General features: G+C 58.0%; 95 protein-coding genes, 2 pseudogenes and 1 riboswitch (1 of these 98 running past the window's edge). Of the genes and pseudogenes, 57 read left to right on the top strand and 40 right to left on the bottom strand.

Features of this window, described 5'->3' with window-relative positions:
- The 4 genes from dnaA (at position 1) to gyrB (ending at position 6,173) form a co-directional block, all read left to right on the top strand.
- Complete coding sequence (gene dnaA / locus EH206_RS00005) at positions 1–1,398, top strand: chromosomal replication initiator protein DnaA (protein WP_009110787.1); 1,398 nt, start codon at positions 1–3, stop codon at positions 1,396–1,398.
- 4 nt (positions 1,399–1,402) lie between these two features.
- The gene (dnaN, locus tag EH206_RS00010) at positions 1,403–2,503 is read left to right on the top strand and encodes a DNA polymerase III subunit beta (protein ID WP_040343552.1); all 1,101 of its coding nucleotides are present in this window, start codon (positions 1,403–1,405) and stop codon (positions 2,501–2,503) included.
- A gap of 148 nt (positions 2,504–2,651) precedes the next feature.
- Positions 2,652–3,737: a DNA replication/repair protein RecF gene (gene recF / locus EH206_RS00015; RefSeq protein WP_009110789.1), complete on the top strand. Its 1,086-nt coding sequence runs from the start codon at positions 2,652–2,654 to the stop codon at positions 3,735–3,737.
- 18 nt (positions 3,738–3,755) lie between these two features.
- Complete coding sequence (gene gyrB / locus EH206_RS00020; protein ID WP_009110790.1) at positions 3,756–6,173, top strand: DNA topoisomerase (ATP-hydrolyzing) subunit B; 2,418 nt, start codon at positions 3,756–3,758, stop codon at positions 6,171–6,173.
- A 58-nt stretch (positions 6,174–6,231) separates the two neighbouring features.
- On the opposite strand, the gene EH206_RS00025 is transcribed toward gyrB, so the two are convergent.
- Entirely contained in the window at positions 6,232–7,428 is a 1,197-nt protein-coding gene (locus EH206_RS00025) for an MFS transporter (RefSeq protein WP_009110791.1), read from the bottom strand.
- A gap of 144 nt (positions 7,429–7,572) precedes the next feature.
- Complete coding sequence (locus EH206_RS00030) at positions 7,573–8,586, bottom strand: LacI family DNA-binding transcriptional regulator (protein ID WP_009110792.1); 1,014 nt, start codon at positions 8,584–8,586, stop codon at positions 7,573–7,575.
- A gap of 308 nt (positions 8,587–8,894) precedes the next feature.
- On the opposite strand from EH206_RS00030, the gene EH206_RS00035 reads away from it, so the two are divergent.
- The 5 genes from EH206_RS00035 to yidA all read left to right on the top strand — a co-directional run bounded on the left by EH206_RS00035 (position 8,895) and on the right by yidA (position 13,298).
- Positions 8,895–9,200, top strand: a complete 306-nt coding sequence (locus EH206_RS00035; RefSeq protein WP_009110793.1) for a PTS sugar transporter subunit IIB — start codon at positions 8,895–8,897, stop codon at positions 9,198–9,200.
- A 16-nt stretch (positions 9,201–9,216) separates the two neighbouring features.
- Positions 9,217–10,533 (top strand): PTS cellobiose transporter subunit IIC, encoded by a 1,317-nt coding sequence (locus EH206_RS00040; RefSeq protein ID WP_009110794.1) that lies wholly within the window; start codon positions 9,217–9,219, stop codon positions 10,531–10,533.
- A complete protein-coding gene (locus tag EH206_RS00045; protein ID WP_009110795.1) occupies positions 10,523–10,855 on the top strand; it encodes a PTS lactose/cellobiose transporter subunit IIA in 333 nt (110 codons plus the stop codon). Before EH206_RS00040 ends, EH206_RS00045 begins: the two co-directional genes overlap by 11 nt.
- 51 nt (positions 10,856–10,906) lie before the next feature.
- Positions 10,907–12,349 carry a 6-phospho-beta-glucosidase gene (locus tag EH206_RS00050; protein ID WP_009110796.1) on the top strand — a complete coding sequence of 481 codons (1,443 nt, stop codon included), beginning with the start codon at positions 10,907–10,909 and terminating at the stop codon, positions 12,347–12,349.
- Between the two features lie 133 nt (positions 12,350–12,482).
- Entirely contained in the window at positions 12,483–13,298 is an 816-nt protein-coding gene (gene yidA / locus EH206_RS00055) for a sugar-phosphatase (RefSeq protein ID WP_009110797.1), read from the top strand.
- A 141-nt stretch (positions 13,299–13,439) separates the two neighbouring features.
- On the opposite strand, the gene EH206_RS00060 is transcribed toward yidA, so the two are convergent.
- The gene (locus EH206_RS00060) at positions 13,440–14,336 is read right to left on the bottom strand and encodes a LysR family transcriptional regulator (protein WP_009110798.1); all 897 of its coding nucleotides are present in this window, start codon (positions 14,334–14,336) and stop codon (positions 13,440–13,442) included.
- Positions 14,337–14,469: 133 nt separating this feature from the next.
- On the opposite strand from EH206_RS00060, the gene EH206_RS00065 reads away from it, so the two are divergent.
- From EH206_RS00065 to EH206_RS00125, 12 genes are all read left to right on the top strand, one after another.
- The gene (locus tag EH206_RS00065; protein ID WP_009110799.1) at positions 14,470–16,020 is read left to right on the top strand and encodes an ABC transporter substrate-binding protein; all 1,551 of its coding nucleotides are present in this window, start codon (positions 14,470–14,472) and stop codon (positions 16,018–16,020) included.
- Between the two features lie 21 nt (positions 16,021–16,041).
- Positions 16,042–16,932, top strand: a complete 891-nt coding sequence (locus EH206_RS00070; protein WP_009110800.1) for a dihydrodipicolinate synthase family protein — start codon at positions 16,042–16,044, stop codon at positions 16,930–16,932.
- A gap of 39 nt (positions 16,933–16,971) precedes the next feature.
- Complete coding sequence (locus EH206_RS00075) at positions 16,972–17,913, top strand: nucleoside hydrolase (RefSeq protein WP_009110801.1); 942 nt, start codon at positions 16,972–16,974, stop codon at positions 17,911–17,913.
- A gap of 14 nt (positions 17,914–17,927) precedes the next feature.
- Complete coding sequence (locus EH206_RS00080; protein WP_009110802.1) at positions 17,928–18,881, top strand: nucleoside hydrolase; 954 nt, start codon at positions 17,928–17,930, stop codon at positions 18,879–18,881.
- Positions 18,881–19,855, top strand: coding sequence for an ABC transporter permease (locus EH206_RS00085; RefSeq protein ID WP_009110803.1), 975 nt, complete (start codon positions 18,881–18,883; stop codon positions 19,853–19,855). Before EH206_RS00080 ends, EH206_RS00085 begins: the two co-directional genes overlap by 1 nt.
- Positions 19,855–20,766: an ABC transporter permease gene (locus EH206_RS00090; RefSeq protein ID WP_009110804.1), complete on the top strand. Its 912-nt coding sequence runs from the start codon at positions 19,855–19,857 to the stop codon at positions 20,764–20,766. The genes EH206_RS00085 and EH206_RS00090 overlap by 1 nt, the downstream gene beginning before the upstream one ends.
- Before the next feature lie 10 nt (positions 20,767–20,776).
- On the top strand, positions 20,777–22,576 hold the full coding sequence (locus EH206_RS00095; protein ID WP_009110805.1) for an ABC transporter ATP-binding protein: 1,800 nt from the start codon (positions 20,777–20,779) through the stop codon (positions 22,574–22,576).
- A gap of 968 nt (positions 22,577–23,544) precedes the next feature.
- Positions 23,545–24,243, top strand: coding sequence for a FadR/GntR family transcriptional regulator (locus tag EH206_RS00105; RefSeq protein ID WP_009110806.1), 699 nt, complete (start codon positions 23,545–23,547; stop codon positions 24,241–24,243).
- Positions 24,240–25,136 carry a 2-dehydro-3-deoxygalactonokinase gene (locus tag EH206_RS00110; protein WP_009110807.1) on the top strand — a complete coding sequence of 299 codons (897 nt, stop codon included), beginning with the start codon at positions 24,240–24,242 and terminating at the stop codon, positions 25,134–25,136. Before EH206_RS00105 ends, EH206_RS00110 begins: the two co-directional genes overlap by 4 nt.
- Complete coding sequence (locus EH206_RS00115; RefSeq protein ID WP_009110808.1) at positions 25,120–25,737, top strand: 2-dehydro-3-deoxy-6-phosphogalactonate aldolase; 618 nt, start codon at positions 25,120–25,122, stop codon at positions 25,735–25,737. The genes EH206_RS00110 and EH206_RS00115 overlap by 17 nt, the downstream gene beginning before the upstream one ends.
- The gene (gene dgoD / locus EH206_RS00120) at positions 25,734–26,882 is read left to right on the top strand and encodes a galactonate dehydratase (protein WP_009110809.1); all 1,149 of its coding nucleotides are present in this window, start codon (positions 25,734–25,736) and stop codon (positions 26,880–26,882) included. The genes EH206_RS00115 and dgoD overlap by 4 nt, the downstream gene beginning before the upstream one ends.
- Positions 26,883–27,273: 391 nt before the next feature.
- Positions 27,274–28,563, top strand: coding sequence for an MFS transporter (locus EH206_RS00125; protein ID WP_009110810.1), 1,290 nt, complete (start codon positions 27,274–27,276; stop codon positions 28,561–28,563).
- Between the two features lie 146 nt (positions 28,564–28,709).
- On the opposite strand, the gene ssuD is transcribed toward EH206_RS00125, so the two are convergent.
- The 5 genes from ssuD to EH206_RS00150 all read right to left on the bottom strand — a co-directional run bounded on the left by ssuD (position 28,710) and on the right by EH206_RS00150 (position 35,829).
- A complete protein-coding gene (gene ssuD, locus EH206_RS00130) occupies positions 28,710–29,852 on the bottom strand; it encodes an FMNH2-dependent alkanesulfonate monooxygenase (protein WP_009110811.1) in 1,143 nt (380 codons plus the stop codon).
- 41 nt (positions 29,853–29,893) lie between these two features.
- Positions 29,894–30,898: a sulfonate ABC transporter substrate-binding protein gene (locus EH206_RS00135; protein WP_009110812.1), complete on the bottom strand. Its 1,005-nt coding sequence runs from the start codon at positions 30,896–30,898 to the stop codon at positions 29,894–29,896.
- A gap of 165 nt (positions 30,899–31,063) precedes the next feature.
- Positions 31,064–31,816 carry an energy transducer TonB gene (locus EH206_RS00140; RefSeq protein ID WP_009110813.1) on the bottom strand — a complete coding sequence of 251 codons (753 nt, stop codon included), beginning with the start codon at positions 31,814–31,816 and terminating at the stop codon, positions 31,064–31,066.
- Positions 31,813–33,576: an ABC transporter ATP-binding protein/permease gene (locus EH206_RS00145; RefSeq protein WP_009110814.1), complete on the bottom strand. Its 1,764-nt coding sequence runs from the start codon at positions 33,574–33,576 to the stop codon at positions 31,813–31,815. The genes EH206_RS00140 and EH206_RS00145 overlap by 4 nt, the downstream gene beginning before the upstream one ends.
- Positions 33,577–33,597: 21 nt before the next feature.
- Positions 33,598–35,829, bottom strand: coding sequence for a TonB-dependent siderophore receptor (locus EH206_RS00150; RefSeq protein ID WP_009110815.1), 2,232 nt, complete (start codon positions 35,827–35,829; stop codon positions 33,598–33,600).
- 370 nt (positions 35,830–36,199) lie between these two features.
- Between EH206_RS00150 and EH206_RS00155 the strand changes: the two genes are divergently transcribed.
- Genes EH206_RS00155 through EH206_RS00165 form a run of 3 tightly spaced genes read left to right on the top strand, consistent with a single transcriptional unit; the run spans position 36,200 to position 39,163 of the window.
- Entirely contained in the window at positions 36,200–38,587 is a 2,388-nt protein-coding gene (locus EH206_RS00155) for a heavy metal translocating P-type ATPase (RefSeq protein WP_009110816.1), read from the top strand.
- Positions 38,588–38,622: 35 nt separating this feature from the next.
- Positions 38,623–38,835 (top strand): cation transporter, encoded by a 213-nt coding sequence (locus tag EH206_RS00160; protein ID WP_009110817.1) that lies wholly within the window; start codon positions 38,623–38,625, stop codon positions 38,833–38,835.
- Entirely contained in the window at positions 38,819–39,163 is a 345-nt protein-coding gene (locus EH206_RS00165) for a metal-sensitive transcriptional regulator (protein WP_009110818.1), read from the top strand. The genes EH206_RS00160 and EH206_RS00165 overlap by 17 nt, the downstream gene beginning before the upstream one ends.
- Positions 39,164–39,875: 712 nt before the next feature.
- On the opposite strand, the gene bhsA is transcribed toward EH206_RS00165, so the two are convergent.
- Positions 39,876–40,136 (bottom strand): multiple stress resistance protein BhsA, encoded by a 261-nt coding sequence (gene bhsA / locus EH206_RS00170; protein WP_009110819.1) that lies wholly within the window; start codon positions 40,134–40,136, stop codon positions 39,876–39,878.
- A gap of 237 nt (positions 40,137–40,373) precedes the next feature.
- On the opposite strand from bhsA, the gene EH206_RS00175 reads away from it, so the two are divergent.
- Entirely contained in the window at positions 40,374–41,693 is a 1,320-nt protein-coding gene (locus EH206_RS00175) for a YidR family protein (RefSeq protein ID WP_009110820.1), read from the top strand.
- Here the strand turns inward: EH206_RS00175 and EH206_RS00180 are convergent.
- From EH206_RS00180 to EH206_RS00205, 6 genes are read right to left on the bottom strand one after another with little or no spacing between them, the layout of a single operon-like run.
- A complete protein-coding gene (locus EH206_RS00180; RefSeq protein WP_009110821.1) occupies positions 41,656–43,086 on the bottom strand; it encodes an FAD/NAD(P)-dependent oxidoreductase in 1,431 nt (476 codons plus the stop codon). The two genes, EH206_RS00175 and EH206_RS00180, sit on opposite strands and share 38 nt — an antisense overlap.
- Entirely contained in the window at positions 43,083–43,391 is a 309-nt protein-coding gene (locus EH206_RS00185) for a (2Fe-2S)-binding protein (protein ID WP_009110822.1), read from the bottom strand. Before EH206_RS00185 ends, EH206_RS00180 begins: the two co-directional genes overlap by 4 nt.
- Positions 43,351–44,469, bottom strand: coding sequence for an NAD(P)/FAD-dependent oxidoreductase (locus tag EH206_RS00190; protein WP_009110823.1), 1,119 nt, complete (start codon positions 44,467–44,469; stop codon positions 43,351–43,353). Before EH206_RS00190 ends, EH206_RS00185 begins: the two co-directional genes overlap by 41 nt.
- Before the next feature lie 53 nt (positions 44,470–44,522).
- A complete protein-coding gene (locus EH206_RS00195) occupies positions 44,523–45,260 on the bottom strand; it encodes an aspartate/glutamate racemase family protein (protein ID WP_009110824.1) in 738 nt (245 codons plus the stop codon).
- A 22-nt stretch (positions 45,261–45,282) separates the two neighbouring features.
- On the bottom strand, positions 45,283–46,488 hold the full coding sequence (locus tag EH206_RS00200) for a MalY/PatB family protein (protein ID WP_009110825.1): 1,206 nt from the start codon (positions 46,486–46,488) through the stop codon (positions 45,283–45,285).
- A gap of 1 nt (position 46,489) precedes the next feature.
- Positions 46,490–47,077, bottom strand: coding sequence for a peroxidase-related enzyme (locus EH206_RS00205; protein WP_009110826.1), 588 nt, complete (start codon positions 47,075–47,077; stop codon positions 46,490–46,492).
- 196 nt (positions 47,078–47,273) lie between these two features.
- Between EH206_RS00205 and EH206_RS00210 the strand changes: the two genes are divergently transcribed.
- Positions 47,274–47,969, top strand: a complete 696-nt coding sequence (locus EH206_RS00210; RefSeq protein WP_009110827.1) for a GntR family transcriptional regulator — start codon at positions 47,274–47,276, stop codon at positions 47,967–47,969.
- A 58-nt stretch (positions 47,970–48,027) separates the two neighbouring features.
- Here the strand turns inward: EH206_RS00210 and EH206_RS00215 are convergent, their stop codons facing one another.
- Positions 48,028–49,641 carry an ABC transporter substrate-binding protein gene (locus tag EH206_RS00215; RefSeq protein WP_009110828.1) on the bottom strand — a complete coding sequence of 538 codons (1,614 nt, stop codon included), beginning with the start codon at positions 49,639–49,641 and terminating at the stop codon, positions 48,028–48,030.
- Between the two features lie 388 nt (positions 49,642–50,029).
- Between EH206_RS00215 and EH206_RS00220 the strand changes: the two genes are divergently transcribed.
- The 3 genes from EH206_RS00220 to EH206_RS00230 all read left to right on the top strand — a co-directional run bounded on the left by EH206_RS00220 (position 50,030) and on the right by EH206_RS00230 (position 51,135).
- Complete coding sequence (locus EH206_RS00220; RefSeq protein WP_009110829.1) at positions 50,030–50,341, top strand: hypothetical protein; 312 nt, start codon at positions 50,030–50,032, stop codon at positions 50,339–50,341.
- Positions 50,342–50,578: 237 nt separating this feature from the next.
- Positions 50,579–50,842 (top strand): CopG family ribbon-helix-helix protein, encoded by a 264-nt coding sequence (locus EH206_RS00225; RefSeq protein WP_009110830.1) that lies wholly within the window; start codon positions 50,579–50,581, stop codon positions 50,840–50,842.
- Positions 50,830–51,135 carry a hypothetical protein gene (locus EH206_RS00230; protein ID WP_009110831.1) on the top strand — a complete coding sequence of 102 codons (306 nt, stop codon included), beginning with the start codon at positions 50,830–50,832 and terminating at the stop codon, positions 51,133–51,135. Before EH206_RS00225 ends, EH206_RS00230 begins: the two co-directional genes overlap by 13 nt.
- Before the next feature lie 223 nt (positions 51,136–51,358).
- Here the strand turns inward: EH206_RS00230 and EH206_RS00235 are convergent.
- Both EH206_RS00235 and EH206_RS00240 read right to left on the bottom strand, forming a co-directional pair.
- Positions 51,359–51,513 (bottom strand): annotated as a pseudogene (locus EH206_RS00235) (integrase core domain-containing protein); the annotation flags it as partial.
- Between the two features lie 227 nt (positions 51,514–51,740).
- Entirely contained in the window at positions 51,741–52,097 is a 357-nt protein-coding gene (locus EH206_RS00240) for a YceK/YidQ family lipoprotein (protein ID WP_009110832.1), read from the bottom strand.
- A gap of 320 nt (positions 52,098–52,417) precedes the next feature.
- Between EH206_RS00240 and ibpA the strand changes: the two genes are divergently transcribed.
- The 6 genes from ibpA (at position 52,418) to dcuR (ending at position 59,895) form a co-directional block, all read left to right on the top strand.
- Positions 52,418–52,831, top strand: a complete 414-nt coding sequence (gene ibpA, locus EH206_RS00245; RefSeq protein ID WP_009110833.1) for a small heat shock chaperone IbpA — start codon at positions 52,418–52,420, stop codon at positions 52,829–52,831.
- A gap of 147 nt (positions 52,832–52,978) precedes the next feature.
- Positions 52,979–53,434, top strand: coding sequence for a small heat shock chaperone IbpB (gene ibpB / locus EH206_RS00250; RefSeq protein ID WP_009110834.1), 456 nt, complete (start codon positions 52,979–52,981; stop codon positions 53,432–53,434).
- Between the two features lie 348 nt (positions 53,435–53,782).
- Positions 53,783–55,441: a putative transporter gene (locus EH206_RS00260; RefSeq protein WP_136163955.1), complete on the top strand. Its 1,659-nt coding sequence runs from the start codon at positions 53,783–53,785 to the stop codon at positions 55,439–55,441.
- A 564-nt stretch (positions 55,442–56,005) separates the two neighbouring features.
- A complete protein-coding gene (locus EH206_RS00265; RefSeq protein WP_009110836.1) occupies positions 56,006–57,418 on the top strand; it encodes an anion permease in 1,413 nt (470 codons plus the stop codon).
- A gap of 148 nt (positions 57,419–57,566) precedes the next feature.
- Positions 57,567–59,180: a sensor histidine kinase gene (locus EH206_RS00270; protein WP_009110837.1), complete on the top strand. Its 1,614-nt coding sequence runs from the start codon at positions 57,567–57,569 to the stop codon at positions 59,178–59,180.
- Complete coding sequence (gene dcuR, locus EH206_RS00275) at positions 59,173–59,895, top strand: two-component system response regulator DcuR (RefSeq protein ID WP_009110838.1); 723 nt, start codon at positions 59,173–59,175, stop codon at positions 59,893–59,895. The genes EH206_RS00270 and dcuR overlap by 8 nt, the downstream gene beginning before the upstream one ends.
- A gap of 40 nt (positions 59,896–59,935) precedes the next feature.
- On the opposite strand, the gene glk is transcribed toward dcuR, so the two are convergent.
- Complete coding sequence (glk, locus tag EH206_RS00280; protein WP_009110839.1) at positions 59,936–60,904, bottom strand: glucokinase; 969 nt, start codon at positions 60,902–60,904, stop codon at positions 59,936–59,938.
- Positions 60,905–61,093: 189 nt separating this feature from the next.
- On the bottom strand, positions 61,094–62,443 hold the full coding sequence (locus tag EH206_RS00285; RefSeq protein WP_009110840.1) for a 2-hydroxycarboxylate transporter family protein: 1,350 nt from the start codon (positions 62,441–62,443) through the stop codon (positions 61,094–61,096).
- A 1,086-nt stretch (positions 62,444–63,529) separates the two neighbouring features.
- Here EH206_RS00285 and dppA point away from each other — a divergent pair.
- The 6 genes from dppA to EH206_RS00315 all read left to right on the top strand — a co-directional run bounded on the left by dppA (position 63,530) and on the right by EH206_RS00315 (position 69,643).
- On the top strand, positions 63,530–65,137 hold the full coding sequence (gene dppA, locus EH206_RS00290; protein ID WP_009110841.1) for a dipeptide ABC transporter periplasmic-binding protein DppA: 1,608 nt from the start codon (positions 63,530–63,532) through the stop codon (positions 65,135–65,137).
- A 154-nt stretch (positions 65,138–65,291) separates the two neighbouring features.
- Complete coding sequence (dppB, locus tag EH206_RS00295; protein ID WP_009110842.1) at positions 65,292–66,311, top strand: dipeptide ABC transporter permease DppB; 1,020 nt, start codon at positions 65,292–65,294, stop codon at positions 66,309–66,311.
- Positions 66,312–66,324: 13 nt separating this feature from the next.
- Positions 66,325–67,230, top strand: a complete 906-nt coding sequence (gene dppC / locus EH206_RS00300; RefSeq protein ID WP_009110843.1) for a dipeptide ABC transporter permease DppC — start codon at positions 66,325–66,327, stop codon at positions 67,228–67,230.
- Between the two features lie 13 nt (positions 67,231–67,243).
- Positions 67,244–68,224, top strand: coding sequence for a dipeptide ABC transporter ATP-binding protein (dppD, locus tag EH206_RS00305; RefSeq protein ID WP_009110844.1), 981 nt, complete (start codon positions 67,244–67,246; stop codon positions 68,222–68,224).
- Positions 68,221–69,240, top strand: coding sequence for a dipeptide ABC transporter ATP-binding subunit DppF (gene dppF / locus EH206_RS00310; RefSeq protein WP_009110845.1), 1,020 nt, complete (start codon positions 68,221–68,223; stop codon positions 69,238–69,240). Before dppD ends, dppF begins: the two co-directional genes overlap by 4 nt.
- Positions 69,241–69,331: 91 nt before the next feature.
- Positions 69,332–69,643, top strand: a complete 312-nt coding sequence (locus EH206_RS00315; RefSeq protein WP_232216557.1) for a type II toxin-antitoxin system CcdA family antitoxin — start codon at positions 69,332–69,334, stop codon at positions 69,641–69,643.
- 58 nt (positions 69,644–69,701) lie between these two features.
- On the opposite strand, the gene pdxR is transcribed toward EH206_RS00315, so the two are convergent.
- Together pdxR and EH206_RS00325 are read right to left on the bottom strand one after the other, a co-directional pair.
- Positions 69,702–71,198 carry a MocR-like pyridoxine biosynthesis transcription factor PdxR gene (pdxR, locus tag EH206_RS00320; RefSeq protein ID WP_009110847.1) on the bottom strand — a complete coding sequence of 499 codons (1,497 nt, stop codon included), beginning with the start codon at positions 71,196–71,198 and terminating at the stop codon, positions 69,702–69,704.
- A gap of 148 nt (positions 71,199–71,346) precedes the next feature.
- Positions 71,347–72,105, bottom strand: a complete 759-nt coding sequence (locus EH206_RS00325) for an SDR family NAD(P)-dependent oxidoreductase (protein ID WP_009110848.1) — start codon at positions 72,103–72,105, stop codon at positions 71,347–71,349.
- A 265-nt stretch (positions 72,106–72,370) separates the two neighbouring features.
- Here EH206_RS00325 and EH206_RS00330 point away from each other — a divergent pair, with 265 nt between their 5' ends.
- The 5 genes from EH206_RS00330 to EH206_RS00350 all read left to right on the top strand — a co-directional run bounded on the left by EH206_RS00330 (position 72,371) and on the right by EH206_RS00350 (position 77,929).
- A complete protein-coding gene (locus EH206_RS00330) occupies positions 72,371–73,702 on the top strand; it encodes an aspartate aminotransferase family protein (protein WP_009110849.1) in 1,332 nt (443 codons plus the stop codon).
- A 364-nt stretch (positions 73,703–74,066) separates the two neighbouring features.
- Positions 74,067–74,906, top strand: coding sequence for an ABC transporter ATP-binding protein (locus EH206_RS00335; protein WP_009110850.1), 840 nt, complete (start codon positions 74,067–74,069; stop codon positions 74,904–74,906).
- On the top strand, positions 74,896–75,777 hold the full coding sequence (locus EH206_RS00340) for an ABC transporter permease (RefSeq protein WP_009110851.1): 882 nt from the start codon (positions 74,896–74,898) through the stop codon (positions 75,775–75,777). Before EH206_RS00335 ends, EH206_RS00340 begins: the two co-directional genes overlap by 11 nt.
- The gene (locus EH206_RS00345) at positions 75,777–76,871 is read left to right on the top strand and encodes an ABC transporter permease (protein WP_009110852.1); all 1,095 of its coding nucleotides are present in this window, start codon (positions 75,777–75,779) and stop codon (positions 76,869–76,871) included. The genes EH206_RS00340 and EH206_RS00345 overlap by 1 nt, the downstream gene beginning before the upstream one ends.
- A 44-nt stretch (positions 76,872–76,915) precedes the next feature.
- Entirely contained in the window at positions 76,916–77,929 is a 1,014-nt protein-coding gene (locus EH206_RS00350; RefSeq protein WP_009110853.1) for an ABC transporter substrate-binding protein, read from the top strand.
- 128 nt (positions 77,930–78,057) lie between these two features.
- Here EH206_RS00350 and uca read toward each other — a convergent pair whose 3' ends face one another.
- The 6 genes from uca to EH206_RS00380 all read right to left on the bottom strand — a co-directional run bounded on the left by uca (position 78,058) and on the right by EH206_RS00380 (position 85,872).
- Positions 78,058–81,657, bottom strand: coding sequence for an urea carboxylase (uca, locus tag EH206_RS00355; protein WP_009110854.1), 3,600 nt, complete (start codon positions 81,655–81,657; stop codon positions 78,058–78,060).
- Between the two features lie 156 nt (positions 81,658–81,813).
- Positions 81,814–82,449: an urea amidolyase associated protein UAAP2 gene (locus EH206_RS00360; RefSeq protein ID WP_009110855.1), complete on the bottom strand. Its 636-nt coding sequence runs from the start codon at positions 82,447–82,449 to the stop codon at positions 81,814–81,816.
- Between the two features lie 11 nt (positions 82,450–82,460).
- Complete coding sequence (locus EH206_RS00365) at positions 82,461–83,189, bottom strand: urea amidolyase associated protein UAAP1 (RefSeq protein ID WP_009110856.1); 729 nt, start codon at positions 83,187–83,189, stop codon at positions 82,461–82,463.
- 11 nt (positions 83,190–83,200) lie between these two features.
- On the bottom strand, positions 83,201–83,995 hold the full coding sequence (locus tag EH206_RS00370) for an ATP-binding cassette domain-containing protein (protein ID WP_009110857.1): 795 nt from the start codon (positions 83,993–83,995) through the stop codon (positions 83,201–83,203).
- Positions 83,992–84,807, bottom strand: a complete 816-nt coding sequence (locus tag EH206_RS00375; RefSeq protein ID WP_009110858.1) for an ABC transporter permease — start codon at positions 84,805–84,807, stop codon at positions 83,992–83,994. Before EH206_RS00375 ends, EH206_RS00370 begins: the two co-directional genes overlap by 4 nt.
- A gap of 18 nt (positions 84,808–84,825) precedes the next feature.
- Complete coding sequence (locus EH206_RS00380; protein ID WP_009110859.1) at positions 84,826–85,872, bottom strand: putative urea ABC transporter substrate-binding protein; 1,047 nt, start codon at positions 85,870–85,872, stop codon at positions 84,826–84,828.
- 66 nt (positions 85,873–85,938) lie between these two features.
- Positions 85,939–86,039: riboswitch (guanidine-I (ykkC/yxkD leader) on the bottom strand.
- 318 nt (positions 86,040–86,357) lie between these two features.
- Here EH206_RS00380 and EH206_RS00385 point away from each other — a divergent pair.
- Positions 86,358–87,002: a TetR/AcrR family transcriptional regulator gene (locus tag EH206_RS00385; protein WP_009110860.1), complete on the top strand. Its 645-nt coding sequence runs from the start codon at positions 86,358–86,360 to the stop codon at positions 87,000–87,002.
- 16 nt (positions 87,003–87,018) lie between these two features.
- On the opposite strand, the gene EH206_RS22985 is transcribed toward EH206_RS00385, so the two are convergent.
- Complete coding sequence (locus EH206_RS22985; RefSeq protein WP_156803269.1) at positions 87,019–87,174, bottom strand: hypothetical protein; 156 nt, start codon at positions 87,172–87,174, stop codon at positions 87,019–87,021.
- Between the two features lie 142 nt (positions 87,175–87,316).
- Between EH206_RS22985 and EH206_RS00390 the strand changes: the two genes are divergently transcribed.
- From EH206_RS00390 to EH206_RS00405, 4 genes are all read left to right on the top strand, one after another.
- On the top strand, positions 87,317–88,720 hold the full coding sequence (locus tag EH206_RS00390) for an NAD(P)-dependent oxidoreductase (protein ID WP_009110861.1): 1,404 nt from the start codon (positions 87,317–87,319) through the stop codon (positions 88,718–88,720).
- Entirely contained in the window at positions 88,713–90,026 is a 1,314-nt protein-coding gene (preA, locus tag EH206_RS00395) for an NAD-dependent dihydropyrimidine dehydrogenase subunit PreA (RefSeq protein ID WP_009110862.1), read from the top strand. The genes EH206_RS00390 and preA overlap by 8 nt, the downstream gene beginning before the upstream one ends.
- A 234-nt stretch (positions 90,027–90,260) precedes the next feature.
- Positions 90,261–91,715 (top strand): dihydropyrimidinase, encoded by a 1,455-nt coding sequence (hydA, locus tag EH206_RS00400; RefSeq protein ID WP_232216558.1) that lies wholly within the window; start codon positions 90,261–90,263, stop codon positions 91,713–91,715.
- A gap of 51 nt (positions 91,716–91,766) precedes the next feature.
- Positions 91,767–93,050: a Zn-dependent hydrolase gene (locus EH206_RS00405; protein WP_009110864.1), complete on the top strand. Its 1,284-nt coding sequence runs from the start codon at positions 91,767–91,769 to the stop codon at positions 93,048–93,050.
- Here EH206_RS00405 and EH206_RS00410 read toward each other — a convergent pair.
- Positions 93,047–94,303: a valine--pyruvate transaminase gene (locus tag EH206_RS00410; protein ID WP_009110865.1), complete on the bottom strand. Its 1,257-nt coding sequence runs from the start codon at positions 94,301–94,303 to the stop codon at positions 93,047–93,049. The two genes, EH206_RS00405 and EH206_RS00410, sit on opposite strands and share 4 nt — an antisense overlap.
- Positions 94,304–94,676: 373 nt before the next feature.
- On the opposite strand from EH206_RS00410, the gene EH206_RS00415 reads away from it, so the two are divergent.
- Together EH206_RS00415 and EH206_RS00420 are read left to right on the top strand one after the other, a co-directional pair.
- A complete protein-coding gene (locus EH206_RS00415; protein WP_009110866.1) occupies positions 94,677–95,885 on the top strand; it encodes an aldose 1-epimerase family protein in 1,209 nt (402 codons plus the stop codon).
- Positions 95,886–96,073: 188 nt separating this feature from the next.
- Positions 96,074–97,144 (top strand): LacI family DNA-binding transcriptional regulator, encoded by a 1,071-nt coding sequence (locus EH206_RS00420; RefSeq protein ID WP_050815632.1) that lies wholly within the window; start codon positions 96,074–96,076, stop codon positions 97,142–97,144.
- A 123-nt stretch (positions 97,145–97,267) separates the two neighbouring features.
- Here the strand turns inward: EH206_RS00420 and EH206_RS00425 are convergent, their stop codons facing one another.
- The 7 genes and pseudogenes from EH206_RS00425 to EH206_RS00455 all read right to left on the bottom strand — a co-directional run bounded on the left by EH206_RS00425 (position 97,268) and on the right by EH206_RS00455 (position 106,279).
- Positions 97,268–98,551 carry an MFS transporter gene (locus EH206_RS00425; RefSeq protein ID WP_009110868.1) on the bottom strand — a complete coding sequence of 428 codons (1,284 nt, stop codon included), beginning with the start codon at positions 98,549–98,551 and terminating at the stop codon, positions 97,268–97,270.
- Positions 98,552–98,829: 278 nt separating this feature from the next.
- Entirely contained in the window at positions 98,830–101,325 is a 2,496-nt protein-coding gene (locus EH206_RS00430; RefSeq protein WP_009110869.1) for a hypothetical protein, read from the bottom strand.
- Between the two features lie 155 nt (positions 101,326–101,480).
- A complete protein-coding gene (gene bglB / locus EH206_RS00435) occupies positions 101,481–102,560 on the bottom strand; it encodes a beta-galactosidase BglB (protein WP_009110870.1) in 1,080 nt (359 codons plus the stop codon).
- Positions 102,561–102,908: 348 nt separating this feature from the next.
- Positions 102,909–103,871 carry a glyoxylate/hydroxypyruvate reductase GhrB gene (gene ghrB, locus EH206_RS00440; protein WP_009110871.1) on the bottom strand — a complete coding sequence of 321 codons (963 nt, stop codon included), beginning with the start codon at positions 103,869–103,871 and terminating at the stop codon, positions 102,909–102,911.
- A 129-nt stretch (positions 103,872–104,000) separates the two neighbouring features.
- Positions 104,001–105,029: an ADP-ribosylglycohydrolase family protein gene (locus tag EH206_RS00445; RefSeq protein ID WP_009110872.1), complete on the bottom strand. Its 1,029-nt coding sequence runs from the start codon at positions 105,027–105,029 to the stop codon at positions 104,001–104,003.
- 272 nt (positions 105,030–105,301) lie between these two features.
- Positions 105,302–105,719, bottom strand: a pseudogene (locus EH206_RS00450) (N-acetyltransferase).
- A complete protein-coding gene (locus EH206_RS00455) occupies positions 105,716–106,279 on the bottom strand; it encodes a DNA-3-methyladenine glycosylase I (RefSeq protein WP_009110873.1) in 564 nt (187 codons plus the stop codon). Before EH206_RS00455 ends, EH206_RS00450 begins: the two are co-directional and overlap by 4 nt.
- Before the next feature lie 210 nt (positions 106,280–106,489).
- Here EH206_RS00455 and EH206_RS00460 point away from each other — a divergent pair, with 210 nt between their 5' ends.
- The 4 genes from EH206_RS00460 to EH206_RS00475 all read left to right on the top strand — a co-directional run bounded on the left by EH206_RS00460 (position 106,490) and on the right by EH206_RS00475 (position 112,179).
- On the top strand, positions 106,490–107,296 hold the full coding sequence (locus EH206_RS00460) for a sulfite exporter TauE/SafE family protein (protein WP_009110874.1): 807 nt from the start codon (positions 106,490–106,492) through the stop codon (positions 107,294–107,296).
- A 176-nt stretch (positions 107,297–107,472) separates the two neighbouring features.
- Positions 107,473–108,402, top strand: coding sequence for a glycine--tRNA ligase subunit alpha (gene glyQ, locus EH206_RS00465; protein ID WP_009110875.1), 930 nt, complete (start codon positions 107,473–107,475; stop codon positions 108,400–108,402).
- 9 nt (positions 108,403–108,411) lie between these two features.
- Positions 108,412–110,481 carry a glycine--tRNA ligase subunit beta gene (gene glyS / locus EH206_RS00470; protein ID WP_009110876.1) on the top strand — a complete coding sequence of 690 codons (2,070 nt, stop codon included), beginning with the start codon at positions 108,412–108,414 and terminating at the stop codon, positions 110,479–110,481.
- Between the two features lie 552 nt (positions 110,482–111,033).
- A complete protein-coding gene (locus EH206_RS00475; RefSeq protein WP_009110877.1) occupies positions 111,034–112,179 on the top strand; it encodes an iron-containing alcohol dehydrogenase in 1,146 nt (381 codons plus the stop codon).
- A gap of 105 nt (positions 112,180–112,284) precedes the next feature.
- Here EH206_RS00475 and EH206_RS00480 read toward each other — a convergent pair whose 3' ends face one another.
- From EH206_RS00480 to EH206_RS00490, 3 genes are all read right to left on the bottom strand, one after another.
- Complete coding sequence (locus EH206_RS00480) at positions 112,285–113,610, bottom strand: alginate export family protein (protein ID WP_009110878.1); 1,326 nt, start codon at positions 113,608–113,610, stop codon at positions 112,285–112,287.
- 118 nt (positions 113,611–113,728) lie between these two features.
- Positions 113,729–115,090, bottom strand: coding sequence for an aminotransferase class III-fold pyridoxal phosphate-dependent enzyme (locus tag EH206_RS00485; RefSeq protein ID WP_009110879.1), 1,362 nt, complete (start codon positions 115,088–115,090; stop codon positions 113,729–113,731).
- Positions 115,091–115,123: 33 nt separating this feature from the next.
- Positions 115,124–115,343 carry the final stretch of an APC family permease gene (locus tag EH206_RS00490; protein WP_009110880.1) on the bottom strand. 1,205 nt of this gene lie beyond the right edge of the window, so the window shows 220 of its 1,425 coding nt (coding positions 1,206–1,425); the start codon falls outside the window, past its right edge; it ends in the stop codon at positions 115,124–115,126.

The following is a 115,343-nucleotide window of genomic DNA, read 5'->3' on the forward strand; positions in this document are numbered from 1 at the left end:
GTGTCACTTTCGCTTTGGCAGCAGTGTCTTGCCCGCTTGCAGGATGAGTTACCTGCCACAGAATTCAGTATGTGGATACGCCCGTTACAGGCGGAGCTGAGTGATAACACTCTGGCGCTCTACGCCCCTAATCGCTTTGTTCTGGATTGGGTTCGTGATAAATATTTAAACAATATCAATGGCTTGTTAAATGATTTCTGTGGGATGGACGCCCCGTTGCTGCGTTTTGAAGTGGGGAGCAAACCCCTGCTCCAGACCATCAGCCAGCCGGTTAACCTGCAGAGTAATAATGTCAGCGCCGCGACGACGACGCAGGTGCGTTCCGCGCCGGTGCGCCCCAGCTGGGACAAATCCCCGGTGCAGGCGGAGCACACCTATCGCTCCAATGTGAACCCCAAGCATACCTTTGACAACTTCGTCGAAGGCAAGTCGAACCAGCTGGCGCGCGCCGCCGCGCGCCAGGTGGCCGACAATCCCGGCGGCGCCTATAATCCCCTGTTTCTGTACGGTGGAACTGGCCTGGGTAAAACGCACCTGCTGCACGCGGTGGGCAACGGCATCATCGCCCGCAAAGCCAATGCGAAAGTGGTTTACATGCACTCGGAGCGCTTTGTGCAGGATATGGTAAAAGCGTTGCAGAATAATGCGATCGAAGAGTTCAAACGCTATTACCGCTCGGTGGATGCGCTGCTGATTGATGATATTCAGTTTTTTGCCAACAAAGAGCGTTCGCAGGAAGAGTTTTTCCACACCTTCAACGCCTTGCTGGAAGGGAATCAGCAGATCATTCTGACCTCGGACCGCTACCCGAAAGAGATCAACGGCGTGGAAGATCGCCTTAAGTCGCGTTTCGGCTGGGGGCTGACGGTGGCCATCGAGCCGCCGGAGCTGGAAACGCGCGTGGCGATCCTGATGAAAAAGGCCGACGAGAACGATATTCGTCTGCCGGGAGAAGTGGCTTTTTTTATCGCCAAGCGCCTGCGCTCCAACGTGCGCGAGCTGGAAGGCGCGTTAAACCGGGTGATCGCCAACGCCAATTTTACCGGCCGCTCCATCACCATTGATTTTGTGCGCGAGGCGCTGCGCGATCTGCTGGCATTGCAGGAAAAACTGGTTACCATCGACAATATCCAGAAGACGGTGGCGGAATACTATAAAATCAAGGTTGCTGATTTATTGTCCAAACGCCGCTCCCGCTCGGTGGCCCGCCCGCGCCAGATGGCGATGGCGCTGGCCAAAGAGCTGACCAACCACAGCCTGCCGGAAATCGGCGACGCGTTTGGTGGCCGCGACCACACCACGGTGTTGCACGCCTGTCGTAAAATCGAACAGCTGCGTGAGGAAAGTCACGACATCAAAGAAGATTTTTCCAATTTAATCAGAACATTATCTTCATAACATGATGAAATTTATTGTTGAACGCGAACATCTGCTAAAACCGCTGCAACAGGTCAGCAGCCCGCTGGGCGGCCGGCCGACCCTACCTATTCTGGGCAACCTGCTGTTGCAGGTTACCGAAGGGGAGCTGTTGCTCACCGGCACCGATCTGGAAATGGAGATGGTGGCCCGGGTGGCGTTAACGCAGCCCCATGAGCCGGGGGCGACCACCGTGCCGGCCCGTAAGCTGTTCGATATCTGCCGCGGCCTGCCGGACGGGGCGGAGATCACCATTATGCTGGATGGCGATCGCATGCTGGTGCGTTCCGGTCGCAGCCGCTTTTCGCTGTCGACCCTGCCCGCCGCCGATTTTCCCAATCTGGACGACTGGCAAAGCGACGTTGAGTTTTCGCTGCCGCAGGCGACGCTGAAACGGCTGATTGAGGCCACGCAGTTCTCGATGGCGCATCAGGATGTTCGTTATTACCTCAACGGAATGCTGTTTGAAACCGAGGGCGAGGAGCTGCGCACCGTCGCCACCGACGGCCATCGTCTGGCGGTGTGCGCCATGCCGGTGGGGCAGGCTTTGCCGTCGCATTCGGTGATCGTGCCGCGTAAAGGGGTGATGGAGCTGGTGCGTTTGCTGGACGGCGGCGATACGCCGCTGCAGCTGCAAATCGGCAGCAACAATATCCGCGCCCACGTCGGCGACTTTATCTTTACCTCCAAGCTGGTCGACGGCCGTTTCCCGGATTACCGCCGGGTTTTGCCGAAGAATCCGGACAAAACGCTGGAAGCCAGCTGCGACTTGCTCAAACAGGCGTTCTCCCGCGCGGCGATCCTGTCGAATGAAAAATTCCGCGGCGTGCGCCTGCATCTGATTCAGAATCAGCTGAAAATCACCGCCAACAACCCCGAGCAGGAAGAAGCGGAAGAAATTCTGGATGTGCAGTACGACGGCACCGAGATGGAGATCGGTTTCAACGTCAGTTACGTGCTGGATGTGCTGAATGCGCTGAAGTGCGAGGATGTCCGCCTGCTGCTGACCGACTCCGTTTCCAGCGTGCAGATCGAAGACGGCGCCAGCCGGGCGGCGGCCTATGTCGTTATGCCGATGCGCCTCTAGTCTATGGCGGGTTATGTTGCTTATCAGCCGGGGATTGGGCGGCGCTCGCCGTCCGCGCGGGCGTTGAGTTCGCCGCGCGGGAGTCGCCGCGCGCTCCGCCCTCCATCCTCCCGCGACCGTAACGTCCTTTACCGCAAGAAATAGTCGCATGGCGCTTACTCGTCTTCTTATTAAAGATTTCCGCAATATTGAAGCGGCTGATTTGGCGCTGGCGCCCGGCTTTAATTTTCTGGTCGGGGCGAACGGCAGCGGCAAAACCAGCGTGCTGGAGGCGATTTACACCCTGGGACACGGACGGGCGTTTCGCAGCGTGCAGGCGGCGCGCGTTATTCGTCATGAACAGCCGGAATTCGTGCTGCACGGACGTATCGGCGGCATTGAGTCTGAACGTTCGGTCGGGCTGAGTAAAAACCGTCAGGGCGACGGCAAGGTGCGCATCGACGGCAGCGACGGCCATAAGGTGGCGGAGCTGGCGCAGCTGCTGCCGATCCAACTGATCACCCCCGAAGGGTTTACGCTGCTGAACGGCGGGCCGAAGTACCGCCGCGCCTTTCTCGACTGGGGATGTTTTCATAACGAGCCCGGTTTTTTCTCCGCCTGGAGCAATATGAAACGCCTGCTGCGCCAGCGTAATGCGGCGCTGCGGCAGGTGGAGCGCTACGGGCAGCTGCGGGCCTGGGATCAGGAGCTGGTGCCGTTGGCCGAACGCATCAGCGAATGGCGGGGGCAATACAGCGCGGCGATCGCCGGCGATATTGCCGCCACCTGCAGCCAGTTTCTGCCTGAATTCGCCCTCGGCTTCGCTTTCCAGCGCGGCTGGGATAAAGAGAGTGACTATGCCGAACTTCTGGAACGGCAGTTTGAACGCGACCGTATGCTGGGTTATACGGCGCTGGGGCCGCATAAAGCCGATTTCCGCATCCGCGCCAGCGGGGTGGCGGTCGAGGATATGCTGTCCCGTGGCCAGCTAAAGCTGCTGATGTGCGCTTTACGGCTGGCCCAGGGTGAGTTTCTCACCCGTCAGAACGGACTGCGCTGTCTGTATCTGATTGATGATTTTGCTTCCGAACTGGATAGTACCCGCCGCCGTTTGTTGGCTGAACGGTTAAAAGCCACCCATGCGCAGGTTTTTGTCAGCGCGGTCAGCGCCGAGCAGATAGCCGATATGGTTGGTGAAAATGGCAAGATGTTCCGCGTAGAACAGGGTAAAATAACGGTTCAATCACAGGACTAAAATGAGCGGGAAACGTTGATGTCGAATTCTTATGACTCCTCAAGTATCAAGGTATTGAAAGGGCTGGATGCGGTACGTAAACGCCCAGGCATGTACATCGGCGATACGGATGACGGAACCGGTCTGCATCACATGGTATTCGAGGTTGTGGACAACGCTATCGACGAAGCACTCGCTGGCTATTGTAAAGACATTGTCATCACTATCCACGCTGATAACTCAGTCTCGGTGCAGGATGACGGCCGCGGTATTCCTACCGGTCTGCATGAAGAAGAAGGGATCTCCGCGGCGGAAGTGATCATGACGGTGCTGCATGCCGGCGGCAAATTTGATGACAACTCGTATAAAGTCTCCGGCGGTTTGCATGGCGTGGGCGTTTCGGTGGTTAACGCCCTGTCGGAAAAGCTGGAGCTGGTGATCCGCCGCGAAGGCAAGGTGCACGAACAGACCTACCGTCACGGCGTGGCGCAGGCGCCGCTGAAAGTGGTGGGCGATAGCGATAAGACCGGCACCACCGTGCGCTTCTGGCCGAGTTATGAAACCTTTACCAACCAGACCGAATTCCAGTATGAGATCCTCGCCAAGCGTCTGCGCGAGCTGTCGTTTCTGAACTCCGGCGTCTCCATCCGGCTGTACGACGAGCGCGAAAAAGATAAGTCCGATCACTTCCACTATGAAGGCGGCATCAAGGCGTTCGTCGACTATCTCAACCGCAACAAAACGCCGATCCACCCGACGGTGTTCTATTTCTCCACGGTGAAAGACGATATCGGCGTGGAAGTCGCCCTGCAGTGGAACGACGGCTTCCAGGAAAATATTTACTGCTTTACCAACAACATTCCGCAGCGTGACGGCGGTACGCACCTGGCCGGTTTCCGCGCCGCCATGACCCGTACCCTGAACACCTATATGGATAAGGAAGGCTACAGCAAGAAAGCCAAGATCAGCGCCACCGGCGACGATGCGCGTGAAGGGCTGATTGCCGTGGTCTCCGTTAAAGTGCCCGATCCGAAATTCTCCTCGCAGACCAAAGACAAGCTGGTGTCGTCGGAGGTGAAAACCGCCGTTGAATCGCTGATGAACGAGAAGCTGGTGGATTATCTGATGGAAAACCCGTCGGACGCCAAAATCGTGGTGGGCAAAATCATCGATGCCGCCCGCGCCCGTGAAGCGGCGCGTAAAGCGCGCGATATGACCCGGCGTAAAGGCGCGCTCGATCTGGCCGGTCTGCCGGGCAAGCTGGCGGACTGTCAGGAACGCGACCCGGCGTTGTCCGAACTCTACCTGGTGGAAGGGGACTCGGCGGGCGGTTCCGCCAAGCAGGGGCGCAACCGTAAGAATCAGGCGATTTTGCCGCTGAAAGGCAAGATCCTCAACGTCGAGAAAGCGCGCTTCGACAAAATGCTCTCTTCCCAGGAAGTGGCGACGTTGATCACCGCGCTGGGCTGCGGCATCGGCCGTGACGAATACAACCCGGATAAACTGCGTTATCACAGCATCATCATCATGACCGATGCCGACGTCGACGGCTCGCACATCCGTACGCTGCTGCTGACGTTCTTCTACCGTCAGATGCCGGAAATCGTTGAGCGCGGCCACGTCTATATCGCCCAGCCGCCGCTGTACAAAGTGAAAAAAGGCAAGCAGGAGCAGTACATCAAAGATGATGAAGCCATGGATCAGTACCAGATTATGCTGGCGCTGGACGGGGCGACGCTGCATACCAACGCCGCGGCGCCCGCCATGGCGGGCGAACCGCTGGAAAAACTGGTTGCCGAACACTACGCGGTGCAGAAAACCATCGGCCGTATGGAGCGTCGTTTCCCGCGCCCGTTGCTGAACGCGTTAATCTACCAGCCAACGCTGGCTGAGGCGGATTTACAGGATCGCACGCACGTTCAGCAGTGGATGGAAACGCTGGTTACGCTGCTCAATGAGCGCGAGCAGCACGGCAGCGCCTACAGCTTTGTGATCCAAGAAAATCAGGAGCGGCAGATTTTTGAACCGGCTCTGCGGGTGCGCACCCACGGCGTGGATACCGATTATCCGCTGGATTTCGGCTTCGTTACCGGCGGCGAGTATCGCAAAATCAATCAGCTGGGCGAGAAGCTGCGCGGCCTGATTGAAGAGGACGCCTATATTGAACGCGGCGAGCGCCGTCAACCGATCGCCAGCTTCGAGCAGGCGCTGGAGTGGCTGGTGAAAGAGTCCCGCCGCGGTCTGACCATCCAGCGCTATAAAGGTCTGGGGGAAATGAACCCGGAACAGCTGTGGGAAACCACCATGGATCCCACCAGCCGCCGTATGCTGCGCGTCACGGTGAAAGACGCCATCGCCGCCGACGAGCTGTTCACCACCCTGATGGGCGATGCGGTGGAACCGCGCCGCGCCTTTATCGAAGAGAACGCGTTGAAAGCGATGAATATCGATATCTGATCGGACTGCTTGTTAACGGCCAACTCAGCCAGCCCTTTTCGGGCTGGCTTTTTTACGGCTATAAAACCACCGCGCGCCGTTTCGCGCCGCGCAGTTCCTGGCGCAGGGTGATAAGCGCGGTGATTAGCATAAAAATCACCGCCGACCAGAAAATGGCCCGCGGATAACCGTGATCCAGCAGCCAGCCGAACAGCACCGGACCGGCCGCGCCGCCGATATTAAAACCGGTGGAGACGATGCCGAAAACGCGCCCCTCGGCGCCCGCCGGCGAGGCCGCCCGCACCAGCATGTCGCGCGAGGGGGCGATTATCCCGGACAGAAATCCCGCCGCGGCCAGCAGCGGAATCAATACCGGCAGCGGCAGAGGATAGATGGCGACCACGCTGATTAAACCGGCGGTGACGGCCAGCGCCGCCGTCGCCACCAGCCCGTGGCGGCGGGTTTTATCGGCCAGCGCGCCGCCGGCCAGCACCCCGAAGGCGCTGGCGAACAGAAAGGAGGTCAGCACCACATTCGCCTGGGATAACGGCAGGCCATAGCCGGTTACAAACGCCGTCACCGAAAAATTCTGAATCGAACCGGTGCTCAGATTCAGCAGCAGGAATAACACCAACAGGGCCATGATGGGCAGGGTGAAAAGCGCAATGCGCGGTTTTTTGCCCGGCCGGGTATTTTCCTGCGTCGCGCTCTGTAGCCGCGCCGGCTGGTCGCTGCCGGTTAATAGCAGGGGAATGGTCAATAGCCCTATCATCCCCGCCACGATAAATGCGCTGTTAACGCCGGCGAATGCGGCGACGGTCAGTAAAATGCCGGGCGCAATGGCGGTGCCGAAAAAACCGGAGAAGGTATGAATGGAAAACGCCCGCCCCATGCGCTTTTCATCGATTCCCCGCGACAGCAGGGCGTAATCGGCGGGGTGATAGACCGCATTCGCCACCCCCGCCAGCGCCATCGCCGCCACCAGCCAGAAGTAGCTGCTGGAAAAGCTCAGCGAGAGAAAACACAGGCTGCCGAGCGTCAGGCCGGCGGTCAGGGTGCGCCTGGCCCCGATACGGTCGACCACAAAGCCGATCGGCGTCTGCACGCAGGCGGAGACGATATTGAAAACGCTCAGCGCGAAACCCAGTTCGACGAAGCTGATACCGCGCTGCGCCGACAGCAGCGGTATCAGCGCGGGCAGCACCATCATATGAAAATGGCTCACCAGGTGAGCGGATGAAATCTGGGCCAGCAGGGGGAGTTTTATTATTTTCATTTTTTGTTGTCAGGGCGATGATGGGTTTACGGCGTCGTGTTCTCGTCAGAAACGACGCGCAGGCAGGCGTCGCTTCCGCAGGCAGATAGGGAATAGACTAACATATTGCGCATATCGCTAGCGTCCAATCTTTTTGTCGTGGCGTTATGCGGCGGGGCCTTTACCGACCGACTCACGGACGATCAGTCGGCCTTTAAATGCCGGCGCCGGGCGGGCGGTTTCCCCTTCCAGCCGGCTGAGCAGCTTTTCAAGGGTGCTGTTTATCATTTCGGCGACGGGAACATGTACGGTGGTCAACGCGGGGCTAAACCAGGAGGCCATGGGAAGGTCATCGAAACCCAGCAGGGAAACGTCCTGCGGTATGGCTATGCCGCGCTCGCGAAAGGCCTTTGCCGCGCCGATGGCCATATCGTCGTTGCTGGCGACCAGCGCGCTGAAGACGGCGCCGCGCCGGTGCAGCAGCGTCGCGGCGGCGTAACCGCTCTCCGGCTCCCAGTCTCCCGGCGCCACCAGGGCGGGATTAAACGCAATCCCCCGGGCCGCCAGCGCTTGCCGGTAACCCGCCAGGCGGCTCTCTCCGGTCGGCGATCCCGGCGAACCGCTGATAAAGGCTATGTCCCGGTGGCCCTGGTCAATCAGGTAGCTCACCGCATCGAAGCAGTGCTGCTGGTGGTCGGCGCAGATACCGTTTTCCGCATGCTGATTCAGTTTACGATTGATCACCATAATGGGTTGTTGATGCTGGCCGATAATGGTTTCCAGTTCGGCGATGGACAGAAAGCGCGGGTAGATAATGACGGCGTCGCAGCGTGAATCGAGCAGAAACTGAATGGCCTGCCGCTCCTCTTGCGCGCTGTGTTTGCCGTCTGCGAGGATGAGCTGCCGCCCGCGTTTTTCCGTCATGGTGGCGGTCTGAAACAGCAATTCGCTGAAGTAGGGGCCGTTATACAGCGTGTTGGTGACCACCAGACCGATGCTTTGCGATTTGCGGGTGGCAAGGTTGCGCGCCAACAGGTTCGGCCGGTAGCCCATTTCCTCTATCGCCCTGAACACCCGGTCCCGGGTGGTTTTGCTGACGTAGTTATTGCCCGTCAGGACGCGTGAAACCGTCGCCTTTGATACGCCTGCTTTTTTCGCCACATCGAGCATGGTTGTCATTCTGTTTTCTCAATTCGCCAAGTCAAACTGAAACGGTTTCCTGCTTCCCCTGCTTATTATAAGGATAAACAGATCGGTTTTTTATAGTCGTTAAACAACGTTCAGGGAAGTTTTTTATGGCGGGCTATCCCTGCCCGCCACCTTTCAGGCCGTCGCAAGCGACGTTGAAAAACGCTCCCGGCGTTTTTTTATTTTTCCACACCCCGTTTATGATCGCCTTCAAAAAACGGGAAAATTAAAATGAAACCGGTTGCATATTAATGGTTGTGTTGCTTGAATAATAAAAAAAACAAACGGTGAGGTGCAGGATGAATAAGATTCTACTCTGTTGCGCAGCGGGCATGTCCACCAGTATGTTGGTTCAGCGCATGGAAAAGGCCGCGCGGGAAAAAGCGATCGCCGTTGAGATAAAAGCTGTTGGTTTTGATGAAGTTAATGAAATCATTTCCGAATACGACTGCTGCCTGCTCGGGCCGCAGATCAAGTACAAGCTGGCGGAATTCAAAGCCATTGCCGATGAGCAAAACAAGCCCGTCGCCGTTATCAATACCATCGATTACGGCATGATGAACGGCGAGAAGGTGCTCAGCGCCGCGCTGGCGATGATCCGCTAAATTACGGGAAATAATAATGAGCACATTTAGCGAATCATTATTCAGCGTAATTGAAAACCGTATCAGCCCGATTGCCGTCAAACTTTCCGCTCAACGCCACGTAATGGCAATTAAAGATGGATTTATCGCGGCCATGCCATTTTTGATTGTCGGCTCCTTTATGTTGCTATTCGCCCACCCGCCGTTTAGCGCCGACAGCCAGTGGGCGTTCGCGCAGTGGTGGCTGGCAATGGTGGAACGCCATAGCGAACAGATTATGATGCCCTACAATATGACCATGGGGATCATGGCGCTCTATATCGCCGGCGCCATTGCCTATAATCTGGCGCAAAGCTACAAAATGAATGGCTTTATGGCGGCCAGTTTAGCGCTGATGTCGTTTCTGGTGGCGGCGGCGCCGCAGACGGACGGCGGTTTACCGGTGGGGGCGCTGGGGGGCGAAGGGATCTTTACCGCCATTCTGGTTGCGCTCTACGCCACGGAGCTAATGCGCTTTTTGCAGCAACGCAACATCGGTATCCGCCTGCCGGAGCAGGTGCCGCCGAAGATCCGTCAGTCTTTCGACCTGTTGATTCCCATCCTGGCGGTTTTCCTGACGCTGTTCCCGCTCAGCCTGCTGATTCAGAGCGAGTTCGCCATGCTGCTGCCGCAGGCGATTATGGCGATCTTTACGCCGGTTCTCTCCGCCACGGATTCGCTTCCCGCCATTTTGATCGCCGTGCTGTTGTGCCATCTGCTGTGGTTTGCCGGCATCCACGGCGCGGTGATTGTCGGCGGCATTCTACAGGCGTTCTGGCTGACCAATCTGGGGCTTAACCAGCAGGCGCTGAATGCGGGCGAACCGATTATCCATATCTTTATCGAGCCGTTCTGGCAGTTCTTTATCGTGGTTGGGGGTTCCGGTTCGACCATGGGGCTGGTCTTGCTCTATCTGCGCAGCCGTTCCGCGCATCTGCGGGCGATCGGCAAACTGTCCGTGGTGCCCGGCATGTTCAATATTAATGAACCGGTCATTTTTGGCTCCCCGGTAGTGATGAACCCGCTATTGTTTGTGCCGTTCATTACCGCGCCGCTGGTCAATGCGGTCATCGCCTATGCGGCGACCAGAACCGATCTGGTCAACCGCGTGGTATCCCTGGCGCCCTGGACGACGCCGGGGCCGATAGGCGCCGCCTGGTCCACCGGCTGGGATTGGCGCGCCGTGGTGCTGGTGGGGTTGCTGATTATAGTGTCGGCGGTGATTTATTACCCTTTCTTCAAAATGTATGAACGTCAACTGTTAGCGCAGGAAAAAGAGATGGTGAAAACCGAGGGGGTTGCTGATGGCGCTTGATGAAAACACGGTAATGGAACTGATTATTTATGCCGGAGAAGCCCGCTCCAACGCCATGGAGGCCCTGGGCGCCGCCAGAAAACGGGCGTGGGACGAGGCGGACGCGCTGCTGGCCGCCGCCTCCGCCGCCGCGCGTAAAGCCCATCAGATTCAGACCTCGCTTATCGGGGCGGATGAGGGCTGCGGAAAAATTCCCCTCACTCTGATTCTGGTCCATGCGCAGGATCACCTGATGAACGCCATGCTGTGCCGCGAACTGGTGGAAGAGCTGATTTATTTACATAAAGAGATCGCGGCGCTTGACGCATGCCGATCGGATTAACGGCGGCGGCGGCCGCCGGTTTATTTTATCAAAAGCTGAAAAGGAAATGAGATGTCCGTTGTGCAATTACCGAAAGACTTTCTGTGGGGCGGCGCGGTAGCGGCGCATCAGGTTGAAGGGGGGTGGGATCAGGGCGGCAAGGGCGTCAGCATTTGCGACGTGCTTTCCGGCGGGGCGCATGGCGTGGACCGGGTGATAACCGACGGGGTGCAGCCCGGTTTCAGCTACCCCAATCATCAGGCGGTGGAGTTTTATTCCCATTATAAACAGGATATCGCGCTGTTCGCGGAGATGGGGTTTAAATGCTTCCGCACCTCCATCGCCTGGACGCGTATTTTCCCCAATGGCGATGAACAGGAGCCGAATGAAGCGGGGCTGCAATTTTATGACGACCTGTTTGACGAACTGCTGAAATACAATATTGAACCGGTGATTACGCTCTCCCACTTCGAGATGCCGCACCATCTGGTCAAAAAGTATGGCGGCTGGCTGAACCGTCGGGTGGTGGATTTTTTTGTGCGCTACAGCGACGTGGTGATGCAACGCTATAAATCCAAAGTGAAATATTGGATGACGTTCAACGAGATCAACAACCAGCGCAACTGGCGTTATCCGCTGTTCGGCTACTGCTGTTCCGGGGTGATTTTTACCGAGCACGGCAATCCCGAGCAGGCGATGTACCAGACGCTGCACCACCAGTTCGTCGCCAGCGCCGCTGTGGTGAAGCGCGGTCATGAAATCAATCCCGAGTTTAAAATCGGCTGCATGCTGGCGCTGATGCCGCTCTATCCGTGGTCCTGCAATCCGGATGACGTGATGTTCGCCCAGGAGGCGATGCGTGAACGTCATCTGTGCGGGGACGTGCAACTGCGCGGTTATTACCCGGCGTATATCCTGAAGGAGTGGGCCGCCAAGGGTTACCGGATCGAGATGCGGCCGGGAGACGAGCAGATCCTGCGGGAAGGCTGCGCGGACTATCTTGGCTTCAGCTATTACATGAGCAACGCCGTACAGTATGCCGCCAGAGATCAGACCAGCGGCGATGCCATCGCCGGCTTTAACGGCAGCGTGAAAAATCCGTACCTGAATGCGTCGGAGTGGGGCTGGCAGATTGACCCGGTGGGCCTGCGCTATACGCTGAACAGTTTCTACGAGCGTTATCAAAAACCGATGTTTATCGTTGAGAACGGCTTCGGCGCGGTTGATCGCGTGGCGGAAGACGGGCAGATCCATGACGATTACCGTATCGATTATCTGCGGGCGCATATTGAGCAGATGAAAAAAGCCGTGCTGGAAGACGGGGTGGATTTGATCGGCTATACGCCATGGGGATGCATCGACTGCGTCTCCTTTACCACCGGACAGTACAGCAAGCGCTATGGCTTTATCTATGTCGACAAACATGATGACGGCAGCGGCACGCTACGGCGTTCGAAGAAGAAGAGTTTTAGCTGGTACCAGCGGGTGATCGCCAGCCACGGCGCCGACCTGTAACAATAGGTTGACGCTGATGCCGGTCGCGTAAAATTAAAATATGATGCAATACGCGCCAGCGTATTGCATTTCACTGGCCCTTCTGCGCTGGATCGCGTTAGCATGAAAATAATTGTGTGCCGCTGGAAAAATTATGTCTATTAAACTGATTGCTATCGATATGGATGGGACGCTGTTGACGCCCCAAAACCAAATTTCACCGGCGGTGAAAGCCGCTATTGCCGCCGCCAGAGAAAAAGGCGTCCAGGTGGTGCTGGCCACCGGCCGTCCGTTTATTGGCGTGGAGCGTTACCTGCAAGAGCTGGATTTACAGCAGGAGGGCTGCTACTGCGTAACCAACAACGGAGCGCTGGTGCAGCGTACCCTGAATGGCGCCTGCGTCGCACAAACCACGCTCGGCTTTGATGATTACCTCTACCTTGAGGCGCTGTCGCGTAAGCTCCAGGTTCATTTTCACGCGCTGGACTTCAATTTTGTCTACACCGCGAATAAAGACATCAGCGCTTATACCGTGCATGAGGCGCATTTAACCGGTATGCCGTTGAAATACCGGACGGTGGAGGAGATGGATCGCAGCCTGACCTTCCCGAAGGTGATGATGATCGACGAGCCGCCGGTGCTGGACCGGGCGATAAGCCAGATCCCGCCGCAAGCGTATGAGCGTTATACCATCATGAAAAGCGCCGAATACTATCTGGAAATTCTGAATAAGCGGGTCAACAAAGGCGAGGGGGTGAAAATGCTGGCCGAGCATCTCAACATTCCCCGCGAGAGCGTGATGACGCTGGGCGACCAGGAAAACGACCTGGCGATGATCGATTACGCCGGGCTTGGCGTGGCGATGGGCAACGCCACCGACGCGGTGAAAGCGGCCAGCCAGTTCGTCACCAAAACCAATATGGAAGATGGCGTGGCGTACGCGATTGAAAAGTTTGTTCTTAATGCCTGATAGCGGTTGTTGCCCTGCCAATTCGCAGGGCAATATTAACGCCATCGTTAAGGGATATATTTTTTAATTATTTGTCTGCTTATTATTTTTCAATGCGGGCATGGATAAAATAAATAGCGCGCTAACCAGCTGGCGCGCTATTTATTTCAACGCCAGACATTCCGTTATTTTTTCTTTCATCACCTCGGTAAGGTGATTAACCAACCGGCTGCGGGGAATTTGCGGCGGGTAAACCGCGCAATAGGCCATTTTTATATCGGGCTTAAACGGTTTAACAATCACCGGCGCTCCGCTATTTAACGCGGTGATGAAATCCACCACGCCGATGCCGATGTTTTTGGCCGCCAGCGAACAGCAGTTCGCCATCGACGTTTCAATCGGATTGTGCAAATACCTCTGCTCTTTTCTGATCAACGCATCGATTTTCGCCCGCAGCGGCGTGGTTCTGCCCGGAAGAACGGGGCGATGACGCGTCAAGTCGGCAAGGGTAATCTGCTCCGCTTCCGCCAGAGGGTGCGCCATCGACAGGACGGCAACGGCGCTGGCCTCGGCCAGCGGTTCGGCTTCCAGACCTTTGCTGCTCATCTGACCGAAAATAAAGCCGACGTCGTACTGGTTGGCGATAATGGCATCGCTAATGCGGCTGGTGCTTTCTATATCTAAAAACAAAGAGATATCAGGAAATTTCTCGATCAGCGCCGGCAGCATTTCCTCCGCGCAGAGCGGCGACAGCGCCTGCACGGCGGCAATGCGCAGCACGCTGCCTTTGGCGTGGCGGATTTCATCGGCGATCAGGGCGATATGGTCCAGCCCGATATAAAGCCGCTCCACTTCCCGGTAAAGCTTCATCGCTTCGGCGCGGGGAATAAGGCCGCGCCCGTCCCGATCAAACAATTTCAGGTTCAGCGCGTCTTCAAGATCGCGGATCAGACGACTCACCGCCGGCTGGGTGATATGCATCATATTGGCGGCCGCCGTAATCCCTCCGGTGAGGATCACTTTGTGAAAAGCTTCAACCTGCCGTGGATTAATACGCATGTGCCGCTCCAAAACATAACATTTTGTTATCAATTTAACACAAAATGCAATTTTTAATTATCCACTCTGGCGCATAGACTCAATGGCATTACGATTGCTTCATTAATCAGTCATGGAATTGAGGGTTTAGTGAATGAAAAAATCAGCGCTGGCTTTATTTGTTACCGCCTTATTTTGCTCGTCGTCTTTGGCTTACGGCGCCGATCTGAATATCGGCCTGGCTACATCGACAACGTCGATGGACCCGCAGTTTTACGTGGGAGGCGCAAATAGTTCCATGGCGCGTAATATTTTTGACGGCCTGGTTGTACAAGATGAAAAACAGCAAATTGCGCCGGCTTTAGCCGTGTCATGGAAAATTATCGACGATAAAACCTGGGAGTTTTCATTACGCCCCGGCGTGAAATTCCATGACGGCAGTGATTTTAGCGCCAAGGATGTGATTGCCAGTATCAAACGGATTGCGCTGGCATCCAAAAACAGCCCTAGCTCTTACGCGCCTTACGTGAATGATATTGCTGAAGTTAAGGAAATCAATCCGTTAACGATTCAGATTATCACCAAAGCGCCGGCGCCGCTGCTGTTGAATAATTTAAGCCGGGTGTCCATTTTACCCGCCCGTCTGGAAAATGTGCCGACGGAAACGCTGAACGCCGGGAAAGAGGTGATCGGCACCGGACCTTTCAAGTTTGTCTCCTGGGCGCCCGATGACCGGGTGGTTCTGGAGCGTAATGACGATTACTGGGGAGGAAAGGCGGAATGGGACAAAGTCACCGTTCGCGTATTTAAAAACAGCAGCGCGCGGGTAGCGGCCATTTTATCCGGTGATGTGGACATGATTGAAAACGTTCCCACAGCCGACAGCAGTAATATTAAAAAGAACCAACAGTTACAAACGATTTCAACACCAGGGAATCGTATTATTTACCTGCATATGGACCAACAAAGAGACGTTTCACCGTTCGCCAAAGGTCCTGACGGTAAAAACCCATTATTAAAAAAAGAAGTTCGCCAGGCGATGTCTTTAGCTCTTAATCGCCAGGCAATCGTCGATCGCGTTATGGATGGGCAGGCCGTTGCGGCCTCCCAGCTTGTGCCGCAGGGGTACTTCGGGTATTCCGCCTCCATTCCCGCGCCGGTTTACAATCCGCAGAAAGCCAAGCAGGAACTGGCGGCGGCGGGTTACCCCAACGGCTTTACGCTGACGTTCCACGCCTCGAACGATCGCTATCCCAATGATGCCAAAATTGCCCAGGCCGTCGGCCAGATGTTCACCCGCGTCGGCATCAAAACCAACGTGGTGACCATGCCGGGCAGCGTCTATTTCTCGCGCGCCTCCCGCCTTGAATTCAGTCTGATTATGGGCGGCGCCGCCATTGAAACCGGGGAAGCCTCCGGCGTTCTCGGCCCGCTGCTGGAAACCTTCGGCCCCCACGCCGGGCAGGGCAATCGCGGCCGCTATTCCAACGCCGACTTTGATAAGGCGCTGAGCGAGGCGCGCGCCACGCTGGACGACGCGAAGCGGGAACAGCTGCTGGCGCAGGCGATGGACATCGGCATGAACGAGCTGGGGGTGATTCCGGTGATGTTCCTGTCCAACACCTGGGCGATGAAAAAGCAGTATACCTACGTGGGTCGTTCCGACGCCTACACGCTGCCCTATTTTGTTCGTTCCGCTAACTAACGGCTAAAAAAGAGGACCGGCATGAGTGCATTCAGCGGCGTTTTTCCCTATCTGGTATCGCCGGTCAAGCCCGACGGTCAGGTTGACGGGGCGGTATTGGCCCAACTGACGGAGCATCTTATCGGCTGCGGCGTTCACGGCCTGGTGCCGCTGGGCAGCACCGGCGAGTTCGCCTATCTCTCCGCCGCGCAGCGGGAAGAGGTGGTCAGAACGGTGATCGACACCGCCCGCGGCCGCGTGCCGGTAATCGCCGGCGTGGCCTCGACCACGATTCGGGATGCGCAGGAACAGACGCAGCGCTATTGCGAGCTGGGCGCCGACGGCATTCTCGCGGTACTGGAAGCCTATTTCCCGCTCCAGGACAGCGGCGTGGAGAGCTATTTCCGCGCCATCGCCGCCGCGGCGCAGAACAAACCGGTGGTGCTCTACACCAATCCCCAGTTTCAGCGCTCCGACCTCAGCCTGCCGGTGATTGAACGGCTGAGCCATGTCGATAACATCCGCTATATCAAAGACGCCTCCACCAATACCGGGCGTTTACTGTCCATCATTGAACGCACCCGCGGCCGGATGGAGGTCTTCTCCGCGTCGGCCCATATTCCCGCCTGCGTGATGCTGATTGGCGGCGTCGGCTGGATGGCCGGCCCGGCCTGCATTGTCCCCAAACAAAGCATCGCCCTGTACGAGGCCGCCCGCGCGGGCGACTGGGAAACGGCGATGACTCTCCAGCGTCCGCTGTGGCGCATCAACGAAATCTTCGCCCGCTATTCCATTGCCGGCTGCATTAAAACGGCGCTGCAATTGCAGGGCTTCGCGGTGGGGGAACCTTTGCCTCCGCAGCAGCCGCTGGATGAGCAGGCGCGCCAAGAGATCGCCGCGGTACTGGCGTCCGTTGACGCGTTAAACGCGTAAAATAAAAAAACACCAGAAAAAGAAAGGAACCAACGCCGGATGAGCGCCGTACCGATTATTATTGATTGCGATCCGGGTATTGACGACGCCATCGCGCTGTTGAGCGCCTTTGTCGCGCCTGAGCTGGATATTCTGGGTATTTGCGCGGTGTGCGGCAATCAGCCGCTGGAGCGCACGGTGCGCAACGCCTTGCAGATTACCGAATTGGGCCGACGGACGGATATTCCGGTCTATGCGGGCTGTCATCGTCCTCTGTTCCGCCAGCCGCTGCACGGTCAGTTTCATGGCGAAAGCGGCCTGGGGAACACGGTTTTGCCCAGCCCGCAAAAGCGGGCCGAAGCGCAGCATGCGGTGAGTTTTATCATTGAGCTGTGTGAAAAAGCCGCCGCCGCCGGCAGGCCGCTCACCCTATGTACGCTGGGGCCGTTAACCAATCTGGCGACGGCGCTGCTGATGAAACCGTCGATTGCCGCCGGCATCGAGCGTATCGTGATGATGGGCGGGGCCTACCGGGAAGCGGGCAACCGCAGCCTGACGTCGGAGTTCAATATGCTGGCCGATCCGCACGCCGCCCATGTGGTGTTCTCTTCATCGATCGCCATAGTCGCCCTGCCGCTGGACGCCACGCATCAGGTGATCCTGACGCCGGATCACGTCGCGCGCTTTATCGCGCTTGCCGGGCGGATTTCAGCCCCGCTGGGGGAGTTGATGGCGTTCTGGGACCGCAACGATATTCGCCGCTACGGTTCCCGCGGCGGCCCGCTGCACGACCCGCTGGTGATTGCCTGGGTGCTGGCGCCGGACTATTTCAGCAGCGAAAAGGCGAGCGTCTATATTGAGCATGAAAGCGAGCTCTGCATGGGGCAGACCGTCGCCGACTGGTACGGCAAGACCGCCAGGACGCCCAACGTGGACGTGGTGACCGGCGTGGACGCCGCCGGCGTTTTCGGTCTGTTTTCCAACCTGCTGAGCCGCTATTAAAGAGAACGCCTGACATGGCCAGAAAGCGCATTATTATTGATACCGACCCCGGCGTGGATGATGCCATCGCCATCTGGCTGGCGCTGGCGGCGCCGGAACTGGACGTTCTGGGCATCACCGCGGTGGCCGGCAACGTGCCGCTTGCCGACACCCTGGTCAATGCCTGCAAGGTGGTGGGATTGACCGGTAGAAGCGACGTGCCGGTTTACGCCGGCGCGCCAGGGCCGCTGGTGCGCGAGCAGGTCTACGGCAAATATGCCCATATCGGCGCCTTTTCTGATGATTTGGTCCCGCAGACGACCTTGCCGCCGCAGCGGGAGCACGCCGTTGATTTTCTGGTGCGCGCGGCGCGCCAGGCCGCGGCGCAAAACAACCCCATCACCATTTGCGCGCTGGGGCCGATGACCAATCTGGCGCTGGCGTTGCGCCATCACCCGGACGTGGCGCGCGGCGTCAAACAGATTGTGAGCATGAGCGGCGCCTTTAGCGCATTGGGCAACCGCGTTCCCTGGGCGGATTTTAACGTTTATGCCGATCCCCACGCGGCGGAGATTGTTTTTTCGTCCGGCGTACCCGTGGTGATTATGCCGCTGGATATGACCTTTCAGGCGCTGATTCAGCGGCATCAGGTCGATGACCTCGCCCGCCGCGGCGGTGCGCCCGGCGTCGCGCTGGCGGCGCTGTTGGGGCGCTTCGATCGCAATGAGGTGGCGCGTTTCGGCCGGGAAGGCGGCCCTATCCACGACGCCACCGTGGTGGCGTGGCTGCTCAAGCCGCAGCTGTTCAGCGGCGTCAGCACCACCGTCGGGGTGGAAGTGTCCGGCCGTACGGCGGGTTATGTGTTCGCCGATTTTTATCATAAGCTCGGTCAGCCCGCCAACGCGCTGGTGATGCGGGATATTGACGAACAGGGTTTCCTGTCGCTGCTTGCCGACTACCTGAGCCGCTACGGTTCTGAGGACAGTTGATGATTGCCTACCTGCTAAGCCGTATCGGACAGATGCTATTGACGCTGATCGTCATGTCGGTGCTGGTGTTTGTGGGGGTTTATCTGGTGGGCAATCCGGTGGATATGCTGCTGGGCGCGACGGCGACGCCCGCCGAAAGGCTGGCGGTGATCCAGTCGTTCGGTTTGGACAAGCCGGTGTGGGAACAGTACGGACTGTTTGTCTGGAACGCGTTGCAGGGCGATATGGGGAAATCCTTTATCTTTAACCAGCCCGCCCTGACGCTGATTTTTCAGCGCATGCCCGCCACGCTGGAGCTGGCGATGACGGCGTTCGCCATCGCGCTGGCGCTGGGAATTCCGCTGGGGATCTATGCCGGATTGCGGCCGGACAGCGCGCTATCAAAATCGATTATGACCTTTTCCATCTTTGGTTTCAGTTTGCCCACCTTCTGGATCGGCCTGGTGATGATTATGCTGTTCAGCGTCAAGCTGGGCTGGCTCCCCGCCTCCGGCCGCGGCCACACCGGCGACCTGTTCGGTATCCCCTTCAGCTTCCTGACCCGCGACGGCCTTGCACACCTGATCCTGCCCGCCTTCAACCTGGCGCTGTTTAAAATCTCATTGATTATTCGCCTGATGCGCGCCGGCGTTATTGAGTGCCTGCAACAGGATTACGTGCAGTTCGCCCGCTCGAAAGGGCTGTCGGAAACCCGCATTGTGCTGGTGCACGTACTGCGCAACACCCTGATCCCGCTGATTACCGTTATCGGTCTGGAGTTGGGCTCGCTTATCGCGTTTGCCGTGGTAACGGAAACCATTTACGCCTGGCCGGGCATGGGCAAGCTGATTATCGATGCTATCGCCGTGCTGGACCGCCCGGTCATTCTGGCCTATCTGATGATTACCGTGGTGATGTTCAGCGTGATTAATCTGCTGGTCGACCTGCTGTATGTGCTGGTTGACCCGCGCGTGCGGCTGGGAGGGAATAACTGATGTCAGGCAATACCGTGCATCAACGGTCGGCCGGTCAGGAGAAAAGCCGCGCCGCCTTTACGCAGGTGATGATAGCGCTGGTCAAAGACCGGCTGGCGCTGTGCGGGCTGATTCTGCTGGCCGTCTTTATTCTGCTGGCGCTGTTTGCGCCGCTGCTCTCGCCGCAAAACCCCTACGATCTGATGCAGCTCGATATCATGGACGGGCGGCTGGCGCCGGGTTCCGCCAGCCTCGGCGGCATGCACTATTGGCTGGGAACCGACGATCAGGGGCGAGATCTGTTCAGCGCCATTCTCTACGGCACCCGCATCAGCCTGATGGTCGGTTTTTCCAGCGCGCTGTTCGCCCTGCTGATTGGCGCCTCGCTGGGGCTGATCAGCGCCTATGTCGGCGGAAAAACCGACGCGGTGATTATGCGCATCGTCGATATTCAGCTCAGCTTCCCGCCGATCCTCATCGCCCTGATCCTGCTGGCGGTGCTGGGGCAGGGCGTCGATAAAATCATTCTGGCGCTGGTGGTGACCCAGTGGGCCTACTACGCGCGCACCATCCGCGGTTCGGCGCTGGTCGAGCGGCGGCGCAGCTACGTGGACGCCGCCGCCAGCATGGCCTTATCCGGCCGGCGGATTTTATTTCGCCATATTTTACCGAATTGTCTGGCGCCCTTGATCGTGGTGGCGACGATGCGCATTGCCTACGCCATTATGCTGGAGGCGACGCTCTCGTTTCTGGGCATCGGCCTGCCGGTGACCGAACCGTCGCTGGGATTGCTGATCGCCAACGGCTTTGAATATCTGATGTCGGGCGATTACTGGATCAGTTTCTTCCCGGGGCTGACGCTGCTGCTGCTGATTGTGGCGATCAATCTGGTAGGGGATGCGCTGCGCGATATCCTCAATCCGAGGAACTAAGGGGGACAACATGACGTCGCCAATTATGTCGGTATCGCATCTGACCACCGCCTTTCAGGAGAAGGGCGAGTGGATGAACGTGGTGCGCGATCTCTCTTTCACCATCGGCGCGCGCGAGACCGTCGCCGTGGTGGGGGAGTCCGGTTCGGGGAAAAGCGTGATGGCGAAATCTATCATGCGCCTGCTGCCCGCCGGGCAAAGCCGGGTGAGCGGGGCGATCCATTTCGGCGACGCGGAGCTGCTCTCCCTTTCAGCGCGCGAGATGCAGGCGATTCGCGGAAACCGCATCGGGATGATTTTCCAGGAGCCGATGACCAGCCTTAATCCGGTGCTGCCGATTGGCTACCAGATTACCGAGGTGCTGCGTCGCCACCGGGGAATGAACAACGCGCAGGCGCGGGCCGAGGCGATTCGTCTGCTGGAAAAAGTGCGCATTCCCGGCGCCCGCTCGCGGCTGAATGAGTATCCGCAAAGTTTTTCCGGCGGCATGCGGCAGCGGGTGGTGATCGCCATCGCGCTGGCCTGTAATCCGCAACTGCTGATCGCCGATGAGCCGACCACGGCGCTGGACGTCACCATACAGGCGCAGATACTGACGCTGATTAAAACCCTTCAGGAAGAAGAGGGGATGTCGGTGCTGTTTATCACCCATGATATGGGCGTGGTGGCCGAAGTGTCCGATCGCACGCTGGTGATGTATCAGGGGGAAATGGTGGAAAACGCCGCCACCAGAGAAATTTTTCATCATCCGCAACATCCTTACACCCGCATGTTGCTGTCCGCCGTTCCCCGCCTGGGGGCCATGTCGGGCAGCGACCTGCCGCAGCGTTTCCCGCTGGTGGATCGCCAGACCGGCGAGGCGCAGCCGAACCCGCAGACGGTCGACACCGTTGGCGGCGACCAGCCGGTACTGGCGGTGAAGAACCTGGTGACCCGCTTTGATATCCGCGCCGGTTTTTTCCGCCGGCTGTCCGGGCGGGTGCACGCGGTGGAAAACGTCTCTTTCGATCTGCGCCCCGGCGAAACGCTGGCGCTGGTGGGGGAGTCGGGCTGCGGAAAATCCACCGCCGGGCGGTCGATTATCCGGCTGGCCGAGGCCAGCAGCGGGGAAATTCTGGTTGCCGGGCAGGATATCCTGCATGCGGATAAACATCACCTGTCCGACCGCCGACGGCAGATCCAGATGGTGTTTCAGGACCCTTACGAAAGCCTCAACCCGCGAATGCGCGTCGGCGACGCCATTGCCGAACCGATGCTGGTTCACGGACTGGCCGAGGCGAAAACCGTGCGCGCCCGTGTCGCGGCCCTGCTGGAACAGGTGGGGCTGCCCGGCTGGATGGCCGAGCGTTTTCCGCATCAGTTTTCCGGCGGGCAGCGGCAGCGGGTATGCATCGCCAGAGCGCTGGCGCTGGAGCCGAAGGTTATTATCGCCGACGAGTCGGTATCGGCGCTTGACGTGTCCGTCAAGGCCCAGGTGATCAATCTGATGCTGGATTTACAGCAGCAGCTGGGGCTTGCTTTCCTGTTTATTTCCCATGATATGGCGGTGGTGGAACGCATAAGCCACCGCGTGGCGGTGATGTATCTCGGGGAGATCGTCGAGATCGGCCCGCGCGCCGCCATCTTCGACAACCCGCAGCATGAGTACACCCGCCGCCTGATTGCGGCGGTGCCGATCCCCGATCCCGACACCCGACCGGTGCGCGCCGCAATGAGCGATGAACTGAAAAGCCCGGTGCGTCCCCCCGATTTCGTCCCTCCGCCGCGGCGCTACCGCGAGGTCTCCCCCGGCCATTTTGTGCAGCTGTGAATAACGGAGCGTATCTCCGCGCAGAGCATTGACAAAGTACGGTACGCTGTTATTAACGCCCCCCCAGCCTCCCCCTTGCCCTGTCTCTTATACACAAATCCAAGGAACCTCTAGAGGCCATGTGTATTCTGGTCTTGGGTTCATTCTTGGTTCTTGGTTCTTGGTTCTTGGTTCTTTGTTTTTTGCTTTTCGTCGGCGTAAGAAATCACGCTGAGGTGGACGCCCCCGCGAATGCGCCGCAGGGAAGCGGCGCAAGCCAGTGCCGCGTCGGACAAAAACGCCGGGAGCGTTTTTGAACAGCGCTTGCGCTGGCCCGGTAGGGCGAGTCTCAGGGATGAGACGAGTATTCCGTCACTGGCGGTTCGGGAAAGGGGGCGACCGCCGAAGGCATCGCGTCAGCGACGTGATTTCAGCCACAGCCCGGGTCCGGAGGGTGGTGGCGCTTGAACCACCCTGCGTCGGGCGCGTGCTGTGACATAGCATAGAAATGACGGCCTTCTAGCGCACGAAATAGCGCTGAACTCACATATACCGTTAACAGTATATGTGACTAAGAGACAGCCCTTGCCAGGGGGAGGTGCGAGCTCCCTCCCCTGCGAAGGGGAGGGTTGGGGTGGGGTTAAACCACGCAGGTTTGTTAGCAAACTGAACGGAGATTATCTCCGTTTTTCAACGTATGGCCGTGCGCCGAACGGCATAGTGCAAAGCGCTTTGCAAACAGCGGTCGTCACCCCGTTCTCTCACTATCCCCGCCTTGTAACCATCTTCCTTATAAATTTATTGCCAGTTTGTTAAATTGTCCGTTTTGTGATCCAGATTGTAGTACTAGATATATAAATGGTACTACAATTAATCTCAAGCAGAAGCAAATTTGGCGGTTATTGTGCAACACTTCGAGGACGCCCAACGGCGCGGCAGGTAAAGTAAGGGCATTACTGGCTACCTGTTTCCATTCCGTTGAGGTGACGATGAATAAGCACGAACTAAGCAAAACCGACCGCATCATTCTGGTCGTTGGTCAGCAGATTGTCGGGGGGAAATATGCGCCGGGAGCGCCGTTGCCGGCTGAAACGGAACTGTGCGAAGAGTTTCAGACGTCGCGCAATATCATTCGGGAAGTGCTCAGGGCGCTGATGGCGAAGCGGCTGGTGGACGTGAAGCGCTATCGCGGCGCGTTTGTGGCGCCGCGCAGCCAGTGGAACTATCTGGATACGGAGGTTCTGCAATGGGTGTTAGCCAGCGATTATGACCCGCGGCTGATCGGCGCCATGAGCGAGGTGCGTAATCTGGTTGAACCGACGATCGCCCGCTGGGCCGCCGAGCGGGCGACGTCGAGCGAGCTGGCGGTGATTGAGTCCGCGCTGAACGACATGATCGCCCATCACCAGGATCGCGATGCGTTTAACGAGGCGGACATCCGCTTTCATGAAGCGGTGCTGGCAGCGGTGCATAACCCGGTTTTACAGCAGCTCAGCGTGGCAATCAGTTCGCTGCAACGCGCGGTTTTTGAACGTACCTACATGCCGGACGTCGACAACATGCCGCGCACATTGCGCGAACACCAGGATCTCTACGATGCCATCCGGCATCAGGATGTTGAAGCAGCGGAGCGGGCGGCTTTGTCGATGATCGCCAGCTCGACGAAACGGTTAAAGGATATTACATGAGCGACAGCTATATCGCGATTGACTGGGGTTCCACCAATCTGCGCGCCTGGCTTTACCTGAACGGCGCCTGCGTCGACAAGACGCAGTCCGAGGCCGGCGTAACGCGTTTAAACGGTCGGACGCCGCAACAGGTTTTTCAGCAAATAGTCACTCCCTGGCGGCGGCATGACGTGCCGGTGGTGATGGCCGGGATGATTGGCAGCAACGCCGGCTGGCTGTCGGTGCCTTACCTGTCATGCCCGACCCGGCTGACGGAGGTGGCGCGCCGCTTGACGCGCGTTGACGCGGCGGAACCGCTGGCGGCGTGGATTGTTCCCGGTTTGAGCATTGAGCGGGAAGATAACTGCAACGTGATGCGCGGAGAGGAAACGCAACTTATCGGCGCCTATCGCGAATGTCCGTCGGCGCTTTATCTGATGCCGGGTACGCATTCGAAGTGGGTGCTGACCGATGGCAGCACCGTGACCGATTTTCGCACCGTCATGACCGGCGAACTTCATCACCTGCTGATAAAGCAGTCGCTGATCGGCATCGGCATCGGCGAGCAGCGGCCTTCCCCCCAGGCTTTTCAGCAGGGGCTGGAGCAGGGATTCGCCGAGGAAAATATTATTCGTTGCCTGTTTGAAACCCGAGCGGCGCACGTGCTGGGGCGGCTGGAAAAAAGCGCCGTCAGCGACTGGCTTTCCGGGGTGCTGATCGGCAATGAGGTGGCGCAGATGCAGCGTCAATATCAGGTCGTCGCGGGTACTTGCGTGACCATTATCGGTAGCCCGGCGCTCACCGAGCGTTACCAGCCGGCCTTACGCCAAGCCGGGCTGCGCTTTCAGTCGCTGGACGGCGATCGGGCTTTTCAGGCAGGTATAAGGAGTATTGTCAATGAGCTGGAATACTAGTCTTCCCTTGATTGCCATTTTGCGCGGCATTACGCCCGATGAGGTGCTGGATCACGTCGCCGCGCTGCTGGACGCCGGATTCGACACGGTGGAAATTCCGCTGAACTCGCCGCAGCCGTATCAGAGCATTCAACTGGCGGTTGAACATTTTGGCGGCCGGGCGCTGATCGGCGCGGGAACGGTGCTGCGGCCGGAACAGGTGGATGAACTGCATAAGATCGGCGCCAAACTGGTGGTGACGCCCAACATCAATCCCGCCGTGATCCGTCGTGCGGTCGACTATGGCATGACGGTTTGTCCGGGCTGCGCGACGGCGACGGAGGCGTTTAATGCGCTGGATGCCGGTGCGCAGGCGCTGAAAATATTTCCTTCCGTCGCTTTCGGGCCGGGCTACATCAAGGCGCTGAAAGCGGTGTTGCCGCCGGCGATCCCGGTGTTTGCCGTCGGGGGCGTTACGCCGGAGAATCTGGCGGATTATCTTGGCGCCGGGTGTATCGGCGCGGGACTGGGCAGCGATCTCTACCGCGCCGGCCAGTCCGTCGACGTGACTGCACGACAAGCTCACGCTTTTGTTAAAGCCTATAAGGATGCTGTTCAATGAAAATTACCAAAATCACAACCTACCGGCTGCCGCCGCGCTGGATGTTTTTGAAGATAGAAACGGATGAAGGTGTTGTCGGCTGGGGCGAACCGGTGATTGAAGGCCGGGCGCGCACGGTGGAGGCCGCCGTGCATGAGCTTTCCGATTATCTGATTGGTCAGGATCCGGCGCGCATAAACGATATCTGGCAGGTGCTTTACCGCGCCGGCTTCTACCGCGGCGGCCCGATTCTGATGAGCGCCATCGCCGGCATCGATCAGGCGTTATGGGATATCAAGGGCAAGGTGCTGGGCGTTCCGGTTTATCAACTGCTGGGCGGTCTGGTGCGCGACAAGATTAAAGCCTACAGTTGGGTCGGCGGCGATCGCCCTTCCGAAGTCATTGCCGGTATTAAAAAGCTGACTGAAATCGGTTTCGATACCTTCAAGTTAAACGGCTGTGAAGAGATGGGCATCATCGATAACTCACGTAAAGTGGACGCCGCCGTGGCGGTGGTGGCCGAGATTCGCGAAGCGTTTGGCAATAGCATTGAGTTCGGCCTCGATTTCCACGGCCGCGTCGATGCGCCGATGGCGAAAATCCTGATCAAAGAGCTGGAGCCCTATCGCCCGCTGTTTATTGAGGAACCGGTGCTGGCCGAGCAGGCGGAGTATTATCCGCGTCTGGCGGCGCAGACGCATCTGCCTATTGCCGCAGGCGAACGGATGTTCTCCCGTTTTGACTTCAAACGCGTGCTGGCGGACGGCGGGCTGGCGATTATTCAGCCTGATTTATCCCACGCCGGCGGGATTACCGAGTGCTTCAAGATTGCGGCGATGGCGGAAGCTTACGATGTCGCGCTGGCCCCGCATTGCCCGTTGGGTCCGATTGCGCTGGCGGCCTGTTTACATCTTGATTTTGTCGCCCGCAACGCCGTGTTCCAGGAACAGAGTATGGGTATTCACTATAATAAAGGCGCGGAGCTGCTGGATTATGTGATTAATAAAGATGACTTCGCCATGACGGACGGTCACTTTTATCCGTTAAATAAACCAGGGCTGGGAGTGGAAATTAATGAAGAGCTGGTGATAGAGCGCAGCAAAAACGCTCCTGACTGGCGTAACCCGGTATGGCGTTATCCTGATGGCGCGGTAGCGGAGTGGTAATTATTTAAGTCGGATCCCCCGAGGTTAGCGCCGGTTAAAATTTAAATCTTGCTCAATATATCAATATATATTGCGAGAGTTATTATATCTGAAAGATTTTAACTGGCCTGAATCAGGGGGCTTGATTTTTAAGTGTTGTTTATTAATAGACGATGCGGATGAATTCGTTTATCACGTTCTCATCTCATTGGTTTATTAAATCATAAGAAGATAAATTTTCAGGAATCACAAGGGACTGTTGTCACTGGTCGTCCATTACGCATTTCGGGGAAAACGAAGGGTAATGTAAAAAGCATAACCACCTGCTGGTGTTGTTTATATCTTTAAAATGGCTGACAGATAATCACTATCGTCAGCGTTATAAAATAAATAGCGATAACAGGAATATAAGATGGATATGACATTAACTGCCCGACCTACAAAACGGCGTTATCTCACATTGCTGATGATTTTTATTACGGTAGTGATTTGTTACGTTGACCGGGCGAACCTGGCTGTGGCTTCGGCGCATATTCAGGAAGAGTTCGGCATTAGCAAGACTCAAATGGGTTATATTTTTTCTGCGTTTGCCTGGACATATACCTTATGTCAAATACCGGGAGGCTGGTTTCTTGATCGGGTGGGCTCAAAGCTGACATATTTTATTGCCATTATGGGTTGGTCGATTGCGACTTTATTACAGGGGTTTGCCACAGGGCTGGCTTCATTAATCGGTTTACGGGCGGTCACCGGATTATTTGAAGCGCCGGCGTTTCCCACCAATAACCGTATGGTAACCAGCTGGTTTCCAGAGCAGGAGCGGGCGTCTGCCGTTGGGTTTTATACTTCCGGACAGTTTGTCGGTTTGGCATTTTTAACGCCGTTGTTAATTTGGGTTCAGGAGCTTCTGAGCTGGCATTGGGTATTTATTATCACCGGCGGGATCGGTATTGTCTGGGCGGTAATCTGGCATTTTGTTTATCAGCCCCCTAAAAAAAGCCGCGGTATCAACCGCGCGGAGTTGGACTATATTTCCGCGGGCGGCGGCATCGTCGATGGCGACGCGCCTTCCGAGAAAAAATCCCGCATGCCGTTGTCCGCGGCCGACTGGAAACTGGTATTTAACCGCAAGCTGGTTGGCGTCTATATCGGGCAGTTTGCCGTGACCTCTACGCTATGGTTCTTCCTGACCTGGTTCCCTAACTATTTGACGCAGGAAAAGCATATCAGCGCCCTGACGGCGGGTTTTATGACGGTTGTTCCCTTCCTGGCTGCGTTTGTCGGCGTTTTGCTGTCGGGATTTGTGGCTGACTGGCTGGTACGTCGCGGTAAGTCGATCGGTTTTGCCCGTAAGACGCCGATTATCTGTGGCTTATTGATTTCAACCTGCATCATGGGGGCCAACTACACCAACGATCCCATCTGGATTACGATGCTGATGGCCGTCGCCTTCTTTGGGAATGGATTTGCTTCCATCACCTGGTCGTTGGTTTCGTCACTGGCGCCGATTCGGCTGATTGGTCTGACCGGCGGCGTATTCAACTTTGTGGGCGGCCTGGGCGGAATTACCGTACCACTGATTATCGGCTATCTGGCGCAGGATTATGGTTTTGCTCCTGCATTAACCTACATTGCCGTGGTTGCCCTGATAGGGGCATTGTCTTACATCTTCCTGGTGGGCGACGTTGAGCGTGTAGGCTAACGCCCGAGCGTAAAAAAACGGACTTCCTCCGGATGGAGGAAAGTCCGTTTAATTTTTTGATTATCCGGCGAGGCCGTTAATTATAGATGACCGCGGTGCATCGCCGTTGGCGCAGGTGACGGTAAACAAACGCCCCGGCGCCCGCCTCAGCTCTGCGAAACTTTCCGCGGCGGAATATACCGATTGGCGACGGTTTCTCCGGACGCTTCCACCGAGCGCAGCGGCGTGGGATGCGCCAGATCGAGATGCGGGAACAGCAGTTCGCCGACCCGGTAGGCCTCTTCCAGATGCGGATAGCCGGAAAGGATAAAGGTATCGATGCCGAGATCGGCGTACTCCTGAATGCGCGCCGCCACCGTCGGGCCGTCGCCCACCAGCGCGGTGCCGGCGCCGCCGCGCACCAGTCCCACCCCGGCCCACAGGTTCGGGCTGATTTCCAGATTGTCCTTTTTACCGCCGTGCAGCGCCGCCATCCGCTGTTGTCCGACCGAGTCGAAGCGGGCAAAGGCGGCCTGCGCGGCGGCGATGGTCTCATCGTCCAGATGTGAAATCAGCCGATCGGCGGCCTGCCAGGCTTCCTCGGTGGTCTCCCGCACGATCACGTGCAGGCGGATGCCGAATCGCACCTGGCGCCCTTTGGCCTGCGCCTTGGCGCGCACCTCGTCCAGTTTTTCCTTCACCTGCGCGGGCGGTTCGCCCCAGGTCAGGTAGAGATCGACCTGATCGGCCGCCAGATCCTGCGCCGCCGCGGACGAACCGCCGAAATAGAGCGGCGGGCGCGGCTGCTGCACCGCGGGATAAATCAGTTTGGCGCTTTTCACCTGAAGGTGCTTGCCGTCAAAGTCGACGGTTTCCCCTTCCAGCAGCCGACGCCAGATATGGGTAAATTCGGCGGACGCCTCGTAACGCTCGTCATGATCGAGAAACACCCCTTCGGCGGCCAGCTCTTCCGGGTCGCCGCCGGTGACCAGGTTGAACAGCGCCCGGCCGTTCGACAGCCGATCCAGCGTGGCGGCCTGGCGCGCGGCAATGGTCGGCGAGATGACGCCGGGGCGCAGCGCCACCAGAAATTTCAGCCGCTGCGTCACCGGGATCAGCGAGGCGGCAACCAGCCAGGAATCTTCGCAGGAGCGGCCGGTGGGCAGCAACACGCCGCCGAATCCCTGCTGCTCGGCGGCCTGCGCCACCTGTTGCAGATAGCCGTAATCCACATGGCGGGCGCCCTCTGAACTGCCAAGGTAGCGGCCGTCGCCGTGGGTGGGTAGAAACCAGAATACGTTAAGGCTCATGGGGTTATCTCCTGAGCGGCGATCGCGTGCGAGCGCCGGAATTAGTGCGTATGGGGATGCCAGACGCGTTGCGCGACATCGACCTTCACCGGCAGCAGCCGGTTTTCGTAAAACAGGTCGGCGGTATATTGCTGGGCTTTGATCGTGGCGGCATCCAGCGGTTTGATGGTGGAGGGCGGACGGTGGCTGAGCGCGGTCTCAATCACCTTTTCCGGCAGGCCGACCGCGTTCGCCAGCAGCGTGACGCTCTGCGCGCGATCGCTCTGCGTCAGCGCATCGGCCTGGGTCAATACCTCCAGCACCTGACCGATAAAGGCGCCGTTTTGTTCGGTATAAGGGCGGGCGGCCAGGTAAAAAGATCCGGTCTTTTTCAGGCCGGTGCCGTCGGCCAGCACCCGGACGCCGCCTTCGACCAGCGCGGCGGAGTAATAGGGGTCCCAGATGGTCCAGGCGTCGACATTGCCTTGTTGAAAGGCGGCGCGGGCGTCTGCCGGGGTGAGGTAGATCGGCTTAATATCGCTGAACGCCAAACCCGACTTTTGCAACAGTTGCAGCAGCGTATTATGCGCGCTGGAACCTTTCTGGAAGGCGATTTTGCGCCCTTTCAGATCGGCGACGCTGTTGATCGGGCTATCTTCGCGCACCAGAATCACTTCGACCAGGGGTTTGGGCGGCTCGACGCCGACGTACAGCAGATCCGCCCTGGCGGCCTGGGCGAAAATAGGCGGAATATCGCCGGTGCTGCCCAGATCGATACTGCCGACGTTAAGCGCCTCCAGCATTTGCGGACCGGCCGGAAATTCAATCCAGCTGATCCTGGTCTGCGGAAAGCGTTTCTCCAGCAGCTGATGGGATTTGGCCAGCACCAGAGGGATGGACCCTTTTTGAAAGCCGATGCGCAACTGCTCCGGCGCCGTGTCCTGCGCGTGGGCGCCGCCGGTAAACAGAGCGGCGAGGGTAATGATTGCCGCGCACGCGCAGTACAGAAACGTGCTGCGTCGTCCTGGGGATCCCGAACCCGGTATAATCGTTGAGTCCTTCATCATGAACAGCGTACCCTTATAACCAAAAATTAAAATAAAGTGATAATGCGCAACATCGAATGGATAACCATAACAGGCGCGGCGAGATTTTTTTAAATCTCAATTTCTGGTTTTTATAGTTAAAAACAGAAAGTGCCACGCGCGGCAACGGTGGCAATCTCTAACGCGTTATTGCAATTTGAAACTCAGGGGAAAGCTGGCCCAGCTATCCAGCGGCGCGCCGTCGCGCTGCGCGGGAACGAACGTCCACTGGCGAACCGCGGCGATGGCCGCCCGATCGAGCATGTCGTAGCGGCTGCTGTTTACAATTTGAATCTCGCCGGGTTTACCGTTTGCCAGCACGCGTACGCGCAGCGTGACGGTTCCTTGCCACTTGCGTTTAAGCGCCAGCGCCGGATAGCGCGGCGCCGGGTTGTTCAAGTGGGCGGCGCTGGCGGAAGCGGGCGTGAGCACTCCCGTCGGCGCGGCCGCCGTCGCCGGGTTTGAGGATGTTGGGGCTGCGCTCGCGCCAGCCGAGGGGGCGTCCGCCGGGGGCGACGGCGTCCGTTGCGGCGCCGGCTTGGGGCGGGCCGTTGCAGTCCGTTTGGGTTCCGGGCGCTTTTCCAGCGGTTTCGGCGGCGCGACGGGTTCAGGCTGCGCCGTTGCCAGGCTGTCCGGCGCCGGTGGTGGTGCGTTTTGTTCCGGCGGTTCCTCGACGGCCGGCGAGGCCGCCTTCGACGCTGCGTCGGGCGTCGGCTCGGCGGCAGCGGCCAGCGCCAGTTCAAGCGTCACCGTGGGGGGGGACTGGGGAATGGTCGGCGTTGATAACGGCGAGGAAATCAGTAAATAGATCACCAGGGCATGCAGCGACGCCGCCAGCAGGACTATCAGGATCTTTTCGCCTTTGCCGCCGATTATTGACGTGGAGGAAAAATGCTTCATGGTTGCGCCCTGACGACTGAGAGGGTTTCTGATGGCGTATCGCGCTGCGGGAAGGTCTCTTCCTGTTGAAGCGGGGGCTCGCCCGCGGCATCGACGGGGTGGTCGCAGGGCGCGATCGGCAGGGTATGGCTGTGCCAGTGCGCCAGATTTTCGTGATGGGTTATGCTAATCACCGTGGTTTCGGGCAGCGTTTCGCGTAGCAACCGATACAGGTGGCTTTCGGTATCCTGATCCAACGCGGAAGTGGCTTCGTCGAGGAAAACGCAGTCAGGGCGTTGCAGCAGCACGCGGGCGAAGGCCAGGCGCTGCTGTTCGCCGGGCGAAAAGCGTTTTTCCCAGGCGTCGGTCTTATCCAACTGCGGCAGGTAGTGCGCCAGCCGCACGCGTATCATGGCGTCGCGGCAGCGCTCGCCGTCAAGAGCGGAGCCCGGATAGCTCAGAATGTCCCGCAACGTCCCGGATGGCAGATAACTCTTTTGCGGCAGGAATAGAGCATGGCCGGCGGGAAAGGAAATTTCGCCGTGTCCGTGGGGCCACAGTCCCGCCAGCGCGCGCAGCAGCGTACTCTTGCCGCTGCCGGAATGGCCGCGGATCACCCAGCTTTCGCCGGGGAAGATAGCGATATCGGGTATGGCGCACAGCGGTGCGCCGTTGGGCAGATGCAGGCACAGGCCGCGAGTGCGCAAGGTGCGTTCCGCCGCCGGCGTCACCCTGATGTTGCTGGACTCCTGCTGAGACAATAGCTGGTCAAACTCGCGCAGCCGTCGCAGCACGGCGCGCAGTAGCGCCAGATCCTGGTAGTTGAACAGAAACCAGGAAAGCGCGGTGCGCAGCCGGGCGAAAGCGGTGTTCATCTGCATCACGCCGCCGATGGTTAGCTGACCGGCGAAGTAGCGCGGCACGGTGAACAGGTAAGAGACGAAACTGCCCGCCTCGATGTAGAACGTCTCGGTAAACGCTACCCGCTTTGAGTACAGCATCAGTCCGCGCCAGTTGTGGGCAATGGCGCCAAAGGCGGCGCGAAAGCGCCGGTTCTCCTCCTCTTCCCCGCGGTAGAAAGCGATTTGCTCCGCATTTTCCCGCATGCGCATCAGCTGATAGCGGAAATCCGCTTCATAGCGCTGCTGCTGATAACCCAGCCCGACCAGCGGGCGGCCGATTTTTTCCATCACCCACGAGCCGAACAGCGCATAGGCGATGCCCACCCACAGCATGTAGCCGGGGATCTCGACGTCAAAACCCAGCAGCGACAGCGGCAAGGTGCCCGACAGCCCCCACAGGATCACCGAGAATGAGATGGCGTTGGCGACGTTGGTGATCAGTTCCAGCAGCAGCTCCAGGCTTTTTTCCGCCAGCAGGCGCAGGTCTTCCGCGATGCGCTGATCCGGGTTATCGGCCTGCGCGCTTTTTTCCAGCCGGTAGTAGGCGCGCTGGCGCAGCCAGCGTCGTAAAAACACATCGACCAGCCAGCTGCGCCAGCGCAGCATAAGCAGTTGGCTGAACCAGACGCTGAACGCCTTGGCCAGCACCGCGATACTGACCAGCAACAGCAGCGTTAGCATCAGCGTTCCGATCGCCTCGCGGCGCTGGTCGACCAGCGCATCGAAAAAATTTCGCTGCCAGTTGCTGATCCCCACCGCCGCATAGACGGTACCCATCTTCAACAGGATAACCAGCGCCAGCAGGCCGATGGCCGACCATTTCTCTTCCGAGCGCCAGTAAGCGCCCAGCAGCATGGATGTCGATATGGGTTTGTTCATTATTTCCTCATATCAACGGGGTCAGAATTTCGCACGCAATGAGAGTGTGAAATTACGCGGAGCGCCGTATATGTTGTAGGTGCCCCGGGTGCCGATGCTCTCATAGTATTTGCGGTCGGTCAGGTTCTCCGCGTTGAGCGACACGGTGAAATTTTTGTTGATAGGGTAGCTGACGGTCGCATTTACCAGCGCGTAGCCTCCCTGTACGCGATCGTCGCCATTTGTTCTGTCCCCGCTGTAGTGGCTGACGGCATAGAGTCCGGCACCGAGGCCAAGGCCGTCCAGCGCACCGCTCTGCACGCGGTAATGGCTCCACAGCTTGAAGCTGTGCTTGGGTTCGTCCAGACTGTAGGCTTCGGTCTCGGTGCCGTCCAGATAGCGTGAGGTCAGGAAAGCATAGCCTGCGGTGATGTCCCAGCCCGGCAGCGGACTGCCGCTGATTTCGGCCTCTACCCCTTCGCTTCTGGCCTTGCCGCCGGCGATGTAGACGCTCTCGCCGTTGTCGTTGCCGTCGGGGTAGTTCGGATCTGATAGCGCCCGGTTGACTTCCTCAACACGGAACAGCGCCAGCGAGGCGTTTAGCGCGCCGTCGTAGAAGCTACCCTTGACCCCGACTTCATACTGTTCTCCCTTGCGCGGATCCAGCGTCGTACCCTGCGCATTCTTTTCGTCGTTGGGAGCAAAGATTTCGGAATAGCTGCCGTAGACGGAGATCTGCGGCGTTAGCTCGTAGATCAAGCCGGTGTAAGGCGTAAACTCGCCGCTTTCCGACAGTGTCTTTTTCCACGTTGTGGGTTCGGCGGGATAAATGTCGCGCTCTTTGACGCTGAAATTGCTGACGCGCCCGCCGACCACCCAGGTGAACGAGTCGAGCACTTTCAGCCGAGTCTGGCCGTAGAAACCGTTCTGTATGGTGCGGGTGCGTTTCCCCTGTGTCGCCACCACATCGTATTGCTGTACCGCGGATGAATCGAACAGACTGATGCCGGGTTGCGATGCCAATGCGCCCCAGGTTCTGCCACCCGTGTACTGTTCCTGATAATCGTCATAGTTGTAGCCGATCAGCGCCTGATGTTCGCGCCCGAACAGTGAGAAGGGGCCGCCGGCGTACAGATCCAGCGCATGGCGGTGATACTCGTAATCGTATTTCCGCACCCATGAATAAGACAGCGTATTGGTATCCGGATCGACGCCTACGCCGCGGGGAGAAATGTCGCTATATGGGGTATCCTTGTTCAGATAGCGGAATTTGCCGGTCAGCGTCCAACCGTTGTTGAAGCGCTGCTCCAACCCCGCGACGTACTCCTGAGTGTGGGTATTGAAGTAGGCCCACTCAGGGGCGGTGTTGAGCGAGCGCGATACGTCCAGCAGCGCGTAGTTCTTTTTACCGTCATAGGATGGCAGGCCGTAAGAGAGTGCATCAATGTTGTCGATCTGATCGGTGAAGGTCAGCGACAGGGTGGTGTCCGGCGTCAGATCGTACTCCACCACGCCGTAGAATACCTTTTTCTCCTGGTGGGTCTTGTCGTAGAAGAAGTCGCGATCCTGCCAGATACCCACCGCGCGGGCGCGCAGGGTACCGCTGTCGTTCAGCGGTCCGGTGACGTCGAGCTCGCTGCGGTAGTTGTCCCAACTGCCCGCGCTCAGGGCGCCGCTGAGGGCGAAATGGTCGCGCGGTTTCTTGGTGACGACGTTCACGCTGCCGCCGGGTTCGCCGCTGCCGCTCAGCAGCGCCGCCGGACCGCGCAGCACCTCCACCCGGTCGTAGATGCCCAGGTCGAACTGTTCCGAGCCGCCCAGGGCGCTGTAGACGGGAACGCCGTCGATGGAAGCATTCAAATGAAATCCGCGGGAACGGAATTGGCTGGTGCTGGTATTGTTCCGCGTGACGGTAACGCCGGTGACCTGCTGCAGCGCATCGTCCAGCGTGGTGAGGTTCTGATCTTCGATGCGCTGGCGGGTGACGACGGAGACCGACTGCGGGATGTCTTTCAGCGCCGTCGGCAGCTTGCTGGCCACGGTGACGTCCTGCGCGGTATAGGAGGCGGTGTCTTCGGTCGGCGCCTGTCCCCAGACCGTGATGCCTTTAAGCGCAACGGCGTTATTGCCTTCCTCGGAGGGGGTATCAGTTGAGGAGACGGTGGCGGAAAAGGCGGTTTCGGCGCCGAACAGCAGGCCGGATACCAGCATCGCCGTCGTGCTCAGCCGGAACGTTTTCGATCGCCTGTTATGGCGTATGGCGGAGAATGTCATTATTTTCATCCCTTGTCTGCGTGAGTAATATTTTATAATCAATTGGTTGTATTGATTTTTGTTCATATCGCATGAACATATTTGCCATTTTTGTTATCTTATAAACCCCATGGGGGTATATGAAAATCGATCTGATGCTAGAAAGGATGGCGCAGTATTAAAAATGATTTTTTTGGATATATTTTTATCAATTTTGTAATGAGAGTATTTATCTTATTGAAAATAAAACATATCTAAATTTGTTATATCGAATTCTGATAATAATACCCATGTGGGGTATAAAATTTTTAGCAGCAGGGGTATTTTATCGGCAGCCGACAAGACCGATAAAGGACGGTCTTTTTACCGGGAGCCGAAGGATAACAACACCATGACCAACAAGAGCGAGACCCTCTCTTTTCATCTGCCGATAGGCGGTATGTCTTGCGCGGCCTGCGCCGCACGCATCGAACGCGTCCTCAACCGCCTGCAGGGCGTGGAAGCCAACGTTAATTTCGCCAGCGAGCGCGCCAGAGTCCGTTTGCAACCGCAAACCAGCACCTCGCATGAGGTGGTGGCGGCGATACAGAAGCTGGGATTCGAGGTGGTGGAGCAAAACCTGACGCTGGAGTTAACCGGCCTGAGCGGCGAAAGTTGCGCGCAGCGTATCGAGGCAGAACTTAATGCGTTGGAGGGCGTGCACGCCACGGTGCGGTTTGCCAGCGGACGCGCCGTGGTGCGCTACGTTCCGGGCCTGATCAATCCGGAGCGGATAGTGCGTCTGATTGAACGCGGCGGTTATCTGGCGCAGGTAATTGATGAAGGGCGACGCGGCGCCGAGCGCGAACGGCGTGAAAAGACGTGGCGCCGCGAACGGCGAGAATTCCTGATCGCCGCCGTATTGACGCTGCCTTTGATGATTGAAATGGCGGCCATGTTCTGGGGGCAGGGGCATATGCTGCCCGGCGGGCTGCAATGGCTGCTGGCCACGCCGGTCCAGTTCTGGAGCGGCCGTCATTTCTATCGCCGCGCCTGGAGCGCATTGCGCAACGGCTCGTCGAACATGGATGTGCTGGTCACCCTGGGAACCAGCGTCGCCTACCTTTTCAGCGTCTTTACGCTGCTGACCGACGCGCACGGCCACCTCTATTTTGAGGCCAGCGCGGCGATTATCACCCTGGTTTTACTGGGCAAGCTGCTGGAGGGGCGGGCGAAAGCGAAAACCGGCGCGGCGATAGAAGGGCTATTGAATCTGCAGCCGCCCATCGCCCATGTGGAGAGCAACGGCGTGCTGGAGGATCGCGATGTGGCTGCTCTGCGCACCGATGACGTTTTTGTGGTGCGGCCGGGGGAGAGCATCCCGGTGGACGGGGTGATCCTTGACGGACTGTCCGAGGTGAACGAATCCATGCTGACCGGAGAGAGCGTCCCGGTGGTTAAAGGCGTGGGCGCCGATGTGTATGCGGCGACCCTGAATCAAAACGGCGTACTGCGCGTCAGGGCGACCGGCGTGGGAAGCAATACGGCGCTTGCCCGCATTATTCGCATGGTGGAGGACGCGCAGGGTTCAAAAGCGGCGGTACAACGCCTGGCGGATAAGATTTCCGCGGTGTTTGTACCGACGGTGGTCGGCATTGCGCTGCTGACGTGGCTGGCGCACTGGCTTATCAGCGGCGAGTTCGCCGCCAGCCTGGTGAGCGCCGTCGCCGTACTGGTCATCGCCTGCCCTTGCGCCTTGGGGCTGGCGACGCCTACGGCGATTATGGTGGGGACCGGGCAGGGCGCGCGTTCGGGGATTCTTTTCCGCAACGCCAATGCGCTGGAACAGGTCCAGCGCCTGCAGGTTCTGGTTGTTGATAAAACCGGGACGGTAACCGAAGGAAAACCGGCGGTGAGCGATGTACTGCCGCAAGAAGGGGTAACCGAGTCGGCGCTGCTCCAGGTGGCGCTTTCTCTGGAGCAGCATTCGGAACATCCGTTAGGACGGGCGCTGGCGCATTATGCCCGCGCGGCGGGCGTGGAGGCGGCGGCGGTAAGCGCCTTTCAAGCCGTTATCGGCCGGGGTGTCAGAGCCGAAGTGGGAGAGGATGAGTGGCTGCTGGGCTCGCCGGCATTTCTGGCCGAACGGGGCGTCGCCGTCGATAATCAGCGCATCGCCGCGCTGGAAGCGCAGGGCAAAACGGTGATTGCCGTGGCGACCGGCCTGCGGCTGCTGGGGTATATCGGCCTGGAGGATCGCCTGCGGGAAGACTCGCGCGACGCGGTGCGCGCTTTGCAGGCGCAAGGGATCGAGGTGGTGATGCTGACGGGGGACAACCCGCGCGTCGCCGCGGCTATTGCCGCGCAGCTGGGAATCCGGCGGTTTATCGCCCAGGTATTGCCGGAACATAAGGCGGCGGAAATCGAGCGCATACGGGCCACCGGGCGTTGCGTCGGCATGGTCGGGGACGGCATCAACGATTCGCCCGCGCTGGCGGCGGCGGACATTGGCTTCGCCATCGGCGCCGGTTCGGACATCGCCCTGGATACGGCGGACGTGGTGTTGATGAGCAACCGGCTAAGCAGCCTGATTGACGCCGTCAGCCTGTCGCGCGCCACGCTGCGCAAGGTCAAACAGAACCTGTTTTTTGCTTTTTTCTACAATGTGCTGGGTATTCCTCTGGCGGCGTTGTCGTTACTCAATCCGGTTATTGCCGGTACTGCTATGGCGCTCAGCTCGATTTCCGTGTTGAGCAATTCACTGTTGCTACGTTACTGGAAGCCGACGCGGCGTGACTGAGCCCGGCCCGTACAATGCGAAATGGAGAGTACTTTATGTCCTATGCTACAATCAACGTCCAAGGGATGGCCTGCGGCGGTTGCGCCAGTAAGGTCAAGAATGCGTTAGGCGCGCTTAATGGTGTTCAGGGTGTGGAAGTCACGCTGGAAACCGGTCTGGTCAACGTGGAGTACGATGAGACAGAAAAAGCCAATCCGGACGTCTTCCGCGACACCGTCGAAGGTCTCGGCTTTGACGTCGTCGCGTAAGTGCGAGTTTTGCGCCGCCTCCGACGAGGCGGCGAATAATGTCGACGCGCGTGATGAGCGCCGGGTGGTTCAGCCGCGTAAAAAGGCGCTGCTGAACCGGCTGAGCCGCATTAACGGCCAGGTTAACGGCATTGCGCAGATGATTGAGCAGGATCGTTATTGCGTCGACATCCTCAACCAGATTTCCGCTGCGCGTTCCGCGCTGAACGCGGTGGCGAACCAATTGCTTGCCGACCATACCAACGGCTGCGTGCGCAAGGCCGTGCTGGAAGATGGCGGCGAGGAAGCGATTGCCGAATTATTGCAGGTGATCCAGCGTATGCGCTGAGGGCGTGAAGCCCCGGCATGCTATCCCTGCTAATATCCTCCCTCGGATTTATGCGCTGCCTTGATATTTAGCCTGCTGATATTAAATACAAATTCACTGTTTAAGCCGTTCACCCCATAGCGTAAGAAATTACGCTGAGGTGGGCGACCCCGCATGCCAGTGCCGGGCAGGACGCCCGCCATAAAAAATCGTCGGGAGCGATTTTCAACGCCGCTAGCGGCGGCCCGAAGGGCTGAGGGATCCCCAGAAAATAATTAAGTATTGTTTGATAAATCATCTTAGATAACAGGATGCTGTTTTTTAAAGGTTTTCCTTCGCGTAAAAAATCGCGCTGAGGTGGGCGTGACCGCCGGGTGAGCGGCTGGGACGCCGCGAAAGCCAGTGCCGCGCCGGGAGCGCGTCAATGGCGGCCCGACCAGCGGTCACGAACGCCGAAGGCATCGCGTAGCGACGCGATTTCGCGAAAAGCCTGGGGCCACGGGGCGGCGGCGATTGAGCCGCCCCGTGTCGGGCGCGTGCTGCAACGGTGGCAGAAATCGACTGAGGTTAGTGCGCACGAAACCCTCACTGCGCTTACAGACATTCCTTACCCTGATTTCTGGGGATTCCTCAGCCCGAAGGGGGGCGGGCAGGACGCCCGCCATAAAAAAACCGGCTTGTCCTGATGAGGAGACAAGCCGGAAGAGGGTAATAATGATGCAGGTCATTATTATTAGTTGTAGATTACCGCCGTACCGCGCAGCAGGTCATTACCGGTTGCGGAGGTGATGGTATAAGCTTGCGCTCCGGCTTTTTCCGCCTTTTCCGCCAGTTGCGATTGCAGAGAGCTAAGGTCTCTGGCGCCCGTTACCGAGATAACGCCCAGTTTCTGATGCTGTTGGGCCTGCTGGGCGGAGATCTGTTCAGCAGCGGAAGCGCCAAAAGAAACGGTAGCCAGTACGATGGCGGCGGCGATGGTTTTTACGTTTTTCATAATGTCTTATCCTGTTATGAGTGATAAAGAGAAAGGTTGTCGCCTTTCGGTAGAGAAGATGTTACGCCAATGATAATGAGTTGGAAAACGGATGTTATTGATGTACTTGTTCTGTTTTTTTGAATGAGATTTTATGGGGTATATTTATTTTTTATGTTATTAAAACAATGAGTTATACATAAATCTGAATTTTATTTACAATATACTGACATATATTGCCTGACTGTGGTGATTTCTTTGGGTAATGAATTTCAACTGACGTTTAATGCTGCTGGTCATCAACTTACCAATATTAATATCTGGTCATGTGATGGAAATTGGTTGATCTATGATGTTCGTCCTTATGGATCTTCATTCACTGGCTTGACTATTGAGCGGGTCAACGTCCATACCCGGGAAAGCGAGGTTATTTATCGGGCCAGGGATGGAGCGAAGGTGGGCGTCGCCACCTGTAGCCCGGTGGAGCCGCTACGCTATGCGTTTATCCATGGGCCGGAAAATCCGGACGACCGCTGGCAATATGATTTCCATCACCGGCGCGGGGTGATTGTCAGCGACAGCCGGCGCGACCGCGCGACGACGCTGGATGCTTTCTCCATTACGCCGCCCTACCAGGCGGGGGCGCTGCGCGGTGGTTCGCACGTTCATGTGTTCAGCCCGGACGCCAGCCGACTAAGTTTTACCTATAACGATCATGTGCTGCATGAGTCCCAGCCCTCGCTGGATTTACGCAATGTGGGGGTGGGGGTGCCGCTACGGTCGGTGTCCGTCGCCAAACGGCATGCGCGCGAGTATGACGGCAGCCACTATTGCGTGCTGGTCAGCCGCACCACGCCGCATCCCCGGCCCGGCAGCGACGATATTAACCGCGCTTATGAAGAGGGCTGGGTGGGCGCGGCCGGGTATCGGCGGCGTGACGGCGCGCGGCAACGCTGGGCGCTGGCTTTTATTGGCGATACGCTCTCGTCCGCCGGCGAGAAAGTGCCGGAAGCGTTTATTGTCGATCTGCCGGAACGGCTGGCCGATTACGCGCGGGAGGGCGACGCGCCGCTGGCGGGCACGCCGACCGCCATGCCCGCGCCTCCCTTTGGCGTACGGCAGCGCCGGTTGACGTTTACCCATCATCGTCGTTATCCCGGGCTGGTGAGTCAGCCCCGTCACTGGTTGCGTACATCGCCGGACGGCAGCGAGATTGCCTTTCTGATGAAAGACGACGCGGGCGTGGTGCAACTGTGGACCGTCTCCCCCAACGGCGGCGAGCCCCGGCAGGTTACCCGCGCTGAATACGGCGTGCAGTCCGCGTTTAACTGGCACCCGCAGGGCGGTTCGCTGGCGTTTGTCGCCGATAACAGCATTATGCTGTGCGATGCCGCCAGCGGGGAGTTGGTGCGCCTGACCGCCCGCACCGAGCGGGCGCCCAGCGCCGATGCGGTGGTATTTTCACCGGACGGCCGGCGTATCGCCTATATGCGTGAAATCGACGGGTTCAATCAGATCTTTATCGTGGCGGCGGACGCGCTCACTCCTCGCCGCTCTGCGCCAGCTCGGCAAGGGTGATCGGTTTCAGGGGAAAGCGGGCGCGCTGGTAGCCCACCTCCGCCATCGCGCTTCCCTGGGCGTCGGCCAGCAGCCGTGCCGCGTTCTGCCCGCACATCCGCCCCTGACAGGGGCCCATGCCGCAACGGGTAAACGCCTTAAGCTGGTTGGCGCCGCCGCAGCCTATTTTGGCCGCCGCGCGGATCTCGCCGGCGCTGACCTGCTCGCAGCGGCAAATCGTCACGCTGTCCTCCGGCTGGTAAGCGGCCGCCGGCACCGGGTAGAGGGCGGCGAGAAACGGCCGGATCGCCAGCTGGTTGCGCAGCGTCGCCAACAAAGGGCCCGCCGTTTTATCCCGCTCCTGAAGAGTGATGACGCCCGCTGCGCGCAGTATGTCCAGCGCGGCGATATGTCCGCTCAGTTCGGAGGTCTCCGCGCCGACGATGCCGCCGGCGTCGCCGGCGATGTACACCCCCGGCAGGCTGGCGCGCCGCCACTCATCCAGTTCCGGAAACCAGTACTGCTGCCGATTATCCCACTGCAGGCGACAACCCAGCGCATTGGCCAGTTGGACGGCGGGCGTGACGCCAATATGCGTCAGCACCGCAGGGGTCGCCAGCCGGCGCGTTTTCCCGCGCCGGGTGAAGCGCACGGCGCTGACCTGCTTGTCGCCTTCAATCGCCAGATTATCGACGCCGGAAAAATAGGGAATGCCGGCGCGTTTTATTTCCCGCAGCAAGCGCCAGCCTTTATACAGATAGCCGGGCGTGTGGCGCAGCGCAGCGGGCAGCAGCGGTAGCGCGTTGAGATAGTGGCGCGGCGCGGTGGTGTCCAGAATGGCCTGAATCCGCCCTCCGGCGCGTATCACCTGGGCGGCGAACAGCAACAGCAGCGGGCCGTTGCCCACCAGCACGCTGGGCGACGGCGGCAGCAATCCGGCGGATTTCATCAGCAACTGCGCCGCGCCCACGGTCATGGCGCCCGGCAGCGTCCAGCCCGGCATCGGAAAGGTGCGCTCCTGCGCGCCGACGGCCAGCAAAATAAAGCGCGCCTGAATCTGATGATTGCGGGTGACGGCGCCTTTTTCCAGCAGGAACGCCTGTTTTTCCGGCGTAATTTGCCAGACCAGCGTATTGGGTAGATAGCGAATATTCGGGGAGGAGGCCGCGGCGGCCAGCCGGCGGCCGGCGGCGTACTCCGCGCCGAAAATCGCCTCCGCGTTGCCGACGGGCGAGCGGGTGACGTTACGGTAAATTTGTCCGCCGGGCAGGGGGTTTTCATCCGCCAGCCAGACGGAAAGCCCGGCCTGGCTGGCTTCCTGCGCCGCTTTCAACCCCGCGGGGCCGGCGCCGACGATCAGCAGGTCAACGACGTTGCCTGGCGCGTCATGGTGGGCGTTGTCGCGGCCGTTCATTGCACCGCCCTTGCGCCGTGCGTAAACGCGATGCGCATACCGGCGCGTACCTGCGTCATGCAGGCCTGAACGTGCGGCACGTCGTCCACCGTGACCCGGCATTCGAAACAGCTGCCCATCATACAGAAAGGACCGCGCGGCTGGTCGTCAATGGCGGTGGTGCGGCAGGCGGTAAAGCCGTTGGCCAGCAGCGCCGCGGCGATGGTCCAGTCCGGGCAGGCCAGCAGGGCGTTGCCGTTAACCCAGATGGTGACCGAGCGGGGGTTAGCCGACGGCAAGGGGTGAAAGTGCAAATCGCTGGACATTGAATGCCTCAAAAAGATGATCAAGTTTCCCGCCGAGGATCCACCCCGGCAGGATAGTGCTGTGCAACGCGGCCAGCGTGACGCCGCTGTGGCAGGTGACGGCAAACGCGCCGGGATGGCTGGCGGAGGTATCGTAAACCGGCAGGCCGTCGGGCGTCATAATACGCAGCGCCCCCCAGGTGCGGACGATGCGCGCGTCGGCCAGCGCCGGAAAGGCCGTCAGCGCCCGCCGCGCCATACCGCGCAGGATCTCCGGCCGGGTGTCGTTGTTCAGCCCCACATGTTCATGGGAGTCGCCGATCATTACCGTGCCTTCCTGGGTCTGGCGCAGCATATTGCTGGGATAGTCAATCAGCGGCGCCAGGCGTTCGGTGACCATCACCTGTCCGCGCACCGGTTCTATCGGGATGGTTAATCCCACCTGCGCCCCCAGCCGGGTATTCTCCAGCCCGGCGGCCAGCACCACCCGCGCGGCGCGTAAGTCGCCGCGCGAGGTGTGAAGGATAAAGCCGGCGGCATCGCGCTGGATCTCGCTGACCGGCGCGGCCGGGAAATAGCGTCCGCCCGCCTGTACAAACGCCTGCGACAAGGCGCGCAGCGTCAGCAGCGGGTTGGCGTGGCCGTCATGGGGCGAATAGATGGCGCCGGCCACCTGCGGCGCAATGGCCGGGACGCGCCGGCGCAAGGTCGCCGCGTTCCAGACCTGATAGCTGAAGCGCGGGCTGCCCTGCTGTAACTGCCGCATGGCCCGTTCGGCCTGCGCCAGCGCATCAGGGGTAAGACAAATGTTTAAACCGCCGGGACGGCGAAAACCGCAGTCGATGCCGGTTTTCGTTTGCAGACCCTGGGCGAAATCCTGCCATTGCGCGGAGGCAAGGCGGGACAATTCATTATACGGCGGGCAGGTCAATCCTTTACCCTGCACCCAGACCAGTCCGAAATTGCCGCGCGACGCCCGGAAGTCGCCGTCGCCGCCGTCGCAAACGGCCACGCTGATCTTTTTCTGGCTCAGGCCGTAGGCGATGGCGTGACCCACAATGCCGCCGCCGATAACCACAACGTCATAGCGCTGATTCATAGCTGACCGTTATTCCTGTGGCGAGCGGCGGATAGTCCGCTCGCCCGGTATGATCACAGGCACCATTTTTCACCGCCGTCGTAGCGGCGGGGCCGTAGCGCCGCCTGAAACCAGTTCACCAATGTTACGGTATCGAATACCGGCAGGCCGAGATGCGCATGCAACGAGGCGCTAAACGGCGCCAGGTTGGTGCATTCCAGCACCAGCGCGCCGCTATCGGGAAAGCGCGCCAGCGCCTGCTCGGCGGCGCGCAACACCTCGCGCTCCAAAACCGCGTAGGGCACGCCGTCATCCCCCGAACGGATGGAACGGACGAATTCCGAGTCCGGCGGCATGCCGGCGACGGCGGCCTGCGGATCGATACCGACCCTGGCCAGATAATCGCCCCGCAGCGTGCTGTCGTCAAACGTCAGAATCAACGGCTGCTTGCCCGCGGGCAATAATCGCTGTACCAGCGGGTATTGCAGCAGGCTGCTGGTGACGAGCGGCACCGGCGACCAGGCGGCCAGCTCCTGTTGGTAATAGGAGAGATAGCCGCAGCTGGTGGTCAAGCCGTCAACGCCCTCGTCAATCAGCGATTGGGCGGCGCGTTTAAACGGCTCCAGCAGATCGTGCTGCTGGAGGTGCCCCATCCGCTGGGGAATGGCTTCTTCCACCACGCGGTAGCGTACCGGAAAGGACCAGGTATCCGCATTGCCGATATCGCCGAGGTAACGGCGGAAATGCGTTTTTACCATCAGGATCCCCACGGTGGCCGGGGCGGCGCTGCTATGACGGGTATGATGACTCATTGTAATCTCTCTGGTGCGGGTATCAGTGCGGCGATGCGCCGATCAGCGATTCCAGTATCTGCTGCAAAATCTGCTGCGAGGTGGCGAAGTTGAGCCTGACGAACGCTTCTCCGCCCGGGATAAAGTTTTCTCCGCCGCTGAGCGCCAGCCTGGCGTGTTGCAGATAGTGGCTGCCCGCCGGCGCGGGTAGCGATAGCGCGCCGAGGTCGAGCCAGGCGAAATAGGTGGCCTGCGGCGCGTGGACCCGTACCGCGGGAAGCGCCTGCCGCAGGGTGGTAACCACCTGTTCGCGGCGTTCAAACAGGTAGTGACGCAGCCCGGTCAGCCAGGGTTGTCCGCGATCCCAGGCCGCCATGGTGGCGTCGATGCCGACGCCGGAAGGGTAGCCCAGCGTTTTGGCGGGGATCTGCCGGGTGAAGCGCTGTTTAAGCGCGCCGTCGCCAAAGTACATCAGGCCGCAGCGTAGTCCGGCGATATTAAAGCTTTTGCTGGCGGAGTTAAGGGTCACGGTGCGGGCCGCCAGCGCCGGGCGCAGCGAACCGAACGGAATATGCCGCCGGCCCGGCAACACCAGGTCGGCGTGGATTTCATCGGCGATCACCAGCAGATTATAGGCTTCCGCCAGGGCCGCCAGCTTTTCCAGCTCATCGCGGCGCAGGGCGCGCCCCGTGGGGTTATGCGGATTGCACAGCAGCAGAATGCGCGTGTCGGCGTCGATCTGCCGTTCCAGATGGGCGAAATCGATTTCGTAACCCTGCCCGTTATCCACCAGCGGGCTGGCCTGCAGGCGGCGGCCGGTTTCCTCGACGGCCTGATAAAAGGGCGGGTAGGTCGGCGTCTGCAACAGTATGCCGTCGCCGGGCCGGCTGAACGCCTGTATCAGCAGGTAAACCGCCTGCACCAGTTCATTCACCGCCAGGACGTTTTCCGCATCGGTTTCCCAGGCGAAATCCCGCTGCGTATAGCGGCTGAAAGCGCGGGCCAGCGCATGTTCGGCACGGCCGCGCTGCCGGTAGGGATATCCCGTATCCTGATCCTGATACCAGTGGCGCAGCACATCGGTAATGGCCGGGGCCGGAGCGAAATCCATTTCCGCCACCCAGGCGGGCAGAACGTCGAGCGCGTAGTGTTGCCATTTCATGCTCTGCCGGCGGCGCAGGGCGTCGAGCGACAGGATATTCTGCTCGGCGAATTGCTGAGCCAGGCGCGAGTCGAACGGCGCGCTCATCTCAGCGGGCGTCCAGATAGGCTTCGGTATTGGGCTTAACGCCAAGCGCGCTATTCAGGCGGTTGCTGTAATTGAAATAGCTGGCGATGGCGGCGGCGTCGAGAATATCGCGTTCGCTCAGCCCCGCCTGGCGTAATGCATCCAGATGGGCGGGTTCGATATCCTGCGGAGCCTGGGTGATTTGCCGGGCATAATCGGCCAATGCCCGTTCGCGGACGGTGAGCGGCGCATGGCGATAGTTGACCTCGACCTGGCCGACCCATACCGGGTCGCCGCTGATTTGGCGTAACGTCGCGGAATGGGCGAATACGCAGGGCGCGCAGCGATTCTCCACGCTGACCACCACCGCGATCAATTCCCTTTCCCGCGGCGTCAGCCCGCTCTCTTGCGGTTGATTCAACGCTCTGCTGAGCGCATCCTGCGCAATCAGCAGGGGGGGATTATGTGCCAGAATCAGCTGGGTGTTGCGGCGATGACCGACGTTGGCCGCCGTGCGCTCGATAATTTCCAGGACTTCGCCCGTTAACGGTGCTTCCGCCAGTTTAAGCCATGAAAGAGAAACCGGTTTTTTGTTGCCGGGCTTGCTCATGGGAAATTCCTTCTGTTTTTTGACGTTGACAAGCCAGCAGGCGTTGGCTAAGTTGCTGTCAAATTAACAAATATATATTTTATATTGTATAAACTTTATCAGCTATCCATTCCCATTTATTGCATATGCGGCGTGGCTTTTCCGGCGGCGGTCAACGGCGTCGGGAGACTGGAATGCTGGTCGCATTGAGGGCGCTATGGCACAGATAAATGACTCACAGCGGGATGGCGCAGTCACGCTTCCTGCGACAACCGTGGACCGTCGTCCGCTTACCGATCAGGTGGCGGACTATGTGCGGGATCTGATTATTCAGGACATTCTGAAACCGGGGGATCCCATCAATGTGCAATCGATTTGCGAAACCCTGCAAATCTCCCAAACGCCGCTGCGCGAGGCCCTGAAAATGCTCGCCGCCCAGCGTTTGGTGGATATGAAGCCCAACAAGCGGGTGGTGGTGGCGTCGCTCGATGGGCGGGAAGTGGAAAACATGCTGGTGGTGTACACCGAAATGGAAAAACTGGCGGGACGGCTGGCGGCGCAGCACGCCACGACGGCCGATATCAAGGTGCTGCAACAGCATGAGCAGGCGCTGATGGCGGCGTTCGAGGCCGGCGAATCGCTGCGCTATTTCCACGCCAATCAGGCCTTTCATCTGGCGCTGGTGCGCGCTTCGCACAATGAGGCGCTGGTGGAAGTGCACGCCAATCTTAATGCCCGTCTTTACCGCACCCGCTTTAAAGGCAACCAGCTAAACCATCGCCGCGGCGACTGGCAGGTGGTGGCCGAAGAGCACGGCGAGATCCTGCGGGCGATTATCGAGCAGGACGGCGAACGCTGCGCGGCGCTGTTGTCGCAGCATCTCAACGGCGCCCGTTTCTCGCTGCGCGAATAGCCGGTTTTAATCCTGCCCGGATCGGCCCTGTTCCCTAAGCCGATCCGGGCGGCGTTTCTCAGCGTTTCGGCTCCACCCACACGCCGGACAGATTCCCTTCGATACCGTCGGCCGTCAGCGAGTGATCGTGCACGCGCGGGTTGTAAATGGTGATGAACAGCGGCGACAGCAGGTTGATATCCGGCGCGTCGCGCATGACGATGTGCTGAAATTGCTTAAATTGGGCGACGCGCGTCGCCGGGTCGTTTTCGGTCTGCGCCGCTTCCAGCAGTCTGTCCACCTCCGGGTTATGGTAGTGAGAGGCATTGGAGAAAGGCAGCCCGATGCGGAAGTTTTTCGACCAGTAAAGCCGCTGCACGCCTACCGTCGGGTCGTACAGGTTGGCGAACATGTTGATCGACAATGAGAAATCACGATCGGTATATACCCGTTTGGTATGGGTTGAAATATCCGCCGAGCGCAATGTCGCCGCCACGCCGATTTTCGCCAATGACGAGCGGGTAAAGTCGGCGATGCGACGGAAAGCGTCGTCATAGGTGTTGTAGTCGAGGGTAATGCGGAAACGCACGCCGTCCGCCCCGCGCGGGTAACCCGCTTCATCCAGCAGGCGATTGGCCTCGTCGATATCGAACGGATAAGGCGACGGCGCCGGATCGTGGAAGGTTTTCAGTCCCGGCGCGATAGGGGACGCGGTGACCACGCCATGACCGAAATAGGCCACCCGCAGCAGGGCGTCGCGATCTATCGCGTGTGAAAACGCCTGCCGTACCTTGAGCTCCTTAAAGTGTGGGTCGTCCAGATTGAATTGCAGCGCCGCCACGCTGTAAGAGTAGTTGTTCCCTTTGGTTTCAAAGCCCAGCTTGCCTGCTTCTTTCAGCCGTTTGATATCGCTCAGCGCCACCGGAGTACGGTAGGCGATATCGGCTTCGCCCGTTTCCAGCGCCACCGAACGCACCACCGCATCCGGCGAGAATTTGACAATCAGCTGGTCGATATAGGGTTTCGGGTTATCCCAGTAGTTTGGATTCCGTTTGTAGACGATATGGCTGCCGCGCACCCATTCGCTGAACACGTACGGACCGGTACCGACGGGGGCGTTGTTATTGGCGCTTTTCAGCGCATCGGCGCCCGCTTTGTCATAAAGATGTTTGGGAATGATGGGGGTTTCCCCGGCGGCGAACGCCCTGAGCAAATAGGGCGCCGGATGGGAAAGCTCGAATACCGCGGTTAGCGGATCGGGGGTTTTGATGTCCGCGACGTTGGCGAAGGTGCTGCTGGCGCGCGGATGCACTTTTTTCAGTAGCTGGATGGAGTAAGCGACGTCCGCCGAGGTGAAATCCTGGCCGTCATGCCACTTCACCCCTTCGCGCAAATGAAAGGTGTACCTTTTTCCGTCGGGACTGATCTCCCAGGAGGTGGCCAGCTGCGGCAGCGGGTTGAGATCGTAGTCATAGGTCAGCAATCCTTCGCTGACTTTGCCGCTGACGGCGATCGCCGGCTGCGCCACCGTGGCCAACGACACCAGCGTGGACGGTTCGCTGGATAATATCAGCGTGAGCGTACCGCCCCGTTGCGGCGTTGTTGCCGCTGCCGCCTGAAAATGCGCCGTCGCCAGGCTTAAAGCCAGCAACGTGTATCGTCCCCAGAGAGACATCCGATTGAACCATGACATAAAACCCCCTGATAAATATCGTTCTGTCCCTTGGCATCATGGCGTTGCGGCCTGGCAGGCGGGCAATGCCGGTTGCGTTGGGTATCGTTGTCGTTGGTGTGTTTACGAACAGGATTCAACCTAACAAATATATATTTTATATTGTATAAACTTTATGGGATAAGGATTCTCATAAACCGCAAATGGATGCCGGCCTCGCGGCGACGGCCGGCAAGAAGCCGCTTATCAGTGTGGAACGCTATAGCCTAAACGTGTGGATTTGATGGATGATTGGACGTGCATTATGTGAATGGAGGTTAGCCAGATCTATAGTAGAAACAGTGATAATCTATTCCTGTTATTGATTCACTCGGCTAATTTATTGGCTTTACTATGACTGGAGTCGGCAATGATAGTAAGAACATGGCATGGATGTGTGCCACAGAAGCACGCAGAAGGCTTCGCAACTCATCTTCAGTTAACGGGAGTCAAGCATTCGCAAGGCATCAAAGGTAATCAGGGGGCGTTTGTTAAACGGGTCACACAAGGACAGTGGGAGCATTTTTTCCTTGCAACTTACTGGACTGATATTGATGCAGTTAAAGCTTTTGCTGGTGAGGATTATCATATCGCCGTTACCTACCCTGAAGATGATAAATTTTGCCTTTTGTCTGATCCTTACGTTTTTCAGCATGACGTTCAGGCTATACAGCAGTTGTAAATATAAGTGAGTATCGCCTAATGCTGCAATGGTGGGCTGATTTTCTGGATGCTAACCGTGAAGGGATGGTTAGGCCGTTTGAGTTTGCGCAGAAGGGATAACGCATCAAATTGCCGGAAGCATAAATAGAGAAACCTGTTAGCCGCTGCGTGATCTGAGCCTATTTGACTTTTTACCCAAAACAGAGTAATAAAAGGTATTACTTTTTATTACCTAGAATGACACTGTGGGGTTAACATGGCAGTCTCCGTAAAACTTGATACCCAACTTGAGGAAAGGCTTGCACGCTTGGCGGCTAAGCGCAAGAGAACAAAACACTATCTGATGAAGCAAGCTATTGTTTCCTATGTTGATACAGAAGAACAGAAAGAACATTTACGCCAGCAGGCACAGTCTTCCTATGCAAATTACCTCAACACAGGCAATCATTTAACGGGTAAAGAAGTCGTTGATTTTCTGCGGAGTGGCAAAAGCGGGGATCTTCCTGAATGCCACAAGTGATCGTTACGGAAAAGGCTCGGCAAGGTATTAATCGCTGTCTGGCCTTCCTCGAAAATAATTCCGCAGGCTACGTCATTAACGATGTTAAAAACGCCATCGCTGACAGTCTGGACAACCTTGAAAAAGGGCTGGGTACTGGTTTCATCTCTGATGAAGAAGAGGAAGATGATTTTTTATACGAAGTGATTATACCTTATGGTGATTCGGGCTATGAATACTGTTATTTCATTGATGCTCTGGGACGCTATATTGCAGTCGGTTTTAAGCACCAAAAGGAAAATGATTATTACTGAATCCCAACCGTTAAAACATGATCCTACCCAGCATATATGGACACGCAACTAAGTGAGTAAACTCATTACCAGAAGAGGTCCACATGACAAAATCAGTATCAATCAGCAAGAAGCTGCGTAAACAGCACACACCCAAACTTTGACAGGGAATAACTTAAAATTGATTGGTTTATCAATATCTTATGGTAATTTCCCCATTTTTAACGGGGGTCAATAAGTAGAGTTATGCAGCACGTAACACATGCTGCTTTGGGGTATATCCGCCCAACGCCATATTCGGCCTTTCGTGATTATAAAACCACTGCCATTCTGTTGCGTATCGTTGTAATTCGTCCAGTGATGAAAATATATATATGGCCCTAGCCAGTCATAACGTAAGCGTTAACCGAGCGCCGTGTTGACGCTGTTCAGGCAGGTAGAGCCACGTTCCACGGCAGAATAGCGTCCACTAAATTTGGTGGACACTATCCTGTCAGATATTTCGAGTTCGGAAAGGCGGCACTGGCTTGACGCTTACGTCATAACGCGGCGGTTCACGTCTTCCAGCTCTTTCAGGCGGGTCATAAGGGAGGCATCCATTCCGCCAACAAGGGAGGAGAATAGGCTTAAAGCTGATTGTGGGGCGCGGTGGCGCTCTGCGAAATGACGGTTTGGTTCTGCTGTTCGCTGTGTGATATGCGATCGTGCGTTGAGACGGCGTTTTTATCCCGGCCGGCACGGTAGTAGTCATAGGGCAATAACAGGGTATCCGCCACGGCGGAAAAGGGCAGATCGATGACCGCCAGCGGCATCATCACCCAACTGGTGTCGTCGTCGCGTAACATATCCATACTGGCGCGCGTACCGGGATAGTAGCCCTGATTGGCTCCGGTGTGCGTCATTACGCTGGAACAACCGCTGATGGCCGTCACCACGATGCCGGTGATGATGAAAGAAAATAAAGCACTTTTCAGTATGGTCATACTTTCCATCCATTAGGGTGAACGCACCTCGACCCATTTTATATCTCATGGCGCCGGATAAGCGCAATTCCGTTGTTTACGCTGCGGTATGCTTTATATCGCACAATTTAAGTGTATGTGATAACACGCGTTTCATCGGTGAATTTTGCGTGAAAAGCGCTAATTTTTCTTTCCGGCCTATTGAAAGTCTGCGCGGTGCTACCATATTGATGATAAGCCTGGGGAAAAAGATATGCCGTAAGGGTATCGATCCGGGCCGTGGACCTGTCCCACGGGAAGGTTAATGTGAATACCTCGCTGAATCCTTAGGAGGCTGTTTTATGCGTAACCCTGACTTTTCACCCCTTTATCGCTCCGCTATCGGTTTTGATCGCCTGTTCAATCTGCTGGAAACCGGCCAGAGCCAAAGCAACGGCGGCTACCCCCCGTATAACGTCGAGCTGGTGGACGAGAACCAATACCGTATCGCCATCGCCGTCGCCGGTTTCTCCGAACAGGAACTGGATATTACCGCGCACGATAACCTGTTGATCGTAAAAGGGGCGCACGTCGGTGAGCCGGCTGCCCGCAACTATTTATATCAGGGTATCGCCGAGCGTAATTTTGAGCGCAAGTTCCAGTTGGCCGAACATATTCAGATTAAAGGCGCCAATCTGGAAAACGGTTTGTTGTATATCGATCTGCAGCGCATCGTGCCGGAAACCATGAAGCCGCGCCGCATCGAAATTAAATAACCGGTATCAGCGTCCGCGGTGATTCATTACCCGAGTAATGCAAGAGCCGGATTAACCTATCACACCTCGTCCGCCGCATGGGGACGAACCCGGAGGCGTTGCCGCCGCCGGGAGAGATTGTCTCGCTTCACAGAAGGAGTAAACAGTATGCGTAACTATGATTTATCACCACTACTGCGTCAGTGGATCGGTTTCGACAAATTAGCCAGTTCGATGCAGGGGAGCCAGGAATCTATCGAGTTTCCTCCCTATAATATCGAGAAAAAAGACGATAACCACTATCGCATCACGCTGGCGTTGGCGGGTTTCCAGCAAAGCGAACTGGATATTGAAGTAGAGGGTCCGCGCCTGACGGTGAAAGGCACCCCGACGCCGTCGGACAGAAAAGTGGAATATCTGCATCAGGGGCTGGTGTTCAAGCCGTTTTCCCTGAGCTTTACGCTGGCGGAACATCTGCATGTCTCTGCGGCGCAGTTTGAACATGGGTTGCTGCATATCGATCTGGTGCGCGAAGTGCCGGAAGCGTTGCAGCCGCAGCGGATTGCCATTGGCAATAGTAGCCGTCCGGCGTTAGACCAGCCGTCCGTTGAAGATAAGTCGTAATTTCCGCTTGAACGACCCCCTCCCAGCCTCCCCCTTCGCAGGGGGAGGAGCTAAACACCCTCCTCTGCGAAGGGTTGGGGTAGGCCACAAAGGTTTGCCCGCAACCTCAAACGTTCCCGGAAGTTTTTTGTGGCGGGCTATCCCTGCCCGCCACCCTGACGGGCCAACGCTTTGCGTTGTTGAAAAACGCTCCCGACGTTTTTCTCTCCCGGAAGTTTTTTGTGCTGCCCGCCACGTTTCCTGCCTTGCCGTTCTGCCAGAATCAATAACAGTAAATGCTTATGCGCAATCGAATAGCCTGTTTTTACTTTTTTCTCAAAAAGATACGTCCGTACAAGGATACCGGGTATGAGTGATATCGCGCTAACCGTTAGTATGCTGGCGCTGGTGGCGGTTCTGGGATTATGGATCGGCAACTGGCGGATTTACGGCGTAGGGTTAGGGATCGGCGGGGTCTTGTTTGGCGGGATCATCGTCGGGCATTTCGCCCAGCGCTATCAGTTCGAGCTGAATAGCGACATGCTGCATTTTATTCAGGAATTCGGGTTAATTCTGTTTGTTTATACCATCGGCATTCAGGTCGGGCCGGGTTTTTTCTCTTCGCTGCGGGTTTCCGGTCTGCGCCTCAACGGCTTTGCGATTCTGACGGTCCTCCTCGGCTGCGTGGCGACCGTTATCATCCATAAGGCTTTCGATGTTCCTTTGCCGATTATTCTGGGGATTTTTTCCGGCGCCGTCACCAACACGCCCTCGCTGGGGGCCGCTCAGCAAATCCTGACCGATCTCGGCTCCGGCGCCACGCTGGTCAATCAGATGGGAATGGGCTACGCCATGGCGTATCCGTTGGGCATCTGCGGCATTTTGCTGGTGATGTGGCTGATGCGCGTGTTGTTCCGCGTGGCGATTGATGCGGAGGCTAAACAGTTTGAGAGCAGCAATGGCACGCATCATGAACCATTGCATACTATGAATGTGTCGGTCAGCAACGCCAACCTGCAAGGGCTGGCGATTCAGGACGTGCCGATTCTGAACCGTGATGCCGTGGTATGCTCCCGCCTGAAGCGCGGCGATGAGCTGATGGTGCCTTCCCCGGCGACCATTATTCAGCTGGGAGACTATTTGCATCTGGTTGGCGCGAAAAGCGATCTGCAACAGGCGCGGCTGGTGATCGGTAATGAAGTGGATACCTCGCTGTCGACCCGCGGTACCGAGTTGCACGTTGAGCGGGTGGTGGTGACCAATGAGAAGGTGCTGGGGCGCAAGATCCGCGAGCTGAATCTGAAGCAAAATTACGATGTAGTGATTTCCCGCCTTAACCGCGCCGGCGTCGAACTGATCGCCGGCAACAATGCCAGCCTGCAATTCGGCGATATTCTCAATCTGGTCGGGCGGAAAACGGCGATTGACGCAGTCGCCGATATTGTGGGGAATGCGCAACAGAAGCTCCAGCAGGTACAAATGCTGCCGGTGTTTATCGGCATCGGCCTCGGAGTATTGCTGGGATCTATCCCGTTGTTTATCCCTGGTTTTCCGGTAGCCTTGCGGCTAGGGCTGGCCGGAGGACCGCTGGTGGTAGCCTTGATTCTGGGGCGTATCGGCGGTATCGGCAAACTCTATTGGTTTATGCCCCCCAGCGCCAACCTCGCCTTGCGAGAGCTGGGTATTGTGCTATTTCTGTCGGTTGTCGGGCTGAAGTCGGGCGGCGATTTTATGGCAACGCTGTTGCATGGCGACGGCATATGGTGGATTGGCTACGGCGCATTAATCACCATTGTTCCGTTGTTGATTGTCGGGGTGCTGGCGCGCACCGTCGGCAAAATGAATTATCTGACGCTGTGCGGGATGTTGTCCGGGTCAATGACGGATCCTCCGGCGCTGGCGTTCGCCAATGGGCTGCACCCCACCAGCGGCGCGGCGGCGTTGTCTTATGCCACGGTGTATCCGTTGGCGATGTTTCTGCGCATTATATCGCCGCAGCTGCTGGCGGTGCTGTTTTGGACGATGTGAAACCTTTCCTTAATTATTTTTATGGCGGGCGTCCTGCCCGCCACCTTTCAGGCCGTCGCAAGCGACGTTGAAAAACGCTCCCGGCGTTTTTTTATGGCGATGAATAGCAAGGGAAATCGACATAAAAATATATTCATTATTGTCGGCGTGGTAATTTTATTATCCTTGTAAATACTAAGGTTTTATATTTTATTTACCGAAAATCGACCAGGTTAATTTTATGTTCTTTAATTGTTGTGTGATATTGGTTTTAAGATAGAATAATCTTTCAATGAAATTAATAGCATGATAATTAACTTAATAAACCGCTTTGGTAACTAAAGTAACCCTGATTGCACGGTGCTTTATAATACTATATTTCCATTAGTTACTTGATTTTATAGGGCGAGAAAACTCCCTGACCCCTTTTTCTCGCCTTTTTTTCTGCTGATGTTTCCTGTTGCGCTAGTTAATGCCGTATTAACCTGCAGGGTGATGAAGGAAGAATAACGAAACGCCAACTCCTCCGCTCGGGACATCCGTTGTAACTTAACGAATTCCGTTTTAATAAAGAGTGGTGTAGTTATGTCTGCGAATAGTAGCAGGTTGTTAAAGCTTCTGATTATAGTTTGTATTGCCGGCGGGTTGTGGCTGCTCCCGGTTCCTGCCGGCGTTAAACCCGATGCCTGGCACCTGATGGCGATTTTTATTGCCACGGTGGTCGGCCTGATCCTTTCCCCTTACCCTTTGGGCGCGATGGCGATGTTCAGCCTGACGTCGGTCGCCATACTGGGGTTATTATCGATTAAAGAAGTACTGACCGGTTTCAGCGATCCGACTATCTGGATGATCGCCTGCGCCTTCTTTATTTCCCGTGGCTTTATTAAAACCGGTTTTGGCCGGCGTATCGGTTTGCTGTTTATCAGCAAGCTGGGCAACAGCTCGCTGGGGCTGGCTTACGGGCTGGTGTTCACCGACCTGCTGTTTGCCCCGGCCATGCCTTCAACGTCGGCGCGCTGCGGCGGTATTATTACTCCGCTGTTCCGCTCTATTTCCGAAGCTTATGACTCTACGCCGGAAAAGGGCACGCAACGGCGCATCGGCGCCTTTCTGGTACAGTCCATTTTCCAGTGCAACGCCGTGACTTCCGCCATGTTTATGACCTCCATGGCCGGTAACCCGATGGTGGCTAAACTGGCTTCCCAGTTCGGTATTCATATCAGTTGGACCGACTGGGCGCTGGCAACGCTGCTGCCCGGTTTCCTCTCTCTGGCTTTGATCCCCTATCTGATTTACCGCTTCTATCCGCCGGAACTGAAAAAAACGTCGGAAATGCGCGCCATTGCGGTGGAGCGTCTGCGTGAAATGGGGGCGATGAGCCGCAATGAATGGATCGTCCTGGGGGTATTCCTGGGGCTGGTGACGTTCTGGGTGCTGGGGTCGACGCTGAATATCGACGCGACGCTGACGGCGCTGGCTGGTCTGAGCGTGCTGCTGCTGAGCCGGGCGCTGACCTGGGACGACGTGGTCAGTGAAAAAGAAGCCTGGCATACCGTGGTCTGGTTCGCCGTGCTGATGACGCTGGCGGGTCAGTTGAACAAGATGGGCCTGATTGCCTGGCTTGGCGGGCTGGCGGGCGACGCCGTGAGCGGTATGCATTGGTTGCCGATGCTCGGTCTGCTGTTGCTGGTTTACTACTATAGCCACTATCTGATGGCGAGCGCGATTGCCCATATCAGCGCGATGTATGCGATTTTCGTGTCGATTGCCCTGGCGGCGGGCGCGCCTCCGATGTTGACGGTGCTGGTGTTCGGTTTCTTCAGTAATCTGTTTATGTCCACCACCCATTACTCCAGCGGTCCGGCGCCGATTCTTTTCGGCTGCGGTTATATGCCGTTGAGCACCTGGTGGAAGATTGGCTTCCTGGTGGGGCTGGTGGTGATACCGATCTGGCTGGGCGTGGGCGGCATGTGGTGGAAACTGCTCGGTTTCTGGTAAGGCCGCAACGACCCTTATCTTTAACATCGTCCTGATACGGCGCTCTCCGTCACCCGGTGGTGGAGAGCGCTTTGTGTTTACCCGGCACGCGAAAAGCGATGAAACAGTATAAGATAACGGTGTAATGATGGTTATTCCGGAGAGCGGCATGAGTAAGAAAAAAACACCGTTGAAATTGGGAACGTCGGTGTTTCTGATGGTTTCGGCGGTGATTGGCGCTGTGCTGCTGGTGGTATACGCCTTACTGTTTTTCCGCATTAACCAGTTATCGGAAGATAACCTGCGGGAAAAGGCATTCGCCATCGCCCGCACTTTCGCCGCCTCGCCCATGGTCATTGACGAGCTGAAAGGGATTGGCAAACCTGATGTCGTGCAGAAGACGGCGGAAATTATCCGTCAGCGTAATCAGCTGCTTTTCGTTACCGTCACCGATATGGATACCATTCGCCATACCCATCCTGAACCCGAACGAATTGGCGAATATTTTTCGGGCCGCGATATTTATCCCGCCTTGCTGGGGATGGAAAATACCTCCATTAATCGCGGTACGCTCGATCCGGCGCTGCGGGTTTTTGCGCCGGTTTTTGACGGCGATAACCGGCAGGTCGGCGTGGTGGCGTTGGGTATCGCGCTGACCAGTGTGCAAAACGTCATTAACGAGAACCGCTGGATGATCCCCTGGGCTATCCTGGCGGGGGCGCTGGTTGGCTGGCTGGGCACCTTGATTTTAGTGAAAATACTCAAACGAATCATGCTGGGTTTTGAGCCGTTTGAGATCTCCAATCTGTTTGAGCAGCGCAATGCGATGCTCAAACAGATTAAGGAAGGGGTCATCGCGGTCGACCAGCATGCGCGCATCACGGTAATCAATGATGAGGCCAAACGACTATTTCGCCAGGGCTTGCCGGGCGGTGATAAAACGGCCGAAAGCATCAGCGAACAGTGGCTGGAACATCTGCACCTGAAACAGGTGTTGAAAAGCGGCATCCCCCGCCGCGATGAGGAAATCAACGTTAACGGACATCTGTTGCTGACCAACACCATTCCGGTATTTGTTAAGGGCGATATGATCGGCGCCATCGCTACATTTCGTGATAAAACCGAAATCAGCCAGTTACTGCAACGTTTGACCGGGATGTCTTACTATGCGGATGCCCTGCGGGCGCAGTCGCATGAGTTTATGAACAAGCTGCATGTAATACTGGGAATGCTGCACTTAAAGTATTATTCCCAACTGGAAGATTATATTTTAAAAACCGCCAATAACTATCAGGCGGAAATCGGGTCGATTATCCGTAAAGTGAAATCGCCGGTGATCGCCGGTTTTTTGTTGGGTAAAATCAACCGCGCGCGCGATCTCGGCATTACGCTGTCAATCAGCGAAGAGAGCCTGTTGCCGGATACGGAAGACGTTGATGCCACCAATGAGTTGATCACCGTGTTAGGCAACCTGATTGAAAATGCGATGGACGCCATAGACGGGCAGGAAAATTGTGAAATCAGCGTGAGTTTTCACCATCAGGACGGGCGTTTGCACTGTACGGTGGGCGATGACGGTCCGGGCATCGCGCTGGCGGACCAGGAACATATTTATGAGCAGGGTTTTTCCACCAAAGGCAGCGGGCGTGGCATTGGCCTGTATCTGACCAAACAGAGTTTGGAGAAGATCGGCGGAAACATCGATTTTGAGTCGGAACCTGAGGTATATACCCAGTTTTTCGTTAACATTCCTTATCAAGCAAGGTTGTTTGACCATGATTAATGTACTGATTGTTGATGACGATGCCATGGTTGCAGAACTAAATAAATCTTATCTGAATCAGGTATCCGGGTTCAGATGTTATGCAACGGTGCCCACCTTACAGCAGGCAAGAAATCTGCTGATGCAGCCGGATTCGGAAATCGATCTGGTTTTGCTGGATATCTATATGCAGCAGGACAACGGGCTGGATTTGTTGCCCACCATCCGTGAGTTCAGCGAAAAGACCGATGTGATCATTATTTCCTCCGCCAGCGACGTGTATACCATCAAGAAAGCGCTGCACTACGGCGTGGTGGATTACCTGATTAAGCCTTTCCAGTTCTCACGTTTTGAGCAGGCGTTGACGGCTTATCGCGAAGAGACGAATTTACTGAAACACCGTGATTTTGTCGCGCAGTCCGATATTGATAACCTGATCCGTCGCACCAGCAGCAGCCCAGCCGGCGAGCGCAAAAAACTGCCCAAAGGGCTGACCAGCTTAACGCTGCGCACCGTGTGCGAGTGGATTGAAGGAAACCAGGGCGCGGAGTTCTCCACGGAAATGCTGGCCAACGCCATTGGCATCTCCCGGGTGTCATGCCGTAAATACCTGATCTACCTCGCGGATACCGGCATTCTTGCCACTAACATTCTCTATGGTTCTACCGGGCGTCCGGTATATCTCTACCGGCTGCTGCCGGAAAAACAGGATGCGCTGCGGCAGTACTGCGAATAACGTACCGGGTGAGGCGCGTTTCCCCACCCTGTCGCCACGTTTACAACCTGTAGCCGCTCGCCTGCCGCAGCCAGGTTCCGGCGCCCAGTAGGCCGGGATGCGGATGGGTGATCAGGAAAACCGGAATGGCGGCCAGATAATCTTTAAAGCGGCCTTTATCCTCAAAGGCGGCGCGAAAGCCGGATTCAAGGAAAAAATCCAGGAAACGCGGAACAATTCCTCCGGCGATATATACGCCGCCAAACGTTCCCAGCGTTAACGCCAGATTACCGCCAAAACGCCCGAGCAGCACGCAGAACAGCGACAACGCGCGGCGACAGTCCGTGCAGCTGTTTTCCTGCGCTTTTTCAGACACGTCCTTTGGCGTCAGCGCTTGCGGCGTTCTGCCGTCGGCAATGACGATAGCCCGGTACAGATTGACAAGGCCGGAGCCGGACAGAACGCGTTCCGCCGACACATGACCGAATTCGGCGCGCAGTACCGGCAGAATTAATGACTCTTCTTCGCTGTTGGGGGCAAAGTCCACGTGTCCGCCTTCGCCGGGCAAGCTTATCCATTTGCTGTCCACCGGCAGGAGATGGGCAACCCCCAGCCCGGTGCCCGCGCCGTAAACCGCAATCGGTTTATCCGCCAGGGCCAGCGTCCCGCCGAATTGGATCACATCGTTCGCCTTGAGCGCCGGGATGGCCATACTGACGGCGGTAAAGTCATTGATAATATCCAGACGGTCAAAATTCAGGTTGCGGGTCTGTTCCATGATGGAAAAGGCCCAGTGATGGTTGGTCATCGCCACCCAGTCGCTGGCGACGGGGCAGGCAATGGCGATGCAGCCTTGTTTAACGTTCAGCGCGGGGTGGTCGGCCAGAAAAAGCCGGATAACCGTTTCCAGACTGCTGTGATCCGCCACGGCATAATGTCTGTTGCCCGATATTTCACCGCTTTCCAGAGCGCAGAGCGCCAGCCGCGCGTTTGTTCCGCCAACATCGCCCACCAGGGCATATTGATACATAGCGTCTATCTCCGATCGGATTGCAATAGTCTTACCGGGGAAAGGCCCGCTTTCTTCATCAGCTTACCTTTTCCGCCGCTTTGGCTATATATAACCAGAAACAGGGGGGGATGGTCACGGTTTCGGCAGAAAATAAACAGGCCGGTCAGCTTTGCTGACCGGCCTGACTACAGGAGATTGGCGGTTAAATCAGATGATCCAGTTCAGCAGCAGCGTAGCGCCGATCACGGTTGACGCGCCGCCGATACGGGTGGCGATCTGGGCGAAAGGCATCAGCGACATACGGTTGGACGCGGAAAGAATGGCGACGTCGCCGGTTCCGCCCAGCCCGCTATGGCAAGTGGTGACGATGGACGCTTCTATCGGATACATATTCAGGTAAGGCGCGATAAAAAAGCTCACCAGCGCCATGGAAAGCACCACGGAGCCGCACACGATGACATAACCGACGGAAAAGACGGCGACCACGCTTTCCAGCGGGATATACAGCATGCCCAAGCCAATCATCAGCGGCCATACCAGCGAACTGGAGACGAACTTGTAAACACTGTGCGCGCCCGTTTCCATCGTGGCGGGAATAACGCGGCTGTATTTGCAGAGTACGGCGATCAGAATCATCAGCACCGGCCCTGGAATATGCACCAGTTTTTCAAACAGACCGCCGACGATGAAAAATGCGCAGATCATCAGCAAGCCGCCGCCCATCAGGTGGAAATCAACCGGTTTAGGCGCTTCGGTCACGGCAAATATCGCATTGTCCTCATCACTGCGTACCAGGCGGCCTTCGCCGTTCAGGTCTTTGCGACGCAGGCCGAGACGGGACAGGATGCCGGCGCAGAAAATGGCGAAGATGTTGCCGACGACTGCGGCCGGCGCCAGCTGCGCGACGTAGACGTCCGGCGTTTCTCCTAAAATGGCGGAGTAGGCCAGCGACAACGGCAGGATACCTTCTCCGATACCGCCGCCGATAATCGGAACGATGATGAAAAAGAAGGTGTGGTAGAAGCTGTAGCCGCAGAGTTTGCCGACCAGCAGGCCGGTTCCCAAGGCCGTCGCCGTACCCACCACCAGCGGAACGAACATCCGGATCATGCCTTGAATCAGGATTTTCCGGTTCATGCCCAGAATACTGCCGACCACCAGACAGGCGATGACAAAATAGAGGAAATTGGCCTCTTTCATCAGCAGGTGAACGGTTTTCATGGTGTTGTCATTGAATAGATGAAAATAGACCAGAATGGAAGGCACCATCAGACAGAGAATTGCCGGGCCGCCGATATCTTTAAATACCGGGATTTTATGCCCGATATGCGCCAGCAGGAAACCCATGCTCATAATGACGGCAAAGCCGCCGATCATATTTCTCGGTAAGTATCCTGCGTAGGCGGCAATAAAAACAATTGCGGCAATGGCGATAAAAAGAGGGACAGGAACGGATCCGATTTTCTTTTTGAAAATAGCATCTATAAACGACAGAGATGTCGACGTTTCTATAGCAAGATCTTTCTCGCTTAGAATATCAGCTTCAGTTTTTTTCATTGTGTTCACCCTGCTAGGACAGTACGGTACAGGAAAGACCTGTGTTTATTTTCAGAAAGTAAAAAAAATCCATTTTTTTGTTTTCTATCAATATGTAACAAAAAACTAAAAATGGTAGAGGTTATTTAACGCGTATTTTTATTAGTTGGTAATCTAGCATGATGGAATGTTAAAAATAATATGTTATTTCATGATTTGTGAACTTATCAGCAACTCCTTTTTAAGTAACTTATATCATTTTTTTGTAATTAAATAATGCTAGGGGCGATATTGAAAGAGGATTTCGAGGGAGGAAAGCAGGTCTGGCGATGAGCGTAAAATAAAAATAGCACATTATAAAAATAAGTAAATATGCGATATGGGCACTAATGAAAGTATTTTTATCGATAAAAATCTAAATTATTCTCGAATCAGCGAACAAATAATGAGCAGGGATGCTTCATCATTGAAATTATTCATATTACCAACCAAATCTGACTCTGCCAGGCCGCCTGGCGGGAAACGGGGCCGCATAGGTTGAACCCTGCGGCGCAGGCGAGCGATAAAGTTTTTTTATGAAGCGTAGATAGTCTATTGGACACGGGTGAATTTTATACCGCCGCCCATTTATTGGCAGAGTTTTCAGCTACTATTAAGGTCTTTAGCCAAAAAAAGTGCTTATATCTTGGCCGCGCCACAGGGATTTATTATAGTTTTTTTAATGGTGGTAATTTCTTTGTTGGTCTGTTTTTATGGCTAATTACGCTATTTTTTGTAAAATTTACGGAAAAATACTCTTAATTTTATTAAAAATTCTATATTTTAATTTGCCAAATTGTCCGCGCGGTATTTGTAAATCCCTACAGCTTGTATTGACGTCACTGTGATCTGTTGACAGATTTAGAATGCCATAAGGAAGAAAACAGCAGATGCCTGAATCATTCCACGCATTTACCGGATGCCGTGGATTCTCCTGCACCCTGTTCCGGGGTCTTCCTCCGTCATTTTAATTGGTGCCTTCGGGCAAGAGGCACGGACCATAACATTTAAAATACCGGTCCGGCCGCATGAACACACAACATCATCATCCATAATGGAGTACAAATAATGAGAAATTCCTTGGCTAAATCAAGGGTTTTGAAGCTTGGGCTTGGCTTGCTGGCCATGTCTGTCGCCGCCGGGCTACAGGCTAAAACCCTCGTCTATTGTTCAGAAGGCTCGCCGGAAGGGTTTAACCCGCAGCTGTTTACCGCTGGCACCACGTTCGACGCCAGTTCCATTCCGATTTACAACCGCCTGATCGAGTTTAAAAGCGGCACCACGGATATTGAACCGGGTCTGGCCGAGAAGTGGGACATCAGCGAAGATGGTAAAACCTACACCTTTCACCTGCGCAAAGGGGTGAAGTGGCAGGATAATAAAGATTTTAAACCATCCCGCGATTTCAATGCCGACGACGTGCTGTTCTCCTTCCTGCGTCAGCAGGATGCGAACCACCCTTATCATAAAGTGTCCGGCGGCGGCTATGAGTACTATCAGGGCATGGGAATGCCGGATCTGATCGACAAGGTTGAAAAAGTGGATGATTACACCGTCCGCTTCACGCTGACCCGTCCGGAAGCGCCTTTCCTGGCCGACCTGGCGATGGATTTCGCTTCCATTCAGTCGGCGGAATACGGCGATAAGCTGTTAAAAGCCGGCACGCCGGAAAAAATCGACCTGAATCCCATCGGCACCGGGCCGTTTAAGTTGCAGCAATACCAGAAAGATTCGCGCATTCTGTACACCGCTTTTGACGGTTTTTGGGGCAAAAAACCGGGCGTGGACCGCCTGGTGTTCTCCATCACGCCGGACGCTTCCGTGCGTTACGCCAAACTGCAAAAAAATGAATGCCAGATTATGGCCTACCCAAATCCGGCCGATCTGGCGCGCATGAAAGAAGATAAAAACATCACGCTGCTGGAAAAACCGGGGCTTAACGTCGGCTATCTGGCGTTCAACGTGCAGAAAAAACCGCTGGATGAGGTGAAGGTCCGACAGGCGCTGACCTATGCGGTAAACAAGTCCGCCATTATCGAGGCGGTCTACCAGGGCGCGGGGCAGGCGGCGAAAAACCTGATCCCGCCCACCATGTGGGGCTATAACGACGATATTCAGGACTACAGCTACGATCCGGAAAAAGCCAAGGCGCTGCTGAAGGAAGCGGGCGTGGCGGACGGTTTCACCGTCGATCTGTGGGCGATGCCGGTACAGCGACCGTATAATCCGAACGCCCGTCGTATGGCGGAAATGATCCAGTCCGACTGGGCGAAAATCGGCGTGCAGGCCAAGATCGTCACCTATGAGTGGGGCGAGTACCTGAAGCGCGCCAAAGACGGCGAGCATCAGACGGTGCTGATGGGCTGGACCGGCGACAACGGCGATCCGGATAACTTCTTCGCCACCTTGTTCAGCTGCGACGCGGCGGAAAGAGGCTCCAACTACTCCAAATGGTGTTACAAGCCGTTTGAAGATCTGATCCAGCCGGCGCGCTCGGTATCCGATCATGCAAAACGCATTGAGCTGTACAAGCAGTCGCAGGTGGTGATGCACGATCAGGCTCCGGCGCTGATCGTGGCGCACTCCACCGTGTATGAGCCGATCCGTAACAATGTGAAAGGCTACGTTATCGAGCCGCGCGGCGTACACAGCTTCAACAACGTGTCGCTGGATTAATTCTCAACCCGTCATTTTATGGGCAATCTCCGGGCCTTGCCTGCGCCGCTGACGATGTGCGCAGGCAAGGCTTTGTGCCCGTCAAATTGCAGATGTGAGCATAAATAAGCCCGCTAGCCGATGAGCCATCGGGCACTTATAGAGAGTTCGGGATATGTTGCAGTTCATACTCCGGCGTTTGGGGCTGGTTATCCCAACGTTTATCGGTATCACCCTACTGACTTTTGCTTTTGTGCATATGATCCCGGGCGACCCGGTGATGATTATGGCCGGGGAGCGCGGAATTTCCGCCGAGCGCCACGCGCAATTAATGTCCGAAATGGGGCTGGATAAGCCGCTGTGGCAGCAGTACGTGAATTATATTACCGGCGTATTGCACGGCGATCTGGGCATGTCCCTCAAGAGCCGCATTCCGGTGTGGGAGGAGTTCGTCCCGCGCTTTCAGGCGACGCTGGAATTGGGCGTCTGCGCGATGATTTTTGCCGTCAGCGTGGGGATCCCCGTCGGCGTGCTGGCGGCGGTAAAACGCGGTTCAATCTTCGATCACGCCTCCGTCGGGCTGGCATTGACCGGTTATTCCATGCCCATTTTCTGGTGGGGCATGATGCTGATCATGCTGGTTTCGGTCCACCTCAATCTGACCCCGGTGTCGGGACGTATCGGCGATACGGTTTTTCTGGATGAAAGCATGCCCCTTACCGGGTTTATGCTGATCGATACCCTTTTCTGGGGCGAGCCGGGCGACTTCGCCGATGCGGTGCAGCATATGATCCTGCCCGCCGTGGTGCTGGGCACCATTCCGCTGGCGGTGATCGTGCGTATGACGCGTTCCGCCATGCTGGAAGTGCTGGGCGAGGATTATATCCGCACCGCCCGCGCCAAAGGGCTGAGCCGCCTGCGGGTGATCGTGGTGCACGCGTTGCGTAACGCCATGCTGCCGGTGGTGACGGTTATCGGGCTGCAGGTCGGCACCATGCTGGCCGGCGCCATCCTGACGGAAACCATCTTCTCCTGGCCGGGGCTGGGACGCTGGCTGATCGATGCCTTGCAGCGCCGTGATTATCCGGTGGTGCAGGGGGGCGTGCTGCTGGTGGCCACCATGATTATTCTGGTTAACCTGCTGGTGGACGTACTTTACGGCGTGGTGAATCCGCGCATCCGTCATAGGAAATAGGGGGGAGGCTGAGATGACACAGGTTACTGAACCGGTTGTGGTCAATGGCGCGCCCAGGCCGATGACCCCAATCCAGGAATTCTGGCACTATTTTAAACGCAACAAAGGGGCGGTGATCGGCATGGCCTATGTGGCGCTGATGCTGATTATCGCCGTTGGCGCGAATGTACTGGCGCCGCATGCGCCATCCGAGCAGTTTCGCGATGCATTGCTTAATCCGCCGGTGTGGCAGGAGGGCGGAAGCTGGAAGTTTATTCTGGGTACCGACGACGTCGGCCGCGACGTGTTGTCCCGCCTGATGTACGGCGCCCGCCTGTCGCTGCTGGTGGGCTGTCTGGTGGTGGTGCTGTCGCTGATTCTGGGGGTGATTTTCGGCCTGCTGGCGGGCTATTTCGGCGGCGTGGTCGACGCCATCATCATGCGTATCGTCGATATCATGCTGGCGCTGCCCAGCCTGCTGTTGGCGCTGGTGCTGGTGGCGGTCTTCGGGCCGTCGATTGTCAACGCCTCGCTGGCGCTGACCTTTGTCGCCCTGCCGCACTACGTCCGCCTGACCCGCGCCGCGGTGCTGGTCGAGGTGAACCGTGATTATGTGACGGCTTCAAGCGTGGCGGGCGCCGGCGCGGCGCGTCAGATGTTCGTCAATATTTTGCCAAACTGCCTGGCGCCGCTGATCGTGCAGGCATCGCTTGGCTTTTCCAACGCCATTCTCGATATGGCTGCTTTGGGTTTCCTCGGTATGGGCGCGCAGCCGCCGACGCCCGAGTGGGGCACCATGCTTTCCGACGTGTTGCAGTTCGCGCAGAGCGCCTGGTGGGTGGTGACCTTCCCCGGCCTGGCGATTTTACTGACGGTATTGGCATTTAACCTGATGGGGGACGGCCTGCGTGACGCTCTCGACCCCAAACTCAAGCAGTAGCAGAGGTAGAGAGATGGCTTTACTCAATATAGAGAAACTGTCGGTTCACTTTGGCGATGAGGACGTGCCGTTTCGCGCGGTCGACCGCATCAGCTATCAGGTGGAGCAGGGGCAGGTGGTGGGCATTGTCGGCGAATCCGGCTCCGGCAAGTCGGTCAGCTCGCTGGCGATTATGGGCTTGATCGATTATCCCGGCAAAGTGATGGCCGGCAAGCTGGAGTTCGACCGGCGTGATTTAACGCGCATTGCCGAGAAAGAGCGGCGTCAGCTGGTCGGGGCGGAAGTGGCGATGATTTTTCAGGACCCGATGACCAGCCTGAACCCCTGTTACACCGTGGGATTCCAGATTATGGAAGCCATCAAGGTGCATCAGGGCGGCAACCGCAAAACCCGCCGCCAGCGCGCGGTGGATCTGCTGACGCTGGTGGGCATTCCCGACCCGCAGTCCCGGCTGGATGTTTATCCGCATCAGCTTTCCGGCGGGATGAGCCAGCGGGTGATGATCGCCATGGCCATCGCCTGCCGGCCCAAGCTGCTGATTGCGGACGAACCGACCACGGCGCTGGACGTCACCATTCAGGCGCAGATTATCGAACTGCTGCTGGAGCTGCAGCAGCGCGAGAATATGGCGCTGATCCTGATCACCCACGACCTGGCGCTGGTGGCGGAAGCGGCGCAGCAGATCATCGTGATGTACGCCGGGCAGGTGGTGGAGACGGGCAAGGCGACGGATATTTTTCGCGCGCCGCGCCATCCCTATACCCAGGCGCTGCTGCGCGCCCTGCCGGAGTTTGCGAGCGATAAAGCACGCCTGGCGTCGCTGCCGGGCGTGGTGCCGGGGAAATATGACCGCCCCGACGGCTGCCTGCTGAATCCGCGCTGCCCTTACGCCAACGATCGCTGCCGCCGGGAAGAGCCCGAACTGCGCGCGATACCCGGACGTCAGGTAAAATGTCACACACCGCTGGATGATGCGGGGAGGCCAAGCGTATGAACCCGAATAACCTTACATCGCCGCCGCATTTGCTGGATGCGATCGATTTGAAGAAACATTATCCGGTGAAAAAAGGCTTTTTCGCGCCGGAGAGAATGGTCAAGGCGCTGGACGGCGTCTCCTTCACTCTGGAACGGGGGAAAACGCTGGCGGTGGTCGGGGAGTCCGGCTGCGGCAAGTCGACGCTGGGCCGCCTGCTGACGATGATCGAAATCCCTTCCGGCGGCGAACTTTACTATCAGGGGCAGGATCTGCTCAAGCCGGATCAAACGGCGGAAAAGCTGCGCCGCCAGAAGATCCAGATCGTCTTTCAGAATCCTTACGGATCGCTCAACCCGCGTAAAAAAGTCGGTCAGATCCTGGAGGAGCCGCTGCTGATCAACACCTCGTTGTCAAAAGCCGAGCGCCGTGAAAAAGCGCTGGCGATGATGGCGAAAGTGGGGTTGAAAACCGAGCATTACGACCGCTATCCGCATATGTTTTCCGGCGGCCAGCGGCAGCGCATCGCCATCGCCCGCGGCCTGATGCTCGACCCGGACGTGGTGATCGCCGACGAACCGGTCTCGGCGCTGGATGTCTCCGTACGGGCGCAGGTGCTGAACCTGATGATGGATTTGCAGCAGGATATGGGGCTGTCTTACGTCTTTATCTCTCACGATCTGTCGGTGGTCGAGCATATCGCCGACGAAGTGATGGTGATGTACCTGGGGCGCTGCGTGGAAAAAGGCAGCAAAGAGGCCATTTTTACTAATCCGCGCCACCCCTATACCCAGGCGCTGCTGTCGGCGACGCCCCGGCTGAACCCGGATTTACGCCGCGAGCGCATCAAGCTGGTCGGCGAGCTGCCCAGTCCGTTGAATCCGCCGCCGGGCTGCGCGTTCAACGCCCGCTGCCGGCGCTGCTTCAGCACCTGTACCCAGCTTCAGCCGCAGTTGAAAACCTACGGCGAACAGCAGGTGGCCTGCTTCGCGGTCGATCAGGACGAGCAGGGCGTTCAGCCCGCGCGCTCCAGCTAATGGGTTGTCGCTGGCCCACGCCTCTTCCATTGCCGGCGTGGGTTAACCTGATTCACCGCAAGCAGAGAAGGTGCATGAATAATGAACCATCATGATGTATGCTTTTAACAGGCATACATTACCAACATGGGGGATGCTCATGGTTTCTGTTGCTTCGTCGCGCAAGCGGACGATAAACATCACGGTAGATCCGCTACTTGCGGATCGGGCTAAAAAACTGTCCCTGAATATTTCTGCCATCGCCGGCGAAGCCCTGGCAGCGAAAGTGAGGGAACTGGAACAGGCCCGCTGGCTTGAAGAGAACCAGGAAGCCATCAAGGCGATGAATCGCTTTGTCACAGAAAATGGAATACCGCGTAGTAGTAAAGGATTACGGGTAACCCGACCAACTGCGGGGGTTTAATACCCGCGGCGGATGTGCTGGTAGACGCCGTTGATTTTGTGACAACCGGCAGTTGACGCTAGTGGCGATGAGCCGAGCGGGTAAGGTGGAACGCCTCGGCCAGCCGGGCGACGCCGGGTTCAATCCGTTCGGTTTGGATGGCGTGGAATCCCAGGCGGAAATAGTTTTCCGGCGGATGGCTGTCGAGAAAATGGGCCTGACCCGGTTCGATCAGTACCCCGGAGTGGGCGGCCCGCCACGCCAGCTGCTGCGTATCGATCGCCTCCGGGGTGCGTATCCAGAAAGCGTTGGCGGGGGCGCTGCCGGGAATGCGCGAGCATTCGGGAAGGTGGGCGTTCAGCGCATCGTTGAGAATATTCCAGCGTCTGGCGGAGTCTGCGCGGTAGCGGTGCAGATAGGTTTCGTAATAGCCCTGCGCCAGAAAATGGGCCATCTGATACTGGATGCTGGTGGGGGGATGGCGGTAGACCAGCCTGCGCAGCGCGCGCAGCTCGTCAATCAGTTCGGCGGGCGCCACCACATAGCCCAGGCGCAGCCCCGGCGACAGCGACTTCGACAGGCTGCTGACGTAAATCACCCGGTTGTGGATGTCGCCGGCTTTCAGGGCGGCGCCGGGGTGGGGATCGAAACTGCTTTCCGAGTCGTAATCATCTTCGATAATAATCTGGTCGTGTTCACGGGCGTGTTCAAGCAGCCGCGTTTTACGGGCATTGCTCATGTTGATCCCCGTCGGCGCCTGATGGCTGGGGGTAACATAAAAATAGTCGCAGCCGCGGGACGCCTCGGTTAGCCGTATCCCTTCGCTGTCCAGCGCGTGCGGAATAATCTGCGCGTCCTGGAGAGAAAAGGTATTAATGGCTTCGCGGAACACCGGGTTTTCCACCCCGATGCGGGTGTTTTTATTCAGCAGCAGCCGGGCGAGCAGATAGAGCGCGTTCTGCGAGCCCATGGTGATAAGGATTTCGTCGCCGCGGGCGATGATGCCCCGTTTCGGCAGGATGCGCTTACGCACCTGTTCAACCAGCGGCGTGACGTCCTGGTCGATATTATCGTACAGCCAGCCGTGGTCGTGACGGCTTCCCATCACTTTGCGCGTCGTCTCCCGCCACTGCTCCAGCGGGAACAGCTGCGTATTCGGCTGGCCGTAGATAAAGGGATAGGGATAATCCATCCACTGGCCGGGTTTCAGGATCGCCAGATAGTTGCTGGGGCAATGATTGAACCGTTTGCTCCATTCCGGTGCTTGCGGCGCGGCGTCCGACCGGGCGCCGTCATCGGCGGCATCCGGCAGGGCGTCGGGTTGATGATAGTCCGGATGCAGGTAATAGCCGCTGCGCGGGCGGCTGATCAGGTAGCCGTCGTTAAGCAGGCTTTCGTAGACCAGCGCCACCGTATTGCGGGAAATATTCAACTGACACGATAGCTTACGGCAGGAAGGCAAGGGTTCGTCGATGGGAAACACCCCGGCGAGAATCGAGGCGACCAGCGTTTCCCGCAGCTGTTCCTGCAGGCTTCTGGTCGGTACGAAATCGATATACAGACAGTGATCAATCATTTTCCGCTCCCCCGTTCAACAACCCATACCGGAGAGACAAGCAAATTGCATACCTGAATGGCGTATCGGGATAAAGATAGCGGAAAGGGAAACACTGCCATGGGCGATATGGCAGTGCGGGATCGGGGAGAGTCTCAGCGCCGCGCGGTCAGTCGCGGTCGATGGCGAAGGGGGACCACGCCTGGCGCACCGGCATGATTTCGATGCGGTTGATGTTCATATGGTCGGGCAGGGTGGCGACCGTATAGATCTGTTCGGCGATATCCTGCGCGCTAAGCGGGGTGGTGCCCCGGTACAGCTGGTCTGACGCCGCCTGGTCGCCCTTGGTTCGCACCAGCGTAAATTCGGTTTCCGCGATGCCGGGAGCCAGATCGGTGACCCTTACGCCGGTGCCTTGCAGGTCGCAGCGCAGGTTATAGCTGAACTGTTTGACGAACGCCTTTGAGGCGCCGTAGACGTGGCTGCCGGGATACGGCCACTGCCCGGCGATGGAGCCGATATTGATGATGCTGGCCCCTTTGCCGGTGGCGATCAGCGTCGGCAATAGCGCATGGGTGACATTCACCAGCCCGGTGACGTTGGTGTCGATCATGGTGTGCCAGTCCTCCAGCGGCACCTTTTGCGCCGGGTAAGGCGCCAGCGCCAGGCCGGCGTTGTTAACCAGCGTTTTTACCGCCTTGAAGTCGGCCGGCAGCGTATCGACCAGCCGTTTGACCGCCTGCGCATCCCGCACGTCCAGCGCGGAATAGTAAACCGCAACCTGGCCCGACAGCTCGTCCGACAGTGCTTTCAATCGCGCTTCCCGCCGTCCGGTAAGGATCAGCGACCACCCCTTGGCGGCAAAATGGTGCGCCGCCGCGTGACCGAATCCGGATGTCGCCCCGGTGATAAACACAATATTCTGCATTGAAAACGTCCCTCTAAAGTTGGATAAAACGGTTTTGCCTACGGCGCGGGCCGGTGTGATGCCCGTCCATTTTCACTTTACGGAGTGGAAAACCTCTCTCACAGGGCCAGTTGCACGGAATCTGTGGGACAAACTGGCTCAGGGTTATTCGCTATCTGGCTCTATCCCCGTCGCCGTTTTTGTCCCTAGTCTGGTTTCGACGAGATGAAATGAATGCAACGCGGCCGGCGCCAGCCGATGCCCGCGTAACCATGAGGATGAGAAGATGACCCTGAAAAATGAAGTCGCGTTGTCTAATGATGAAGTCCGCCGGTTGGACAGAGAGTATGTTTTTCACTCCTGGTCGGCGCAGGGCGCGCTGAACCCGCTGGTGATTGCCGGCGGAGAGGGATGCCGCCTGTGGGATTATGACGGCAATACCTATCTGGATTTCAGCAGCCAGTTGGTGAACACCAATATCGGCCATCAGCATCCGAAGGTGATTGCGGCGATCAAGGCCCAGGCCGATTCGTTGACGACCATCGCCCCGTCCACGGCCAATCTGGCCCGCGGCGAGGCGGCCAGACGTATCGTCGCCCGCGCGCCGGATAAGTTCAGCAAGGTGTTTTTCACCAACGCCGGGGCGGATGCCAATGAAAACGCCATCCGCATGGCGCGCCTGTTTACCGGAAAAGAGAAAATTCTCTCCGGCTACCGTTCGTATCACGGCAACACCGGCAGCGCGATTGGCGCCACCGGCGACTGGCGGCGTCTGCCCAATGAGTATTCTCGCGGTCATATCCATTTTTTCACGCCCTATCTCTATCGCAGCGAGTTTCTGGCGCAAACGGCGCTGCAGGAGTGCGACGCGGCGCTGCATCATCTGCGGCGCATCATTGAGAGCGAGGGCCCCGACACCATTGCCGCCATTCTGCTGGAAACCATTCCGGGCACGGCGGGAATACTGGTTCCGCCCGCCGGTTATTTACCCGGCGTACGGGCGCTGGCCGACGAGTTCGGCATTCTGCTGATCCTGGATGAGGTGATGGCCGGTTTCGGCCGTACGGGCGCCTGGTTTACCTTTGAGCATTACGGCGTCGAGCCGGATCTGATCACCTTCGCCAAGGGGGTGAACTCCGGTTATGTGCCGGCGGGCGGCGTGCTGATCGCCGATCCCATCGCTCATTTCTTTGATACGCGCCTGTTCCCCGGCGGGCTGACCTATTCCGGCCATCCCCTGGCGATGGCCGCCATTGTGGCGACGCTGGACGCGATGGAGGAAGAAAAAATCGTCGAAAACGCCGCGCGGATCGGCGACGGGGTTCTGGCCGCCGGCCTGCGGACGCTGGGGGAGAAATACGCCATCGTCGGCGAGGTGCGCGGTATCGGCTTGTTCCATGCGCTGGAGCTGGTATCCGATCCGGTCAGTAGAGCGCCGGTGCCGGCTTCCGCGATGGGCGAATTTAAAACCTGCCTGCTGGAGAAGGGGCTATTGGGGTTCGTCGCTGAAAACCGTCTGCATGTGGTGCCGCCCTGTATCGTGACCGAGGATGAGGCGACGCTGGCGCTGGGCATTATTGATGAGGCGCTCGCCGAGCTAAACGCGAAGTTTTCCTGATGTCGTTTTCATGCGCCATGCTCGCTTTCACGCGCATGGCGTACTTGTTCGTCGTCCTCGCGCCAGCGGGGACCTCCTTCCGTCGGCGACGCGCTTTCGCCGTTTATCCTAAAGACTCCTCCGACTCAGCCTCTTTTTATCCCCCCATTAAAACAAAATATACGTTTTACCTATGGATATTGCGCCATATGGAGGCAAACAGGCGGCGATTTGCACCAAATGTGTTTTCCGCCTCCCCGGCTGTAAAGCCGATTCCCCTGTTATTGGTAAGGTCGGCGCAAAAACAAACCTTGGCATGGAAATGGCATCTGCTTGATCAGAAACCTAACCAACCAGTCAGAAACCGCCGCTATGGGGAGCCGGTATGAGCCAACCACTGTATGCAGATGAGCCATCACTCATAACGACGACATCGGTTCCGGCCGCGGCCAGAGCGGCAATCGTCGTGCGCGACGCCAACGTGATTTATCCGGCGGCCGACCGGCCGGTACAGGCGCTGAAAGAGATTAATCTGACCATTCGCCAGGGGGAGTTCGTCTCCTTTATCGGCCCTTCCGGCTGCGGTAAGACCACGCTGCTGCGGGTGATCGCCGATCTGGAACCCATCACCTCCGGCGAAGTGCTGGTCAACGATATGACGCCCGCGGAGGCACGGCTGGCGCGGGCCTATGGCTACGTTTTCCAGGCCCCCGTTCTGCTGCCATGGCGCACCGTGCTGGCTAACGTGATGCTGCCGCTGCAGGTTCAGGGCGTATTGCCCGCGCGCTGCGAGGAGATCGCCCGCGAGCAGTTGGCGCGCGTCGGCCTGAGCGGATTTGAGAAAAAATATCCGTGGCAGCTTTCCGGCGGGATGCAGCAGCGCGCGTCCATCGCCCGCGCGCTGGGGTTCGAACCGAGGATTCTGATGATGGACGAACCGTTCGGGGCGCTGGACGAACTGACCCGCGATAACCTCAACCAGCAGTTGCAGCAGCTCTGGTACAGCGAACGGCGTACCATGGCGTTCGTCACCCACTCCATTGCCGAAGCGGTTTACCTCTCCACCCGTATCGTCATTATGTCGCCGCGCCCCGGCCGCATCGTCAAAATCATTGACTCGCCCTTGCCCCATGAGCGGGATCTGTCCCTGCGCGATGCGCCGGAATTTATTCGTCTGGCTCAGGAGGTGCGTGAAGCGCTAATCGAGGGACACCATGAACATTGACGCCTTGCGCTATCGGGCGCTGCCGGTGTTGGCGGTGCTCGTTGCGGCGCTGCTGTTGTGGTATCTGCTGGCGATCGCGCTGAACGCGCCGGGGGCGATTGACCGCACCCTTGCCGCGGCGGGCGACTGGGGCTGGCGCGATCTGCTGCGCAGCACGCTGAATATGTCGCGCCCGGTGCTGCCGACGCCGCATCAGATTGCGGCGGATATCTGGACCAGCCTGACCAAATGGCCGCCGACGTCGCCGCGCAACCTGCTGCTGCATACCTGGGTGACCGCCAGCGCCGCCCTGAGCGGATTTGTGATGGGCGTCGCGTTCGGCCTGCTGCTGGCGATTTGCATCGTGCATTCCCGCACGCTGGATAAAGCCCTGCTGCCGTGGATCGTGGCCTCGCAAACGGTGCCGGTGCTGGCCATTGCGCCGATCGTGCTGATTATTCTCGGCAGCCTGGGGATTACCGGCCTGCTGCCCAAAGCCGCCATCGCCATGTATCTCTGCTTCTTTCCGGTGACCATCGCCACCGTTCAGGGGCTGCGTTCGCCGCAGAAGCTGGAAATGGAGCTGGTGCATACCTACGCCGCCAGCCGCATCGATACCTTCTGGATGGTCCGGCTGCCCTCGGCCCTGCCTTATCTTTTCCCGGCGTTTCGGGTCGCCATCGCCAGCGGCCTGGTGGGCACCATGGTGGCGGAACTGCCCACCGGGGCGCAGGCCGGTCTGGGCGCCCGCCTGTTAACCGGCTCTTATTACGGCAATACCGTGCAGATCTGGTCTGCGCTGGTGATGGCGTCTTTACTGGGCCTGCTGCTGACCGCGCTGGTCAGCCTGACGGAATACGGCGTGATGAAACGCCGCAAAGGGGGGCGGTGATGGGTAGATATGTTTCCGGCGGCGGCGGCATTGTGGCGGCGCTGATCGCCACCCTGCTGGGGCTGGGGCAACTGATCCCCGGCGGCGCGGGCGCGACGCGGGCGCTGATGGTGGAACTGCTGCTGCTGGGCGCGACCGTGCTGGCGCTTTACCCGTCGCGTTCGCCGTGGTTGCTGGCGCTGTTGATGGCGCCGGTGGTTGCGGCGGCCGCGCTGCTGATGCAGCCGGATATGCTGGAGCGGGTTGACGCCGTGTACTGGCTGGCGGCGGCGGCGCTGGCGATGCTGGCCTGGCATAGCGTGCAGCGGCTGGCCGCGCTCAACGGCCGCCGCCTGCCGGACGGCGCGGTTGCCGCGCTGTTCGGCGCCTGGGTGCTCTACTTCTGGCAATTGCTGGTCACGGTATTCGCGGTGCCCCAGGTTTTGCTGCCCGCGCCGTTGGATATCGTGCGGGCATTGTATGAAAACGCCGGGCTGCTGGCGGGCGATTTTGTGCAGACGGTGGTGAAAGCCGTGTTGGTGGGCTATCTGCTGGGCAGCGGCATGGGGATTGCGGTGGGCATTCTGATTGACCGGCTGCCGTTTCTGCAACGCGGTCTGTTGCCCCTGGCCAACCTGACCAGCACCATCCCGCTGGTGGGCGTGGCGCCGATTGCGGTGATGTGGTTTGGGTTCGACTGGCCCTCCAAGGCGGCGGTGATCGTGCTGGTGACCTTTTTTCCGGCGCTGGTCAGCACCCTGGCGGGACTACAGGCCAGCGGCAAGCTGGAGCGCGAGCTGATGTATTGCTACGCCGCCACGCCGCGCAAAACGCTGTGGGTATTGCGTTTGCCGGCCGCATTGCCCTTTATTTTCAATGCATTGAAAGTCAATGCCGCCCTGGCGCTGATTAGCGCGATCGTCGCCGAGTTTTTTGGCTCCCCCACGTCCGGGCTGGGTTTCCGTATTTCAACCGAGGCGGCGCGCATGCATATGTCCACGGTGTGGGCGGCGATCGTGGTGGCCTCCGTGGTGGGGTCGCTGTTTTACGCTCTGCTGGTGCGGTTGGAGAAGAAAGTCAATTTCTGGCACCCCTCGGTACGCGGGGAGTCGTAGTCCGTTCGTCGTTGTGTGTTCCACTTTACTCCGAGGATACTCAGATGAGAGATCGTTCCGCTTTTCGCTCCTGTCTTATCGTGGCCGCCGCCACGCTGGCGCTTTCCCTGACCACCGGCGTCCGGGCCGCCGAGAAGGTCACCCTGCAGCTTAAATGGCTGCCGCAGTCCCAGTTCGCCGGCTACTACGTGGCGCAGGCGAAAGGCTATTACCAGGAGGCGGGGCTGGACGTCACCATCAAACCCGGCGGCACCGATATCTCCCCGGTGCAGGTTATCGCCGGCAAATCGGCGGACGTAATCGTCAACTGGATGCCGGATGCGCTGGCGGCGCGCGAGTCCGGGGTGCCGCTGGTGAATATCGCCCAGATCTTCGACCGTTCCGGCATGATGCTGACCTGCCGCAAATCGACGGGGATTAAAACCCCGACGGACTTAAAGGGCAAAACACTGGGGGTGTGGTTCGGCGGCAACGAGTACCCCTTCTTCAACTGGATGCACAAGCTGGGCTATCAGCCGGATAAGGATATCAAGGTGCTGAAGCAGGGCTTTAACGTCGATCCGCTGCTACAGAATCAGGCGGCCTGCATTTCCACCATGAACTACAACGAATACTGGCAGCTGATCGACGCGGGAATGAAGCCGGACGAACTGATCTCCTTCCCCTATGAGGATCAGGGCGTCTCCACCCTGGAGGACGGCCTCTATGTGCTGGAATCGAGCCTGAAGGATCCGGCGTTCGTCGCCAAAATGGCGAAATTCCTGAAAGCCACCTATCGGGGCTGGAACGACGCGGTGAAGAACCCGGCCGAAGCGGCGGAGATCGTGGTGAATGAGGATATGTCCGGCTCGGCGACGTTAGAGGTACAGCAACGGCAGATGGAGAACGTCGCCAAGCTGATTACCAATGCCGGCACGCCGAAAATCGGCTATCTGGAACCGGCGGCCTATCGGCGTACGGTGGAGGTGCTGCTGAGCGGCGGCGGCGCGTCGGTGATCAAAAAAGACCCCGGCGACGGCGCCATGACCCACGCGGTCTGGGACGCCGCGGCGCACTAACCGCTTGTTGCGCGCGGCCCGTAAATCCGCGGTTTACGGGCCGTCTGCCCGCTGTCAGCGGGTGTCGCCGGTAGGCGTCCCGCAGCGTATCCAGGCGCAGATCGAAAGTCGGTTGCATGGTATTTTCCTCACTCTTCTTCAATAACAATGACGCACTGTCCGGCGCTGACGGGCGATCCCGGCCGTACCCGCACTTCGCGCACCACCCCCGCGCAGGGGGCGGCGAGCGGGATTTCCATCTTCATGGATTCCAGCACCACCAGCGTGTCGCCCGGCGCGACCTGAGCGCCCACCGCCACCGCCACCTGCCATAGGTTGCCGGCGATCGGGCTTTCGACGCCATATTGGCCGGGCAGCAGGGGGGCGCTTTCCGGCGCTTCCGCGTGTTCGGCTTCGCCGTCGAGAGGCGCCCGATCGGCGTCGGCCCAGCGCAGCCGCTCGGCGTTGAACGCCGCTCGCTGCCGCCGGCGAAACGCGGCGATGCCGTCCGCCTCCCGTTCGAGAAATGCCTGATAGTCGGCCAGCGCCAGCTCGCCGTGTTCAATGCGCAGCGGATAGCGTCCCAGCGGGAAGTCGCGGCGAATTTGCAGCAGCTCGTCGGCGGAGACCGGATAGAAACGGATCTGATCGAAGAAGCGCAGCAGCCAGGGCTTGCCGTCGAACGCCGCCACGTCCCGGTAGCGGTTCCACATTTGCAGGGTGCGGCCGACAAACTGATAGCCGCCGGGTCCTTCCATGCCGTACACGCACATATAGGCCCCGCCGATACCCACCGAGTTTTCCGCCGTCCAGGTGCGCGCCGGATTGTATTTGGTGGTGACCAGACGATGGCGCGGATCGAGCGGTGTGGCGACGGGCGCGCCCAGATAGACGTCGCCCAGCCCCATCACCAGATAGCTGGCGGCGAACACCAGGCGGTGGACCTCGTCCAGATCGTTCAGGTCGTTGATGCGACGGATAAACTCCAGATTGCTCGGGCACCACGGCGCGTCCTTGCGCACCGTGGTCATGTATTTCTCGATCGCCAACTGGCAGGCGGGGTCATCCCAGGAGAGCGGCAGGTACAGGATACGCGAAGGGACGCGCAAATCCTGTTTTTCAGCGACCTTTTGCCACAGGTCGGCCACCCTGCGCAGCAGCTGCGGTAGCGGCAGCGTTTCCGGGCGATAGTGGATTTGCAGCGAACGGATCCCCGGGGTGATATCGATAATGCCGTCAATGTCGTCCGCCTGCAGCATTTGCATCAGCACGTGGCCGCGCAGGCGCAACGCCAGATCCAACTCCGCTTCGCCCAGCTCCAGCAGCAGATAGGTATCGCCGCTGAGGCGGGCCGCCAGCCGCCGGTCGCCCTGTCCGCAGTCGAGCACCACCGGGGATTGCAGCGGATGCGGTCGCCACTCCAACGCCTGCGCCCGCAATTCGGCATATTCCGTTTTGCGCGCCACGGCCAGCGCCCGCGCCGTTTCAATGCTGACCGGGGTAAAGCGCACCTTGTCGCCGGCCTTGAGCTGGCCGAGTTGCCACAGGTCGGCCTCGATGACGGTGACCGGACAGACGAATCCGCCCAGGCTCGGACCGTCCGGGCCGAGGATCACCGGCATATCCCCGGTGAAATCCACGGCGCCGACGGCGTAAGGATTGTCATGGATATTGGAGGGATGCAGTCCCGCCTCGCCGCCGCTCTCCCGCGCCCATTCCGGTTTCGGGCCGATCAGGCGCACGCCGGTGCGGCTGGAGTTGAAGTGGACTTGCCACTCGGTGGCGAAAAACCGGTCGATATAGCCGGGGGTGAAATACTCGGGGGCGCCGTGCGGGCCATAAATGACCCGCATTTCGCGCACCGCGGGCAGCGTGGCGATCAGGTCGTCGGGCAGCCGCGCGCCGCCGGCGTCGTCGCGCAGCGCGGGCAGATGCAGCACGTCGCCCGCGCGCAGCGCGCGGCCGGCATGGCCGCCGAACTGTCCCAGCGTAAAGGTGCTTTTACTGCCTAAATAATCGGGCGCCTGAATGCCGCCCCGCAGGCACAGATAGCTGCGTGCGCCCGCCCCGGTAATCGTGCCCAGCCGCAGGGTGGCGCCCGCCGGGATGGTGAAGGCGGCGTTCATCGGCTGCGGCCGTCCGTCCAGCTGTATCGGCAGTTCGGCCCCGGTCACCGCGGCGACGGCTGCGGTATTGAAGCGCAGGGTGGGGCCGCTCATGGTCACTTCCAGCGCCGCCATGCCCGCGTCGTTGCCCAGCAGGCGGTTTCCCAGACAGAGCGAGCGGCTATCCATCGGCCCGGAGGGCGGAACCCCCACGGCCCAGTAACCGATACGTCCGGGATAATCCTGCACCGTGGTTTGCGTGCCGGCGGCCAACACCTCGAACGTACTGGCCTGATAAACCAGCGTTTCCAGACAGCGGGTCCAGGGCCGTCCGCTGGCGAATGGCGTATCCCTCAGGATCTGGCGCAGATACTCGCGGTTGGTTTCCACCCCGTAGAGCGCCGTATCGGCCAGCGCCCGATCGAGGGCGGTTAAGGCCTCTTGCCGGTCGGGGGCCCAGGCGATCAGTTTGGCTATCATCGGGTCGAAATAGGGCGGGATCTCACATCCCGCTTCGACCCAGGTATCGATGCGCAGCGATTTACCCTCGGCGTGAGGGAAGTCGACCGCCGTCAGCAGCCCAGGGCTGGGCTGAAAGTTGCGCCCCGGATCTTCGGCGTACAGCCGGGCCTGAATCGCATGGCCCTGCGGCGCCAGGCTCCGCGCCAGCTCGGCCAGCGGCGGCAGTTCCCCCGCGGCCAGTTGCAGCATCCAGCGCACCAAATCCACGCCCCATACCTGTTCGGTGACGCCGTGTTCAACCTGCAGGCGGGTATTGACCTCAAGAAAATAAAAGCGTTCGTCCTGGCCGTCGTAGATGAACTCGACCGTACCCGCGCTGCGGTAGTCGACCGCACAGGCCAGCTTGACCGCCGCGTCGCACAGCGCTTTATCCATCCCGGCCGGCAGGTTCGGCGCGGGCGTTTCTTCCAGCACCTTCTGGTTACGCCGCTGTACCGAACAGTCGCGTACGCCCAGCGCCAGCACCTCTCCGCCGCCGTCGCCGAAAATCTGTACCTCCAGGTGACGGGCGCGTTCGATATACTTTTCGACGAATACCCCGGCATCGCTGAAATTGTTCTGCCCCAGACGGCGAACGCTGTCGAAAGCCTCCGACAGCTCGTCGGCGCGCCAGCATACGCGCATGCCGATGCCGCCGCCGCCCGCGGTGCTTTTCAGCATCACCGGGTAGCCAATGGCGCTTGCCGCCGCCAGCGCGGCGTCCGCATCCTCCAGCAACGCCGACCCCTCCAGCAGGGGAATGCGCTGAGCCTTCGCCAGCGCGCGGGCGGTATGTTTAAGGCCGAATACGCGCAGCTGTTGCGGCGTGGGGCCGATAAAGGCGATCCCGGCGGCTTCACAGGCTTCGGCGAAGGCGGCGTTTTCCGACAGGAAACCGTAGCCGGGGTGAATGGCGTCGGCCCCGGTTTTTCTGGCCGCGTCGAGGATCTTATCCACCATCAGATAGGTTTGCGCCGCGGGGCCGTCTCCCAGGCTGACCGCGACGTCCGCCTGCCGGACATGCAGACTGGCGGCGTCGGCTTCTGAATAGACCACCACGCCCGGCACGTTCAGGTCGCGCAGGGTGCGTAAAATACGGCAGGCGATGGCGCCGCGATTGGCAATCAATACGTTTTCAAACATGTGAAACGCTCTCGGAAATGGGCAGGTCGTCCTGCTTCTGCTGTTCTGCGCCAGGGTCGTCCGCGGCGCGGATGCCGAGGCATCAGGCTCCGTGGCGCGCCGTGGCGGTTATCGCGTTGCCTGGTCCGCGTCGCCGGGCGGTTGATTTTCGCCTCGTCACGACCATATCAGCACCTCCGCCGGGGTGGGGTTCCAGCCGTTGCAGGGGTTATTGAGCTGCGGGCAATTGGAGATCAGTACGATGACGTCCGTCTCCGCCCGCAGTTCGACGTACTTTCCCGGCGCCGAGATGCCGTCTTCAAAGGTCAGTCCCCCCTCGGGCGTGACCGGGACATTCATGAAAAAGTTGATGTTGGCGCCGATGTCTCTCTTATCCAGACGGCCGTCGTGCAGGCAGGCGCACAGGAAGTTGTCGCGGCAGCTGTGCATATAGCGTTTATCCAGCGCATAACGCACGGTATTGCTCTCCTGCGCGCAGGCGCCGCCGAGCGTATCGTGCCGGCCGCAGGTGTCGGCGACGATGGTCAGCAGCGGGTTGCCGAGATTGGAATAGAGTACGCTGCCGGTGGTCAGATAGGCGTTGTTCTGACGGCGCAGCGTGCGCTGGGGATCGTAGCGCTCCCGCGGGTCGGCGGCGCGGTAAAACAGCGTATCGACGGCCTGGTTGCCTTCCAGATCGAGCAGGCGCAGCGTTTGGCCTGTTTTAACTTCAAACAGATAGGGTTCGCCCGCCGGGATCACATGACGCGACAGCGCCTGTTCCGGCTGAAGGTGACTGGTGGTTAAGCTCATCGTATTATCCCTCACAGGTATTGGCGTTCAGTGTTATGCAGGGCGCGGGCGTTTTCCGCGCGCGAATGCCGGCAAAGTTCGGTGATGCCGTCGCCGTTTGGCCGCAGCCAATTTAGTCGCACGGGCTTGGGGGAATAGCGCGGATTGGGGTCCATGGGGTGCTGGAGCGCGGTGAGTATCACCAGCGTATCCATCGGCGCGTAGAGTTCGACGTAATCCCCGGCCTTGGCATTACCCGGCTGGAAGTGGAAGCCGCCGCTTTCATCCACCGTCACCTTGCTGAACAGGTTGACGACCATCAGCAGGTCTTGCAGATTCAGGTTCCACTTACCCATCTCCACCAGCAGGTTATCCACGCCGTTGCGATGGAAGGCGTTGCGCTGTTCCTGATAACGTCCCGGACCGTATTTCTCCTCGACTTCCCGTGCGTTGAGCGCCCCGCCGAAGCTGTCGTGCCAGCCGCAGGTGTCGGCGGTGACGGCGGCCAGCACCCGGCCCATATCCGAATAGAGACAGTGGCCGACGGTGAGTTTTGCCGTGTGCTGGCCTTTCAGGGTGTCGGGCAGATTAAGCCGCTCGCTGGGCTGGGCCGCATTCAGCAGCATCAGGCTGACGTTGGCGTCGCCCTCGATATCCGTGATGCGCAGCAGTTGGCCGCGGCGCAGGACAAACGAGGCGTGTCCGCCGCCGGGAACGATTTCTTCATATAAAGCAGACTGTAAAATCAATGGGTCGGTCATGGCTAAAATCCTTATAGGTGATCGGTCGCCGGAGCCGGGATGATGTGCGGCGGCAGCGTGGCAAGCGCGCGGCGCGCGGCAAGGCGATCGGCGTTCAGGGGAATGTCGTAGGTCACACGCGCGCCGTAGGCGTTCGGCGCCTGAGGGTCGAGCCGAACCTTGTCGAACACCAGCAGCCGGGTGCCGAGATTGAAACCTTCCGACAGATCGTGGGTGACCATAAAGGCGGTGAGGCGGGTTTCCTGCCACAGCGCCAGCAGCAGCTGGTGCATATCTTTGCGAATGCCGGGGTCGAGCGCGCCGAACGGTTCATCCAGCAGCAGAATGCGCGGACGCATGATGAACGCCTGCGCAATGGCCAGGCGCTGTTGCATACCGCCGGACAGCTGGCCGGGGTATTTATCCAGCGCCTGTCCCAGCCCTACCCGCTGCAGCAGATGCGTCGCCTCTTCCCTGGCCCGGCGCTTGCGGCGTCCGAAGAAGCGGCCGATGACGCGGGTATGCAGCAGCTCCGGGCCGATGACCACGTTGTCCAGCACGTTCAGGTGCGGGAAGACCGAGTAACGCTGAAACACCACGCCCCGGCTGGCGTCGGGTTCATCCGCCAGCGGCCTGCCTTCCAGCAGCAGGCTGCCCCTGCTCGGTTTTTCCTGCCCCAGCAGCAAGCGCAGAAACGTCGACTTGCCGCACCCGGATGCGCCCACCATGGTGCAGAATTCCCCTTCCTCGATGGAGAGGTTCAGGCGTTCCAGCACCACATGGTCGCCGTACTCCTGCCAGATATTGTTGATTTGAATAAAACTCATCCTTTGTCCCCCGCGGACCAGGGGAAAAAGTATCGGTTGAGACGTCTTAAGGCGTAGTCCATCAGCCAGGCCAGCAGCGTGATCCACACCACGTAAGGCAGGATCACGTCCATGGCCATATAGCGGCGCACCAGGAATATCCGATAACCCAGGCCCGCGGTGGCCGAAATGGCCTCGGCGGAGATCAGGAACAGCCAGGCGGAGCCCAGCATCAGGCGCAGTGAAACCAGCAGACGCGACAGCAACTGGGGCAGCACCACCCTGAGCACCAGCGTCCAGCTATTGGCGCCCAGCGTTTGCGCCTTGATCAGCAGTTCGGGGGGGATTTCGCGGGCGCGCTGTTCGAGATCGCGCGCCAGTACCGGCGTGATGCCGATAACGATCAGCATCACTTTCGACAGCTCATCCAGGCCGAAAACGATAAACAGAATCGGCAGTATCGCCAGCGGCGGGATCATCGACAGCACGGTCATCAGCGGGGACAGCGGCGCCCTGAACAGCGGGAATACCCCGGCGGCGATGCCGAGGCACAGCCCCGCCAGCGAGGCGACGCCCAGTCCGATCGCCAGCCGGCTCAGGCTGGCCGCGGTGTCCGCCCACAGCAGATATTCGCCGCTGCGCCTGTCGGCGGTAAAGGCGACGCGTTCTATCGCCTCGACCATCTGCGCGGCGCTGGGCAGCAGCTTGTCGCTGGGGTTGTCCGCCAGCCGGACGGCCGAACTGGTGAAATAGAGGGCGATCAGCAGCGCAAACGGCAGCAGCATAAGCAGCAGCCGTCCGCCGAGACCCGGATGACGATTGATTAAACGCATGGCCATTCCCCGCGGTGGTTAGAGTTGCCCTGCGGCGGCCATCTGGGCAAAGGTGGCGTCAAAGCGCAGCTTCACGTTGTTTTCGTCGCCGATAATCGCCCCGCCGGGGAAGGCCATCCCCACCGCGTCGGCGCTGCGCGCGCCCTCGCCGAGCAGCCCTTTTTCATAGGAAAAATCCGCTACCCGCCGCATGGTTTTCGGCAGGTCGGCGCTGGTGACGAACCGTACGGCGTCAGCGGGGGCATGGAATAAATGGGTGGTTTTGAGCTGGGCCTGGTAGCCCGGCAGATCGGTTCCTGAAGCGCGCGCCATGGCCTCAAGCGCGGCGTTATCCCCCGCTTGCATCAGCGCCATGATTTCAAACCAGGCGCCGGTCAGGGCCTTGCCCAGCGCCGGGTTGTCGTTAAGCGTTTGGGTATTGACGACCAGCAGATCGATGATTTCGCCGGGGATCTGGCTGGAGCTGAACACTTCGGTGACGCTGGGAACGGCTTTGATGACGGAAAGCTGCGGGTTCCAGGCGCCGGCGGCCTGCACGCTGCCGGTGTTGAACGCGGCGACGATATCGGCGTCGGAGGTATTCACCACTTTGAGATCTTTTTCCGCCAGCCCGGCCTTCTCCAGCCCGCGCACCAGCAAATAGTGAGAAACGGAGAGTTCGGGCAGATTGATATTCAGCCCTTTCAGATCGGACAGCGTCTTGTTTTCGCCCTTTATGACGATGCCGTCATTGCCGTCGGAAAAGCTGCCGGCGAGCAGGGCGGTGGTATCGACCCCGCCCGCCGCGGGCATGGTCAGCGCATCCATATTGGTCATGGCGCAGCCGTCGAACTGGCCGGCGGTATACTGGTTGATCGACTCCACGTAGTCATTAAGCTGGGTGACTTTGATATCAATACCGTATTTTTTGGCCCACTTATCGATAATACCTTCGGTGCTGATATAGCCCCACGGCATCCAGCCCGCATAAATCGTCCAGCAGACGTTAAAGCTCTTTTTCGTTTCGGCGGCGGCGGAAAAGCTCAGCAGGGTCAGGAAGCAGGCGGTAAGGAAAGACTTTCTCATCAGGGTATCTCCAGTCAGGTTTACGGGTGCAGGAGCAGCAAAATACCTAGGGGTTTTAGGTTTGCTGTCTCCCGGGCTTTTATCCCGCCGTGTAACCTCGCTGGAGGTCGCCGGCTCTCGGACCAGTCATTCACCCGCGGTGAACCGGAACCCTAGCCAGCCATTATTTAGTGCGCTCAGACGTGTTAGTACTGTGCTGCCCTGTTTACTGGTTTAAGCAAGATATATACCAGTTTATAAATAAAACAAAAACAAAGAGTTAAGTCCTTCCTCCTGCTAAAAAGACCCTAAAAGAGTGCGCTTAAATCGCCGTCTGCCCGAAAAGAGGGCAATTTCTCCCCGTATGATCGTCTCTTGCGCCGGCTCGGGAAGAAGGGCGGGGTAAAGGTTGTCGCAGGCGCGCTTCTTTTTAGCGATCCTGGCGCGTGTCTTGCACCTGATAAATCGGGTAAGGTTGTGGGTGAACCCTGGGAGGGAAACTGCCGATGTTAAAACAAGCGCTGACCGATGAAGCGGCAAAAGGCCGTATCCGGCTGGATAATGAAGCGGCGATCCTGCTGGCGGCGGAGCATGTGTTCGCCCGGTTTGGCTTTAAGGGCGCCACCATGGCCTTGATCGCCGAGCAGGCGGATTTGCCCAAAGCCAATCTTCACTACTATTTCGGCAACAAGCGGAACCTCTATTTACGCGTGCTGGATGACATTTTGCATGACTGGCTGGCGCCGTTGGAGCATTTCCTGCCGCAGGCCGATCCGCGCGCGGTGATTGAGCAGTATGTGCGGCAAAAGATGGTGCTGGCTTTTGAGCGCCCCTATGCCTCGAAGCTGTTCGCCAATGAGATCCTGCAGGGCGCGCCGATGGTGCATGAGCTATTGCAAACGCAGCTGCATGATTTGGTCGCCGGCAAGGCCGCGGTGGTGGATGGCTGGGTCGCGCAGGGGCTGCTGCTGCCGCTGGACAGCAAACACTTCTTTTTCTCTATCTGGGCGATCACCCAGACCTATGCGGATTTTGATATCCAGATCGCCGCGGTGCTCGGCGAGGAGTCCCGCGCGCCGGATGCGCGGCAGCGGGCCGTCGCCCATGTGCTGACCAGCGTATTTAGAATGTGCGGCCTTACGGATAGATAGCGGCGTTCAGCCGTCATCACGCCGCCGCCGGAGACGCTGAAAAACGTTTCCCGGCGCTTATTTTCCCTCTGCCTGCTTTCTTCTTCCTCTCTTCGCCCTCAAGCCCGATATTGGCGCAATCATCGTTCATCTTGGAGACACTTGCACCGAAAAGAGGCGCAAAATCCGCCATCGTGAAAGCTTATGGCCGATTAACGCCTTGTTTTTAGCGCAATTGATGGCCGGCAAAAAAATGGCACATAAATCGCATGGTTAGAAGGGAAAACTTAACCATTTGGTCAAGATTTTTGGAACCAGCCAGAGGAGCATGCCGCATGAAAACGTCACCACCGCTCGGCGTCGATGCCGCGGGTATTCAGGCCGGGCGCTTAAGCGAGGCGCAGTACGCGGACAACTTTAGCGACAGCGTGGCGCCGCTGGGCAAAATTCAGGCGGTGATTGAGGCGGAACGTTGCTACTACTGCTACGACGCGCCCTGTACCCGTTCCTGCCCGGCGGATATCGACGTGCCGAGCTTTATTCATCGCATCGCGCAGGACAACGTACGCGGCGCGGCGCAGGCCATTCTGAGCGAAAACGTGCTGGGCGGCATGTGCGCCAGGGTGTGTCCCACCGAAACCCTGTGCGAACAGGCCTGCGTGCGTAATCAGCAGGACGGCAGGCCGGTACGCATCGGTCTGCTGCAACGTTACGCCACCGACGCCTATCTCTCCAATCCGGGAACGCCGCTGTTTAGCCGGGCGACCTCCAGCGGCAAAAAAGTGGCGGTGGTGGGCGCGGGCCCGGCGGGATTAACGGCGGCGCACCGGCTGGCGTGTCACGGTCATCACGTCGTGGTGTTCGACGCCCGGGAAAAACCGGGCGGGCTGAATGAGTATGGTCTGGCCGCCTACAAGACCACGGATGATTTCGCCCAGCGCGAAATTGCCTGGCTGCTGTCCATCGGCGGCATCGAACTGCGTCTTAACCACCGTCTGGGACAAGACATCACGCTGGATGCGCTGCGCGCCGATTATGACGCGGTTTTCCTCGCCATGGGGCTGGGCGGCGTCAACGCGTTGGGTATTGAAGAGGCGCCGCTGGAAGGCGTGCGCGAGGCGGTCGATTTTATCGCCGAGCTGCGCCAGGCGCCCCATCCCGCCGCGGTGGCGATAGGCCGCAGCGTGGTGGTGATTGGCGGCGGCATGACCGCCGTCGACGCCGCGGTGCAGGCCAAAAAGCTGGGCGCCCGTGAAGTCACCATGGCGTATCGCCGCGGCGCCGCGGAGATGAAAGCCTCGCCCCACGAACAGGAGTGGGCGAAAGCCAATGGCGTAGTTATCCGTCACTGGGCGGCCCCTCAGGCGCTCCACGCCGCGGACGGCCGCGTCGCGGCGGTTTCTTTTATGGTTATGCAGGCGCGGTCGGGGGCGCTGGTCGCCAGCGGGGAAACGTTCCGGCTGCCGGCCGATATGGTGCTCAAAGCCATCGGCCAGACCTATGACGCCGGCCTGACCGGCGCCGCGATTGCGCTGCAAGACGGGCGTATCGCCACCGACGAGCAGGGGCGCACGTCGGTGCCCGGCGTATGGGCCGGGGGCGACTGCTGCGCCGGTGGGCTGGACCTGACGGTGGACGCGGTACGGCAGGGCAAAGCGGCGGCGGCGTCGATAGACGCGCAGCTGCGCCCCGTTGCCCGTCACTCTTCACTGAACGAGCGGGAGGTGTTGCATGGCTGATATCAGCAGTAACTTTTTAGGGATTAAAAGCCCCAATCCTTTCTGGCTGGCTTCCGCCCCGCCGACGGACAAAGAGTACAACGTGGTGCGGGCGTTTGAGGCCGGCTGGGGCGGGGTAGTGTGGAAAACCCTGGGGCAGGATCCGCACGTGGTGAACGTCAACGGCCCGCGCTACAGCACCCTGCGCACCGCCGATCGCCGCATCATCGGCCTGAATAATATCGAGCTGATTACCGACCGGTCGCTGGATACCAATCTGGAAGAGATCGCCCGCGTCAAGCGCAACTGGCCGGACCGGGCGATGATCGTCTCCATTATGGTGCCCTGCGAGGAGGAGGCCTGGAAAAGCATTCTGCCGCTGGTGGAACAGACCGGGGCGGACGGCATCGAACTGAACTTCGGCTGTCCGCACGGCATGAGCGAGCGGGGCATGGGGGCGGCGGTGGGTCAGGTGCCGGAATACATCGCCATGGTCACCCGCTGGTGCAAGCAGTATTCCCGCCTGCCGACGATCGTCAAACTGACGCCGAATATCGCCGATATTCGCCAACCGGCGCGGGCGGCATTGCAGGGCGGCGCCGACGCGGTATCGCTGATCAACACCATCAACTCGGTGATGGGGGTGGATCTGGAACGGATGACCATCCACCCCAATACCGGCGGCAAAGGGTCGCACGGCGGCTACTGCGGCCCGGCGGTGAAGCCTATCGCGCTGAATATGGTGGCGGAAATCGCGCGCGACGAACCGACGCGCGCGTTGCCGATGTCCGGCATCGGCGGCATCGCCACCTGGCGCGATGCGGCAGAGTTTATTGCGCTGGGCTGCGGCACGGTGCAGGTGTGCACCGCGGTAATGGTGCACGGTTTTCAGATTGTGCGCGACATGGTGAGCGGCCTGTCCAACTTTATGGATGAGCAGGGCTACCGCACGCTGGAGGACTTCCGCGGGCGCGCCGTCGGCAGCGTCAGCGACTGGCGTTATCTCAACCTTAATCATATCGACAAGGCGGTGATTGACCAGTCGGCGTGCATTAAATGCGGGCGCTGTCACCTGGCCTGTGAGGATACCTCGCACCAGGCGATCACCAGTCTGAAAGAGGGCGAACGCCATTACGAGGTCAAGGAAGAGGAGTGCGTCGGCTGCAACCTGTGCGTCTCCATCTGTCCGGTTGAAAACTGCATTTCCATGCGCAGCCTGCAACCGGGAGAAGTGGATTTGCGTACCGGCAAGGTGGTGAGCGGGGAGTACGCCAACTGGACGACGCACCCGAATAATCCGCTGGCGGTAACGGCCGGAACCGTCTGAGTCGGCCTACCCCACCCCGACCCTCCCCTTTGCAGGGGAGGGAGTTGGCTCCTCCCCCTTGACAAGGGGGAGGCCGGGAGGGGGTGGCGGCAGGCATCGCCTGAGTAGTGTTTCACCCCACCCCGGCCCTTCGCAGGGGAGGGAGTTAGCTCCTCCCCCTGGCAAGGGGGAGGCCGGGAGGGGGCATTAGCGGCACCGCGCCTAACTTTATTAGCCAGCAATAACGAGGGGAACATGATGAGTCATAACCTGTTAATCAAAGGCGGTACGGTGGTCAATGCCGATCGGGAATTTCGCGCCGACGTGCTCTGCGCCGACGGCGTTATCGTGGCGGTGGGCGAAGATGCCGCCCGCGACGCGCCGGCCGGAACCGAGGTGATCGACGCCGGTGGGCAGTACGTAATGCCGGGCGGCATCGACCCGCATACCCATATGAATTTCCCCTTTATGGGAACGGTCACGGTGGATGATTTCTACAGCGGAACGGCGGCGGGGCTGGCGGGCGGCACCACCACCATTATCGATTTCGTTATCCCCAATCCGCAGCAGCCGCTGATGGAGGCTTATCGCAACTGGCGCGGCTGGGCGGAAAAGGCGGCGTCCGACTACAGTTTCCACGTCGCCATTACCTGGTGGGATGAGAGCGTGCACCGGGATATGGGCACGCTGGTGCGGGAAGAGGGCGTCAACAGCTTCAAGCACTTTATGGCCTATAAGAATGCCATCATGTGCGACGACGAGACGCTGATGAACAGCTTCCGCCGCTCGCTGGAGCTGGGGGCGATGCCGACCGTCCACGCCGAAAACGGCGAAATGGTCTTTTTGCTACAGCAGGAGATGATGAAGCGCGGCATCACCGGGCCGGAGGGGCATCCGCTGTCGCGTCCGCCGGAAGTGGAAGGGGAAGCGGCCAGCCGGGCGATTTCCATCGCCAACGTGCTGGGCGTGCCCATTTATGTGGTTCACGTTTCCTGTAGCGAGTCGGCGCAGGCCATCGCCCGCGCCCGGGCGCGCGGCCAGCGGGTTTACGGTGAAGTGCTGGCCGGTCACCTGGTGGTGGACGACAGCGTGTACCGCGATGCGGATTTCAATAAAGCCGCCGCCCATGTGATGAGTCCGCCGTTTCGTCCCAAAGGCCATCAGGAGGCGCTGTGGCGCGGATTACAGTCCGGCCAGTTGCACACCACCGCCACCGACCACTGTACCTTCTGCACCAGCCAGAAAGCCGCGGGCAGCGATAACTTCACCAAAATTCCCAACGGCTGCGGCGGCGTGGAGGAGCGTCTGGCGGTTATCTGGGACGCCGGCGTCAATAGCGGACGCCTGACGCCCAGCGAGTTCGTCGCCATTACCTCCGCCAATACCGCCCGCCTGTTCAATATCTACCCCCGCAAAGGCCGGGTTACGGTAGGGGCCGACGCCGATCTGGTGGTGTGGGATCCCCAGGGCAGTAAAACCCTGTCCGCCAAAACGCATCACTCGAAAAATGATTTCAACGTCTTTGAAGGCCGCACGGTGCGCGGCATTCCACGATATACGGTCAGCCAGGGGAAACTGGTGTGGGCCGACGGCGATCTGCGCGCCCGGCAAGGGGCGGGGCGCTATATCAAACGCCCGGCATTCAGCGCGGATTTCAGCGCCGGCGCCCTGCGGCAAAGCCTGCTGGCGCCGCAAGCCGTGGCGCGTTAAAGAACCTACCCGACAGCAAGACGGTGACGTCCACCCATGAGGAAATCTGTTATGAATAGCGAAGCGTTATCCGCAACAAAAAATAAAATCGATATCGCCGATCTGCGCGTTGACGGCGATCGCCTGTGGCAGTCGCTGATGGATCTGGCGGCGATCGGCGCCACGCCCAAAGGCGGCGTATGCCGCCTGACCCTGACGGACCTGGATCGTCAGGGTCGCGATCTGGTGGTGGGCTGGGGGAAAGCCGCCGGGCTGTCGGTTGAAATCGACAAGATCGGCAACGTGTTTATGCGTCGTCCCGGACGCAATAACGCCCTGCCGCCAATAGTGGCGGGCAGCCATATCGATACTCAGCCGACCGGCGGGAAATTCGACGGCAACTTTGGCGTGCTGGCGGCGCTGGAAGTGATCCGCACGCTTAACGACCGGAAGATAGAAACCGACGCGCCGGTGGAAATGGTGTTCTGGACCAATGAGGAAGGGTCGCGCTTTGTGCCGGTGATGATGGGCTCCGGCGTCTTTGCCGGCGTATTTCCGCTGGAGTATGCCTATGCCGCGCAGGACGCGGACGGTAAAAGCGTGGGGGATGAACTGAAGAAAATCGGCTATGCCGGTGCGCAAACGCCGGGCGACCACCCCATCGGCGCCTACTTTGAAGCGCATATCGAGCAGGGGCCGATTCTGGAAGATCGGGACGTTGACATCGGCGTGGTGCAGGCGGTGCTGGGGATTCGCTGGTATGACTGCGTGGTCACCGGGATGGAGTCGCACGCCGGGCCGACGCCGATGGCGCTGCGCAAGGACGCGTTGCAGGTTTCCACCCGCGTCATGCAGGAGGTTATCGCCATTGCCGACCGCTTTGCGCCGCACGGCCGCGGTACGGTGGGCATGGTGCAGGTCCATCCCAACAGCCGCAACGTGGTGCCGGGCAGCGTGAAGTTTTCCGTCGATTTCCGCAACCTTACCGATGCGCTGGTGGATGAGATGGATGCGGCGCTGAAAGCCTATCTCGCCACGCTGAGCGCGGAAACCGGGCTGGATATTCAACTGACCCAGGTATCGCAGTATCGCGCCGCGCCGTTCCATCCGCACTGTAAGGATGCGATACGCCGGGCGGCCGACACGCTGGGTTACTCCAATATCGACATCGTTTCCGGCGCGGGACACGACGCGGTGTATGTCGCTGAGCTGGCGCCGACGGGGATGATTTTTATTCCCTGTAAGGACGGCATCAGCCATAACGAGATTGAGTATTCATCACCCGAGCAGGTGACGGCCGGTGCGAACGTGTTGCTGCACGCGGTGCTGGAGACCGCCGGCGTGGTGGGGCGTTAGCGCCCGCCTTCGCGCATCGCCTTCTCAACCTCTTCCGCCAGAATGGCGATGCCGCGCGCAATGCTCTCCGGCTCCGGTACGTAGTTCATCCGCAGGCACTGATGCGCATGCGGCCAGGTCTGATCCAGCCCGGGGAAGAAATAGCGGCCGGGCACCATCAGCACGCCGCGTTTCTTCAGCCGCTGGTACAGCACTTCGGTGGTGATGGGTAAATCCTTAAACCATAACCACAGGAAAATGGCCCCTTCCGGCTTATGGATCAGACACTGCTCCGGCGACAGATAGCGCCGGATGGTGGCTATCGTTTCCGTTACGCGCCGTTGATAGAACGGGCGCACCACCTCATCGGACAGGCGCAGCAAATCGCCGCGCCGGATCATCTCGCAGGCGATCGACGGCCCGATCGCGCCCGGCGACAGGCTGATGATGCCGTTCATATTGCCGATGGCGGAAATCACCTTCTCGTCGGCGATAACAATACCGCAGCGCGAACCGGGCAGCCCCAGCTTGGACAGGCTCATACACAGAATAATGTTCGGGTTCCACAGCGGCGTCGCTTCGCTGAAAATAATGCCGGGGAAGGGAACGCCGTAGGCATTATCAATCAGCAGCGGAACGTTGTGCTGCTGCGCCAGAATATCCAGACGCATCAGCTCTTCGTCGGTCAGTACATTGCCGGTGGGGTTGGTGGGGCGGGAAACGCAGATCAGGCCGATATCGTCGGTAATCGACAGGTGATCAAAGTCGACGTGATATTTAAACTGCCCGTCCGCCAATAGCTCAATCTGCGGCCGAACGGAAACAAACATGTTTTCATCCAGCCCGGCATCCGCGTAACCGATGTATTCCGGCGCCAGCGGGAACAACACTTTGCGCAGGCTGCTATCGGCATGGCGTCCGGCAAAGAGATTGAATAAGTAGAAAAATGCGCTCTGGCTGCCGTTTGTCAGTGCAATATTCTGTGGTCCAATCTGCCAGCCAAACTCCTCGCGCAGCAGGTCGGCCAGGGCGCCGAGCAGGGCGTCTTTACCCTGCGGGCCGTCGTAATTGCATAAGGCGTCGGTTAATTTTCCCTGTTCCAGCATTTCCTGGCAGAGCTGCCGGAAATAGGCGTCCATCGCCGGAATGTGCGCCGGATTGCCGCCCCCCAGCATGATTGCCCCTGGCGTGCGAAGCCCCTCGTTCAGGTCATCCATTAGCTGGGTAATGCCCGCATGACGGGTAAATTTGTTGCCGAAAAGAGAAAAATTCATAGTTTGTCGATTGATGGTAATACATGAATGAGCGGCAACCATAGCGTTTGCGCCGCTATGGCGCAATGCGGCGCAAAGTTAATCGAATATCTATTGTTCTGATCTGTTTTTATTTGGCGGAATAAAATTCTGAGGCGGATCCTGGGTTAATTCATTCGATTAAAGCTGAATCGATATCAACTTTAACCGATCCATACGTTATTATTTTGTAATAAACATTACTTTTCCTAGCGTTATTGTGATCTGCATAGAATAAATTCATTGGCGAAATGCTATTTCCTCAACTGTTGATGGGTATCACATTCTGAAGCCGTACCGATTTGTAGTCTTGGTTGTGTAATAGCTAAATCAATTCAGCAAAAGGAACGACGAGATGAAAAAAGTACTGGCACTGGGCATTTCATTAGCGCTGACTTCATGGCAATTATCGGCTCAGACATTTGTGCTGACGGATGCTGAAGGCGGCGTGGAGCAAGGGAACTGGCAGATTGGCAGCGATGCGCTGAAGATTAAGGAGCGGCATTTCAGCATCGAGCAAAGCGTACTGCGCGGCGGGCGTCAGGAAGGCAGTAAAATCATCACCATCACCAGTCAGGACGGGTTGAAAATCGTACTTAGCCCGACGCGCGGCATGAATTTGCTGCATGTTACCGGGAAAGACGTTCGCCTGGGGTGGGATTCTCCGGTCGACGAGGTGGTGAACCCGAATACCATCAATCTGGAAAGTCGCGGCGGTGTGGGCTGGCTGGAAGGTTTCAATGAAATGATGGTGCGCTGCGGCTTTGAATGGACCGGCCATCCGGTGGTCGATAACGGCATGATTTACACCCTGCACGGTCGCGCCGGTAATACGCCCGCCTCGAAAGTGGTGGTGGACGTCAGCGAGAAAGCGCCTTATCAGATCACTGTGCGTGGTCTGCTAAAAGAGAACAGCTTTAAGAAATCGAACCTGGAAACCTGGACCGAGCTGCGTTACATCCCCGGCAGCGAATCGTTTACCGTGCATGACGTGTTGACCAACAAATCCGACTATGCGCGTGATTACCAGATTATTTATCACAGCAATTTCAGCACGCCGATTCTGGAACAGGGGGCGCGCTTTGTCGCGCCGGTGAAGGAGATTTCGCCGTTTAACGACTACGCCAAAGCGGGTCTGAAAGAGTGGCAAACCTATCAGGGGCCGACCAAAGACTTTGACGAAATGGTGTTTAACCTGACGCCGTATGCGGACAAGCAGGGGAAAACCCTGGCGGCGCTGGTCAACCGCGCCGGCGATAAAGGGGTCTCGATTGAGTTTGATACCCGTCAGCTGCCGGTACTGACGCTGTGGAAAAACACCGATACGGTAAAACAGGGCTACGTTACCGGCATTGAACCGGGCACCAGCTACGCCTATCCGGTAACCATTGAGCGCGAACAGGGACGGGTAAAACAGCTGCAGCCGGGACAGAGCACGGAGTTTGAACTGACCTACAGCCTGCTGAGCAGCACGGATGCGGTGCAAAAAACGGAACAAAAAGTGAAAGCGATTCAGGGCGACAACAAAACCACGCTGACGGAGAAGCCGATAGCCGTTGAATAACCGTTAGGACGCCTGCGGTGCCCTTATACCGCTTTGTCTGTCGCCGGGCAAAGCGGTTTCTTTATTTCGGTACAGTATGATTTCTTCACCACATGACAAAAAATGAACATTTCCTTTCCTGAGCAGGTGAGTCAGGTTAGCATTCGAGGCATGTTGCTCTGTGCTTACTCTTTATTTATCCGATGATTATGAAAAAGAGATCCGCTTCAACGCCTGGCGATAACCATTCCAAAAACGATCCGACTTATCGGCGCGTACGACTTGAAGATATCGCGACAAGATGCGGTACCTCCCTCAGTACCGTTTCGCGCGCGTTATCCGGCGATAAAGGGGTCAGCGCGGAACTGAGAAACAAGATTCAGGAGATGGCGCGCGCGGTGCGTTACACGCCGGCACAGGAGATCGGCGGCAGCAAAATCGTTCTGGCGGCTTCTCAGGTGGCGATGCTTGATTATTACCGCTATCAGTTTAGCTGGTATGTGTTACAGGGGCTTAAAGAGCGCGCCAAAATGCTCGGCATAGAAATTATTACCCACCCTTTGTCGGAGGCGGGCGCATCACAGTTGTCGGCGTTAATGGCAGATCCTGCGATTGGCGGTCTGCTGGCGTTAACGGTCGACGATCTGGAGATCCTGAATACCGTTGTGAGTCTGAATAAACCGGCGGTGCTGGTGAACAGTGACGATCCGCTGATGCGCTTGTCCAGCGTATTGCCCTGTAACCGTTCGGCCACGCGGCTGGCCGCCGACTATCTGGTGCAACAGGGGCATCGCAATATTATCTTTCTTACGCATCCGGGGCGCAGAACCATTGAGCAGCGTTTGGAAGGCTGGCGCGACGCCATGCTGCACTATCATTTGTCGTGCGATACAACACAGGTGATTACGGTGGCCGACTGGCTGCCGGAACTGGCCGAGCAGGCGGTGATGGACTACATCCAGCGGCATCAAACTCCGTTCAGCGCGATTTTATGCGCCAATGATAGCCTGGCGATTGGTGCGATCGGCGCATTGAATAAGCTGGGGATTAGCGTTCCTGATGATGTTTCCGTCATGGGCATGAACGATCTGCCGCAGGCCGAATTCACTCAGCCTGAGCTGACGACGGTACATCTGCCGGTGCAGGAAATCGGTGTGGTTGCGCTGGAACTATTGCAAGACATGATCGCCGGAACGGTGCAAATTCCCCGGCGAGTCGAATTGGCCTGTTCGCTGATTGAACGCCAGTCGGTGGCGAAAAAGCCCCCGGCCTCTACTTGAATAATCCCTCAGGAGCGCCTATCTCCCGCGATTGAACGGTATCATGGGCGATCAACGCCGCTAACCTGCGAGAGCCGCCCATCAACAACTGGAAAGCGGCTACACGTTAGGGAACTGGTTTCGTTAGTCGAATTTGGCGCGATCCATTTTCGGCACCAGCAGTAAGTACATCACGCACCAGGCCAGCAAATACGCCACCGAACCAATCGCGAATAATCCCCAGTAATTACCGGACTGCTCCAGCACCGCGCCGATAATCGTCGAGAACACCACGCTGCCGATCATGCCGAAGGTGCTGCCGATACCCACCACCGAGCCTACCGCCGCATTGGGAAAGAGATCGGAAACGCTGGTCAATAGGTTGGCGGACCACCCCTGATGCGCCGCGGCGGCAAGCCCGACGATGGCGACGGCGGCCCACAGGCTCTCCACCTGCGTCGCGCCGATAATCGGGATAACGGCGCAGGCGCAAATAAACATGGTTGTTTTACGCGCTTTGGCCGCGCTGAGTCCCTTTCTCATCAACATGCCGGGAAGCCATCCCGCGCCCAGGCTGCCCACAATCGCAAACAGGTAAATCGCAATGAGCGGCAGCCCCAGACCGGCCATATTGATATCGCGCGTTTCGTTCAACCACTTAGGCAGCCAGAACAGGAAGAACCACCAGATCGGATCGGTCAGCATTTTTCCCAGCGCAAATGCCCAGAGCTGTCGATATCCCAGCAGCTTCGACCATTTAACCGAGTTGGCGGAAACGACCTCTTCTTTATCCTGGCGGATCCAGGCCAGCTCCTGCGCGTCGGCTTTGTCTTCGGGTTTACCGAAATATAAATACCAGGGGATAAGCCAGATAAAACCGATGCCGCCGAGGATCAGGAAAGCGCCTTGCCAGCCATAGTGAATCGCCACCCAGGGAATAATGGCGGGGGAAATCACCACGGCGACGTTAACCGCAACCCCAAGGATACCGGTTGCCAGCGTTCGTTCCTGTTTGGGATGCCAGGCGGAAATGGCTTTCATCGCGGCAGGAAAGTTTGCCGCTTCACCGAAACCAAGCAGCACGCGCACCAAGGCGAATCCGGCCACTGACCCCACGGCGGCGTGTAACATGGCGGCGCCGCTCCAGATAATCATCGCCGCCGCATAGCTGATTTTGGTGCCGATTTTATCAATAATTCGGCCGCAGACTAAGGTGCCGATGCCATAGGCGATGGTGAATGCATTAACCAGCCAGCTATATTCTATCTGCGTCCAACCAATTTCTTTTTGTAATATCGGGGCCAATAAACCGAGAACCTGTCTGTCCATGTAATTGACTGTTGTGGCAAATACCAACATCGAACAGATAAACCAACGATAATTTCCCTTGGGCGTCTGACCTTTTATTTCTATATTATTTGTTTCCATAAAATTCTCCTTATTGCTTATTTAAATACAACTGGAGTATGAAAAATAAGTAAAGATTCGTTTTTTCGATGCGCAGGATGAAAAGTATCCCCCGAAATAAAAATACTTATTTCGGGAAAGTCACCTTAAGCAAATTATTTTTTAATTCTGTGTATTTTTACGCACGGTGATTAAATAGATAGATGTTAATTGTTATTGGTTGTTTTCATAATATTCTCCTGATCGTGACATCTTAGTAAGATATACAGTGGAAATAGATTCGGTGATTATGGCTAAGCTTATTTTAATTCTTTACTCTCGCCCTGAATCGTCCACGTTTGAGGATCAATGATTCGGTTTTCGGCTTGAACGCGTCCGTCGGCAAAGAAAATAACCTGACCGTAAAGCGGATCGTCGATTGATAAATCGCCATTATCTTTTTCACTGACGGATAGCGCATGAAAGTTATCGATGAAAGCGGAAAGTTGCGTGATCGAACTATCGTCACACAGACGAATCACCCAGCGATTGTGACGACCCGTTAGTCGGACTTCACAATTTTTTGTCGGCCCTTGCGTAACCCTGTCAAACGCTTTATTACCGAACAGCAGAGCCATTCCGCTTCCACCGCGTACCGCGATACGGTTATCGGCTATTGCAAGCTGCTCGAAGTGTTCTGACGGTAACCAGGCGTGGGAGAAGTCTGGTTGTCCGGGCTGAATATTGAAATCCAGTACGGCAAGGCCGCGATACTGTTGAACGCGGGGCAACGTTCCGCATCCGCCCCAGTAGGAGGGGCGGCCGAATCCGGCCTGGATGGTTTCCCCCGGATGATTGATCCAGATTTGCGCCTCGGTGTTATCGCCCAGGCGCAAATGCAGCGGTGATTCCTGATATCCCCACTCCCCCCAACGGTAGTGCGCAATGGATCCCATCGCGATATCGCGGGTTTTATAGTGATACAGTTTGGCTATGCGGTTCGCGCCCTGGGCAAAACACCATTCCAGCGCGTGATTTCCCTGATAAATGGCGATTTCCTGTAATGCCGGAGAAATGCCGATGCGCCGATCTCGCAGCAGCAATGCCAGTTGAGGCAGAACATGGAAACGACAGCCATAGCCGCCTTTTCCCCACAGCAGACGGGCAATGGCGGAAAGCTCCAGCGAACGTCCGGCGCGCAACGTGTGCTCGTAGGAGCGGCCTTGCGAGGCGGTCAGAATACCCTGATGAGATGAGCGGGCGATCTGTTCGATCAGGCGTTCGATGGCATGGCTGGCGCGTTTGACGATAACCGGGTTATCCGCCAGCGCGGCGAGGGCGCTCAGTCCTTTCAAGTCAATGGGAAAATAGGGCGCGGAGTTCCATTCGGCCATTTCATATTGTTCAAAATGGTCGAGCCATGCCGTGATGCGTTGTTCTCCAACCTGCGCCTGCTCCGCGCCGCTGCGCCCCGATCTGACGAAGGTCGCGTGCGGGAAAAAACTGCCGGCGAGGTAAGCGGCGGTGTGAAACAGCAGGGCATGGTTTTCTGAGAAATACCACTGAACATCATTGCCTGGCTCATCCATCCAGTAACGGAAATTCAAAATGGCATCATCAATGCGCCGGCGCGTGGTGGGGGTAATCGCCTCGCCAAACCTGATGCGGCACCACAGCAGGGGCACCAGCGTAAAGTCGGCGCAGTCGTGGCAATCAACAACGGAGGGCAACACCGCTTCCAGCATCGCGTCGGTTTCCCGACCGGACTGTCCGCGAGCCAGACGAGCCAGCGCTTTTACGCTACTCATTTCGCCATGTTCCGCAACCGTGGCCAGCGCTTCTTCAATGCGTTCGGCCTGCGTGACGGGAACTGCTTTTTGCCGATCCGCATGGCATATTTCTACGCCAATATTGCGGCTTGCGCTGAACTCACCAGATTGTAGGGTAATAATGAAGTTTCTGAAGTCCGCCGGAATTTGCTCGGTTGCCGCCAGCGTAAGGCGCTGTTCGCCTTTTCCGAGCGCCGAGTTCAGCAATACCGGCTTATCAAGAGAAATAAAGTCCCCGATAACCTGACAACTTACCTGAATATCCTCGGTTGCCGCCTGCGCAAACTCGATGGCGATATCACCGGTAAAGTAAGCGGAATGACTGAATGCCATGCCCTCAAGCATACTTTCTATTTTTTCCACCCGCTCCGGCGCAATAGGGACGGGCAGCGCGACGAATGCGCCGACGCCGGACAGATAATCCAACTGGAAAAAGAAGCGGATATCGCGTTCGGCAAGATCGTCGAAGTAAATGACAACTTCATTCAGCCCTTTATTTAACGGGACGGCGACCTCAATACTGTTTTCGAGATTGCGCTGATAACGGGCGCTCCAGGCTATTTCCTGGCCGCCGACAAAGAGTATTGCGCCGCCGCAGGTGGTTAACCGGAATGTCGCTTCGCCCTGTTGCCCGGCCTGAATAAAGGTTCTTGCCCAGGCGCCGACGCGCGTTGGACGGAACCAGAATCCCGATAAATCCACACGATCCGAGCCAAACGGCAGCCACCACCGTACCGGATGGCATTCGCTTAACGGAATAGGGCGTTTGTCAGCGAATTTTTCCGAGAAATCAGAACGACAAGGATAAGTATGCGGAATGAAATTCTTGTGTTTGCTCAGGAAGAAAAAGGGATCCATATCACCCTGCATCGGGCGATCGGCAACGTCATAACGTTGTTCTGCTATTTTGGAAAGCTGCCAATAACGAACGGCGTCGCCATTAGCCAGTTGATGTTCACTGAAATACGTTTCTGGATTATTAGTCATAGTAATATATCTCCAGGATACAGAGTGCTTAACCGTTTATACCCGCCATATTTCAAGTTGCCTGTGCTAGCCGGTCCTTCCTGTAACTCGAATTATTTAGGGGTTAGAAGTTCGACAATATAACTATTGAGGATTTTATTTCATGTTTGCCTCCGCTAATGATGTTCGCGAATGCCTTCAGTCAGACATAATATTGCTAATGCCTGGCCGTAACCGGTTGGCTGAATAGGAATATCTTTATAAAATTGCAGCGTTCTTCCCATACGGGTGCCGTAAGAGACGTTACGTACCGTACCGTCTTGATCAATGTTGTCGCATACCGCTTTTAGCGCGCGTAACCCAGCCTGACGCCAGGATTTATCGCCAATCCCCAATCGCGCGCCCTTCAGCAATCCATAACCAAAACCGGCCGTGGCGGAAATTTCTTCATAGGAATCAGGATGATCGAGCAGAGTGTGCCATGCGCCGCCTGGCGCCTGTAATTTGAGCAGCGTATCAACCTGGGTTTGCAAACAGCCCAGCAGGTATTGACGCACGCCGGGATCCAGTTCCGTAAGTTCAATAAATTCAAGAATACCTACGGTGATCCAGGAATTACCCCGCGCCCAGCGTGCGCGCGCAAAATGACTTTTTTCTTTGAAACTCCAGCCGTGAAACCACAGGCCGGTTTCCGGATCGTTCAAATAACGGGCGTGGAGTAAAAATTGCCGCACGGCCTCCGCGACTAATTCCTTACGGCCGGATACCGTACCGTAATGCGCTAAAAACAGGACGACCATAAATAACGTGTCGTCCCACAGTTCCATATCGTTAACGCCGTCGGAAACAATATGCTGGAATCCCATTTCCGGCGTTCTCGGCAATTCATTAATTACGCGATTGGCCCAGTTATCGAGAATTTCCTGATATTGAGGATTTTTGGTATGCGCCCAGAAAAGAGAAAGCGGCAGCATCGGTGCCGTGGTATTAACATTGAGTTTGGGCAGACCGGAATTAAATTGTTTTTCGAACCATTTTTCAATCAGCAGATAAATATCGTCTCGCCTGGTAAATTCCCATAATCTTACCAGTCCATAAATACCAACGCCTTGCGGCCATTCCCAGCTATCAAATGAAATATAGTCTCCGGGCGTACCGTCAAGATTGGGTTCCTGAAAGCGTCCCTGATTTTTTAATCCGGTGATTCCGGTCAATAGCGAATTAAGCCGAGCCTGTAAATCCGTGTTGTTAAGCATTAGTAACCCACCGTGTAGAGAAGTCATACCCATTGATGCTGAAATGTGCAGTCGATATAATCACCAATGTTTTTTTTGCGCAATACGAAAATTTTTTGCGCTTTTGTTTTGTGATGCGGTTAAAAAAATGCAGATTTTGTCTGGAAAAACCTGATAAAGGTGCGGCGCAGTGCGTGATGAGATCTCGGGAGCGGATAAAAATATTGCATTGGAATCTTACTGCTCGGCTTACGGACGGGCGCTAGCCAGGGGGATTTTATCTCGGCGGTAGGCGTGTGTTCTTTAAGACCTCAACGAGGCGTGGGGAGACAAGGCCGCATCGCAGCCTTGTCAGCCAGGCGCCGAACCCTATTTCAGCACCTGCGGGTTAACGCAGTTTTCTTTTACCTCTCCGCTTAAGGCGGCGATCAGGTTGTCGACGGCGCAGGCGGCCATGTTATAGCGGGTTTCATGGGTTGCCGAGCCAATATGCGGCAAGGCCACCACGTTGGGCAGTTTTAGCAGCGGGGAGTCGACCGGCAGCGGTTCTTTGGTGAAAACGTCCAGGCCCGCGGCGTGGATGGCCCCGTTGGCGAGGGCGTCGATCAGCGCCGTTTCATCCACCACGGCCCCGCGGCCGATATTGATCAGAATCGCGCCGGGTTTCATTTTCGCCAGCTGTTCGCGACCGATAAGGTGGTGCGTTTCGGCCGTCAGCGGCAGGGTGATGCACAGGAAATCCGCTTCGGCCAGCAGGGTATCCAGATCGCAATAGCGGGCGTTAAAGCGCGTCTCCGCTTGCTGATGATGACGGCGGGCGTTGTACAGCACCGGCATACTGAAGCCGAAGTGGGCGCGCTGCGCCACGGCCAGACCGATGCGGCCCATGCCGAGAATACCGATGGTTTTATGATGGACGTCGCTGCCAAACCAGTCGCTGCCGATACTCTCCCGCCACTCGCCCGCCTTGACTCTTTCCGCCACTTCCACCACCCGGCGCGCGCTGGCCAGCATCAAGGCCAGCACGGTATCGGCCACGGTTTCGGTCAATACCGTGGGGGTGTGCATCAGAATAACCCCTTGCTCGTTCAGGGCGTCGACATCGAAATTATCGTAGCCCACCGAGATGGTGGATGCGGCGCGCAGACGCGGAGCCTGTTGCAGAAAGGCTTTATCCACTTTACCGCCCGAACCGATAATGCCTTCAGCCTGAGCCAGCGCCGGGTGATGCTCCGGCGGAAAGTCGTCCAGTTCGGTGACGGCGAAATGTTGATCTAAACGGGTACGTAAATCGTCAGGGATCTTTCTGTACAGAATAACGCTAGGTTTCATCGCAAACTCCGGCAGATTAGGGAGGTTAAGGCGGAAATAACGGATGGAATCATCGCGTAGCCGACGGGATACTGCAAGCCATACATCCTGACCTCGCGCCAGGCGCCGCGATTAGCCGAGCGGGTAGTGCTACGAGGGCGGAGGATAGGGTTCCCGCCGCGCGCGTAGCCGCAGCAGTTGTTGGCCGTAGCCGGCGATATCAATCCCGTTGGCGCAATCCAACTGCTGTTTAAAGTGGGGGGCAATGCTGGTGGCGCCGTTTATCGCCCCACAGATCGCCGTGGCCATCGCGCCGATGGTGTCGGTATCTCCCCCCAGATTGGCGCACAAAATGGCGCAGCGGTTAGGATCGGTTTGTGCCAGTTCCACCATGGCGATGGCCGCCGGAACCGATTCAATCATATCCGCGCCGGTGCCGATCAGGTCATAAATACGCGCCATCGCATGCTCGGTTCCGTTGACGCGTTTGACGGTCTCCAATGCCAGTTCGATACGGCACGCCAGAGAGGCGCTGTAGGTGGTAATGCGCCTATTCTGCGCCGCCTGGGCGACCGCGGGCAGCTCCTCGCCGATCCCGCTCCAGGTGGAGGCGCCTTCAATCGCTCTGGAAATGGCCCAGGCGATAACGACCGCGCCGGCGACGGCGATATCGGATTTATGCGTCACGCTGGAAGCCAGCGCGACGTCGGCGATGAAATCATGCAGTGAATGGGGAGGCAGCAGACAACCCAGCGGGGAGACGCGCATCGCGGCGCCGTTGGTGACCCCGTTGTTTTCCAGTTCGCGGATATCGATTCCCTGCTGTATGGCGGTCAGCGCGGCTTTTGACGAGGGGCCGAGGATATTTTTCTCAAAGGCGCCGAAATCCAGCGCCCAGCGCAGAATATGCTTCCCTATTACCTTGGGGTCGATGCGGCCTTCACAGGCGATAAGGGCATCCGCCAGCGCGATAGCCATCGCCGTATCGTCGGTGTATTGCGCGGTCTGAAAATAACAGGCGGCGATATTATCCGCCGGACCGGGAAGAAAACGGTCAATCCAGCCAAAATGTTTTTTAATCCGTGTGCGCGGCCACAATTCCGACGGCATGCCCATCGCATCGCCCAACATCTGCCCATATAACGCGCCATTAATACGGTTCTGCTTATTTGATGGCATGGTGCATCCTTAATAAACGTGGCTAACCCCTCTCCCTGATGGTTATTAAGAGATGCCATCCGACTGGCTCTATCGTAATTGATGATTGATTTTTCTAGTGAAGTTTCTCTGAGTACTGTTTAAGCGGTGCTTGAATGAGCACGCTGGAAAACGTTAGTTCATAGCGTAACACCAGATAGAATTAAGATAGTACCTTTACAATCATTAGTTGAGCGTAATGTGAAGGTTTATTTACGTTTATGGTAAAAGGTTAACGCCGGTGGGTAAACGGCTTAGCGGCTGGCCCACTGCATAATCAGCGTGGTCGCCCGGGTTTCCCGATTGAAATTTTCCGCCACGACGACAAAGCCATGCTTACGGTAAAATGCGCAGGCCCGTCCATTCTGTTGATACACTTCCAGACTGAGTAGTGAAAATTGCTGCTGGGCGTATTGGATTAATGCCGCGCCGGTCATGCCGCCGCACGAATAAGGTGCCGATAAAACGGCTTTCCAGCACGCTGATAAAACCCGCCATCCGCTCCCGGTCTTGATATATCCAGGTTTGTGACCGGGGGAGGTAAATATCGCGAACCAGCGCAGCGCTTTCCCGCCAGTAATCCGCACTGATAAACGGGTGCGCCAGCGTAGTGCTTTCCAACCACAGCGACATCAGCGGGTTCAGGTCCTGCGGCCGGAATGCGCGGATCATGTCGCGGCGTCCCGATGGCAAAAGCAGTCCGCGGTGTGGTCGTCGACCAATCCGCCGGCCTGCATAAATGCATAGCAAATGGTCGAGCCGATAAATTTGAAGCCGCGTTTTTTCAGCGCCTTTGACATGGCGTCGGAAACGGCGGTTTTGGCCGGCACGCCGGCGAGCGACGCCGGGCGGTTAAGCTGAGGCCGATGGTCGACAAACGACCAGATGAAATGAGAGAAACTTTCGCCCTGGCTTTCCATCTCCAGCCAGGCGCGGGCGTTGGTGATAATGGCTTCGATTTTGCCGCGGTGGCGGATGATGCCGCTGTCCTGCATCAGCGCGTCCACGTCATCCGGCGTCATGCGCGCAATGCGATACGCATCGAACTGATAAAAACAGCGGCGATAATTTTCGCGTTTTTTCAGCACGGTAATCCAGGAAAGCCCGGCCTGCTGGCCTTCGAGGCACAGCAGCTCAAACAGCTTTTGGCCGTCGGTGCAGGGTTTTCCCCATTCGTTATCGTGATAGTCCTGATATAGGACGTCCTGGGTAACCCAGCCGCAACGTTTCATCGGCTTTTCCTATCGTTAATGGTCTGAGAGCCGGTTGTTATTCGGCACCGTTGTTGATATTGATAGTGGCGTCGCTCATTACGCCGCACGATCATTGCACTGAAGCCGCTGTATAAGCAACCAGCTTTTACTGCCGACGTTCACGGAAACCGGCGCCGGGACGCGCGGGGCGACGATAACGATAACAACGAACAGATTGGGGAATGGGGAATGGCGGTTGAGTGGATTTTGGCCTATCTGGCCTTAGGGGCGGTGGTTGGCTTTATGGCCGGACTGTTGGGGATTGGCGGCGGCGGTATTATGGTGCCGGTTCTGACGGCAATGTTCGCCGCGCAGGGGGTGCAAAACGAACATCTGGTGCATATGGCGCTGGGAACGTCGATGGCGGCGATTGTGATTACCGCCATTTCCAGCCTGCGTACCCACCATCAGCATCAGGCGGTGCTGTGGCCGGTGGTCTGGCGCATAACCCCCGCGATCCTGATCGGCACCTTTGCCGCCACCTGGCTGGCGACGCTGCTGCCGACGCGTACGCTGGCGATCTTCTTCTCCTGCTTTATGGCCTATGTCGCGCTGCAAATGGTGCTGAATATCAAACCCAAACCGCAGCGTCATCTGCCCGGCACCGCGGGCCTTTCGCTGGCGGGCCTGGTCATCGGCGGCATTTCCGCGCTGGTGGCCATCGGCGGCGGATCCTTGACCGTGCCTTTTCTCACCTGGTGCAACGTGCGCATTCAGCAGGCGATCGGCACGTCGGCCGCGGTGGGGCTGCCTATCGCGCTATCGGGGGCGCTGGGGTACATGATCAACGGCTGGTCGGCGGTCGGCGTGCCCGAGTACAGCATCGGCTATGTTTCCCTGCCGGCGGTGGTATTGATTTCGGCGGTAAGCTATTTCACCGCGCCGGTCGGCGCCCGCCTGGCGCACCGGCTGCCGGTGGCGACCCTGAAGAAAGCCTTTGCGGGGCTACTGCTGCTGCTCAGCCTGAAGATGCTGCAAACGGTGTTCAGCGGCTGAGGCGTCTGTGCAGAGGGGCGTATAGCAATAAAGCCGGGCATCCCGGCTTTTCCTGCGCCGGCCTGAAAAATCACCGCCGATATAAACTTGTTGCCGCATTCTGGCTGTATATCTCGCTTTCAGAGGGTATACTGGCGCATTCACTATAAATCCACTTGTATCGCGTGCGAATCCAAATGCAAAAGTTTGATACCAAGACCTTCCAGGGCCTGATCCTGACGCTACAGGATTATTGGGCGCGCCAGGGCTGCACCATCGTTCAACCGTTGGACATGGAAGTCGGCGCCGGCACCTCTCATCCGATGACCTGTCTGCGGGCGCTCGGCCCGGAACCTATGGCCACCGCCTATGTGCAACCGTCCCGCCGTCCTACCGACGGCCGCTACGGCGAAAATCCCAACCGTCTGCAACACTATTACCAGTTCCAGGTCGTCATTAAACCCTCGCCCGATAATATTCAGGAACTGTACCTCGGTTCGCTGCAAGAATTGGGGCTGGACCCGACGATCCACGATATCCGCTTTGTGGAAGACAACTGGGAAAACCCGACGCTGGGCGCCTGGGGGCTGGGTTGGGAAGTGTGGCTGAACGGCATGGAAGTGACGCAGTTCACCTACTTCCAGCAGGTCGGCGGTCTGGAGTGCAAGCCCGTCACCGGCGAGATCACCTACGGTCTGGAACGTCTGGCGATGTATATTCAGGGCGTGGACAGCGTTTACGATCTGGTGTGGAGCGACGGTCCGCTGGGCAAAACCACCTACGGCGACGTGTTCCATCAAAACGAAGTGGAGCAATCCACCTACAACTTTGAACACGCCGACGTCGATTTCCTGTTCTACTGCTTCGAGCAGTACGAAAAAGAGGCGCAGCGCCTGCTGGCGCTGGAGAAACCGCTGCCGCTGCCGGCTTACGAACGTATTCTGAAAGCGGCGCACAGCTTTAACCTGCTGGATGCGCGTAAAGCCATTTCCGTTACCGAGCGTCAGCGCTACATCCTGCGTATTCGTACCCTGACCAAAGCGGTAGCCGAAGCCTATTACGCCTCCCGCGAGGCGCTGGGCTTCCCCTTGTGTAACAAGAACGTGTGCAATAAGCAACAGAGCTAAGAGGCAGCCATGACTGACAAGACTTTTCTGGTGGAGATCGGCACGGAAGAGCTGCCGCCGAAGGCTCTGCGTAATCTGGCGGAATCTTTCGCCGCCAATTTCACCGCGGAACTGGATGCCGCCGGCCTGACTCACGGCGGCGTGAAGTGGTTTGCCGCGCCGCGCCGTCTGGCGCTGAAAGTGCCCGGTTTAAGCGCCGCACAGCCGGATCGTATCGTTGAAAAACGCGGCCCGGCGATCGCCCAGGCGTTTGACGCCGCCGGCAAGCCGACCAAAGCGGCCGAGGGCTGGGCGCGCGGCTGCGGCATCACCGTCGATCAGGCCGAACGGCTGACGACGGATAAAGGCGAATGGCTGCTGTACCGCGCGCCTGTCAAAGGCGAGCAGGCCCAGGCGCTGCTCGCGGGCATGGTCAACGCCTCGCTGGCTAAGCTGCCGATCCCGAAACTGATGCACTGGGGCGATAAAGAAACCCAGTTTGTGCGTCCGGTGCATACCGTTACCCTGCTGCTGGGGGACGAACTGATCCCGGGACGGGTGCTGGGTATTGATTCCGCCCGCACCCTGCGCGGCCACCGCTTTATGGGCGAGGCGGAGTTCGCCATTGATAACGCCGATCAATATCCTGACATTCTGCTGGAGCGCGGCAAGGTGATGGCGGATTACGAGGCGCGTAAAGCCAAAATCAAAGCGGATGCCGAAGAGGCCGCGCGCAACATTGGCGGCAACGCCGATCTGAGCGACAGCCTGCTGGAGGAAGTAACCTCGCTGGTGGAATGGCCGGTAGTGCTGACCGCCAGGTTTGAAGAAAAATTCCTCGCGGTGCCGGCGGAAGCGCTGGTGTATACCATGAAGGGCGACCAGAAATATTTCCCGGTCTACGATGACGGCGGCAAGCTGTTGCCGAATTTTATCTTCGTCGCCAACATTGAATCCGGCGATGCGCAGCAAATCATCGCCGGTAATGAAAAAGTGGTGCGGCCGCGTCTGGCGGATGCCGAGTTCTTCTTCAATACCGACCGCAAAAAACGGCTGGAAGAGCATCTGCCGCGGCTGGAAACCGTGCTGTTCCAGCAACAGCTCGGTTCATTACGCGATAAAACAGACCGTATTCAGGCGTTGGCGGGTTGGGTTGCCGGGCAGATCGGCGCCGATGTGAATCACGCCACCCGCGCGGGGCTGCTGTCCAAGTGCGACCTGATGACCAATATGGTGTTTGAATTCACCGACACCCAGGGCGTGATGGGCATGTACTATGCGCGTCACGACGGCGAGGCGGAAGACGTCGCCGTGGCGCTGAATGAACAGTATCAGCCGCGCTTCGCCGGCGACGACCTGCCTTCTTCCCCGGTGGCCTGCGCGCTGGCGATTGCCGACAAGATGGATTCGCTGGCGGGGATTTTCGGCATCGGCCAGCACCCGAAAGGGGATAAAGACCCGTTTGCGTTGCGTCGCGCGGCGCTGGGGGTATTGCGCATCATCGTCGAGAAGCGCCTGCCGCTGGATCTGCAAACCCTGACGGAAGAAGCGGTGCGCCTGTATGGCGACAAGCTGACCAATGCCAAGGTGGTGGATGAGGTGATCGAGTTTATGCTCGGCCGCTTCCGCGCCTGGTATCAGGAAGAGGGTCACAGCGTGGATACCATTCAGGCGGTGCTGGCGCGCCGTCCGACCCGTCCGGCTGATTTCGACGCCAGGGTGAAAGCGGTCAGCCATTTCCGTACCCTGGAAGCCGCCGCCGCGCTGGCGGCGGCCAACAAACGCGTTTCCAATATTCTGGCGAAATCCAGCGATACGCTGCAAGCGAATGTCGATGCGTCAGTATTGAAAGACGCGGCGGAAATCAGGCTGGCGACGCATGTGGTGGTACTGCGCGACAAGCTGGAGCCGCTGTTCGCCGCGGGGCGTTATCAGGAAGCGCTGGTGGAGTTGGCGGCGCTGCGTGAACCGGTCGACGCGTTCTTTGAGCAGGTGATGGTGATGGCCGAGGATGAGCGGGTGCGCGTTAATCGCCTGACGTTGCTCAATGCGCTGCGCGATCTGTTCCTGAAAGTGGCGGATATCTCTGTTCTGCAATAATTAGTCGCCGTCGTAATTAAAACCTGTCCTGAGCATTGGCGTTAGTTAAATGTTCAGGATATGTTTATTAACATTAATTTTTCTCTTTAATAGCATTAAATTAACCCCTTCCCATTGCCGAATAATCCTTTCCCTATGTGGTATTTCTTTTTTGGTGCGGACTTTAATTAATCGAATTTAAGTTACTTATTTAAATAACATTATAAATCAGTCTGTTGTGTATAAATTCCGCCTTTTCATTTTTATTAAAATACAATCAAGGTCACAATTCATTTTTTCTGGCTATGCTTATAATAGCCATATGGCAGGGGGCATAAAATACAATCCGATGCGTTTACATTCGGCGATAAAATTAAATGTCGCACTATTCTAAAGGTTAAAGTTACTGTTGGCTTATATTCATAACGCATAGTCTTTTGACTTTATATGGCGCATAAAAATATAAAATAAGCGGCCATCCTTATCTCAGATGAAAACGTTAACGCTTGTAGGTCGACTATAGCGCTATTTTATTTTTATGAATCTAATATTTTTCAATTACAGGAGATTGTTATGAGCTTCATTAATTTCTCTATTCCGCGTGATATCACCTATGGTGAAAATGCGCTGGAGCGGCTGGCGACCCTGCGGGGGAGCAGAGCGGCGATTGTGACCGGCGGCAGTTCGATGAAACGGCACGGTTTTCTGGCAAAAACCGAGCAGTTGCTTAAGCAGGCGGGGATGGAGTGTCTGCTGATTGATAACGTGGAGCCCAATCCCTCCGTGGCCACGGTGCAGCGCGGCGCTAAAGCGATGCTTGAATTCAACCCGGACTGGATCGTGGCGATTGGCGGCGGGTCGGCGATTGACGCGGCGAAAGTCATGTGGTGTTTTTATGAGCATCCGCATCTGACGCTGGCGGATATCCTGCCCGTCGGTTCTATGCCGCCGCTGCGCAATAAGGCCAGATTCGTCGCCATTCCCTCCACCAGCGGCTCGGCTTCGGAAATTACCGCCTTTTCCGTGATTACCGATACGGAAAGCCATATTAAATATCCTATCGTGGCGGCGGATATGGTGCCGGATATCGCCATTCTCGATCCGGTCATTCCGGCAACCTGCCCGCCGCACATTACCGCCCATTCGGGCATGGATGTACTGACCCACGCGCTGGAAGCCTATGTGTCCACCGCCGCCACCTCGTTTACCGACCCCTATGCGCTGGAGGCCATTCGGCTGGTATTCGAGAATCTGGAAACCGCCTATCTGTCGCCGGACAATATGCAGGCGCGTTATCATATGCACAACGCCTCCGCGCTGGCGGGGATCGCCTTTACCAACGCCTCTCTGGGGATCATCCATTCGCTGGCGCATAAGATCGGCGGCGAGTTTGGCGTTACTCACGGCCTGGCCAATGCGATAATGCTGCCGTACGTGATTCAGTTTAACCGCCATTGGACCAGTAAATACCAACAGATTGAAAAGCGCTTTGGCATTATCAATCTGGCGGAGGCGATTCGCGATCTGAACCATCGGTTAAATATTCCCGATACGTTCCGTGAGTGTGATGAAGTGGATTTCAGCGAAGAGAAATTCACCAAGGTGCTGGATCGTATGAGTCAGAATGCGCTGGACGATCCCTGTACGCTGACAAACCCCGGCAACCCGAAAGTGGAAGACATGAAGGAGTTGTATACCGTTTCCTATTACGGAAAGTAACCAACTCACGTTAAACATCCGGGGTCGGGGCGCCGATCCCGGATGTTGTTTTTGTTTATCGATCCTGCTATTCAGCGCGGTCTGGGGCGCATACCTCCGCGCCGATCAAAACGGAATCGCCACCACCAGTTGGCTGTAGACGTTGGTGCCGGCGCCGCCGGCCTGATTGCCGCCGCTGCTTTCGCTCTTCTTCGGGTTGTACAGGCCGACCAGCGGACTGACGATCAGATGGTCGTTGACCGCCCATTCCAGATACAGGTTTAGCTCGCGGGCATCCAGATTCAGCGCGTTACGCTTGTGCAGCGTGTGGAAGTCGAAATAGAGCACGCCGACGGTCAGGTTTTCCAGCGGATTGAGCGTGAGGCCGAGGTGGTGAATCCCGGTGTTGGTGTTGAACGGCCCCGAATAGTTGGCCGCCACCTCACCCTGGAACCAGGTGCCATAGCCGGTGCTCAGGCCGGTGAACAGCGAATCCCATTCGGCGGAATAGCGGCTGTAGCGATAGGTCAGTTTCGGCGACCAGGGGAGGTCGGCGAAGGTATAACCGGCCTCGGCGTACCAGGCCTTATCGTCGCCGCTGTCTTTGTCCTGCCAGGCGTACTCAAAGGCGAAGTCGGCGTTCTCGATGCCGGCGTTCCCCTCGCCGCGCAGGCTGTAGACTTCCATATTTTCACGCTGTTTCAGGCGATCGTCGGCCCACCGTTCGGACACATCAAGGCCGTGAACCCAGGTCAGCCCCAGCGTGCCGGGGCGGGCGGCGTAATCCAGCGTGGCGGCGGCCAGTTCGGTCGCCGCCTGGGCGCGATTGTCGGACTTGAGCCAAACGGCGCTGCCGTGCAGGCCGTCCTGCCCGCCCAGACGAACCACCGCCGTGCGGTCGAAAGCATGACGGGCGGCCAGATAATAGGCGCCGCCACGGTCGAGGGCGCCGTCGGCCGGTCCCTTGCCCAGGTTTAGTCCATCGTCGTTGATGATGAAGCCTCTGCCGAGTTTGACGACCTGCCGCCCGAATGAAATATCGACGCCGTCCTGACCGAGCGCCGGAAACAGCCCGGAGGAACGCCAGCCCAGATAGGCGTCCTCGATCTTGGTGGTGCGTTCGGAACCATCGCTGTTGCCGCCGGCATCGCCGTCGCCCCAGGTGGCGGAACTGACCCAGTTAAGCGCGCCGTAAACGGTGCCGTAGCCCCCCACGCCCCGATCGCCGCTGAGGCCGTACTTGAAGAAGCCCTCGCTCCAGGTGGAACCGCCGGCGCCGCCGTCATAGTTCTTGCGGCTGTCCATCCAGCCGTAAACCGCCAGAAAATCGCCATTCAGGTGAGCGTCGTCGGCGGCGTACAGTTCATAGGCACGCGCCTGGCCGACCAGGCTAAGGGCAACGGTCAGCGCAAGGCCGCCACTCAAGATCTTGGTAAGGTTTCGATGACTCATGTCGGGGCTCCTGATGCCTGTTGTTTTCTTACGGCCGTAGATGGCTTACCCGCGCAACTCTCCTTGCGCGGGTAAGCCGGTTATGCAGGGGTTCTATCGATGGCGCTGAATGCCGGTCTCACTTGTCCTGTTGTTCGAAAGCGGTTTGCAGGGCGTTCACCAACTGATCGCAACCGGCCTTGTCAATCACCAGCGGCGGCGCCAGCACCAGTTTAGGGCCGACCGGGCGTACTACCGCGCCGGCTTCGCGGGTTGCTTGCGCAATACGGAAAGCCAGATTGTTATCCGGCGCCAGAGAAGCCTTGGTGGTTTTATCTTCCACCAAATCAAGCACAATCATCAGTCCTTTGCCCCGCACGTCGCCGACGGAGGGAAAGCGTTGTTCGAACGATTGCAACCGGCCCAGTAAATATTCCCCCATGTGCGCCGCATTGACCGGCAAGTTTTCCTTTTCCACAATATCGAGTACCGCCAGACCGGCGGCACAGGCCAGCGGATGACCGCCGTAGGTGTAACCCGTCATCAGCAGACCGCGGGCATCGCGGTTTTGCAGATAGGCTTCTTCAATGCGTTGATTAAACACGGTGGCCGAGAGCGGTACATAGCCCGCGGTTAGGGCTTTGGCAAACACCATGATGTCGGGTTTGACGCCCCAGCCGCGGGAGCCGAACAGCGCGCCGCTACGGCCGAAGCCGGTGACGACCTCGTCGGCGATCAGCAGCACGCCATGCCGGTCGCACACTTCCCGCACCAGCGGCCAGAAGTTGGCGGGCGGAACGATGACCCCGCCGGCGCCTTGCACCGGTTCGGCGATAAACGCGGCGATGGTGTCCGCGCCGTGGTACAGGATTTCGCGCTCCAACTGTTCGGCGACCAGCTTGCCCAATTCGGCCGGATCGTCGCAGTTCCAGGGGTTGCGGTACAGACACGGTGATTCAATCTGGGAGCATCCTTCCAGCAGCGGACCGTAGCCCAGACGATAGACGGGCAGGCCGGATACCGATGTGCCGCCGATATGTACGCCGTGATAGGCATTTTTCAGCGAAATAAAGCGGGTGCGGCGCGGCTCGCCTTGCAGGATCCAGTATTGACGCGCCACCTTGAGTGCAGTCTCCACGCCATCCGATCCGCCCAGACCGTACAGTACGCGGCTCATCCCCTCCGGCTGAGTCATTTCGATGAGCTTGCTCGACAGCTTTTCAGCCGCCGGATGGCTCACGCCGTCGAATAGCTGGTAATAAGACAGTTCATCCATCTGCCTGCCGATGGCGGCTTTCACTTCCGGGCGGTTATGGCCGACGTTGACGCACCATAACCCGGCGAAGCCGTCCAGCATTTTACGGCCTTTATCATCCCACACGTACAGGCCGTCGCTTTTAACAATACGCAGCGGCTCACGGTTTACCCAATCATTCGGATGGGCCATCGGGTGCCAGAAACGGTAGGCGTTGGGCCCGGCGGCGTTGTTTTGCATAGTCATATTCGCTACTCCATGAAAATTGAGGAAAGGGGGTTAAAGACTCTCGACGATTTGACCGACTTTCGAATAGCGTTCCGGATTCAGGCGGCTTAAGAAATGGGCGCCCACAAATCCGCTTAACGCGACGATTAACACCAGATACGGCAGCAATGAAACAACCGGGGATGAGGAGCCGCTCAGGACATCGAGATTACCGATCACCATCACCAGCGCCGCCAGCATGCCCGCCGCCGCAATAACCGGGGCAATCAGC

It is taken from the genome of Brenneria nigrifluens DSM 30175 = ATCC 13028, assembly GCF_005484965.1.
Classification (GTDB): domain Bacteria; phylum Pseudomonadota; class Gammaproteobacteria; order Enterobacterales; family Enterobacteriaceae; genus Brenneria; species Brenneria nigrifluens.

What these genes read in the sequence shown, in the direction of transcription:
- dnaN (WP_040343552.1), top strand. Translation starts at nt 1,403, where the DNA reads ATGAAATTTATTGTTGAACGCGAACATCTGCTAAAACCGCTGCAACAG.
- recF (WP_009110789.1), top strand. Translation starts at nt 2,652, where the DNA reads ATGGCGCTTACTCGTCTTCTTATTAAAGATTTCCGCAATATTGAAGCG.
- gyrB (WP_009110790.1), top strand. Translation starts at nt 3,756, where the DNA reads ATGTCGAATTCTTATGACTCCTCAAGTATCAAGGTATTGAAAGGGCTG.
- EH206_RS00025 (WP_009110791.1), bottom strand. Translation starts at nt 7,428, where the DNA reads ATGAAAATAATAAAACTCCCCCTGCTGGCCCAGATTTCATCCGCTCAC.
- EH206_RS00030 (WP_009110792.1), bottom strand. Translation starts at nt 8,586, where the DNA reads ATGACAACCATGCTCGATGTGGCGAAAAAAGCAGGCGTATCAAAGGCG.
- EH206_RS00035 (WP_009110793.1), top strand. Translation starts at nt 8,895, where the DNA reads ATGAATAAGATTCTACTCTGTTGCGCAGCGGGCATGTCCACCAGTATG.
- EH206_RS00040 (WP_009110794.1), top strand. Translation starts at nt 9,217, where the DNA reads ATGAGCACATTTAGCGAATCATTATTCAGCGTAATTGAAAACCGTATC.
- EH206_RS00045 (WP_009110795.1), top strand. Translation starts at nt 10,523, where the DNA reads ATGGCGCTTGATGAAAACACGGTAATGGAACTGATTATTTATGCCGGA.
- EH206_RS00050 (WP_009110796.1), top strand. Translation starts at nt 10,907, where the DNA reads ATGTCCGTTGTGCAATTACCGAAAGACTTTCTGTGGGGCGGCGCGGTA.
- yidA (WP_009110797.1), top strand. Translation starts at nt 12,483, where the DNA reads ATGTCTATTAAACTGATTGCTATCGATATGGATGGGACGCTGTTGACG.
- EH206_RS00060 (WP_009110798.1), bottom strand. Translation starts at nt 14,336, where the DNA reads ATGCGTATTAATCCACGGCAGGTTGAAGCTTTTCACAAAGTGATCCTC.
- EH206_RS00065 (WP_009110799.1), top strand. Translation starts at nt 14,470, where the DNA reads ATGAAAAAATCAGCGCTGGCTTTATTTGTTACCGCCTTATTTTGCTCG.
- EH206_RS00070 (WP_009110800.1), top strand. Translation starts at nt 16,042, where the DNA reads ATGAGTGCATTCAGCGGCGTTTTTCCCTATCTGGTATCGCCGGTCAAG.
- EH206_RS00075 (WP_009110801.1), top strand. Translation starts at nt 16,972, where the DNA reads ATGAGCGCCGTACCGATTATTATTGATTGCGATCCGGGTATTGACGAC.
- EH206_RS00080 (WP_009110802.1), top strand. Translation starts at nt 17,928, where the DNA reads ATGGCCAGAAAGCGCATTATTATTGATACCGACCCCGGCGTGGATGAT.
- EH206_RS00085 (WP_009110803.1), top strand. Translation starts at nt 18,881, where the DNA reads ATGATTGCCTACCTGCTAAGCCGTATCGGACAGATGCTATTGACGCTG.
- EH206_RS00090 (WP_009110804.1), top strand. Translation starts at nt 19,855, where the DNA reads ATGTCAGGCAATACCGTGCATCAACGGTCGGCCGGTCAGGAGAAAAGC.
- EH206_RS00095 (WP_009110805.1), top strand. Translation starts at nt 20,777, where the DNA reads ATGACGTCGCCAATTATGTCGGTATCGCATCTGACCACCGCCTTTCAG.
- EH206_RS00105 (WP_009110806.1), top strand. Translation starts at nt 23,545, where the DNA reads ATGAATAAGCACGAACTAAGCAAAACCGACCGCATCATTCTGGTCGTT.
- EH206_RS00110 (WP_009110807.1), top strand. Translation starts at nt 24,240, where the DNA reads ATGAGCGACAGCTATATCGCGATTGACTGGGGTTCCACCAATCTGCGC.
- EH206_RS00115 (WP_009110808.1), top strand. Translation starts at nt 25,120, where the DNA reads ATGAGCTGGAATACTAGTCTTCCCTTGATTGCCATTTTGCGCGGCATT.
- dgoD (WP_009110809.1), top strand. Translation starts at nt 25,734, where the DNA reads ATGAAAATTACCAAAATCACAACCTACCGGCTGCCGCCGCGCTGGATG.
- EH206_RS00125 (WP_009110810.1), top strand. Translation starts at nt 27,274, where the DNA reads ATGGATATGACATTAACTGCCCGACCTACAAAACGGCGTTATCTCACA.
- ssuD (WP_009110811.1), bottom strand. Translation starts at nt 29,852, where the DNA reads ATGAGCCTTAACGTATTCTGGTTTCTACCCACCCACGGCGACGGCCGC.
- EH206_RS00135 (WP_009110812.1), bottom strand. Translation starts at nt 30,898, where the DNA reads ATGATGAAGGACTCAACGATTATACCGGGTTCGGGATCCCCAGGACGA.
- EH206_RS00140 (WP_009110813.1), bottom strand. Translation starts at nt 31,816, where the DNA reads ATGAAGCATTTTTCCTCCACGTCAATAATCGGCGGCAAAGGCGAAAAG.
- EH206_RS00145 (WP_009110814.1), bottom strand. Translation starts at nt 33,576, where the DNA reads ATGAACAAACCCATATCGACATCCATGCTGCTGGGCGCTTACTGGCGC.
- EH206_RS00150 (WP_009110815.1), bottom strand. Translation starts at nt 35,829, where the DNA reads ATGACATTCTCCGCCATACGCCATAACAGGCGATCGAAAACGTTCCGG.
- EH206_RS00155 (WP_009110816.1), top strand. Translation starts at nt 36,200, where the DNA reads ATGACCAACAAGAGCGAGACCCTCTCTTTTCATCTGCCGATAGGCGGT.
- EH206_RS00160 (WP_009110817.1), top strand. Translation starts at nt 38,623, where the DNA reads ATGTCCTATGCTACAATCAACGTCCAAGGGATGGCCTGCGGCGGTTGC.
- bhsA (WP_009110819.1), bottom strand. Translation starts at nt 40,136, where the DNA reads ATGAAAAACGTAAAAACCATCGCCGCCGCCATCGTACTGGCTACCGTT.
- EH206_RS00180 (WP_009110821.1), bottom strand. Translation starts at nt 43,086, where the DNA reads ATGAACGGCCGCGACAACGCCCACCATGACGCGCCAGGCAACGTCGTT.
- EH206_RS00185 (WP_009110822.1), bottom strand. Translation starts at nt 43,391, where the DNA reads ATGTCCAGCGATTTGCACTTTCACCCCTTGCCGTCGGCTAACCCCCGC.
- EH206_RS00190 (WP_009110823.1), bottom strand. Translation starts at nt 44,469, where the DNA reads ATGAATCAGCGCTATGACGTTGTGGTTATCGGCGGCGGCATTGTGGGT.
- EH206_RS00195 (WP_009110824.1), bottom strand. Translation starts at nt 45,260, where the DNA reads ATGAGTCATCATACCCGTCATAGCAGCGCCGCCCCGGCCACCGTGGGG.
- EH206_RS00200 (WP_009110825.1), bottom strand. Translation starts at nt 46,488, where the DNA reads ATGAGCGCGCCGTTCGACTCGCGCCTGGCTCAGCAATTCGCCGAGCAG.
- EH206_RS00205 (WP_009110826.1), bottom strand. Translation starts at nt 47,077, where the DNA reads ATGAGCAAGCCCGGCAACAAAAAACCGGTTTCTCTTTCATGGCTTAAA.
- EH206_RS00210 (WP_009110827.1), top strand. Translation starts at nt 47,274, where the DNA reads ATGGCACAGATAAATGACTCACAGCGGGATGGCGCAGTCACGCTTCCT.
- EH206_RS00215 (WP_009110828.1), bottom strand. Translation starts at nt 49,641, where the DNA reads ATGTCATGGTTCAATCGGATGTCTCTCTGGGGACGATACACGTTGCTG.
- EH206_RS00220 (WP_009110829.1), top strand. Translation starts at nt 50,030, where the DNA reads ATGATAGTAAGAACATGGCATGGATGTGTGCCACAGAAGCACGCAGAA.
- EH206_RS00225 (WP_009110830.1), top strand. Translation starts at nt 50,579, where the DNA reads ATGGCAGTCTCCGTAAAACTTGATACCCAACTTGAGGAAAGGCTTGCA.
- EH206_RS00230 (WP_009110831.1), top strand. Translation starts at nt 50,830, where the DNA reads ATGCCACAAGTGATCGTTACGGAAAAGGCTCGGCAAGGTATTAATCGC.
- EH206_RS00240 (WP_009110832.1), bottom strand. Translation starts at nt 52,097, where the DNA reads ATGACCATACTGAAAAGTGCTTTATTTTCTTTCATCATCACCGGCATC.
- ibpA (WP_009110833.1), top strand. Translation starts at nt 52,418, where the DNA reads ATGCGTAACCCTGACTTTTCACCCCTTTATCGCTCCGCTATCGGTTTT.
- ibpB (WP_009110834.1), top strand. Translation starts at nt 52,979, where the DNA reads ATGCGTAACTATGATTTATCACCACTACTGCGTCAGTGGATCGGTTTC.
- EH206_RS00260 (WP_136163955.1), top strand. Translation starts at nt 53,783, where the DNA reads ATGAGTGATATCGCGCTAACCGTTAGTATGCTGGCGCTGGTGGCGGTT.
- EH206_RS00265 (WP_009110836.1), top strand. Translation starts at nt 56,006, where the DNA reads ATGTCTGCGAATAGTAGCAGGTTGTTAAAGCTTCTGATTATAGTTTGT.
- EH206_RS00270 (WP_009110837.1), top strand. Translation starts at nt 57,567, where the DNA reads ATGAGTAAGAAAAAAACACCGTTGAAATTGGGAACGTCGGTGTTTCTG.
- dcuR (WP_009110838.1), top strand. Translation starts at nt 59,173, where the DNA reads ATGATTAATGTACTGATTGTTGATGACGATGCCATGGTTGCAGAACTA.
- glk (WP_009110839.1), bottom strand. Translation starts at nt 60,904, where the DNA reads ATGTATCAATATGCCCTGGTGGGCGATGTTGGCGGAACAAACGCGCGG.
- EH206_RS00285 (WP_009110840.1), bottom strand. Translation starts at nt 62,443, where the DNA reads ATGAAAAAAACTGAAGCTGATATTCTAAGCGAGAAAGATCTTGCTATA.
- dppA (WP_009110841.1), top strand. Translation starts at nt 63,530, where the DNA reads ATGAGAAATTCCTTGGCTAAATCAAGGGTTTTGAAGCTTGGGCTTGGC.
- dppB (WP_009110842.1), top strand. Translation starts at nt 65,292, where the DNA reads ATGTTGCAGTTCATACTCCGGCGTTTGGGGCTGGTTATCCCAACGTTT.
- dppC (WP_009110843.1), top strand. Translation starts at nt 66,325, where the DNA reads ATGACACAGGTTACTGAACCGGTTGTGGTCAATGGCGCGCCCAGGCCG.
- dppD (WP_009110844.1), top strand. Translation starts at nt 67,244, where the DNA reads ATGGCTTTACTCAATATAGAGAAACTGTCGGTTCACTTTGGCGATGAG.
- dppF (WP_009110845.1), top strand. Translation starts at nt 68,221, where the DNA reads ATGAACCCGAATAACCTTACATCGCCGCCGCATTTGCTGGATGCGATC.
- EH206_RS00315 (WP_232216557.1), top strand. Translation starts at nt 69,332, where the DNA reads ATGATGTATGCTTTTAACAGGCATACATTACCAACATGGGGGATGCTC.
- pdxR (WP_009110847.1), bottom strand. Translation starts at nt 71,198, where the DNA reads ATGATTGATCACTGTCTGTATATCGATTTCGTACCGACCAGAAGCCTG.
- EH206_RS00325 (WP_009110848.1), bottom strand. Translation starts at nt 72,105, where the DNA reads ATGCAGAATATTGTGTTTATCACCGGGGCGACATCCGGATTCGGTCAC.
- EH206_RS00330 (WP_009110849.1), top strand. Translation starts at nt 72,371, where the DNA reads ATGACCCTGAAAAATGAAGTCGCGTTGTCTAATGATGAAGTCCGCCGG.
- EH206_RS00335 (WP_009110850.1), top strand. Translation starts at nt 74,067, where the DNA reads ATGAGCCAACCACTGTATGCAGATGAGCCATCACTCATAACGACGACA.
- EH206_RS00340 (WP_009110851.1), top strand. Translation starts at nt 74,896, where the DNA reads ATGAACATTGACGCCTTGCGCTATCGGGCGCTGCCGGTGTTGGCGGTG.
- EH206_RS00345 (WP_009110852.1), top strand. Translation starts at nt 75,777, where the DNA reads ATGGGTAGATATGTTTCCGGCGGCGGCGGCATTGTGGCGGCGCTGATC.
- EH206_RS00350 (WP_009110853.1), top strand. Translation starts at nt 76,916, where the DNA reads ATGAGAGATCGTTCCGCTTTTCGCTCCTGTCTTATCGTGGCCGCCGCC.
- uca (WP_009110854.1), bottom strand. Translation starts at nt 81,657, where the DNA reads ATGTTTGAAAACGTATTGATTGCCAATCGCGGCGCCATCGCCTGCCGT.
- EH206_RS00360 (WP_009110855.1), bottom strand. Translation starts at nt 82,449, where the DNA reads ATGAGCTTAACCACCAGTCACCTTCAGCCGGAACAGGCGCTGTCGCGT.
- EH206_RS00365 (WP_009110856.1), bottom strand. Translation starts at nt 83,189, where the DNA reads ATGACCGACCCATTGATTTTACAGTCTGCTTTATATGAAGAAATCGTT.
- EH206_RS00370 (WP_009110857.1), bottom strand. Translation starts at nt 83,995, where the DNA reads ATGAGTTTTATTCAAATCAACAATATCTGGCAGGAGTACGGCGACCAT.
- EH206_RS00375 (WP_009110858.1), bottom strand. Translation starts at nt 84,807, where the DNA reads ATGCGTTTAATCAATCGTCATCCGGGTCTCGGCGGACGGCTGCTGCTT.
- EH206_RS00380 (WP_009110859.1), bottom strand. Translation starts at nt 85,872, where the DNA reads ATGAGAAAGTCTTTCCTTACCGCCTGCTTCCTGACCCTGCTGAGCTTT.
- EH206_RS00385 (WP_009110860.1), top strand. Translation starts at nt 86,358, where the DNA reads ATGTTAAAACAAGCGCTGACCGATGAAGCGGCAAAAGGCCGTATCCGG.
- EH206_RS22985 (WP_156803269.1), bottom strand. Translation starts at nt 87,174, where the DNA reads ATGGCGGATTTTGCGCCTCTTTTCGGTGCAAGTGTCTCCAAGATGAAC.
- EH206_RS00390 (WP_009110861.1), top strand. Translation starts at nt 87,317, where the DNA reads ATGAAAACGTCACCACCGCTCGGCGTCGATGCCGCGGGTATTCAGGCC.
- preA (WP_009110862.1), top strand. Translation starts at nt 88,713, where the DNA reads ATGGCTGATATCAGCAGTAACTTTTTAGGGATTAAAAGCCCCAATCCT.
- hydA (WP_232216558.1), top strand. Translation starts at nt 90,261, where the DNA reads ATGATGAGTCATAACCTGTTAATCAAAGGCGGTACGGTGGTCAATGCC.
- EH206_RS00405 (WP_009110864.1), top strand. Translation starts at nt 91,767, where the DNA reads ATGAATAGCGAAGCGTTATCCGCAACAAAAAATAAAATCGATATCGCC.
- EH206_RS00410 (WP_009110865.1), bottom strand. Translation starts at nt 94,303, where the DNA reads ATGAATTTTTCTCTTTTCGGCAACAAATTTACCCGTCATGCGGGCATT.
- EH206_RS00415 (WP_009110866.1), top strand. Translation starts at nt 94,677, where the DNA reads ATGAAAAAAGTACTGGCACTGGGCATTTCATTAGCGCTGACTTCATGG.
- EH206_RS00420 (WP_050815632.1), top strand. Translation starts at nt 96,074, where the DNA reads ATGAAAAAGAGATCCGCTTCAACGCCTGGCGATAACCATTCCAAAAAC.
- EH206_RS00425 (WP_009110868.1), bottom strand. Translation starts at nt 98,551, where the DNA reads ATGGAAACAAATAATATAGAAATAAAAGGTCAGACGCCCAAGGGAAAT.
- EH206_RS00430 (WP_009110869.1), bottom strand. Translation starts at nt 101,325, where the DNA reads ATGACTAATAATCCAGAAACGTATTTCAGTGAACATCAACTGGCTAAT.
- bglB (WP_009110870.1), bottom strand. Translation starts at nt 102,560, where the DNA reads ATGCTTAACAACACGGATTTACAGGCTCGGCTTAATTCGCTATTGACC.
- ghrB (WP_009110871.1), bottom strand. Translation starts at nt 103,871, where the DNA reads ATGAAACCTAGCGTTATTCTGTACAGAAAGATCCCTGACGATTTACGT.
- EH206_RS00445 (WP_009110872.1), bottom strand. Translation starts at nt 105,029, where the DNA reads ATGCCATCAAATAAGCAGAACCGTATTAATGGCGCGTTATATGGGCAG.
- EH206_RS00455 (WP_009110873.1), bottom strand. Translation starts at nt 106,279, where the DNA reads ATGAAACGTTGCGGCTGGGTTACCCAGGACGTCCTATATCAGGACTAT.
- EH206_RS00460 (WP_009110874.1), top strand. Translation starts at nt 106,490, where the DNA reads ATGGCGGTTGAGTGGATTTTGGCCTATCTGGCCTTAGGGGCGGTGGTT.
- glyQ (WP_009110875.1), top strand. Translation starts at nt 107,473, where the DNA reads ATGCAAAAGTTTGATACCAAGACCTTCCAGGGCCTGATCCTGACGCTA.
- glyS (WP_009110876.1), top strand. Translation starts at nt 108,412, where the DNA reads ATGACTGACAAGACTTTTCTGGTGGAGATCGGCACGGAAGAGCTGCCG.
- EH206_RS00475 (WP_009110877.1), top strand. Translation starts at nt 111,034, where the DNA reads ATGAGCTTCATTAATTTCTCTATTCCGCGTGATATCACCTATGGTGAA.
- EH206_RS00480 (WP_009110878.1), bottom strand. Translation starts at nt 113,610, where the DNA reads ATGAGTCATCGAAACCTTACCAAGATCTTGAGTGGCGGCCTTGCGCTG.
- EH206_RS00485 (WP_009110879.1), bottom strand. Translation starts at nt 115,090, where the DNA reads ATGACTATGCAAAACAACGCCGCCGGGCCCAACGCCTACCGTTTCTGG.